Origin of the sequence: Flagellimonas baculiformis (assembly GCF_033441575.1) — a bacterium.
In the GTDB taxonomy this organism is placed as follows: Bacteria; Bacteroidota; Bacteroidia; order Flavobacteriales; family Flavobacteriaceae; genus Flagellimonas; species Flagellimonas baculiformis.
On the sequence record NZ_JAUZVW010000001.1, the window covers coordinates 57,672 to 173,014 of the forward strand.

The window sequence follows — 115,343 nt, forward strand, 5'->3', positions numbered from 1 at the left end:
ATCTAAAATTATCCGAAGGCTCCCCGGTGCCGTAGGTCACGGTATAGCCCAACCAGGCCATCTGGTGGGTTTCGGGGTCAAAATGGATATAATATTCATCCTTGGATGAAGCCCCTACCCCAGTCTCATAACCAATCTGGATACCCGGATAGCTTTTCCCTTCAAATTCCAAGTCTTCCGCAGCGGTGTACACGATACCATCATCTGCCAAAACAAAGGGCATCGCCTGAAAATAGAACATCAGGTTGTGGTAAAATGCGGCATCTCCCTTATAGGCTTCTTGGGAATCATGGAGCCAAACTTGTGCTCCATCAAATCCTAGGGAAAATGAATCGGTATCCACTCTATCCCTTCGTGACCACAGATCAATGGTGTGGGTCTCGGGAAGTTCGGGATTGGGCAGCACAAAGGAAAGGGTCCGCTGCTTTTTCCAGAGCTTCAGGCCGCCGTGGGCATCAAAAACCTTGGAAAGTGCTTCTGGAAAAGCATGCTGGTCCATCTTCTCTTCCATAGAGGTCTGCGGTTCTTTTTCTTCATTTTTCGGGGACTGTTTGCAGGCAAAAACGGCCAATACAGTCAATAGGATGGTTGTTTTTTTCATGGTGTAAGTTTGGTCACTTGGTCGAAAACCCCTTTTTTACATTACAGGAATAGCTATTTTTACTTTATGATGGAAACCAAACTGATCAGCAGTCTCCAAAATCCATTGGTAAAAAAAATACTGCTCCTTAAAGAAAAATCCCGGGAACGTAAGACAACGGGACTTTTTGTGGTAGAAGGGCAGCGAGAATTGGAACTTGCACAAAAGGGCGGATACCCCTTGGAGACCCTGTTATATTGTCCGGATATTTTGGATTCCTCCCAAATTCGACCATTCCTGAAAAATTCCAAGACCGAAACTGTACAGATTACAAAATCGGTCTATGAAAAAATGGCCCACAGGGGTACCACCGAAGGCGTTTTGGGAATCCTGAAAGCAAAGGACCATGGTTTGGACAAAATCCATTTCAAGAACAAAGAACCTTTGGTTCTGGTTGCCGAAGCCCCGGAAAAACCGGGCAACATCGGTGCCCTGCTACGGACTGCCGATGCCGCTGCAGTGGATGCGGTGCTGATTGCCAACCCCAAATCGGACCTGTACAACCCGAACATTGTCCGGTCCAGTGTGGGCTGCGTGTTCACCAATCAGATTGGCATGGGTTCCACCGAGGAAATCATCCATTTCCTCCAACAAAACCACATCAAGATCTATTGTGCCGCACTGACCGCCTCCAAAAATTATGTGGATTGTGATCTTACGGGTGCCACGGCCATTGTGATGGGAACGGAAGCCACCGGATTAACGGACGTTTGGCTCAAAAGTTCCGACCAAAATCTCATAATACCGATGCAAGGAGAAATAGATTCCATGAACGTTTCCGTATCGGCGGCAATACTTATATTTGAGGCGAAGCGGCAACGCGGATTCTAAGCTATGGAAAAGACTTTGCTCTTTTATGTCATTTTGGTCATCCTGATAGTCCAATATTTGGTCCATCAACTTCTGGAATACCTGAACGCCAAGCGTTTTGGGGCAAACCTGCCCATGGAACTTTCCGATGTCTTTGATGAAGAAGAGTATCGAAAATCACAACAATACAAACAGGCCAATTATCGGTTTGGGTTGATTTCGGATGGCTTTTCGTTGGCCGTCACCATTTGTTTTTTGTGGTTTGGCGGATTTGAATGGGTCGATGGCATCACCCGCTCCCTTACCGAAAACCCGATTCCCATGGCATTGGTCTTCTTCGGGTTGATCACCTTGGGAAGCACCGTTCTTGGATTGCCCTTTTCCTATTACAGAACCTTTGTCATTGAGGAAGCGTATGGGTTCAACAAAACCTCCCGAAAATTGTTTTTCATGGACAAACTGAAAGGTGGCCTGCTCACGATTGTGTTGGGTGGCGGCATTTTGGCCTTGTTCATGATGTTCCTCCAATGGACCGGTCCCAACTTTTGGATCTACACCTGGGCCATGATAGGCGTAGTGATTCTTTTTGTCAATCTTTTTTATAGCCGTTTGATCGTCCCTCTTTTCAACAAACAGACACCACTGAAGGAAGGCAGCCTAAAAAAGGCCATTGAAAACTATGCCCAAAAAGTTGGGTTTGAATTGAAGAATATTTTTGTAATCGATGGATCTAAGCGCTCCACCAAGGCCAATGCCTATTTTTCGGGATTGGGAAAAGAGAAACGCATCACTCTTTTTGACACTTTGATAGACGACCTGAGCGAAGAGGAAATTGTAGCGGTACTGGCCCACGAGGTAGGACATTACAAGAAAAAACACATCATCTTCAACCTGATGGTTTCGTTGGCCCTGACAGGCTTTACCCTTTATGTGCTCTCCCTTTTCATCAACCATCCCGAGATATCGTTGGCGATTGGGGTGTCCACACCCAGTTTTCATGCGGCTTTGGTGGGGTTTGCCCTTTTGTACAGCCCCATTTCAGAAATAACGGGACTGGCGATGAACTATCTCTCCAGAAAATTTGAGTACCAAGCAGATGACTTTGCCAAAAACACTTTTGCGGCAACACCTCTGGTCACTTCGTTAAAAAAGCTTTCAAAGAACAACTTGAGCAACCTGACCCCCCACCCTGCTTACGTTTTTGTGCACTATTCCCACCCTCCGTTGATTGAGCGCATCAGAAACCTTAGGGCATAGTTTTTGTTGTCTAGCTGATAAGATTGTGCTAACTTTAATATACTATGACAGAGGCTGCGATTGAAAAAGAGAACAAGGAGATTGCAAAGCAGTACAAGGAACTGCTTCGCATAAGCTATCAAACTTTGACCGATGAGGACAAAAAGTTGATACGCTCCGCCTTTGATGTGGCCGTGGATGCCCATAAGGACCAAAGGCGGAAATCTGGCGAGGCATACATCTTCCACCCCATAGCCGTGGCCAAGATCGTGGCCTCCAAGATAGGTCTCGATGCCGTGTCCATAGCAGCGGCCCTGTTGCACGATGTGGTCGAGGATACCCCCTACACCCTTTCCGACATTGAGCGGATGTTCGGGGAAACTGTGGCCCGTATCGTGGACGGCCTCACCAAGATCGCCCACCTCAAAAAGGACATGGACATCAGCCAGCAAGCGGAGAATTTTAGAAAAATGCTGCTCACGCTGCATGACGATGTCCGGGTCATCATCATCAAGATTGCCGATAGGTACCACAATATGCTCACCATGGAGTCCATGCCAGAGCACAAGCAGGTCAAGATCGCTTCGGAAACCCTCTACATCTATGCTCCGCTGGCGCACAGGATCGGGCTGTACAACATCAAAACACATTTGGAAGACCTTTCCCTAAAATATACCGAACCAGAGGTGTACCATGATATCAAGGCCAAGGTCGAGGATACCGAAGAGGAGAGCTTGGCCTACATTGATGCCTTCTCCAATGTGATCAAAAAGTCACTGGACAAGGAAGGGCTCAATTACCAGATCAAGGGCCGGATGAAGTCCATTTTTTCCATCCGAAGGAAAATGAAGGCCCAGAATGTCTCCTTTGACGAGGTATATGATAAATTTGCCATCAGGATCATCTATAAATCTGACCGAAAGAACGAAAAGTTCCTTGCCTGGAAGATCTATTCCATCGTAACGGACCACTTCACCCCCAACCCCATCCGCTTGCGCGATTGGATCACTTCTCCCAAATCCACGGGCTACGAGGCGCTCCACATCACCGTAATGGGTCCGAAAGGCAAATGGGTGGAAGTCCAGATCCGAAGTGAGCGGATGCACGAAATAGCGGAAAAAGGCTATGCGGCGCACTTCAAATATAAACATGGTGACCAAAAGGAGCAGGGCATCGAGGAATGGCTCAATAAATTACAGGAAGCCCTTGAAAGTGCCAATGGCAATGCTGTTGACTTTGTGGAGGAATTCAAACTGAACCTCTACGCCAAGGAAATCTTTGTGTTCACTCCGAAGGGAGATCTAAAATCCATGCCCAAAGGGGCCACGGCCCTGGATTTCGCCTTCAACATCCATACCGAGATTGGCATGAAGACCCGTGGGGCCAAGGTGAATGGGAAATTGGTACCGCTGGGCACAGAGCTCCACAGTGGCGACCAAGTCGAGATCATGACCTCGGAAACGGCCAAGCCCAACCAAAGCTGGCTGGACTATGCCAATACGGCCAGGGCCAGGGCGAAGATCAAATCCTCATTGATGGAGGAGAAAAAGGAAGTGGCCGAAGAAGGCAAAGAAATCCTTCGCAGAAAGCTGAAATCCCAAAAGATCACCCTCAACGAGGACACGGTTAACAAACTGGTGAACTACTTCAAACTGAAGACCAGTCTGGACCTGTTCTATCGAGTGGGCATCGGGGTCATAGACAATGACAAGCTGAAAGATTTTGCATCGTCCTATCACAACGCCTTCATCAACTTCTTCAAGAACCGGATACGGAAAACCCCTGTCCCGAAAGATGTGGACAAGGACGAGATCACCACCAAGTACGACATGCTCGTGTTCGGCAAGGAAGAGGAACGGTTGAACTACAAACTTTCCCAATGCTGCAACCCCATTCCAGGGGATGAGGTGTTCGGCTTTGTAAGCGTGAACGATGGTATTAAGGTGCACAAGAAAAACTGCCCCAATGCCATTTCCCTGCAATCCAACTATGCCTACCGCATCATGACCGCCAAGTGGATTGATTCTACCCAGGAAGAATTTTCGGTGGACATACAAATTACGGGAATCGACAACCTCGGACTGGTCAAGGACATCACCAAGATCATTTCCGAGAACATGCACGTGAACATGCGGAACCTCAATTTCAGTGCGGATGGCGGCACCTTCAAAGGGAAGATCACTCTCGTGGTAAAAAACAACAACATCCTGAAAAGGCTCATGGACAATCTAAAGCAGGTAGAGGGGATCGACAAAGTCACCAGAATTTAATTTTTAGCTGTACCTTTGTGCATTAGCATAGGTAGAAAGCCATGGGAAACAATAAGAATCAGGAAATTGTAAAAAACGTGTTCACTGCGTTCCTTGAGGAAAAGGGGCACCGGAAGACACCTGAGCGCTACGCCATTTTACAGGAAATCTATGAAAGTGACGATCATTTTGACGTGGAATCCCTCTACATCAAAATGAAGACAAAGAATTACAGGGTGAGCCGCGCCACGCTCTACAATACCATTGAACTCTTATTGGAATGCAAACTGGTACGCAAGCACCAATTTGGAAAAAACCAGGCACAGTACGAGAAATCCTATTTTGACCGTCAGCACGACCATGTCATTCTTACCGATACCGGAGAGGTGGTCGAGTTTTGTGATCCCCGCATCCAATCCATAAAAAAGACGATCGAAGAGGTTTTTGACATCAAGATCAACAACCACTCGTTATATTTCTACGGAACCCGAAACAAAGAAGAAAACCTAACAGAATAACCAACACATTTCATGGTAGATTTATTGCTTGGACTCCAATGGGGAGATGAAGGAAAAGGAAAAATTGTTGATGTACTAACCAAGGAATACGATATTATCGCCAGATTTCAAGGAGGCCCCAACGCAGGGCATACCTTGGAGTTCGATGGCATAAAACATGTGCTACATACCATCCCCTCTGGAATTTTTCACAAAAATGCCATCAATATTGTGGGCAATGGTGTGGTCATTGACCCCGTCATTTTCAAAAAGGAACTGGACAACCTCGAAAAGTTCAACATCGATATCGTTTCCAAGCTGTTGATCTCGCGCAAGGCACATCTCATTCTTCCCACGCACCGTTTGCTGGATGCCGCTTCCGAAGCCTCCAAGGGAAAAGCCAAAATCGGTTCCACCCTCAAGGGCATTGGCCCTACCTATATGGACAAAACCGGACGCAACGGAATGCGTGTGGGCGATCTGGAATTTGACGATTGGAAGACGAAATACCGTGCCCTCGCCGACAAGCACGAGGCCATGATCGATTTTTACAATGCGGAGATCGAATACAACTTGACCGAATTGGAGGCCGAATTCTGTGAAGGTGTGGAAACCCTCAAAAAATTGACCTTCATCGACAGTGAGGAATACATCATCAAAGCACAGGCAGAAGGAAAGAAAATACTTGCCGAAGGAGCCCAAGGTTCCCTTCTGGACATTGATTTTGGGACCTATCCCTTTGTCACCTCATCCAACACCACCGCAGCAGGCGCCTGCACTGGACTGGGTGTTGCCCCCAACAAGATCGAGAAGGTATTGGGCATTTTCAAGGCCTATACCACCCGAGTGGGCAGTGGCCCCTTCCCCACCGAACTTTTTGATGAGGATGGAGCGACCATGGGACGCGTGGGCAATGAATTTGGTGCCACCACGGGAAGACCAAGGCGTTGTGGCTGGTTGGACCTTGTCGCATTGAAATATGCCGTACAGATCAATGGCGTGACCGAATTGATCATGATGAAAGCTGATGTCCTCAGTGGATTCAAGACCATTAAGGTCTGTACCGCCTATGACTATAAAGGAGAAAAGATACAGCACCTTCCCTACAATATTGAAAGTGAATACGTTACTCCTGTTTACACAGAAATGAAGGGTTGGGCGAAGGACCTTACCAAATTAACCACAGCGGAAGAGCTTCCTCCTGCACTAGAGGATTACATTACATTTTTGGAAGAACAACTACAGGTACCGATCAAGATTGTTTCTGTAGGGCCTGATAGATTGCAGACAATACATCGGTAATATCAAGGTTCTGATAGAAAAAGGGCATGGGGTCGCATTTGAGCCGTTTCCCAAACCTTTCTAAAGGATTGGTGCCACTTTCGGCAAAAACCCTACTTTTGGGCAAAATTCCATGGATTTGAAAAGAATTTCTTTTTTCATTCTATTGCTGTGTTTTTTTGGGGCATCTGCCCAGGAGAATGGCCAAGAGACCCAAGGCAGGCAAATCAATATTGTCTATGGGGCCAACTTTACCAAAGATGAGGCCCAGTTCCCGGGTGCTTCCATATTCAGCAAGGACGATGAAAGACAGGTACAGTTTGAACACCAAGGTGCCGACCTTTGGTGCGATATCGCCATTTTTTACACAGAAGAGAACCGTCTGAAGGCCATTGGCAACATCCGTTTGCAACAAGGGGATTCCATAGAGATGAACAGTGGCAAGATGGATTATGACGGCAATACCAAACTGGCCAAGGCTTGGGAAAGTGTGGACCTGACCAACGGACAGATGACCCTCACCACGGACACCCTTTATTTTGACCGTGAAAAACAATTGGCCTATTACAACTCTGGCGGTAAGGTGGTGGATTCTGCCAATGTGCTGACCAGCAAGGTGGGCACCTATTTCATGACCCCAAAAAAGTACCAGTTCCAAAGGAACGTGCACATAGACAACCCCGAGTACATCATCGATTCGGAACAGTTGGATTATTACACGACCTCCAAAAACGCATACATGTACGGCCCCTCCACCATCACGGGGGAAGAATACAAAATTTACTGTGAACGTGGGTTTTACGATACCAAAATCGAACGGGGATATGGCATCAAGAACACACGGATCGATTATGACAACAAGATCATAGAGGGCGATAGTCTTTATTTTGACAAGGTCAGTGAGTTTGCCTCGGCCACCAACAACATCAAGATCACCGACACCATCAACAACGGGGTGATCAAGGCCCATTATGCCGAAGTCTATAAGGCGCTGGATTCCGTTTTTGCCACCAAGCGGGCCGTTTCCATCAGTCTGGTGGAGAATGACTCCCTCTACATGCACGGCGACACCCTTATGGTGACCGGAAAACCTGAAAAAAGAATCCTTAGGGCTTTCAGAAATGCCAAATTCTACAAAACGGACCTGAGTGGCAAGTGCGATTCCATCCATTTTGATGAGACTACCGGAATCACCCAATTGATCAAAAATCCCATTATGTGGAATGTGGACAACCAGATCACGGGTGACAGCATCCACCTAATTTCCGATATGGAAACCGAAAAAATGGATTCCCTCAAAGTCATCGAAAACGCCTTCATCATTTCCCTGGACACCATAAGTGGAACCGGATACAATCAGGCCAAGGGAAAAAACCTTTATGGGAAATTCATCGAAAACGAACTGAAAATCATAGATCTGGTCGCCAATACCGAGGTCATTTATTACATGTACAATGACGACCAAGAGCTTATCGGCATTGACAAGACCATCTGTAGCAAGATCCGATTGATCATGGCCGACAATGACATTCAGGACATTACCTTCTTCGTCAATCCCGATGGGGACATTTTCCCCGAAAAGGACCTGCCCGTGGAGAGTAGGAAATTGAAGGGTTTTGTCTGGCGGGGCGATGAGCGCATCATGTCCAAGGACGAAATCTTTGATGAGGACGACAATACTATTGAACTGGTAAAGATCCGCGGAATCGATAACCCCATAGACATCGATGCAGAGGAAGAGGAACGGCAAAAAAATGAGAACGATCCCATCAACGCCCCCAACAACAAGGCCACACAGCCAAAAAAGACCCAAATAAAAAAAGTACAGGCCCCCTAATGTACAAAGACGACTTTTTCATCCATCAAGCCCAGACCACACCACATCCCTTGGGGTTGGAGGTTTCCCATGCAAAGGGCAGCTATATCTACGACCAAGAAGGCAAGGCACACTTGGACTTTGTGGCCGGCGTGTCCGCCTGTGGGTTGGGCCATGGTCATCCCAGGGTGATCGAGGCCATCAAAGAACAGGTGGACAAATACATGCATGTGATGGTCTATGGGGAATATGTGCAGCAGCCAGCGGTGGAATTCACCAAACTATTGGCCGCCCACCTACCCGAAACTTTGGAGACGACCTATTTGGTCAATTCCGGCACAGAGGCCATGGAAGGAGCCATAAAATTGGCCAAAAGACATACCGGAAGATCGCAGATCATTGCGGCCAACCATGCCTACCACGGCAACACCATGGGCAGTTTGAGCCTTATGGGCTATGAAGAACGCAAAAGTGCGTTCAGGCCGTTGATTCCCGATGTGCGCTTCATCAGCTTCAATGTTGCGGAAGATTTGATAAAAATCACCGAAAAAACGGCCGCTGTGGTCTTGGAGACCATACAAGGCGGAGCTGGTTTCATCCTTCCGGAAAATGGGTATCTGGAAAAGGTCAGAAAACGCTGTGACGAGACGGGCGCTCTGCTCATCCTTGATGAGATCCAACCCGGGTTTGGAAGAACAGGAAAGCTTTTTGCCTTTGAACATTTCAACTGCGTGCCCGATATCCTTGTGATTGGCAAAGGAATGGCTTCCGGCTTGCCCGCAGGTGCCTTTGTGGCCTCAAAAGAGATGATGGCACAGTTGCAGCACAGCCCAAAACTGGGACATATCACCACCTTTGGTGGAAATCCCGTGATTGCTGCCGCCAGTTTGGCCACTTTGCGGGAACTAACGGAAACCGACCTGATCGCACAGACGCTGGAGAAGGAAAAGCTGTTCCGAAAACTGTTGGTCCACCCCTTGATCACCGAGGTACGGGGCAAAGGACTGATGCTGGCCGCAATGCTGGAAACCAAGGAAGTGGCCGACTATTTGATCTTGGAGGCTGCCAAAAGGGGACTCATCCTTTTTTGGCTGTTGTTTGAAGGTAGGGCAGCAAGAATTTCACCTCCTTTGACCATTTCGATGAAAGAAATTGAGGACGGTTGCGACTTAATCATTACGATTTTGAACGAGTACAAACCAGACACTGTTAACTAATTTGTTGATAACATACCCGATTTTTGGACCTAAAGAGATACCCAAAGGGTTAATTTTAAGTCCATAGTCAAACCAAAAAAGTTCCTATGGCGTTAGATTCTAACGAATATCCTGACAAATCCATCAGCAAATTCGAGTCAATGCTCAAGACGGACGACGTCTATTTCTTTGACTCCGAGGACTTTGAGGAAATCATTCACCACTACCTCAACAACGGAAAAATCTCCCTTGGGAAGAAGGCCATCCAAATTGGTCTGGAGCAACACCCAAACTCCTTGGAGCTAAAACTGTTGCAGGTTGAAGTATTGGCATTTGAGGACAAATTCGAGGCCGCTGAAAAATTATTGGACGAAATACAGGACATAGACGCCCTCAATGAGGAAATCTATATCCAAAGGGCCAACATCCAATCCAAACAGGACAACCACCAAGCCGCGGTAAACCTGTTATTGGACGCCCTGCACCTCACGGACGACACTTTTGACATCCATTCCCTCTTGGGCATGGAATACCTGTTCATGGACGATCATGAACGTGCCAAACTCAGTTTCATGAAATGTGTGGAGTATGACGAAAGTGACTATTCATCGCTCTACAATGTCATCTATTGTTTTGAGTTCCTTGAAGATTTTGATGGTGCCATACATTACCTGAACGACTATTTGGAACGCAATCCCTATTGCGAAGTGGCCTGGCACCAGTTGGGCAAGATGTACTACGCCATGGACATGTTCCAAGAAGCCCTGACCGCATTTGATTTTGCCGTTATTTCCGATGATTCCTTCATCGGGGCCTATTTTGAAAAAGGCAAGGTGCTCGAAAAGTTGGGACGGTACAACGAGGCCATAGAAAATTACGAGGCCACCATTTCCATGGAGGATCCCACTTCCCATGCATTCCTTCGTCTTGGGAAATGCCATGAAAAACTGGGCAACTACGATCTGGCCAAGTACTATTACTATCATACTGTACACGAAGACCCTTTGCTGGACAAGGGCTGGTTGGCCATTACGGATTTCCATTTCAGGCAAAAGAACCATGAGAAGGCACTGTATTACATCAACAAGGCCATCAATATTGATGGAGAGAACCCGCTCTATTGGAAAAAAGCCGCCAAGATCTACTTTGCCCTGGAAAATCTGGATGAGGCCGATTTCGCTTACAAACAGACTGTGGACCTAGGAAACTATGAACTGGACACTTGGAAAAATTGGGCAGAGGTCCTGAAAAGAATGGGCGATCTGAATTCCGCGATACAAGTTTTGATCCAAGGGTTGGAATTTTATCCCGACAGTGCCAAACTCACGTATAAACTGGCCGGAATCTACCTCAAGAACAACGATGTTGCCGAAGCCAAGAAAACTCTGGCAGATGCCATGAAAATGGACTTGGACAAACTGGAACTGTTCGACGGGGAATTTCCCGAGTTCAGCGAAGTGAAATGGGTAAAGGCCTTGGTTTCCAAAATAAAAAAGACCTCGACCTAATCCCCTACCCTTATATCCCAGCTACATGAAACCACGCCGAATAGCGGACTATATTATTATTACCCTCAAAGGAATGGCCATGGGTGCCGCAGATGTGGTCCCTGGTGTATCTGGGGGTACCATTGCCTTTATTTCGGGCATCTACGAGGAGCTTATTACCTCCATCAACAATATTGACCTGTCCCTTATCACGATTTTGCGGAAAGAGGGCATCAAGGCTTTTTGGAACAAGATCAACGGCAATTTTTTACTCGCTCTTTTTGCGGGCATTTTTATCAGTGTGCTTTCCTTGGCCAAGTTTCTTAGTTGGCTTTTGGAAAATGAGCCCGTACTGCTATGGTCCTTTTTCTTCGGATTGGTAGTGGCCAGTGTGTTTTTTGTGGGGAAGGAAATCAAAAAATGGAACTTGAGCACTGTGGTCGTTTTTGTGCTAGGTGCCGTCGTTGCCTATTTTATCACCGAACTTCCCGTCGGCGCAAACACGGACAGCCTGCCCTATCTTTTCATGTCGGGGGCCTTGGCCGTATGCGCTATGATTCTCCCAGGTATTTCCGGAGCTTTCATTTTGGTACTGCTGGGCTCCTACAAGACCATTTTGGATGCCGTGCATGAAAGGGACATCAAAATAGTCCTCACCGTTGCCCTGGGGGCCATTGTGGGACTTTTGAGCTTTGCCCGCCTGCTGAAGTGGATGTTCAACAACTATAAAAACATCACCTTGGCTCTGCTCACCGGTTTCATTTTGGGCTCCCTGAACAAAATATGGCCTTGGAAAAAGGTACTCCAGACCCGCACTTTTGGGGATAAGACCATTGTTGTCGATGACATCAACGTTCTGCCCGATGCGTTTGAGGGCGATAATCAATTAATGCTTGCCATAATCTTAGCCATCATAGGTTTTTCGCTTATTTTTATCCTGGAAAGAGCAGCTTCCAAAAAATAGGAAAAACATATTTTGGCCCATGCACCAACCTAGGACGTTTCTGGATAATTTCTTCTTGGTCATCAAGGGCCTCTGCATGGGGGCGGCCAACAAGGTGCCTGGGGTATCCGGCGGCATCGTGGCTTTCGTGGGCGGCTTTTACGAAGAGTTCATCTATTCCCTCCAAAAACTGAACTCCAAGGCGATGAAACTGCTGTTCAATGGCAGGTTCAAGAGTTTTTACAAATATACCAACGCACAGTTTTTGGCCCTGCTGATTTTTGGGATGCTGGTAAGCTATTTCAGTGTTTCAAGGATCTTGGATTATTTTTTGGATCATAACGAAATCTTTGTCTGGGCCACATTTTTTGGAATGGTCATCGGGTCCATCTACTACATCGGCAAAGATTTTGAACCCTGGAACCGAAGAACGCTTACCGCGGGCATCATCGGACTGGTCATCGGCATTTCCATCAGTTTTCTCAGTCCAGCCAAGGAGAACGACAATTTGATCTTTATTTTTTTATGCGGGATCATCAGTGTTTCCGGAATGACACTCCCCGGCCTTTCAGGTTCCTTCATCTTGATCCTTCTGGGCAACTATGTGTTGCTTCTGGTGGACTCGGTAAATGCCCTCTATGACACCTTTTCGGATATTTTTTCGGGAGATTTCAGTTTTGTGAACAACCCCGAACGGATGGAGACCCTCAAAATATTGGCGGTGTTCACGACGGGATCGGCATTGGGACTGGTGACTTTCTCCCATTTGCTGAGTTATGTGCTCAAACATTACAAGGCCACGACCACGGCCGTGATCTTGGGTTTTATCACAGGTTCGCTCGGGGTGCTTTGGCCATGGAAAAAGACCATGTTCAAACTCAGTCCGGAGGGAAACCCCTTGCTGGATTCCAACGGGGACAAAATAGTGCTCAACTACGAACGCTACCTTCCCGACATGGCATTGGCCGAAACCTGGTGGGCTTTGCTTTTTATAATCCTTGGGATTTTGGTATTATTGCTATTGGACTGGTATGGAAAGAACAGAAATGAAAAAAAACAGGTACGGACTTCTCGGTAAGAACATCTCATATTCCTTTTCCAAGAGCTATTTCACCCAGAAGTTCAAAGATCTCGGGATGGATGACCACAGTTATGAAAACTTTGACCTTCAGGACATTTCCGAACTGGAAACCATTCTTTCACAGGACAACATCAAGGGATTCAACGTAACCATCCCATACAAGGAAGAAGTATTGGCCTATCTGGACCAATTGGACTTGAAGGCTGAAAAAATCGGTGCCGTGAACACCATCAAGATCATCGAAAATGGTCTGAAAGGCTTCAACACAGATGCCTACGGTTTTGAAAAATCCCTTACACCTTTGCTAAGACCCCACCACAAAAAGGCCCTGATATTGGGTACGGGCGGAGCCTCCAAAGCGGTCCGTTTTGTGCTCGAAGAGATGGGCATAAGCACCACCTACGTTTCGCGAAGCAAAAAAGCGGGACAGTACACCTATGATGAACTGGACAAGGCCATCATGGAAGAAAACACCCTCATCGTGAACTGCACGCCCTTGGGCACCCACCCCGATATTGAAAAAAAACCTGACCTTCCCTATCAACATATCGGAAAGGAACATTTGCTGTACGACCTAATCTACAACCCCGACAAAACCGCTTTCCTTGCCTTTGGGGAAGCCCATGGCGCAACCATCCAGAATGGTCTTGGGATGCTGCAATGGCAAGCCGAAAAGGCTTGGGAAATCTGGAACACACCTTAAAAAAGGCCCTCCACATACCATTTTGATCGATCCAAACATCTTATTGCCAAGGCAAAAGAAGAATCAATACTTTTGCTAATGGCCAATTAAGTTGTTAAATTGGCTATAATTATCATCAATCAAAAGCTAAAGCTACTTACTAATGCAGGACAACGAACACAAACTTCAGCAAGCTGAAGGTGGCACAGAGCAAACATCGGACAACAACAAAACATCTTTGGAAGAAAGCCCCATTTCTGAACCGAACGTGTCCGAGGAAACTGTATCTGAACACAAGGAAGAAACCAAGGAGGAGAGCAAAGTCTCCAATGAGGATCATACAAAGGATGCCGACCCCGACGATCATTTGGATGAGATTGATGAATCCAATGCGGAGGATGCGGAAGATACCGACAATGAAAAACGGCACTACATCCCCTTCCTGGATTACCACTCCATGCCCATGGAAAACTTGGTGGGCGAGCTCCAAAAATTGGTTCGAAACGAAAAGGTACAGGCCATTGGCAAACATGTCAGTGCCATAAAATATGAGTTTGACCAAAAATTCCAGGAGTTTTTGGAACACAAGAAAGAAGAGTTCGTGTCCAAGGGAGGCAATGAAATCGATTTTAGGTACAACTCCGTCGCGAAAAGGCAGTTCAATGAAGTATATGCCGATTACCGCGAAAAACGGGACCAATACTACAAACAACTGGAGCAGAACTTGAAAAACAATCTCCAAAAACGGTTGGAAATCATTGAAGAGCTGAAAGGACTCATCGATGTAGAGGAAGACATCAACACCACCTACAACAACTTTAAAAACCTGCAGGAAAGTTGGAAAAATGCAGGGCCCATTCCCCGTAACAACTATAACGACGTTTGGCGCACGTACCATCACCATATGGAAATCTTCTACGATTTCTTGCACCTGAACCGGGAACTGCGCGACCTGGACTTCAAACACAATCTTGAGGAAAAACAAAAATTGGTGGAGCGGGCCGAGGCCTTGGCCCATGAACCCGACCTGAACAAGGCCTTTAGGGAACTCCAGACCCTTCATAAAATTTGGAAAGAGGACATTGGTCCCGTGGCAAAGGAGAATCGGGAGGAAATATGGGAAAGGTTCAGCAATGCCACCAAGGCCATGCACCAACGTAGGCAGGAGCATTTCCAAGAACAGGAAAAGGTCTATGAAAAAAATCTGGAGAAAAAACAGGAGATCATAGCCTCCATTGCACAGATTTCCGGAAATGTGGCCAATAGCCATAGGGCCCTTCAACAACAGATCAGTGAAGTTGAAAAGCTGAGGGATTCCTTTTTCAAGGCCGGCAAGGTGCCGCAAAGGGTCAACGAGGAAACCTGGAGCCACTTTAAGGATGCTGTCCGTAAATTCAATAGGAACAAGAACGCTTTTTACAAGAACCAGAAAAAAGAACAACAGCAGAACCTTGATAAGAAACAGGCCCTTTTAGATCTGGCCCTTTCTTTAAAAGATCGGGATGATTGGGATGAGGTCACCCCCGAAATGAAGCGCATCCAGAGTGAATGGAAGAAAATTGGCCATGTCCCCAGAAGGTATTCGGACAAGATCTGGAAAGAGTTCAAGGATGCATGCAACCACTATTTTGACCGCCTTCACTCGGAAAAAAACGAGGCACAGAAGGACGAATATGAAAATTATGAGAAGAAAAACGCCTGTCTGGAACGATTGAAGGAGTTCCAACTCAGTGGGGACAAAAAGAAAGACCTGGCCGAGATCAAGGAGTTTCTTGCCGAGTGGAAGCAATACGGACGGATTCCCTACAACAAGAAACACATCAATGGGAAGTTCAATAAGATCGTGGACGCCCTTCTGAAAAAGGTGGGAGTGAGCAGGCAAGAGTCGGAGCTCATCAAATATGGAAACAAGGTGCAGGAGCTGGCCAAAACGGAGGACGATCGTGCCATTGGCAATGAACGAGTCTTCATCCGAAAGAAAATAGAAGAGAGCAAGTCAGAGATACGCCAGTTGGAGAACAACCTTCAGTTCTTCTCCAATGATTCCGAGGACAACCCATTGGTACAGGAGGTCATCAAAAACATAGACAAGCAGAAAGAGGCCCTTCAGACCTGGAAGGAAAAGCTCAAAAAGCTGAACATCCTAGAGAACAGGCTCAACCGGGAGGCCGAAGAGGAAGAGAACAGCAACGAAGAAGAATAACGAAATCGCCCCAAAATTGGGGCGATTGCTTTTGTTACCGGTTCAATATTGTTCCAACAGATACCGTATCAAATCGGTAGTGGTGACAATGCCCACCAGCTTTCCGTCATCCACAACGGGAAGGGCATGAAATTCCTTTTGTGATAAAAACTGTGCCACATCCCTGATCGTGGTCTTGGAGGTTACCGTAACCACATCATGCACCATCACTTGGGGTATAGTGAACATGTTGTAAACTATGGAGTCCACATACTCCTCATGTTCGTCAATGGCATCCGCAAAACTGATGCGGAGTAGGTCCGTATAGCTCAGCATTCCAATGATGGCATCTCCCTTTACCACTGGAATGTGTCTGATATGATGCTTCTTGAAAAGTCTTTCTGCAGTGACTAGGTCATCTTTTGGTCCCAATGTGACCAATTTTTTGGTCATGATCTCGGAAACAGGTACGCCCTTTTTCATCGTTGTAAAAGTTTATTGTTCCGAGCATAAAGCTACCCTGATCAATCTGGGAAAAGTATGATAATTGTCAGCCCTCCAACCCTGCTGACCTCCAAAAATCAAACATTGGTTATCTTTTTTGGACCGTACACCGCATTTCTTTTGAAGATTTGGGAATAAAAAGGAAATTTCACAGGAAATTCAAACCCGTGACCAACCAACACACCTTTTACCAATGACCAAAAAAACAATTTTCCTGGCCCTTTACCTATTGTTGGGCTTCCAAGCATTTTCTCAATCCCCTTATTACGAAACCAGTTGGATCAGCAACAACGTAAAATATACGGGCTTTGTACTCTTTTTTAGTGATACCGAAGCCCTGATACGCATAAAATATTTTGCCAATGGCAGTGACAAGGTCGCACAATACATAGGTACTTTGAAAGAGTTTACCAAGACCAATGGCATCAAAGATCATTTTTTGGATGGAGAAAACGCGGTCATCATCAGAGGTCCTGAAAATTCCAGTTACAGTCCGGACAACTTTTATATGGAAGATATGCCCGATGGCACCTACAAGGCCTATACAGTGGATGACAATGCTTTTGCCGGTGGGGACATCACGCAATACATGAAACCTATGCTTTATTGGATCAATTTAGATCCGAAATCGGTAAACGAAGGTTATCTGGACGATTACATGGACAAGGATGAAGACATCTATAAGGCTGTATTATTTGACAATTTCGGGGAGCTGGAACTTCCCATATATACCAATGCCATAACGGCGTTCGCAAATGGAGAGATAGATGGTAAATCCGCCTGGTCCGTAGTAATGAGCAACATGGTAAACAATTCCTATGAAAAACAAAAAATATTCCATTCCGCCCAATTCCCTTCCGATTGGGTCAAATCCCAATGGGACTTGGGGTACACCATTACCTCAGTCGAGTTTGACAAGACCAAGAAGACCTATTTAGTGGTCATGAGCAGGACTTCCCGTTGGGGGAGCCAATCATGGAAACTATCAGAAATTTTTCCCAAAGATTGGATTACTGAAAGGTGGAACAACGGTTATCGTATCACTTCGACCGCCTATGGCAACGGGCAATGGGTCGTGGTCATGAACCAAGATACAGGCTATGACCAACAGCGATGGAAAACCTTCGAGTCGGAGATTCCCAAAGAGTGGATAGAACAGAATTGGAACGAAGGCTATTCCATTACTTCGGCCGGCTATGGGAACGGCCTTTGGGAAGTCACCATGACCACAAACTCCAAATTGGGCCTTCAGAGCTGGAAAACGTGGTCTGATTACCCACTCGAGTATATCCAGGAAAAATCGAATGAAGGGTATGATGTTACGACCATTGCCTATGGTAACGGAAATTGGTTTGTGGTGATGTCCAAAAGGACCATCTACGACTACAACACCTCATACTCCAGTTATGACAACATTCCTTTGGAATGGATATTCAAGAATTCCAGGGATTAAAAATATCCGAGAATAGCTTATTTCGCCACGTTCACAGAGCGTGTCTCACGGATTACGGTTACTTTCACCTGACCGGGGTAGGTCATATCGGTCTGTATTTTCTGGGAAATCTCAAAAGATAGTTCAGCGGCCTTGTCGTCGCTCACTTTTTCACTTTCCACAATGACCCGAAGCTCCCTTCCTGCCTGGATGGCATAGGCTTTCTGTACCCCGTTGAACCCAAAGGCGATGTCCTCCAGGTCTTTCAAACGTTGTATGTAAGAATCCAACACCTGTCTTCTTGCTCCGGGACGTGCACCACTGATGGCGTCACATACCTGAACGATGGGTGAGATCAAGGTGGTCATCTCAATTTCGTCGTGGTGGGCACCAATGGCATTGCATACCTCGGCTTTCTCCCCATATTTTTGGGCCCACTGCATTCCCAAAATGGCGTGTGGGGTTTCCACTTCCACTTCGGCCATGGGCACTTTACCTATGTCGTGCAGAAGTCCTGCCCTTTTGGCCAATTTGGGGTTGAGTCCCAGTTCGGCGGCCATTACGCCACAGAGCTTGGCCACTTCCCTAGAGTGCTGCAACAGGTTCTGCCCATAGGAAGAGCGGTATTTCATTCGTCCAACGGCCTTTATCAATTCTGGATGTAGTCCGTGGATGCCCAGATCGATCACGGTACGCTTACCAATCTCGGCTATCTCCTCGTTGATCTGCTTTTCGGTCTTCTTCACCACTTCCTCGATACGTGCAGGGTGGATTCGTCCATCGGTCACCAACCTGTGCAATGAAAGTCGGGCAACCTCCCTTCGCACTGAATCGAAACAGGACAGGATGATGGCTTCCGGGGTATCGTCCACAATGATCTCCACCCCAGTGGCCGCCTCGAGGGCACGGATGTTCCTTCCTTCCCTACCGATGATGCGCCCTTTGACGTCATCCGATTCCAAATTGAAAACGGACACACAGTTTTCCACTGCCTCTTCGGTCCCGATACGTTGAATGGTATTGATGACTATTTTCCGAGCCTCTTGCTGTGCGGTGAGTTTGGCTTCTTCCAAAGTGCTCTGCAGATAGGCCATGGCATCCGATTTTGCGGTTTCTTTCAAGGATTCCAACAATTGGCTCTTGGCATCTTCTGCGGACAGCCCGGAAATCACTTCCAATTGCTGCACTTGGCTTTTGTGGAGTTTTTCCACCTCCGACTGTTTCTTGTCCAGTATCTCTCCTTTATAATTGACTTCCTTGATCTGGTCCTGCAGTTGGTCGTTCAGTTTTTTGTTCTTGGCCAGTTCGCTGCTCACTTGGGATTCCTTGTCCCTGATGCGCTTCTCGGCCTCCGCGATCTTTTTGTCCTTGCTGATGATGACTTTTTCATGCTCTGCCTTCAACTCCAAAAACCTCTCCTTCGCCTGTAAAATCTTGTCCTTTTTGATGTTCTCCCCTTCCTTGTTGGCTTCTTTTAATATATTCGATGCCTCCCGCTTCGCGTTGGCAATGGTCTTGGATGCCTTGCCCTTCTCCATCATCTTGGCTATGGCGAATCCTATGCCCAGCCCTACAACAGCTGCTACAACGATCACTATGATATTATCCATGTTTGATTATGTTTAGTTAAAAAAAAGCCCACATTGGCCGAAGTTTTGTACAAACTCCTAATTACAGGTTTAGGGCTAACAGGCTGATCAAGGATCCCTTGGACAGGGCATGCTTTTACAACCTAAACTCACCCTTTTTAATTATAATAGTGTTGAGCTTGTCAAAAATGTATTACCAATGTGGGCAGTAACAATAATTTTATTTAAAAGAACTTATTCCCCCAGCTTGGAATGTACCAGCTCGTTGAGGGCCTTGAGGCGCTGCATGGCGGCCTCTGCATTTTCCGAACGGTCTATTCCACCTTGCTCAATTTTTGAGGCAAATTGTAAGGCGCACATCGCCAGAACATCCTGCTTGTCCCGAACCGCATAGTTCTGCTCAAACTTTTTGGCCAAGGTTTCAATGTTCTTGGCCGCTTTTCGCAATCCTTCCTCCTGCTTGGGATCTATCGTCAACGGATACACCCTGTCAGCAATGGAAAGTTTTATTTTGAGCTTCTCTTCCATGGTTTGGTTACAGATCAATCCGAGAGCTTGGCAATGCAAACATCCAATTCGCGGATCAATGTATTTATCTTGAGCTTAGCTTCTGTTTTGCTAGTATTACTACCCAGCATCGTGTTTGCCAGTTTCAGGGAATTGTATTTCTCTTCCCATTCTGCCAGAGCGTCCTCTTTGAGCTTGCTTTCCTCTTTTGCAAGTTCCAATTCTTCTTTCAACTTGGCGTTCATCTGGTGCAACAGTTCCATTTTGTGCAGCAGTTTGCTCACCTTGTTCTCCAAAGAATCCACAATCTCAACAAGTTCGCTCATAGATGCAAACAACAATGCGTATCACACAAAGTTAACGATCCTCGAATAACTTCACAATACTTTTCGGTATTTATTCTTTGGGGCGGTCAATAGGGCCCAAATCGTTTTTCATGAACAAAACATTGGTTACTTTCGTATGTACTTATAAAAAACCTTATGCGCCTTTCTTTTTTTGTCCTGCTCTTTGTAGTTGCCCCCATACTCCAAGCCCAAGATAAATACCCCCAGGATGTTTTCCAATCCCCTTTGGAGATTCCCTTGGTGCTTGCCGGAACATTCGGAGAGCTACGCTCCAATCATTTCCATGGAGGCATCGACATCAAGACACAGCAAAGGGAAGGCCTGCCCGTTCTCGCCATTGCGGACGGCACGGTGACGCGGATAGTGGTCTCGCATTGGGGCTATGGAAAGGCACTCTATGTGGCCCACCCCAACGGATACACTTCCGTATATGGACACCTGAAAAAGTTTGGGCCGGGTATTGAGGAATATGTAAAAAAGGTACAGTATGCCAAGCAATCATACGAGGTGGAAATCTTCCCTGACTATGGGGAGCTCAAGGTATCCCAAGGCTCCACCATCGCCTTTTCAGGAAATACAGGTGGCTCATCCGGACCTCATTTGCATTTTGAAATACGGAGCAGCGTCAATGAAAAACCCACCAATCCCCTGCTCTATGGCTATGAGATTAGGGATGCCACCGACCCTACCCTCTTGGGACTCTATGCCTACCCTTTGTCCAAGGATGCTTTGATCAACCAAAGTGAGGAGAAAATACAGATCAACTATACGAAACAAGCGGATGGTTCTTTTTTGGCGGACAAGGTCACCGCTTCGGGTTCCATCGGTTTTGGGGTCAACACGTTCGACCGACAGGACATGGCGGCCAATCAAAATGGGGTCTATTCGATACGACAAACCGTGAACGGCAGGGTGTATTCCGAGTTCGACTTTGAAACATTTTCCTTTGGGGAGACGCGCTACATCAACACCTTGATCGATTATGCCCATTTTTATAAATTCAGGCAACGTATCCAAAAATGCTTCAAGGAGCCCTTCAATCATTTGAGCATTTACAAATCACTCTACAACGATGGGAAAATCGATTTAGAGGAAGGCATGTCCTACAATGTGGAGCTTCTCATATCGGACATCGCCGGCAACACCACCAAACTCATCATCCCTGTTGAGGGCAAAAAGGAGTCTCCCAAAAAACTAAGGAACGATAAGGCCACTTCCGATTTCATCATTGCGGACAAACCCAACAATTTTGACCTTGGTGCTGCAAAAGTCTATTTTCCGGCCAATACTTTTTATGATGATTTTTACATCGACCTGAAAAAAGGGAATGACACCGTGGCCATCCATGACAACAGTGTGGCGGCCCACCGAAACTTTACCATTAGTTTTGACCCTTCCAAACACTCTCTTTCGGACCGAGACCAATTGTTCATAGCCCATTTGGACGAGAATGGACGCCCCTCCTATTCCAAAACCTATAAAAGGGACGGTTCCTTCACCACTCGTACGCGCACCTTGGGCACCTATACCTTGGCGAAGGACAGCATCGCCCCCTCCATTTCTCCAAAAAATTTCAAGGAAAGACAATGGTTGAGCAATTACAGTTACCTGAGCCTTACCATTACCGACGACCTGAGCGGAATAGACACCTATTCGGCCACTCTGAACGGGGAATGGATCTTGATGGAATATGAACCAAAAACCAATACCATCACTTATAATTTTGACGACAAGATCCTGAATGCCACGGAGTGCGAACTCAAGGTCATCGTAACCGACAATGTGGGTAATTCAAACACCTATAATGCCACTTTTTTCAGGAAATAGCCTTATTTTTGGCAGCGGAAAATAGCCAGCCAGTCGATTTTCATAGGAATACTTCCCCACAACAGGGTTGGCCATAACGTTTTTTGGCAGATACGTCCGTGAAGATCAAGCACCTGTTCCCGATAAAAGATATGACCATGAAAAAAATCGTCTTCATTTTTGTTCTGTTCACAACGGCCTTTGCTTCGGCCCAAAAGAACATTTATGAGAACACCCGGTTCGATGAACTGAGCGAAGACCATGAAATGTTGGCCATTGTCCCTTTCATTGCCCATTTGGAGCTAAAAAAGACGGTGGACAGGGAGGAATTGGAAGTTTTGTCGGAAAAAGAGGGGTATGCGGTCCAGAATGCACTGGAAACGTATTTTGCCAAACGGAAAAAACGCAAAAAGTTCAATGTGGATTTTCAGAACATACGCAACACGAACGCCATTTTGGCCCAGAACGGCATTGGGTACAACAACATTGACACCTTCACCACACAGGAGCTCTGCGACATATTGAAAGTGGACGGCATCATCAGCGGCAACCTCAATCTCAACATCCTACTTTCCGAAGGGGTGCCAACCGATTTTAGTCTTTTGGACTATTTCAGCGGGGACGCCAATTATGGCCGCATCGGTGTGAAGATCAGTGACGGTAAAACCGGAAAACTGCTCTGGAAGTACGAAAACGAGATTACCAAAAAAACGGGGAAGAACACCACGGAACTCATCGACAAGATGATGAAAACGGCCTCCCGAAAGTTTCCCTACGACAAGGAAAAGAAAAGAGACAGGGATTGAATCATCCCCGTACAAACTCCTTGAGCACCCCAACCGTGTAGTCCAGTTCCTCTTTGGTGTTGTACATGGAGAAGGAAAAACGCAGTGATGGTTTTTCCAGTTCCTCGTCCGAAAGGATTTCCGTGAGTACGTGCGACCCTTTGTCACTTCCGGATTGGCATGCACTTCCTTTGGAACAGGCAATTCCCTTCATGTCCAAATGGAACAGGAGCATCAACCCTTTTTGCTTGTCCAAGGGCAGGCGCACATTCGCAAGGGTGTAGGTGCTTTTGTCCATATCCCCCGAAAGTCCATTGAAAGCTGCTTCGGGAATTTCTTCCTTCACTTTTTCAACAAAGTATCTTTTGAGTTCTTTCACCGCTTGGGTCTCTTCTTCCAAATGCTCGTATGCCCGCACGAAAGCCTCCTCCAGCCCCACGATATTGTGGAAAGGTTCGGTACCGGCCCTGAAACCTCTTTCCTGTGCACCACCCACGATCAGTGGCTTCAATCCTGAATTTTTTCGGATAAAGGCAAAACCAATGCCCTTGGGACCATGGAACTTGTGTGCGGCAGCAGTCATAAAATCAACAGGAACGGATTGCACATCCCATGGGTAGTGACCAATGGACTGCACGGTATCGGAATGAAAAAGAGCCCCGTTCGCCTTGCACAATTTTCCAATAGCCTCAATATCAATGATGTTTCCAATCTCGTTGTTCACATGCATCAAGCTGACCAATTTTTTGGAACTGTCTTTTTGAAGAAGTTGCTCCAAATGGTCCATTTTCGGATTGCCTACCTCGTCCAGGTCCACGTACCAGACCGTAATGCCATATTCCTTTTCCAACTCTTCCACAGTGTGCAGCACGGCATGGTGCTCTATTTTGGAAGTGATGATGGTCTTCACCCCTAAATCCCTGACGGCACAGCGCAAGATCATATTGTCCGCCTCTGTCCCGCCCGAAGTGAAGATGATTTCCGAAGCTTGGGCATTCAAGGTCTTGGCAATGGTCTTTCTGGCCTGTTCCACCATGGTCTTTGCCGATCTTCCAAAGCTATGGGTCGATGATGGGTTGCCATAATGCACGGCCAAGGCCTCTTGCATCCTTGCGATTACCTCATCCCTTACCTGCGTTGTGGCCGCATTGTCCAGATACACTTTTTGCATGGTCCAGTTGTGATTTTAGAGGGGCAAAAATACGGGAAATAAAGTTAATTTCTTTTAAAGTGACGGGAAGGATTGGGGTATTAAAATGGAATTGCTTTAAATTTGGTGCATGAGAAAACTTTTCCTTTCGATGCTTTGTGCCGGGATGATTTTTTCCTGCAGTGATGGCGATCTTCAGATAGAGACCATTGATTTTGACAGTGTCTCCCCTCAGTTTTGTGTTGCGCCACAGACAACTGCAAAAAACATACTGTTCAAGATCAATGAAAATGAGGCATTGATATTGGAACTCCAGAGCGGTGTGCTGAACAGGGGTGTTGTGGGCGATACCATTGTGACGGAAAGTACCGTGCCCTCCCAATCACAGATCACATACCGGATTTTTTCAGATGATGTGGACAAAAACTATTTCTGCGACGACATCCCCACGACAGATCCTGTGGTGATCGACGAAGTTGAAGCCGAGGACGGACTGGTCTTTATTGAGACCATCATGGATGCGGACAGTACCAATTTTGTCCATACCATAAGTTTGAGCGGTATTTCTTTTGTGACGGGCAATGGGGAGCGCATCACCAACCTCAGCATCAATGAATTTGGCGAGGTCAGCACTGCCATCCCGACCGAGGACTAAGGATTCTGAAAAATGTAAACCTCTGTAGCGCCCAACCCATATTTTTGGTAATCGGCATCGTAATACTTCACATTTTCATATTTTCTGAAGAGCCAATGCAACTCTTCCTTTAAGATTCCCTCCCCCACACCGTGGATGAACACTACCTTTTGGATGCGTTTTTGCATGGCGAACTCCAACTGTCCTTTGGCCCTTTCCAATTGGAGGTTGAGCATGTCAAAATTACTGAGCCCTTTAGTGGATTCCACCAGTTGATGGATGTGTAGGTCCACCTCCATCTTGGGGGCATGGCGCTCCTTTGGCTTTTGGCCCGTGGTCTTTCTCCGCTTAGGGAGTTCCTTTTCTTTTTTCACTTGGGTCACCTCAAAATTGGAAACGGAAATGTTCTTGCCCGTTTTCACCAGATCTTTTGAGGCATATTGCATAGGGAAGCCCTCACCGGTAATCAGGGTCACCCTATCCCCGTCCACTTTCTGCACAGTTCCCGAAATGGCCTCGTCCAGCACCTCTACCTTATCCCCAACCTTAAAAACGCCCATACCTAAATATCTGTTAAAAAAATGATGGGAAAGATGAATCCCGTAAGCAAAAATAATAGTATTTTTCGGCTGTCACAGTTATGATGTACCTACAACCGACCATATTTTCCCTTAGCCTGAAGGACTATATGCTTCCCTGCCTCAACAAAAAGTTGTTAGGGTTGGACTGTCCCGGTTGTGGCATGCAGCGTTCTGTCGATTTATTGTTGCACGGAGAGTTTGCGGCCGCGTTCAAAATGTATCCGGCCATTTACCCCATCATCCTCCTGCTGCTCTTTCTGATTTCCAACCTGTTCGTGAAATTCAGGTTCTCCCATCAGATCCGATTGGCCCTGATGCTTACGGTTGCGGGAGTGATCATTGTGAGTTACATCATCAAAATGAATAAACTGTTTAATTAAAAACCCAACATTATTATGGAACAACAAAAATTACCAAATGCAACACTGATCCTTGTATTTGGCATCATATCGATAGTGACTTGCTGCTGTTATGGTGTCATCGGCCTGATTTTCGGGATAATCGCCTTGGTCCTGGCCAATAAGGCAATGAAGCTACATGCTGAAAACCCGGAAATGTATGATGGAATACAGAATGTAAAAACAGGGAGAATACTGGCCATTATTGGAGTTATCCTCAACGTATTGGCCCTCGCCTATTTCATCTGGGCCATTTCCTTCTTTGGATGGGAAACTTTGCAAGACCCAGAAAGAATGCAAGAAATTTTGGAACAATACCAATAATAATATATGAGCCTACAACCCTTACCCGGGGCAAGCACAGTGTTGACGATGGGGATACTCTCCATCGTCGGTACGCTGTTCTGCTGCGGTCCCTTTGGGGCCATTTTCAGCATCATCGCATTGATCAAGGCCAAAACTGCCAATCAATTATACCAACAAAGTCCTGAAAACTACACGGATTACAGCAATGTAAAGACCGGTAAGATATTGGCCTACATTGGTCTGGCCATTTCCTTAATCTCATTGGTGTTGCTCATCCTGTACTTCGGATTCATCATAGCAATGATAACCGCAAATGGAAGTAATTGGGGTGGCGGATATTAATTCGCCACTTCACTTATAAATTTCAATCGGTACAGCCTGAGTTCCTCATCCTCGTAATCGCCATCGAACTCCTCAATGGCCTGTGAGATGGAATCGGTATCGGCTTCCAAGAAATATTCATGGATTTCTTCCTGTTGGTCCTCATCCAGGATTTCATCTATCCAGTAGCCAATATTGAGTTTGGTGCCACTGAACACGATCTGCTCCATTTCCTTGATGAGCTCCGAAAGCTCCAATCCTTTGGCAGAAGCAATATCATCCAAGGGCAATTTCCTGTCTATGCTCTGGATTACATATAATTTCAATCCAGAATTGGCTCCAGTACTCTTTACCACAAGATCATCGGGCCTCACAATATCATTTTCCTCGACGTATTTGTTGATCAGGTCCAAAAAGGGCTGACCATATTTTTTGGCCTTTCCCTCCCCTACGCCTTGGATGTTGAGAAGCTCATCCATAGTGATGGGATATTTGAGGGACATATCTTCCAATGACGGATCTTGAAACACCACAAAAGGGGGCACTCCCCGCTTTTGGGCCTCCTTTTTCCGAAGGTCCTTGAGTATTTTCAACAAGTTGTCATCTGCCACGGCACCTACGGATTTTGTGGCCGTGGCCGCAGCTTCCATACTTTCCTCCGTGTAGGTATGATCTTTGGTCATCAAAAAAGATTCTGGCTTTTCGAGGAATTCCCGTCCGGCATCGGTCAAGTGCAAAATGCCATATCGTTCTATTTCCTTTTTAAGAAGCCCGGCCACCAGCACCTGTCTCACCAAGGCCATCCAATAAGCCTTGTCCTTTTCGGCCCCGATACCAAAAAACGGCTTTTCATCGGTTTTGTGGGACGAGATCATGGCGTTCACCTTGCCCACCAAGATCCTGACAATTTCCTTGGCCTTGAACTTTTCATTGGTATCCCTCACCACACTCAACAACTTCACCACTTCGTTCATGGCCTCTTCCTTGGGCTTGGGATTTCTGGCATTGTCGTCCATATCCGCCCCTTCTCCGTTCACCTCATCAAATTCTTCACCGAAATAATGGAGGATGAACTTTCGGCGTGACATGGAAGTCTCGGCATAGGCCACGATTTCCTGGAGCAGGGCGCTCCCTATTTCCTGTTCGGCCACAGGCTTTCCGGACATGAACTTTTCGAGTTTTTCCACATCCTTGTAGGCGTAGAACGCCAGGCAATGTCCTTCGCCCCCGTCCCTTCCGGCACGGCCCGTTTCCTGATAGTAGCTTTCGATGCTCTTTGGGATATCGTGGTGGATCACAAAACGCACATCGGGTTTGTCTATCCCCATCCCGAAGGCTATGGTGGCCACCACCACATCCACTTCCTCCATCAAGAACATGTCTTGGTACTTGGAGCGGGTCTTGGCATCGAAGCCGGCATGATAAGGCACTGCACTTATCCCGTTCACCTGAAGCACTTGGGCCAGTTCTTCCACCCGCTTTCTGCTGAGACAGTAGATTATGCCCGATTTTCCTTGATTCTGCTTCACAAAGCGAATGATGTCCGCATCCACATTTGGTGTCTTGGGACGCACTTCATAGAACAGGTTCGGCCTGTTGAACGACGCCTTGAACACTTTGGCGCCCGTCATGCCCAAATTCTTGATGATATCTTCCTGCACCTTTGGGGTTGCCGTGGCCGTAAGCCCAATAATGGGAATATCGTCTCCCAAGCGATTGATGATTCCCTTCAGGTTACGATATTCAGGTCTAAAATCATGCCCCCATTCCGAGATGCAATGCGCCTCGTCCACTGCCACAAAGGAAAGTGACACCTTCCGCAAGAACTCCACGTTTTCCTCTTTGGTCAAAGATTCCGGAGCCACATATAACAGTTTGGTGGTCCCATTGGCAATATCCTCTTTTACTTGTTTCACCTCGGACTTTGTGAGCGAGGAGTTCAACACATGGGCTATGCCATTCTGTTCGGATATGCCCCTTATGGCGTCCACTTGGTTCTTCATCAGGGCGATCAAGGGCGATACCACGATGGCCGTCCCCTCCTTCATGATGGCAGGCAATTGGTAACACAGTGATTTTCCGCCACCCGTGGGCATGATCACGAAGGTGTCCTTGCCCTCCATGATGTTCTGGATCACATTTTCCTGAAGACCCTTGAATTTAGAAAAACCAAAATATTTTTTGAGAGAGGAATGCAAATCGGTGTTCATTAGGCTCATTTCCGCATTTTTCTATTTTATGACAAGCAACCTGAGGGGCCGTTGAATCTGTATTTTTTAATGTCCATCAAAAGTACGAAGTATTCTAGCTTCCATTATAGTCTGTAAAAGATAGTTTGATTAGTTTTGTAATCTTAAATATAAGACATTCTTTTAGGAATGCAATCAGATAATCCGTTAATTACCTTGAGCGACACACAGTCCATTTTGTCCATTGCAAAACGAACACTTGAAATAGAGAGCAAGGCCATTGGGGATTTGATCGGTCAACTTGACGAGCAGTTTGCCCATGCTGTCCAATATATATTGGAATCCCAGGGAAGGGTCGTGGTCTCTGGGGTCGGGAAGAGTGCCATTGTGGCCTCCAAGATCGTGGCCACGCTCAACTCCACCGGAACCCCGGCCATTTTCATGCATGCCGCCGATGCCATCCATGGAGATCTCGGCACCATCCAGAAGGACGATATTGTCATCTGCCTTTCCAAAAGCGGCAACACCACCGAAATCAAAGCTTTGCTTCCCCTCATCAAAAGTGGCGGGAACAAGCTCATTGGCATAACAGGCAACATGGATTCCTTTTTGGCCAAACAAGCGGATTTTGTGCTCAGCACCTATGTGGAAAAGGAAGCCTGCCCCAATAATCTGGCCCCCACCACAAGCACATCGGCACAAATGGCCATGGGTGATGCACTGGCCATCTGCCTATTGGAGCTCAGGGGTTTCAGCAGTGCCGACTTTGCAAAATACCATCCCGGTGGGTCATTGGGCAAAAAATTGTACCTGCGCGTGGCGGACATTGTGGTGCACAATCAAAAACCAGAGGTGGATGTGAACTCGGGCGTAAAGGAAGTGATCGTGGAGATTTCCAAAAAGATGCTCGGTGTGACCGCGGTGACGGAAAATGGCAAAGTAGTGGGCATTGTGACCGATGGGGATATCCGAAGAATGCTCAGCAAACATGACAATATCAGTGGACTTACGGCCAGGGACATCATGACCTCCGATCCAAAATCGGTAAAGGTGGACACCCTTGCGGTAAAAGCGCTCAAGCTGCTCCAAGAGAAGAACATATCGCAACTGTTGGCCTTTGATGAGGGCAACTACGCTGGAGTGGTCCATATCCATAACCTTATAAACGAGGGAATCCTATAATGGCAAAAAAACAAAAGAAAAGTCCGGATGAAATGTCCTTTTTGGACCATTTGGAAGAATTGCGCTGGCATCTCGTACGTTCAACCTTGGCCGTGGTCATCATTGCCTGTGTGGCATTTGTGTTCAAAGGTTTCATCTTTGATGTTATCCTATTCGGGCCCAAGAGCATGGATTTTCCCACTTACAGGTTCTTTTGCCAGATTGCCACTTACTTTGGGGTGACATCCGAGTTTTGTGGGGATTCCCTTCCGATCACCATCCAAAGCCGATTGATGGCCGGACAGTTCTCCGCACACATCTGGACCTCGATATGGGCCGGGGTCATAGTAGGATTTCCCTATATTTTGTATGAACTCTGGAAATTCATCAGCCCGGGACTGTACGAAAACGAAAGAAAGCATTCCAGAGGCTTTATCTTGACAGCCTCCTTCCTGTTCTTTTTGGGCGTACTCTTCGGATATTATGTGGTAGCCCCGCTCTCCATCAACTTTTTGGGAACCTATCAGGTCAGTGAAGAGGTGCTCAATCAAATCGATTTGGCATCCTATGTTTCCACTGTAAGGGCATCGGTGATCGCCTGTGGCATCATGTTCGAGCTTCCCATCGTCATCTATTTCTTGACCAAAGTGGGATTGGTGACCCCCGAGATCCTTAAAAAGTATAGGAAAATGGCCTTGGTCATTGTCCTGATCCTATCCGCCATCATCACCCCACCGGATGTCACCAGCCAAATTGTGGTCGCCATCCCGGTACTGATCTTGTATCAGATAAGCATACAGATTTCCAAAATAGTCGTGAAAAGAGAAGCCAAAAAAGAAAAAGCGAGAAAGAATGCCAAATAAAGTAGAGGAATTCAATGCCTATCGTTCCCAAATGAACGAAAAGTTGCTCGCCGATAACAACAAGCTCATCAAACGCATCTTCAACCTGGACACCAACGCTTACATGGCTGGTGCCCTTGACGTGAAGACCAAGGAACTGTTGGGACTGGTCGCTTCGGCCGTGCTCCGTTGCGACGATTGCGTGAAATATCACTTGGAAAGCTCCAAAAAGGCCGGTGCCAACAAAGAAGAGGTGATGGAGACTCTGGGCATTGCCACTTTGGTGGGAGGTACCATCGTTGTCCCACACTTACGGCGCGCCTATGAATTTTGGGAAGCACTGGAGGAGAACGATGCTTAAAAAAATCCAAAAGAGCGCCCTGTAGAAAAAGAATATGTTTAGTTTTGGCCCATTCCTATGAAGCTACGTGCAGAAAATATCATGAAGGCCTATCGGGGCCGTAAGGTTGTGAAAGGCATATCGCTGGAAGTGAACCAAGGGGAGATTGTGGGGCTTTTGGGACCCAATGGGGCCGGGAAGACCACCTCTTTCTACATGATCGTGGGGCTGATCAAACCCAATGGTGGCAACATCTACCTCGAAAACATGGACATCACCAGCTTTCCCATGTACAAAAGGGCCCAGAACGGCATAGGCTATTTGGCCCAAGAGGCCTCCGTGTTCCGTAAGCTCAGTATCGAAAAAAACATCCTCAGCGTGTTGCAACTCACCAAATTGAGTAAAAAGGAGCAACACATGAAAATGGAATCCTTGATCGATGAGTTTGGCCTTGGGCACATTCGCAAAAACCGTGGCGATCTACTCTCCGGAGGTGAACGCCGACGTACGGAAATTGCCCGTGCATTGGCCACCGACCCCAAGTTCATCTTGTTGGACGAACCTTTTGCCGGGGTGGACCCCGTAGCTGTGGAGGACATTCAGCGCATTGTGGCCCAATTGAAGAACAAGAACATCGGCATCCTGATTACCGACCACAACGTTCAGGAAACCTTGGCCATCACGGAGCGTTCCTACCTCATGTTCGAAGGAGGAATCCTAAAAGCGGGTGTTCCCGAAGAATTGGCCGTGGACGAAATGGTACGGAAAGTATATCTGGGGCAGAACTTCGAGCTCCGCAAAAAGAAACTGGATTTCTAGATCCTTTATTTTTCTGAGGACACCAACAAAGAGGCCAAGATATAGAACAAGATGATCAAGGGTATGGCCAAAAACTTCAAGGTCAGCAACATGATCAAACTTCCAATCAAAAATAAATAACGCACACCATTGTCCTTAAAACTCCAATTTTTGAACTTCAGGGCAAAAAGTGCAATGGGTGAGTTCAACAAATAGGCACTTAAAATTGTTAATCCAACCAAAAACCATGGGTTCAGGATAATCCCATTCAGCAATTCGTTGTTATGGTACAAAAGGATCAAAGGCAACGAAAGGATCAACAGCGCATTCGCAGGTGTAGGCAGTCCCACGAAGGACGAAACCTGGTTCTCATCCACATTGAACTTGGCCAGCCGATAGGCAGATGCCAAGGTGATCACAAACCCCAAAAAAGGCAGCACGGTCATTTCGGTACCATGTCCAAAAACTCCCAAGTTCCAACCTCCCCTTTCCGCCATGTTCAGCAATTGGAACATGACCACCCCAGGGACCAGACCACTGGTGATCACATCAGCCAAGGAATCCAACTGCACGCCAACTTCGCTCTGTACCTTCAGAACGCGGGCAGCCAAGCCATCAAAAAAATCGAAGAATATCCCAATAAAAACAAAGAGGGCCGCCCATTCCAGTTGGTTCAGCACCGCAAAAACCGTGGCAATACAACCACTCAACACATTCAACAAGGTCAAAAAATTGGGGATATACGACTTCATACAGGGTCAGATTTTCGTAAAAATAAGGCAAAGAAGTCGTTTTTCAGTTATTGGATGATTTGATTTGAAGTTTCAGGTTTCAGGTTTTTTTGGACTTCCGACTTCTGACCTCGTACTTGGTTATTCGTTTGTTGACTCGAACTTATTTCAATAGTACCTGCCTTCATTGTCTTCCTTTGTCCAGTCATATCGTATTTATTCTGATATTTGTCGTGATGAATTTCAGGATGAGACCCAAGTACCTTTTTTCATTTCTTTTGCTGTTAATCGGAAATGTGCTGTTTTCACAAACGCCACAACTCACCGAACAATCACAGGTAAGCCTGCTCACCTGCGCAGCGGGCGATGAGCTCTACTATGCCTTTGGCCACAGTGCGTTTCGGGTGCAAGATCCTGTTTTGGGCATTGATGTGGTGTACAATTATGGCACATTCGATTTCAATCAGCCCAATTTCTATCTGAATTTTGCAAAGGGAAGAATGATCTATTCCCTTTCCCGCCGAAGCTTTGATGCCTTTTTGTATGAATATGAGTTGGAGAAAAGATGGGTAAAAGAGCAAATTTTTGACCTGACCTTGGAACAAAAGAACCAACTGCTCGTCTTTTTTGAGAACAACTATCTCCCCCAAAACAGGGACTACTTATACGACCCTCTACTGAACAATTGCTCCAGCATCACAGGTGATATTTTGAAGAAACAGTTTGGCGATGCCATTGAATTTGATGGTTCCTACTTGGAGAAACAATATACTTTCCGTCAATTGGTAAGGCAGTTCTTGGACACCAATTCTTGGTCCATGTTCGGTATTGACCTTGCTTTTGGGGCCAATGTGGACAGAAAGGCCACAGTGCAGGAACATATGTTTCTCCCCTACTATGCCATGGAACAGATACGCTATACGAGTCTCAATGGCAAGCCCCTCCTAAAAAGGGAACGCATCATTTTGGACTATAATGAACACACACAACAGCGTTTTTTCCCTTTGTCCCCGTTGTTTTGGTTCGTCCTATTGCTGGCCTTTACCTGTGCCATCACGTATTTTGATTATACCCATAAGACCCGTAGTCGTTGGTTGGACTTTTCGCTCATGTTCCTGACAGGCTTGGTGGGGACCTTCCTGTTGCTCCTTTGGTTTGCAACAGACCACACTTCGACCCCAAAAAACTTCAACGTGCTTTGGGCATTTCCGCTGAATGTGGTGGTCGCCTTTATTTTTGCCTTTCAGGACAAACTGCCCGAATGGTCATCGAAATACCTCTGGTCCGCTTTGGGACTTATCGGAATTGTACTGCTGCTTTGGATAATCCAAGTGCAGTCTTTTTCACCTGTGCTGATTCCCTTATTTTTGACCCTGGCCATACGGTATGTGTACCTGATCCGGTATTCCAAACTTTAAACCTGGCCCGTAAACAGCATCCATGAATTTATTGACCGTAGAAAACATATCAAAATCATATGGGGAACTGGTACTCTTCTCCGACATCTCCTTTGGCATCAACAAAGACCAGAAAATTGCACTGATTGCCAAGAACGGGAGTGGAAAAACCTCCATTCTCAATATCATGTCGGGCAAGGACACTTCCGAAACGGGACAGGTCACCATCCGCAAGGACATCAAGATCTCCTTTCTGGAACAAGAGCCTCGTTTGGACCCCAACCTGACCGTTGAGGAGACCATTTTTGCGACGGACAATGAGATCCTCAAGATTATTGCCGCCTACGAAAAGGCCGTGGAGAATCCAGAGGACAGTACACGCTACCAAAAGGCCTTCGAAGCCATGGAACGGCACAATGCCTGGGATTTTGAGACGCAGTATAAACAGATTCTCTTCAAACTGCAGCTTACCCAACTCGATGCCAAGGTGGCCACATTGTCGGGTGGGCAGCGAAAACGACTGGCCTTGGCCAATGCCCTGCTGAACAAGCCTGAACTGCTCATTATGGATGAGCCGACCAACCACTTGGACCTGGAGATGATCGAATGGCTCGAGGCTTATTTTTCCAAAGAGAACATGACCCTGTTCATGGTCACCCACGACCGGTATTTCTTGGACCGCGTCTGCAACGAGATCATAGAACTGGACAACAACCAGTTATACACTTACAAGGGCAACTACTCCTATTACCTGAGCGAAAAGGAGGGCCGAATGGAACGCGAGGCCGTGGAACAGCACAAATCCAAGTTGCTCTACAAAAAGGAACTGGAATGGATGCGCCGACAGCCCAAGGCACGTACCACCAAATCCAAATCACGGATAGACGATTTCAATGAGATCAAACAGCGGGCAAACCAACGGAGAAAGGACCACCAAGTGGAACTGGAACTCAATATGGAGCGTTTGGGCAGCAAGATCTTGGAGCTCCACAATATCTCCAAATCCTATGGGGACAAGACCATTTTGAACAAGTTCGATTACAACTTCACCAAAGGTGAACGGGTCGGGATCATCGGGAAGAACGGAACGGGGAAATCCACTTTTTTGAACATCATCACCCAAAAAGAAGAGGTGGATGGCGGAAAGGTGGTGGTTGGGGACACCATTAAGTTTGGCTACTATACCCAAAAGGGGATTCCAGATAAGGAAGGACAAAAGGTCATCGATGTCATCCGCGAGTTTGGGGACTATATCCCGCTAAAAAAAGGGAAGCAGATTTCCGCACAACAGTTGCTGGAACGTTTTCTCTTTGACCGAAAAAAGCAGTACGACTTTGTGGACAAACTCAGTGGCGGGGAACGCAAGCGACTGTATTTGTGCACCGTACTCATCCAAAACCCGAATTTCTTGATCCTGGATGAGCCCACCAACGACCTTGATATTGTGACCCTCAATGTTCTGGAAAGTTTCTTGTTGGATTTTCCGGGATGTTTGATCGTGGTGTCGCACGACCGCTACTTCATGGACAAGATCGTGGACCATTTGTTCGTGTTCAGGGGCGAGGGCGAAATTGAAGATTTCCCCGGCAACTATACTGATTACAGGGTCTATGAGAGCAGCAAGCTGATTGAGGAACGGGAGAACAAGGAGATTCCTGAAAAAACGGAGAAGACCCATTGGAAAGAAAAGGAAAGCGGCGGCAAACTTTCGTACCTGGAGCAGAAGGAACACAAACAATTGGAAAAGGACATCCAAAAACTGGAAGAGCAAAAGGTGGCCCTGCAGAACAAGTTCACCGACCCGGACCTGAACGGGGACGAGATCAACCAACTTTCCGTGGAACTGAAAAAGTTATCGGATACCATCGAGGAGAAAACAGAACGTTGGTTCGAGCTTTCATCCATTTTAGAGGGATAATGTCCCCTTGAGGGGACCATAGGGGTGTCAATTATGTTTTTCAAATTGTTTTCTTACTTAAACTTCCTACTCAATTCCACCAATGCGCATGGAGTGCACTCCCCCTTTGTCTTCCAATATGTGACCCAGTGCCTGTATGCCGGAAATAAAATGCACAAGGACAAATCCATCAATGTGCTGCTGAAGAGCATTGCCTATTTCAAGGCAAACAGCATCCATATGGACACCAATCCTTCTCTTGAAAAAACCGTCAAAGAAATGTTTCCCAATACTGATTTTGACACCAAACCTGCGGATATTATCTATACCGACATATTGGACACCATGCACTTTGAAGAACTTCTTTCCAAAGGAAAATTGCACAATGACAGTATGATCTTGGTGGATGGCATCCATCAGAATGAAAAAAAATGGGAAGATTGGAAGATGCTGATCGCTTCGCCCAAAATCACGGTGAGCATCGATATGTTCCATTGCGGGGCCGTCTTTATCCGAAAAGAACAAGTGAAGGAGCATTTTACGATTCGGATTTAAAACGGTAATTTTAGGTTATGGAAAATGCAGCAACAGATAACACCGTTTGGTACGTTCTCGCCATATTGGGGCTCATCTATCTGATCATTCTGTTCAGGAACAAAAAATCGACCCGACAACGAAAGTCGCGAAGGTTCATGGATGGCAAGCGCAGACATGATAGGGACAATGAAAAATGAACAGGACTCAAATCCCTTTAAAACGTCCTATCCACCCAAACCAATTTGTACTCATATTTGATTATTGATAACAGATACCATGAAGATATACACCAAAACAGGTGACAAGGGCACCACGTCACTGTTCACGGGCACTCGGGTGCCCAAACACCATATCCGCATCGAGAGTTATGGCACCATTGACGAACTCAATTCCTTTTTGGGACTGCTGCGCGATCAGGAGATGGACGCCCATTTCAAAGATGTGCTGGCCCTTATCCAAGAAAAACTCTTCACCGTGGGATCTATCCTTGCCACGGAACCCAAAAAGGACAAACGTCTTAAAATACCCCGCATCAGTGATGCTGACATTGAGCTTTTGGAAAAGGAAATGGACCAAATGAACGAGGAACTGCCCGAAATGACACATTTTATCCTTCCGGGTGGGCACACGACCGTGTCATACTGTCATGTGGCCAGAACCGTTTGCCGTAGGGCGGAACGGATGGTCTCCTACTTGCACGAAAATGAACCCGTTCCCGACACCTTGCTTTCCTACATCAACCGTCTTTCCGATTATCTTTTTGTATTGGCACGGAAATTGTCCAAAGACTTAAAGGCCCAAGAAGTCAAGTGGATCCCGGAGAAGTTGGACCAATAAAATCGTTTTTTTGACGCAATAGTTTTGTCAACATCAAAATAATTTTTAAATAATGTAGTTTTTACTTGGCGAATTGGGTTTAAAAATTATTTTTGCAAAAAATTTAAAATCAAACCGTTACTATGTACTGGACGTTAGAACTAGCCTCATATTTGAGTGATGCGCCTTGGCCAGCCACCAAAGACGAACTGATAGATTATGCTATCCGTACCGGAGCACCATTGGAAGTTGTTGAAAATTTACAGTCCATGGAAGAAGAGGGCGGCGAAATATATGAGTCCATCGAAGAAATATGGCCCGATTATCCCACCGAGGAGGATTACCTCTGGAACGAGGATGAATATTGATATCGGAAAAACAAGCACGTTAAAAAGTCTCTTTTGAGGCTTTTTTTTATGTAATTTTGACAGCCCAGCAAAAGAATTTCCCGACATTCCCGTCAATGGAACAGCTTTTGCCATTCTAACGAAAATACAATTCATGAGTTTTATCAATTCCGTACTAAAGGTTTTTGTGGGAGACAAATCGGAGAAAGATGTAAAGTCCCTGCAACCCTTGGTCAAAGAGATAAAATCCTTTGAGCAGCAGCTGGAAGGATTGACCCACGACGAACTGAGACAAAAAACGGTCGCCTTCAAGGCAAGAATCGCGGAGGATTGCAAAGATGTCAATGACAAGATCGCTGCCCTGCAAAAAGAAGTCGAAAGTTCCAATGACATCGACCGCAATGAAGAAATCTACGCCGAGATAGACAAACTGAACGAAGAGGCCTATAAAATTTCCGAAAAGACACTCAACGATATCCTTCCTGAAGCCTTTGCCGTGGTAAAAGAGACCGCCAAGCGGTTTGCCGCCAACGAGACACTCACTGTACTGGCCACCGAATTTGACAGAAAACTGTCCGGCGACAAGGATTATGTGACACTCGAGGGCGACAAGGCCATTTGGAACAACTCCTGGGACGCTGCCGGAAAAGAGGTCACGTGGGACATGGTGCACTACGATGTACAGCTGATAGGCGGTATTGCGCTCCATCAAGGAAAAATTGCGGAAATGCAGACCGGGGAAGGTAAGACCCTCGTGGCCACGCTCCCGCTCTACCTGAACGCCTTGGCCGGCAAAGGGGCACATTTGGTGACCGTGAACGATTATTTGGCCAAAAGGGACAGCGCCTGGATGGCCCCCATTTTTGAGTTCCATGGACTTTCTGTGGACTGTATCGACAAACACAGGCCCAATTCCGACGGAAGAAGGGCGGCCTATAATGCCGACATCACCTACGGAACCAACAACGAATTTGGTTTTGATTACTTACGTGACAATATGGCGCACACCCCGGACGATCTGGTACAGCGCCCACATCATTACGCCATTGTGGATGAGGTGGATTCCGTTCTCATCGACGATGCCCGTACCCCATTGATCATCTCCGGTCCCGTGCCCGAAGGTGATCGACACGAGTTCAACGAGCTACGGCCCAAAGTGGCCGACATTGTACAGCAGCAACGCCAACACTTGACAGGCGTGCTTGCCGAGGCCAAAAAACTCATTGCGGCCGGAGACACCAAAGAAGGTGGGTTCCTACTGCTCCGCGTGCACCGCGGACTTCCCAAGAACAAGGCACTCATCAAGTTTTTGAGTGAGGAAGGCGTGAAACAACTCCTCCAAAAAACAGAGAACTACTACATGCAGGACAACAACAGGGAAATGCCCAAAGTGGATGCCGACCTGTTGTTCGTGATCGATGAAAAAAACAACCAGATAGAACTGACCGATAAAGGGGTCGATTACATTTCCGGTGACAAGGACAAGGATTTCTTTGTGATGCCTGACATTGGCAGTGAGATTGCCAAGATCGAGCGTCAGGATCTGGAGATTGAAAAAGAAGCCGAACTCAAGGAAGAGCTTTTCAAGGATTTTGCCATCAAGAGCGAGCGGATCCATACCATGACCCAATTGTTGAAGGCCTATACCCTATTTGAAAAAGATGTGGAGTATGTGGTGATCGACAACAAGGTGATGATCGTGGATGAGCAGACCGGACGTATCATGGACGGTAGGCGATATTCCGATGGACTCCACCAGGCCATCGAGGCCAAGGAGAACGTGAAGATCGAGGCCATGACCCAGACCTTTGCCACCATCACCCTTCAAAATTACTTTAGGATGTACAACAAGCTGGCCGGTATGACCGGTACGGCTGTTACCGAAGCCGGTGAGTTTTGGGAGATCTACAAGTTGGATGTCATGGAAATCCCTACCAATAGGCCCATTGCCAGACACGACCGGCACGATTTGATCTACAAGACCAAACGCGAAAAATACAACGCCATCATAGAGGAAGTGATCAACCTTTCCAATGCGGGCAGACCGGTTCTTATCGGTACCACTTCGGTGGAAATTTCGGAACTGCTCTCCAAATTGTTGAGTGTCCGAAAAATTCCCCACAATGTTCTGAACGCCAAATTGCACAAAAAGGAAGCGGACATTGTCGCGGAAGCAGGAAAATCCGGGGTGGTCACCATTGCGACAAACATGGCCGGTAGGGGTACGGACATTAAGCTTACCACAGATGTGAAGGAAGCGGGCGGACTTGCCATCATTGGTACGGAGCGCCACGATTCCAGAAGGGTGGACCGACAGTTGAGAGGTCGTTCCGGGCGTCAAGGAGACCCAGGAAGCTCCCAGTTCTATGTTTCCTTGGAAGACAACCTGATGCGTTTGTTCGGATCGGACCGTGTGGCCAAGATGATGGACCGTATGGGTCTCGAAGAAGGCGAAGTGATCCAACACTCCATGATGACCCGATCCATAGAACGGGCCCAGAAAAAAGTGGAGGAAAACAACTTTGGCATCCGTAAACGTCTGTTGGAATATGATGATGTGATGAACGCCCAGCGCGAGGTGGTCTATAAGAGAAGAAAGCACGCCCTTCAAGGTGAGCGCCTCAAAGTGGACATTGCCAACATGATCTATGACACCTGCGAACTGATTGCAGAGACCAACAAAATGGCCGATGACTTCAAAAACTTCGAGTTTGAGCTCATCAAATATTTCTCCATCACTTCGCCCATCAGCGAGGAAGAGTTCAAAAAGATGAACTTCCAGGAAATAGCCAATACCATTTACAAGGCATCTTACGATTTCTACAAGAACAAAATGGAGCGGAGTGCCACTGTAGCCTTCCAAGTGATCAAAAAGGTATATGAGGACCAGACCAACAAGTTTGAGCGCATTGTGGTCCCTTTTACGGACGGCATCAAGACCTTGAACGTGGTCACCAATCTGGAAAAAGCCTACAACACAAACGGGAAGCAATTGATCACGGATTTTGAGAAGAACATCTCCCTGGCCATCATTGATGACTCCTGGAAAACCCATTTGCGCAAGATGGACGAACTGAAACAATCCGTCCAGTTGGCCGTCCACGAACAAAAAGACCCTTTGTTGATCTATAAGTTTGAAGCATTCGAGCTTTTCAAGGAAATGATTGACAAGGTGAACAAAGAGGTGATTTCCTTCCTTTTCAAAGGAGAACTACCATCCGAGAACACCAATCAGATCCAAGAGGCCAGAAACGTGCAACGACCCAAGGAAAACCTTCAGACCTCGAAGGAAGAGATTCCCAACAGCGATGAGCTTGCCGCTCAGCACAGGGCAGCTGGCCAGACTCAAGGACAGCGTCAGCAAGTGACCGAGACCATTGTGAGGGAAAAACCAAAAATTGGCCGTAATGACAAGGTCACCATCAAGAACGTAATGTCCGGCGAGAGCAGGACCATGAAATTCAAACAGGCAGAATCCCTTATCGAAAAGGGGGAATGGGTGCTGATCGAAGAGTAAATTAGGTTAAAAGTGGCAGCATGTTGCGCTTTCTGACTGAAAACTGTCAGTTCGAGTGATTTTTCGAAAGAAAAATTGTATCGAGAACCAGAATAATAAGTCCATAACCGATTAGCTCCGCTGAATCTTTGATTTCTCAATACAAAATTCCTCTGGGATTTCACTCGAATTGACGGTTTTGACATAAGAAGCCTTCGAAATGTATAACAGGTAAGTGACAGTTATTTTATAGCTGTCACTTTTTTTATATCAAAAACATATTTAGATTTACATCCAGAAACACCCCATTAAGCTACTTTTGCTACCCCTTTATCAACCTTGGTAGTGGAGGATTACAATCACGTGCAGTATATGAAAGTTCCTGGTAAGGATAAATATCGGTTACAAGACAAGATTGATTTGATACTCAAGGTTAATTACAGTTCCTCCGTTTTTGCAGCCCTGTTCGGGCTGATCTGCTTTTTTTTCCTGGACATTCGTGAGGTAATCCCTTATACCTTTATTGGATATGCCTTCATCAACCTACTGAATACCAGCCTGTACCAACGTCATAAAAATTTGGTGCTCACCTACAACCTTACCTCCATCCTATCCATGATCGGGGCCATCATTATCACTATGTATAGCGGGGGCATCCAGAGCCCTTTTATTTTTGTGCTGGCCATCATCGTCTTTGCCGGTTATGTGACGACCAAAGTTTTTGGGCAGTTGTACCTGATCGTCAACTTGGCCGTACTCACCATACTTTTTCTGTACGACACCGGGGATTTTAGCATTTCCGAGAACACTGTTCCCTTGGAATCGCGCAGCTGGTTTGCCTTTCTCAGTGCTGTTTTTGCAGTGTACCTGCTCGGCGGGGTTTTTGGGAAGAACCTGCTCATGGCGCATCACAAATTGTACAAATCCCGAAATGAGATCCAAGAACGGATAGAGGAAAAGGAAACGTTACTGAAAGAGGTCCATCATAGGGTAAAAAACAACCTCCAGACCGTTTCCAGTCTGTTGAGCCTACAGTCCAGGGCCATTGCCGATGAAAAGATCAGCAGCATCATCAAGAGCAGCCAGAACCGTGTGGTGTCCATGGCGATGGTACACGAAATGCTCTACAAACGGGACGATTATCTTTCCAAGATAGAGCTCAGGCCCTATGTGAAGGAACTCTGCGATTATTTGGTACGTTCCGTGAAAGGGAGCAACAACACTGTAAAAGTGGATTTGGACATTGACGATCACAAACTCAGCATCGACACCGTGATCCCCATCGGTCTGATCATCAACGAGACCATAACCAATGCCCTTAAATATGGTATAACCGAGCCAAAGGGTGGCGAAATCCATGTTTCGGTCAAAAAGATAGGGGAAAAACGGTATCAAATGTACCTTGGCGACAATGGGATCGGATATTCGGAAGATATCAACCCAAGGACGACCAATTCATTGGGCCTTAAACTCATCTACAACCTGAGCCGACAGCTCCGGGGAACTATCAGCAGGGATTATGACAAAAAGGGCACCTACTACTGCATCGAATTCGAGGAGGTCATTGAGGAGTTCAATTCCGTGGATTGACGGAGGCTATCCGCTTTAAAACTTTTTTGCCCTGAAAGAAAAGGCAATCGTGGCCAACACAAAGGCCAAACTGATGAAAAGGGTAAATGGGATCAATAAGTTGAAAATCATGATTAGGCCAATATTGATTTGTTCTTTTTGGTAGAAAAGGAAAGAGCCTGTTTTACCCTAGAATTCTTGAATTTATACAACCTGGCCACTTTATCATCTTTACGGATGTTCTGCGTAAGGTCGATATCCAAAACCACTTCCGCAGTAATGGTTTCCACTTTTACCTCTTTGGAAATGTCCTGTGCCATGGCCAGGGTTCCGAAAAAAGCTACTGCGATGATGGTCAAAATTGTTTTCATGATTTGGGTTTGTATTACGAGGTAAAATTACCTTCGTGCCTACCCGATCTAGATTTCTATCGTCCAATAACCCTCTTTTTTCGGTATAAAAATTTTTCTTGGGCGAAGTGCATTTTATCGACGATGAACGTATTGGCGGTAAAAAACGGGATGCCGAGCGCATATGCATTTCATCGATCTTTTGAAAAATGACCTTTCCTAACACATTGGTTCAGTGATTTTTATTTGTAGGAAAAACTTTTCATTTATAGCCCTTCAATACATATAACATCGCATTGGTCTTTGGTATGAACAAAGGAAGTTGACCATCCATTAACATATTTTAACAACCTTTGGCGTAATACTTAGTACCTTAAGGCAACTAAGTAAAAAAAATGAAAATCGTGAGAATCCCACTTTTATCCCTTCTTATTCTGGTATCCACCAGTTGCCAACCCAAAAACAAATCGGGCCAACAGGAAACTGCCCAAAAAGGCGAAGAAAATACCTTGATGGAAAACAGCCTTACCGCGGACGAATTACAATGCTATGAGACCGCCTATTTTGCAAGTGGCTGCTTTTGGTGCGTCGAGGCCATTTTTGAAAGTGTAAAAGGTGTCAAGGAAGTCTATTCGGGCTATTCGGGCGGAACGGAGAAAAACCCGACCTACAAAGAGGTTTCCTATGGAAAAACAACCCATGCGGAGGCCGTGGAAGTGTATTACGACCCCAAGGTCATCTCTTTTACCCAATTGGTACAGGTCTTCTTTGGCTCACACGACCCCACTACCCTGAACAGACAGGGGCCGGACAGGGGTGCCCAATATCGCTCCATTGCCTTCTATAAAAATGAGGCACAAAAGAAGATCATCACGGATTACATCGCTCAACTGGAAGCTGAAAATGTCTATGATCGCCCCATTGTGACCGAGGTGAAAAAATTTGACAAGTTTTATAGGGCGGAAGAATACCATCAGGATTACGAAAAAAGAAATCCGAACAACAGCTATATCCAAAATGTGTCGATACCAAGATTGAACCGGTTCAAGGAAAATTTCAAAGCTTATTTGAAAGAAGGGACGCATTGACCCAAATTATGGGGAACGCTATTTTAAACGGAAGGAAACTGCTTTGAGGTTTTGGGCAAGAAGAGTTGAAAGGCCCGGAAGTGATGATGGAGTTTTATCGGTGCTTTGTCGGAAGCCTTATTTGTCCTTCAGCACCACCTCGCTATATTTGGAATTGATGGTGATGGCTTTGCCCCCATTTTTGTTGAGATGGTACCCCTTCAATACAGTAGCTCCCTGATTTTTTGAACTCTCCAGCTTCAATGTTTGGGGATATTGAAGTTCGGATGTGGTCTCGTTGACCGAAATCACAAAGGGTGTGGACGGCAATTTACAGTCCAACTCCCCATTTTCCACACACACCTCAAGGGATTTGAACCCATCGGACACCGTATTGATGCTCAAACTGCCAAAATTGTTCTTCACCACAGCCCTACTGGCCAGCTTCCCTATCACCACTTTGGAAGAAACCGAACTAAGGTCCAGTTCCACCACCTCTTTCAAACTCACCTTGTCGGAATAATCCGTTTTCAATTTCCCATAGTTCCACTGCTGCACCACTACGGGGGAATATGAGGCACGGATATAGGTTTTTTCCCCATCAATGGTGGGGGCATGCAAGCTTGCGTAGGACAAGCTTGCATTGATGTTCTTTGTATTGGCCGCCAGTTTCACTTCCCCATGCCTCACGTTCATGTTCAGTTTGAGGTACTTTGGCATTTTAATCTTGATGCGTTTTTTCACCTTGTACTCCTTGTTCTCCCCATCAGAGGAAAAATAGAAGACATTGGGGCTGGAACGCAACGTCCTGGCTTCTGCCGCATATTGCTTTCTCATCTCTTCCCTTTGGCTCCTGAGTTCCTCACGTTGCTGCCTCAGGTCCTCCTGCATCTCCTTGCGCTTCTCTTCACGTTCTTTTTGGAGTTCTTCCCTTTGCTTGATCATTTCTTCCCTGTGTTTGTCCCTTTCCTTGGCCATTTCCTCCATCTCCTTGCCCCATTCCTCAAAGCGCTTTTTGTACTCTTCATCAAAAATCTTGTCAAACTTATGCTTCCATTCCTTCAAGTACTTTTCCTTGTCCTTTTTATAGGCATCATAATCAAACTCCACAAAAGGCGTCGGGGGCATGGGTGGCATGGTCGGCATGAAAGAAATCTCAGGAAGTACGGCTATCTCTGGCATTTCGGGAATTTCTATGGTGGCCATGATGTGTTCGATGGAAGGAATCTCTGGAAAATCGAAATTCATTTCCTTAAAGTTGTACAAATAGGGGCCCGCACCTTTGGTGCTCACCTCAATTTCCTTGCTGTTGCCCATGATCTTGACGAGGTCCTTTTCAAAATACGCCTTGGCCTCCTCATCACCCACTCCTTCGAGTTCCACCACCACGGTGATCTCCACTTGGTCCTTGTCCCAAGTTTCAAACTCAATGTCCGCATGGCTGGTATTGAGGTTCAGTTCGGTGTCCTTGTTGACACTGTAGGTTTCCTTGTAGGTCTTTGATTTCTCCTGGGCACGGCAGACAAAGCCTGCGAGCAGCAAGAGCAACCCGTTACATAATATGAGACGATTCCTGTTCATTTTTTGATGATTTTAATTGATTCAACTTTGTTTTTAATTTTTGCAGCAATTGCAACCTGAGCTGCAGGTTCATGATCAAGGCACTTATGGTCTGATCGTTGGGTCCCAGTTCGTTCAGCTCCTTGTTCAATTGTTGGTATTCGTCGTTCAGTTCCGCCAATCGCTCCAAGTAGCTGTCCATGAGCTCCTTGTTGTCCGCGTTCATCTCCAGGTCGGACAATTGTAGATTGATATTGGTGGTATAATAAGTTTCAATTTTTTTGAAATCCGGGGAGAGGTCACCCAGTGAAATGGTCTGTTCCTGCCCATCCGTGTTTTGCCTATCCACAACGATCACATTTTCATCGGGCAAATCCCCTTTGCCTGAACTGCCCATGAAATAAACTGATAATCCCACCGCCACTATCACGGAGGCCGCTATTTGCAACCACAGGGTATAAACCTTTTTCTTGTGTGGCCCTGCTGGCAGCTGTCCATCCAATTTTTCAAGGAAACGGGCCTCATGTCCCTCCTTCATGGAGTAGCTTTTCTGCTCCCTTTCCTTTTCGAACATTTTCCGAAGATCATGTGCCATATACCAAATCTTTTAATTTCTCTTTCAATTGTGCTTTTCCGCGTAACAACCGCGTCCTGGATGCCGTGTCCGAAATCCCTAACACCTGGGAGATCTCGCTGTGATCATATCCTTCCACCAAGAACAGTTGCACCACATACCTATATTTTCCCGGCAACTCCTCAATCGCCGCTTTTACCTGTTCCAAGGAAATGCTTTCCTCGACCGACCAATCATCTTCTTCTGCGACATGCATGTAGTTTTCATCCAGTTCCTCCGTCCGTTGGTGTTTCGATTTCAGAAAATCGATACTCCCGTTCACCACTATCCTCTTTAACCATGCCCCGAACGTGACCTCTCCCTTGAACTGATGGATGCGTTGGAAGGCCTTTATGAACGATTCTTGGAGCACATCCTCTGCATCATCCGCATTTTTGAGGAAACGCATGGCCACCCCGAACATACCATCACAGTACTGTCGGTACAGTTTCAATTGTGCCTGACGATCGTTGGCCTTGCACTTTTCCACCAGTTCAATATGAAACAAGCTCGGTTCTATGTTTGGTCTTTTAGCTGTTCAACTTAAGGACGATGCGAAAAACGCAACGTTGCAAAATAGGTTGTTTTTGGCTCACTTTTAACAAAAAAATCCTGCCGACTTTCACCGACAGGATTCATTTTGAACAAGTTATGATTTTTTATTCGTCCAACATCAAGTTCAAGTGAACGGTAATATTGTCCCTTGTCGCCTTGCTGTATGGGCATATTTCGTGGGCGGCATTGATCAAATCCTCCCCGGTCTCCTGATCTACCGTTGGCAAATAGGCGTCCAAGGTGGCTTCCAGAAAAAATCCATCCTCTTCTTTATTGAAGGCTATGGTGGCCGTCACATTGAAATCCCCAAGATCGTCCACTCCATGTTCCTTGGCCACGGCCTGCAAGGCACCGGCAAAACAGGTGGAATATGCGGCCGCGAAAAGTTCCTCGGGATTGGTGGACTTGGGGTTGGGCTTGCCTTTGGCATTGGGCATGGAAATATCGAAATCCAATACGCCGTCCTCGCTCTCCACATGTCCTGCCCTGCCTCCCGTATTGGTGGCCTTACTTTCAAAAATTGTCTTCATCATATCTAGTTTATAGGTTTCCGTCCGGTTCCTTGAAATGACCGAACATTACGTTGAGAAGTTACCAATTTGAATTTGGAAGTTCCCTACAACAGGTATTAAATTTTTGTGAAATGACAATAGAAAGGCACCGCTCCCATCTCCTTTAACCCATAAAAACTTTATACCTTAGTGATGAATTGAACCAGCATCGACCCTTGGCAAAGAAAAAGAGCACACCCGAAGATACCGTGTCGAAGATCAAAACCCTCCGCAGGCAGGAAATTTCTGTGGATACCCTCACCGAAGGTATCTTCAAGGGGGACAAGGCCATGTTGGCCAAGGCCATCACCCTTTTGGAAAGTACACAGCCCGCCCATTTTGAAAAAGCCAATGCCGTGGTGGAAAAATGTCTTTCAAGGCCGGGCGAGAGCATACGGTTGGGGATTACGGGCGTGCCCGGTGTGGGCAAGAGCTCGTTCATCGAAACCTTGGGTACCACACTTACGGCCATGGGCAAAAAAGTCGCTGTACTGGCCGTGGACCCCACCAGTTCGCTGAGCAAAGGCAGTATTTTGGGCGACAAGACCCGGATGCAGACCCTTTCCAATGACCCCAATGCCTTTATCAGGCCCTCCCCTTCGGGAAGTTCGTTGGGCGGGGTGGCGCAAAAGACCCGTGAGAGCATCATGCTCTGCGAGGCAGCCGGGTATGATGTGGTGCTCGTGGAGACCGTGGGTGTGGGCCAGAGCGAGGTGGCCGTGCACAGTATGGTCGATTTCTTTTTATTGTTGAAGCTATCGGGTGCCGGGGATGAGCTACAGGGCATCAAAAGGGGCATTATGGAAATGGCGGATGCAATAGCCATCAACAAGGCCGATGGCAGCAATGTGGAGAAGGCCAAGTTGGCCGTTACCGAGTTTCAACGGGCCTTGCACCTGTATCCCCCAAAGCAGAACGGATGGACCCCAAAAGTGATGAAATGTTCTGCTTCCGAAAACACCGGTGTCCGAGAAATCTGGGCCATGGTAGAAGATTTTGCCCATCAGAACAAGGAAAATGGGTTCTTTGAAAAGAACAGAAAAAACCAGAACAAGAACTGGTTCCTTCAGACCGTGGACGACCACCTGAAGCAGTTTTTCCATCAAAAACCAGCGTTTATCAAGGTGCAGAACGAATTGCTCAAGGACATTGAACAGAACAAAGTGTCCCCTTTTTATGCGGCCAAAATCCTATTGGACAAGATTACCAAGGAACTTTAAATAAAAGCGATAAATTTGCACAGATCAAAAATGAAATGAGCACCGTCACCGATTCCCTTTTATCCATAGTGGTTCCGTTATACAATGAAGAGGACAATGTGGTCCTTCTCACCCAAAAGATCCATGAAAGTCTTGAAGGATACAACTACCAGATCGTGTATGTGGACGATTTTTCCACGGACCAGACCCGAAAAAGGGTCAAGGATATGGATGATGACAAGGTCCATCTCATTGAACTGAAAAAAAATTACGGACAGAGCCTTGCCCTGGCTGCCGGACTTGACTACGCGGAAGGGGAATACATCATCACCATGGACGGCGACCTTCAGAACGACCCTTCGGACATTCCGCACATGCTGGAATATGCCGTGAGCGGGGAATATGATGTGGTCACGGGCATCCGTCAAAAACGAAAGGATTCACTCGTAAAGAAAATCCCTTCCAAAATCGCCAACTTTTTGGTGCGAAGGGTAACCAAACTGGACATCAAGGACAATGGCTGCGCCCTGAAGGTATTCACCAAGGATATTGCCAAAGGACTGAACCTGTATGGCGAAATGCACCGTTTCATCACGCTTTTGGCCTTTTTGGAAGGCGGGCAGATCAAGCAGGTTCCCGTAAAGCACCATGCGCGCCATGCCGGGGTCTCCAAATATGGACTGGAACGCGTTTTCAAGGTGGTGGCCGACATGATGTTGTTGCTCTTCATCCGGAAGTATTTCCAACGTCCCATCCACCTTTTCGGAATTTTCGGGGTGTTGTTGATCATCCTTGGCATATTTATCAACATCTACCTGTTGATCGTGAAACTTGGGTTTGGTGAGGACATCGGCAGTAGGCCCTTGCTCATTTTTGGGATGATGTTCATCTTGGGGGGCATCCAATTGTTCACCATCGGGATCGTGATGGAACTCTTGATACGCACCTACTACGAATCCCAACAGAAACGGCCCTATCGCATCAAAAAAATTACCATAGGTGACGGAAAAGCTGCGTAAACAGGGAATCACTGTCCTAAAGATCGTTGTAAGTGCAGCGCTAATCTATTTCATTTTCACCAAAATAGATCTGAAGGACGTTTTGCAGACACTCCGAAAGAGCGACCCGCTTTTTCTGTCCCTTGCACTCCTATTTTTTGTGGTTTCCAAAATATTGTCCGCATTCAGGTTGAACCTGTATTTTCACCAAATAGGAGCCCAACTTTCGCACATCAGCAACCTGAAATTGTATCTGCTCGGGATGTTCTATAACCTTTTTCTTCCCGGGGGAATCGGTGGGGATGCCTACAAGGGCTACGTGGTCCAAAAAGCCTATAACCCGGGTACACAAAAAGTAGTTTCAAGCTTGCTACTGGATCGGTTGAGCGGGATGTTATTATTGTTCATTTACGCCTGTGTGTTGGCAATCCTATCGGACAATGGTCTTTTTGGTGACTTTTTATGGTTTTCTATTTTAGCCATTCCTGTAAGCTCTGTATTGTTTTGGACCATGAACAAACTTGCTTTTCCGACCACCTTTCCCGTTTTTTGGAAATCTTTTGGGTATTCGGCACTCGTGCAATTAGCACAATTGGTCTGTGCGTTCTTTATTTTAAAGTCATTATCGGTGACGATAGACCCCATCGAATATCTTTTCGTTTTTTTGATTTCGTCCATAGTATCGGTCATTCCATTGACGATCGGTGGGATTGGAAGCCGGGAAGTCACTTTTCTCTATGGCGCCAAATGGTTGGGATTGGACGCAAGCACATCTATCGGTATCAGTTTCACCTTCTTTTTGATCACGGCCCTCGTTTCTTTTGTGGGAATCGCGTACCATTTCAAAAAACCGGAACTGGAATCGAATCAATCCAAATGAACCAAATGCATGTGGTTGAGCTTGCCCTCACGAGTGTTCGGGTTCAGGAATTTGGCCTGTAGGCGGGTGATCCGGAATTGATCTACCGTGATCTGTTCCTCCCACTGGAACCCATTTTTTTGCAGTTGCTCCAGTTCCTCGTCCGTGGCATACACCCAAATATCCTTTTTATCGGCTATTTCCGACAGTGAAGTGATCTGTACCGGCTTTTTGTTATAGAAATCCAACGACCAAGAGTACCTTTCCGAAATCTTATAGATCTTGTCCACGGGAATGTTGTTCTCCCTCACCTTTTCCGCCATGGTGGAGCCTCCTTGATATTCAAGCAATTTGGGATAGAATTGGGCATTCATCAACCCGTTCAGTACTACCGAGCTGAGAATGGCGACCGTCACGATCTTAGCATAGACCGTTTCTTTTTTCAAGATGAAATAGGCCACTAGGGTCAATGCTGCGACCAAAAATAAATACCCGTACCACTGTTCCAATCGGAACACATAGAAACAGACCAACAACGAGAAAACGACCACCAATCCCAATATAAAATATTGGATGCCTAGGATCACTTTGGCCATTTTCTGTTTTCCCCGTTGATAGAGCCCAAACAGGAAAGCGGCCGACATCACGGCATACAGGGGAATCAAAATATTGATGTAGTGCGGCAGTTTGAACTGCGCAAAACTGATCAGAAAGAATAGAATGGAAATGCCGCCAACGGTCAGAAATTCTAATTGCGGACGCTGGGCAAACCTAGCTTGCCATAATGCTTTCAACTGCGTCCAATAGCCGACCAATGCCAGAACGGTCCATGGCAGGAACACCCACAAAAAGGTATGGAAGAAGAAAAAGAAATCGCTACTGTTCTTTCCAACGCCTTCGCCGCTCATCCGCTCAAAGCTCTGTTCCCAAAAAATGAAAAAGATACCGCTTCGGTGGTCCTTGCCGCGGATCACTTTTTCCGGGTGCAGGTCAAATTGATGGTAATAGGCATACAGCATCGGGGAGATGGTCAACCCAAAGACCAAAAGGGCCACCAGCAACCGCCAATTGAGCAAACGCGCCCATTTTCGGGTATAGGCCAAATGGCACAAAAGGGAAATCCCAATGACCACAAGAGCTATCTGCCCCTTGGTGGAAAAGGCCATCCCAGCCCCAAAGGCACCCAATACAACACTCTGTAAAGTTACTTTTTCAATAAAGGTCGCCAATTGCCATATCGCAAAAATGGTGAATCCGGTCAGCACGGCATCGGTACGAATATCGATATTGGCCAGCACTATGGTCTGTGCGGTCATGAATATGAGGGAGGCCAAGCGTCCCACATCCTTGTTATATAGCAATTTTCCGAGCCCGTAGCAGCTGTAAGCGGCCAAAAACGTGGCCAATATGCCCGGAATGCGGTAGGCCCAATCGTGTATTCCAAATACTTTATAGGAAAGAGCGGCCAACCAATAGTGCATGTGAGGCTTGTCCAGATATTCTTCCGGACCTTTGAAGAGACTCAAAAAATCATTCTCTTGGACCATTCGCATGGCCATTACTGCAAATTGGGCCGAATCGTTCTCGAAGAGGGTCACGAACATCCCCACGATGTATACCAATACAATCAGGACAATAAAGAACCAATACCGGGTCGTGGAGATCATGAACCTATTTTTTGGAATGCAAATATAGCCAACCTTGCAAATACCCATCCGAAGAAAGAGCCGACCAAAGCCCCAGTGACCACATCCAAAGGATAGTGCACGCCAATATAGATCCGGCTGTAGGCCACAACACAGGCCCAAAGAATCAAGATCCAGCCTATGTATTTCACCTTATTCCGAAAAAGAACGGTGAAGAAAATGGCCGGGCCGAAAGAATTGGCCGCATGGGCCGAAAAATACCCGAACTGTCCGCCACAATAACTCTTCACCAGGCGCATCATGGTACTGATTTCCGGCTCGTGGCAAGGTCGTAACCGGGCCAAGCCATATTTGAAAAAATTGGACAACTGGTCCGTGCAAGTGATCAGCAAGGCAATGCCAACCAACACAACGGCAGTTTTCTTCAGTCCAAAATGTTTGTAGGTAAGATAGAGCAATAGTAGATAGAGCGGGGCAGAATTACGGGTGGTGGTCATGAACATCCAAAAACCGTCCCATGCCTCCGTTCCCAATCCGTTCAGGAACAGGAAAAGGTCTTTATCTAACTGTATGAGCTGGTCCAACATTATTCGTCGTATCTGGAGACTTCCCTATCGTAAAACGCCGTGGCCGCCTCGATAAGGCCTTCGGCCTCTTCGGCAAGCTCTGCTTCGTCCTCTGGGGAAAATTCTTCCAGCCACTCCACTTCATCATCTTCCAAATTGATGACAAAACGTGGGTATTCGGTATGGACTATGAAAATGGCCGTGGGATAATCGGTGTTATCGGCCAATAAAAATTTAGGTAGTTCCATGTGCTTTTAATTTGGTCCCGAACATTGGGAAACTTAGGTTTAAATTGCTGTTATATTGTTTTTATGTCACCCTGAACGGTCTATCAACAACGTCTCGACTGCGCTCGACGTGACAATTCCGATTCCAAATTAACTTTTGTCAACTTGGGCGGAGCAAATATTTAGTTTGCAATCAATTTTTTCGTCAAATAGTTGAATCGAATATACAACATTACCGCCGATGCTGTTAGCCCCGACAGCAATCCTATCCAGATGCCCGTGCTGCCAAAATCCGTGAACAGTCCCAAATAATAACTGATCGGAAAGCCTATCAACCAATAGGCCACAAAGGTAATGAGCGTTGGGACCCTTACATCCTGAAGCCCACGAAGTGCCCCGAGCACCACCACTTGCAGTCCATCCGATATCTGAAAAAAGGCGGCGACCAGCAACAGTTTGGCCGCTATAACGATCACCTCAGTGTTGTCCGCTTGGTTCATCAAGTCGTCCACATCCAAATAAATGGTGGGAAACCAGTGTCTCCCCATCAAAAAGAGGGCGGCGAACACAATTTCCAATAGCAATGTCAGAAAAAAGATGGATTCGGCGATGCGCCTGAGCTCCCTGAAATTTTGGAGCCCTTTTTGGTTGCCCACACGCACCATGGCTGCCACGCTGAGGCCCATGCCCACCATGAAGGTCATGCTGCTCAGGTTGAGGGCAATCTGGTTGGCCGCCTGTGCATTTTTACCCAATACGCCGCTCAGCCAGATGGCCGCCGTGAAAATGGCCACTTCAAAGAACATCTGCAACGCAGAGGGAAACCCAAGGTTGATGATTTTTTTCATCACCTTTTTCTCAATTTTTTTGAAATTGAAATGGGTCACATAAACCTTGAACTTTTTCTTTTGCTTCAACAAAAACCAAATAAAGGCAACCATTACCACACGCGACGCCAAGGTTCCGATGGCCGCGCCCACAATGCCCAACTTAGGAAATCCAAGAGACCCAAATATGAGCAGGTAATTGAGGGAAATATTGACCACATTGGCCAAAATGGTGGCAATCATGGGGTATTTGGTCTGCGACAATCCATCAGAAAACTGTTTGAACGCTTGGAACATGACCAAGGGGACCAAGGAAAAGGCCACCAATTCCAAATACGGAATGGCGAGTTCCACCACCTCGGGAGGTTGCTCCATATGGTACAGCAGGGGTTTGCAAAGCAAAATGACCCCGAACAGGGAAAGTCCCAGTAGCGTACAGAGTACCAAACCGTGTTTGAGAGCGTTCTTGCCTGCCGCTTGGTCCCCTGCCCCATCGGCCTCTGCCACCAAAGGGGTTATGGCCGTTGAAAAGCCAATGCCCAAGGACATGGCAATGAACACAAAACTGTTTCCGAGGGAGACCGCGGCCAATTCGGCCGTGCCCAATTGCCCAACCATGATGTTGTCCGCAAAGGCTACAAAAGTATGCCCCAACATCCCTAAAATAACGGGGTAGGACAACTTGAGGTTATACGTGAATTCTTTGGTGTATTGCTGGAACACTTCGGTGGTTTAAAAAAGAGCGTAAAGATAGTGGTATCGGAAAAATTTGGAGGTTATTCAAGGTTAGATTTTTGATAAATCAACCTATCGCTATGATTCAAAGACCTTTTGCCTCTTCCCAAAAAACGTCCATTTCCGCCAAGGTCATTTCCCGTAAGGTCTTTCCCGATTCCTTGGCCTTGCCCTCCAAATATTGGAAACGCTTGATGAATTTCTTGTTGGTGCGTTCCAGGGCATTCTCTGGATTGATTTTCAGAAAACGGGCGTAGTTCACCATGGAAAAAAGCACATCGCCAAATTCGGACTCCATCTTGTCCTTGTCATTCTGCTTCACTTCATGCTGGAGCTCTGCCAATTCCTCCTTCAGTTTTTCAAAGACCTGTTCCGGGTACTCCCAGTCGAACCCCACCCCGGCCACTTTTTCCTGAATGCGGTTGGCCTTCACCAATGCCGGGAGGCTGTTGGGCACACCCTCGAGCACGCTTTTCTTTCCTTCCTTCAGTTTGATGCTCTCCCAGTTCTGCTTTACCTCTTCTTCGTTCTGCACCTTGACATCGCCATAAATGTGCGGATGCCTGTTGATCAATTTTTCGCAAATACCATTGGCCACATCTGCAATGTCAAAATCCCGGGTCTCGGAACCGATCTTGGCATAAAAGACAATGTGCAGCAACAAATCACCCAATTCCTTCTTCACCTCATCAAGGTCATTGTCCAGAATGGCGTCGCCCAGTTCGTAGGTTTCCTCAATGGTAAGGTGGCGGAGGGTCTGCATGGTCTGTTTTTTGTCCCATGGACATTGCTCACGGAGCTCGTCCATGATGTTCAACAGTCGTTCCAATGCCTTTAGCTGCTCTGGTCTTGCGTTCATCTATAATATTTTAGCCAAAAGTACAAATCCCCTACTTTAGACCATATTGGATCTTGGTGTTATTTCTGAAGAGTATCAACCATTTTTCAACACTTTTTCAAACGGAATACAAAGGAAAGCCCTAGGATGAAGTTCATATCCCTTATTTTTGGAAAAACATCTCGATCCATGAAGAGAATCCTAGTTGCCCTATTGCTCCTCTCCTACTTTGGCCATTCCCAATCCCCCGAACCTTTCAAAAAAGAGGTGACGGATATCCAGAAAAAATATGACACCCTCTGGGATGCATCCCGTCCGGCCATCGTATTTACGGGAAGTTCCAGCGTCCGGTTGTGGGAAGATCTTCAAGAACGCTTCCCCCATCACCAAGTGCTGAACACTGGCTTTGGTGGTTCCCAATTTTCGGACCTGGCCCTCTATCTTGACGATCTTATTTTGGACTACAGCCCGACCAAGGTCTTCATTTATGAAGGGGACAATGACATCTCTGCAAAAAAAAGACTGAGGGACATCCTTGACACATCTGAAAATATCATACAGACCCTTCAGGAAAGAAAACCGGACATGGATATTGTCCTTATTTCGCCCAAACCCAGCATTTCCCGATGGAAATTGCGTGGCAAGTACAGGCGTTTGAACAGAAAGTTGGCCCGATTGGCCTCAAAAACCAAAGGAGTGGAGTTTGTGGATGTCTGGTACCCGATGTTGGAGAAACGGAAACTAAAACAGGACATCTTTATTGAAGATGGACTCCATATGAATTCAAAAGGGTATGACATCTGGTATGATGTCCTCAAAAAATACGTAGAATAACCAATCGATAATCATGATATACCGATCTCTAATACTGTTCGCTGCCATCATTTGCTTGGCCGCCTGTCAAACCGAAAAAAAGGAAATCGTGTTTCCAAAAACGGATTTGACCACTGTTCCCTTGATCCCCAAACCAGTCAAGACAATCGCCACGCACAGTGCCTTTGGATTGGACAGCAGTACAACCATCTATACCTCGACGATAGATCCCAAATTTGAGGAGGTGGGCAAATACCTATCCGAAAAAATAAAGGGAAAGACCGGTTTGGACCTTACGGTGAATGCCACGCCTGACAGCAAGGTGGAGCGGATGATCTACATCAACCAATCCGACAGTTTGGAACTGGAGTCGGCCGAGGCCTACCAGCTCTACATCAAGAAAGATTCCATTCTTTTGAACGCCAAAACCGCTGCGGGCGCCTTTAGGGGCATACAGACCCTTAGACAGCTTATCCCACAGCAAAGCAATGACACACTTACCGACCATCCTTTGTGGCTGATACCGACCGGAAAAATACTGGACGCACCCAAGTTTGCCTATCGCGGAGCCATGCTGGATGTGGCGCGTCATTTCTTTACGGTGGACGAGGTGAAAAAATTCATGGACATCCTCGCCTATTACAAGTACAACACGCTGCACTTGCACCTGACCGACGACCAAGGATGGCGTATCGAGATAAAATCTTGGCCAAAATTGACGGAGATCGGCGCAGCGACCGAAGTTGGCGGTGGCAAAGGTGGCTTCTTCACCCAAGAGGATTATAAGGAATTGGTGCGATATGCGGCGGAAAGACACATCACCATCGTTCCCGAGGTTGACATGCCCGGACATACGAACGCCGCTTCGTTGAGTTATCCCTTTCTGCACTATGCTAGAGCTGAGACTCCGCGTGTACGAACCGATATGAAGGTAGGATACAGTTCTTTTGACGCCCAAAAAGATACCGTTTACAGTTTTCTGGACGATGTGATAGGCGAAATCGCTGCCATTACCCCTGGCCCTTATTTCCACATCGGCGGGGATGAAAGCCATGTGACCAAGAAGAAGGACTACATCCACTTTGTGGAAAAAGTGGAGAAGATTGTACTGAAACATGGCAAAAGATCCATCGGCTGGAACGAAATTGCACAAGCTGACATAGACGCTTCCACCGTGGTCCAACTATGGAACGAACCGGAGCATGCCACCAAAGCTGCCAAAAACGGGTCCAAAATCCTCATTTCGATGGCCGGGAAAACCTATATGGACATGAAGTACGATTCCATTTCGGAATATGGGTTGACCTGGGCAGGCCTTATCCCTGTGGACGTGGCCTACAATTGGCTCCCTGAAACCTTGGTGGAGGGTCTTCCTGTGGAGAGCATCCTAGGCATTGAGGCCCCTTTGTGGTCCGAGACCATCGACGACAGTGCCGGAATGGAATATTTGGCCTTTCCGCGCGCCATTGGATATGCCGAACTGGGCTGGTCCCCAACGGAACATTGCGATTGGGAGGACTACAGAAAGCGATTGGCGCAGCAAGTGCCCTATCTGAACGAGATGAAAATCAATTATTATCCAACAAAGTTGGTGGACTGGGCCAAGGAATAAAGTTTATTCTTCCTCGCTGGAAGCTGTTTCAGCGGGGACTTCTTCAGCGTCTTCGGCCACAACAAAATCGGTGATCTTGTTATCGATCAAGATGTTGTACCATTGGATGATCTTCTTGATATCACTGGCATACACCCTGTCCTCGTCATAATTGGGAAGGATCTCGAAGAAATATTCCTCCAACTCAATTTTGTCGGCCTTGTGGTTGATGGCGGTCTTTTTGCCGTCTTCCTTTTCTTTTATCTTTTGGAAGACTTCACGAAGTGGCACTTCCTCTTCCAAGGTATAAATGGCGATTTCGGAAAGTACGCTCACATTGCTCCGCAATCCTACGGTAACACGCTTGCCGTCCAATAGGGATTCGCCGACAAAGCCGCTTCTGGTTTGGGTCAGTAGTTTGTAAAGTCCGGGCTTTCCGCCAATAGATAAAATCTTGTCAAGTGCCATTTAAAATATTTTATGCGGGCAAAAATATGGTATTATCGGAAACTGTGATTTTTTTAACGTCCTTTTTTGATATTGGGAAACCTCATTCTATAGTCCACATCAATCTTTCCTTTGGAAATCTTTTCCAAACGGCCTTTTAGCAACCGTTTTTTGAGGGAAGACAACTTGTCCGTGAACATGATGCCCTCAATGTGGTCATATTCGTGTTGGATTACCCTAGCCAACAGACCATCGTAAGTCTCGGTATGTGGCTTGAAGTTTTCATCCATATAGGTGATGGTGATCTCCGGTTTGCGTTTTACATCCTCCCGGATATCGGGTATGCTCAGGCAACCTTCGTTAAAATCCCATTCCTTTCCGGTCTCCTCGGTGATCTTGGCATTGATGAACACTTTTTTGAAACCGTTCAACTTTTCCTGATCTTCTGGGCTCAGGTCTTCATCATCGGAAAAAGGGGTGGTATCCACTACGAACAACCGTATGGGCAATCCCACTTGGGGAGCCGCCAATCCAACGCCATGGGCATTGTACATGGTCTCCCACATGTTGGAGATCAATTCTTCCAGCTTTGGGTATTCGGGGGCAATATCACCTGCTTTTTTTCGTAGGACGGGATCACCGTATGCAACAATGGGTAAAATCATAAAACTAAAATCGGTTTAAGTAGGCCTGCAATATGAGCGTGGCACTTATTTCATCGACCAAGGCCTTGTCTTGGCGCTTTTTCTTCTTCATTCCACTGTCCAGCATAGATTGTACCGCCATTTTGGAAGTGAACCTCTCATCCTGGCGCTCCACAGGAATTGTGGGAAACTTGGTCGCTAATTTCTTTAAAAAATCTTGGATAAGGGCTTCGGATTCCGAGGGCGTATTGTCCATCTGTTTGGGAAGTCCCACCACGATCCGCTCCACTTGTTCCCTTTGAAAATAAGCTTCCAAAAACGGGATCAGATCCTTGGTCTCCACTGTGGTGAGCCCGGAAGCAATCAGTTGGAGCTCGTCCGTGACAGCAATTCCCGTCCTCACCTTACCATAATCCAAAGCCAAAATTCTTGCCAAGACAATTTTTTGGCAAAAATAACCCTAAAAATGTTATGGCCTTAAAATATGGGCCAATATTCTGTGGAGGGGCGTATCTTTGCGAAAAATTTAAGGAAATGACAGAATTAAGGACGCTCATAGAAAAAGCGTGGGACAATAGAGCATTGTTGGAAGAGGAAACGACCCAAACGGCCATTCGTAAAGTTATAGACCTAATCGATTTGGGCGAGCTGCGCTGTGCAGAGCCTACCGAAGAGGGATGGCAAATCAACGAGTGGGTGAAAAAAGCAGTGGTACTCTACTTCCCCATCCAAAAAATGGAGGTCCTTGAAGCTGGCATTTTTGAATATCACGATAAGATTCCACTGAAAAGAGGATATAAAGAGAAAGGCGTTCGTGTGGTGCCCCATGCGGTGGCCAGACATGGCGCGTACATTTCCAAGGGAACCATCCTCATGCCCAGCTACGTGAACATTGGCGCCTATGTGGATGAAGGTACCATGGTGGACACTTGGGCCACTGTGGGCAGTTGCGCCCAGATCGGGAAGAACGTCCACTTGAGCGGTGGTGTTGGCATCGGAGGTGTTTTGGAACCTTTGCAAGCTGCCCCGGTCATCATTGAGGACAATGCCTTTATCGGTTCGCGCTGTATTGTGGTAGAAGGGGTCCGTGTGGAAAAAGAGGCCGTACTGGGAGCCAATGTGGTCCTTACCGCTTCCACCAAAATCATTGATGTCACGGGTGATGAGCCTATAGAGTTGAAAGGAAGGGTGCCTGCAAGATCGGTGGTGATCCCCGGAAGCTACACCAAAAAATTCCCTGCAGGTGAATACCAAGTACCCTGCGCCCTTATCATTGGGAAACGCAAGGAAAGTACGGACAAGAAAACATCCCTGAACAACGCCCTAAGGGAACACGACGTAGCGGTATAAAACCTGTTACGCCAACTGCGCCAAGGCATTTGTAACGGCTTCCTGTAAGAAGTGGCCATTGGCAATCTTATTCCGCATGATATGCACATTGGCAACCATTTGTTCGTAAGTGGCGGCATCGATTTGGGCGAGTTTTTCCGACAGTTCTTCCAAGGAGGCAATCGCAAACCCTATTTTTTCCCGTTCCACCACTTGGGCAACGGCTGCTTTGTCCCAAATGATGATAGGAAGGCCCGCCAATAAATACAGGGAGGTTTTGTGTGGATTGTTGTATTGGATGTACTTGCCAAAGTCACCATCACATTCCCGGATGGCATTTCCGTTCCATACCAGGCCAAAGTTTCCCTTCAAGTGGTCCAGAACCTCATCGGGAGCAAAGACCCCTTGGTAGTTCAATGCGGAACCTTCCTTTATTTTCTCCTTTTGAAAACCGTTCCCATAAAGTTTGAGGGTAAAGTTCGGATGCAATTCATCCAACTGGTAGAGGAAGGCGCTTTTTTCCATGCCCAGTCCCCCTGCAAAAACAATTTCATTCCCTTGACCCAAAGACTGTTCAGGCAGTTCTTGCCCTTCGGCCAACAGATAATCGAAGAGATACAAGGGAACCATTTTCCCTTTGTATCCATTTTCTACAAACCACTGCATCATCACCTGATTGTGCAAGATGAGTACATCGGCCTTGTTGAACCACTTCATCTCCTTTCCTGCATCCCTGTTCTTGCCCATTAGCGTCTTTACATCGTGGACGATCAAGATCACCTTACACCCTTTCAGTTTGGCCACGGCCACCTTGTAACCGAAAAATTTACTGAGTGGATATTGCATACAGAGCACCGATGAAAATGGCAACCTGATCAATCCCCAAGTGATGCCAAAAAAGCTGACGATCGCCCCAATGGCCGAACTGGGATGGTTGCTTTGCCGGAACCCAAGGTTCCTAAATCCCGATTTGGACAGTACTTCCTCGCAGTCCATTTTGGGTTTGGATGCCGCATTTCTGGAAAACTTGTAATTTCTGGAGATATAGAACAGTTTTCGGTTTTGCATTTTGGTCCGTTTTTTTCAAAAATATCCTTTTTTATTTTCTCGAATCCATAAATTGCGACCAATCGCCTTTGAATTGTAAACCAAAGATTGTGGACAACATGCGTGAACTCGAATATGATTTTCTGATTGTAGGTGCTGGACTGTATGGTGCCGTTTTTGCCCATGAAGCCCACAAAAAGGGAAAAAAATGTTTGGTGATCGACAAAAGGGAACATCTTGGCGGCAACACCTATTGTGAGGATGTGGGCGGCATCAACGTGCACAAATATGGGGCCCATATTTTCCACACCAACGACAAGTTCATTTGGGACTACGTGAACAGGTTTGTCCCCTTCAACAGATATACCAACTCGCCGTTGGCCAACTTTGAGGGTGAACTCTATAATCTCCCGTTCAACATGAACACGTTTCGCCAATTGTGGGGAATTGTCACTCCAGATGAGGCCAAGGCCATTATAGCGGAACAGACCAAGGAATACAAGGATAAGATACCCTCCAATTTGGAAGAACAGGCACTTTCGCTGGTGGGTAGGGACATCTATGAAAAATTGATCAAGGGATATACCGAAAAGCAATGGGGCAGAAAGGCAACGGAACTGCCGGCCTTTATCATCAAAAGGTTGCCCTTACGCTTCACGTATGACAACAATTATTTCAACGATAACTACCAAGGTATCCCCATAGGTGGCTACAACAAATTGACCGAAGGTCTTCTGGAAGGGATTGAATGCCGAACAAATGTGGATTTTTTCAAGGACCGAAAAAAATTGGAAAGCTTGGCCAAACAAGTGGTGTTCACCGGAAAAATCGACGAATATTTTGATTATCGCCATGGTAAGCTGGAATACCGTAGCCTTCATTTTGAACACACCACCCTCAATCAGGACAATTATCAAGGCAATGCCGTGGTAAACTATACGGAAGCCTCCATCCCCTACACCAGGATCATTGAACACAAACATTTTGAGTTTGGCAAACAAAAGACCACGGTGATCACCAAAGAATATCCATTGGAGGCCTCTTCGGACAATGAACCTTACTATCCCATCAACGATGCCAAGAACACTGATCTGTTCAATACATACAAAAAATTGGCGGAGCAGGAGACAACAACAATTTTTGGGGGCCGATTGGCAGAATACCGCTATTATGACATGCACCAAGTGATCGGTGCCGCTCTGGCCAAAATACGAAAAATAGTGTCCTGATAACTTTCCTACATCTACAATAGGACAAAAAATCCGCATCTTTACGCAACCATCCCCACAGGAACCTATCTAAAGGAAAGAAACTGGATTGTGAAGAATCCACCTATTGCGAACATCATAAAGTAGGGTATTCAAGCAGTCAGTTGTTGTAAGAAAAAGAAACGGAAAACAATTTTTAACCTGTTTTTTTGTTATAGTTTTGTAAAACCATTAACCCCATCCCAATAGTATGGCTGGATTGAGCGCCCCAAAGCAAAAATTATCAGCACTCATCATCACTTACAACGAAATGGGCTACATCGAAAGGTGTATAGATTCCGTTTCCTTTGCTGATGAGATTCTTGTTGTGGATTCCTATAGCACGGATGGAACCTACGAGTATTTGGCAAAACACCCCAAGGTGAAGGTCATCCAACATCCGTTTGAAAATTTCACCGCCCAAAAGTCGTTTACGCTCAAGCAAGCGGCCCATGATTGGGTACTGTTCTTGGATGCGGACGAAGTCGTCACTGAAAAGCTCCAAAAAGAAATCAGGGAGACCATAAACAACCCCAATGCCCATGAGGCCTATTGGTTCTATCGCAAGTTCATGTTCCAAAATGAACCGTTGCATTTCAGTGGTTGGCAGACCGATAAAAACCATAGACTTTTCCGAAAAAGCAAAGTGCAGTTCACGGATAAAAAGCTGGTGCACGAGACCCTTGAGGTGGAGGGAACTTCGGGCATCCTCAAACAACGACTGACCCACTACTGCTATAAAAACTATGAGGATTACAAAGGCAAGATGCTCAAGTACGGTCAACTGAAGGCCAAAGAGGATTTTTACAAGGAAAAAAACTTCAACTACCTTTTGATGACAGTTAAACCCTTGTGGAAATTCTTCAACCACTACGTGATCAGGTTCGGCTTTTTGGACGGCAAAAAGGGAATCACCATTTGCTACCTCAATGCCCTTGGCGTTCTGGAACGATTTAGGGAGTTAAAAAGATTGGAAAAAAAGAACGAGCTGGCCTATTATTTGGTAATGCCGTAATGCGTCCAAACCGCTTTTTTGGACCTCGTTTCCTTTCGTATGGCTTGGTTTTTGGCAATGGACTCCGGTGTCTTATAGCCCCTTTTGTGATCTAGGTGCACACAGACCGCACTATAGCGCAGCTGCTTTGACTTTATTCCAAAATTGAAGAGACGTTCGCCCAATTCCCGGTCCTGTCCCCCATATTGCATGCGCTCGTCAAAACCGTTGACGTTGAGGATGTCCTTTTTCCAACCTGATGAATTGTGGCCGTTCCAACTGGCATTGGTCGGAGTGAAGGTGTTCAACAACTTCGAAATGAAACCGCTCGCAGTGAGCTTGTTGTTCTTGAACGTTTTTGGAATGCCCTTGTCCATCAACCAATGGATGTTGAAGCAATTTTGCTTTTCAATATCCTCCAAAGTGATCATTTTGGAAATGTTCATCGGCAGCATATAGTATCCTCCCGAGATAAAATACCCAACCTCCTTGTTGATGTAATGCACCTCCACAAAATCCTCGCGGGGGATGCAGTCCCCATCCGTCATGATGATGTATTCCGCATTGCACGCCTCCACGGCCTTGTTCAATATCCTTGATTTTTGGAACCCATCATCCTCCTGCCACACATGCACAATGTTGTAGAACACCTTTTCGGAAAGTTCCTCCAGAAGTTCCTTGGTCTTGGGTCCCGAGCCATCGTCCGCAATCACCACTTCAAAGTCCTTGAAAATCTGACAATTGAATCCCCAAAGCACCTTTTTCAGCCATTCCTCGGCATTGTAGGTGCTCACTATCACGGATATTTTCGGTACTTCGCGTTCTTCGTGGCTCATTCAGGCAAAAATAGAAATATTAAATGTTATCACATATCCTTAATTTTGTAATTCCAAAAATACCATAATGAAACTCAAGGAAATACCTGTTTCCCTCTTTAACCAAATTAAGCTAGTTTCGAAATCCCCAAAAAAACTCATTGGGAAAAAAAATAAAATCCCCGTGATAGTCTCATTGGCTTCCATTCCATCAAGGCTTGGTATTGTTCATATTACGGTTAGGAGTATCATGAATCAGAACATCCTACCCGAAAGAATCATTTTGTGGCTACATGAGGACCTAAAAACACAAATCCCCAATGAACTTACAGAATTGACCGGCAGTTTATTTTCAATTCATTTCACAACCTATTCCAGTTCGCACAGAAAACTTGTGGAACCCCTTAAAGTATTCCCAGATAAAACTATCATCACCTGTGATGACGATATGATATACAGAAAGAATTGGTTGTCCAATCTTTATGCAGCACACCAAGCAAATCCCGGTTGTATCATGGCCAATCAAACCCGCTGTATTTCCTACGACAAAACTGGAAAACTGCTCCCATACAAAAATTGGGTATCAAACACAACCTGCCCCGACACCAAAGCAACTTTGCCCATTGGTGCGGGAGGCACGCTCTACCCCCCTGAAACATTGTACAATAAGGTCTTTGATCAAGAACTTTTTCTGCAACTTGCCCCTAAAGCCGATGATCTGTGGTTCAAAGCCATGGGACTGCTTAAAGGTACAACCTCGATGCAGACATCCAACAGTGGAAAAGAGCCAATACCTATTTTGGGTTCACAAAAGGTTTCTCTAAAAAAGTCCAATATTAAAGGGGACATGAACAGAACCCAATGGTTGGCACTTACCGAACATTTTAACCTTAAATTTTAAATCTTGACCGAAGAAATCAACAACTGCATCAAAGTGCTCAAAGAAAGAGGCCTTATCCTCTACCCTACCGATACCGTGTGGGGCATTGGCTGTGATGCCTCCGACCCCGAAGCCGTAAAAAAAGTATATGCCCTCAAAAAAAGGGAGGACAGCAAGGCCCTGATCTGCCTTGTCGCCAACCAAGCGATGCTGGAACGCCATGTGAAACAGGTGCCCGAAGTGGCCTATGACATCATGGACCTGGCCACCAAGCCCACCACCATCGTCTTTGACGAACCGAAGGGTGTGGCCCCAAATCTCGTTGCCGAAGACAACACATTGGCCATCCGGGTGGCGTCGGACAAATTCTGCCAGTACCTCATCAACAAATTTGGAAAACCCATTGTTTCCACCTCGGCCAATATCTCCGGGGAACCCACCCCAAATCGTTTCAAGGATATAGCCCCGGAAATTTTAAAAGGAGTGGACTATGTGGTAAATTTGCCGGACGAAAACAAAAACCCTTCCCCTTCCTCCATCATTAAATTGAGCAATGACGGCCAGGTGAAGGTAATCCGGGAATAGCATGACGAAGGAATTCCATACAGAAGCCATACAACATCCCATTTTTGAGCTGATCGGTTCAACTGCTGATGAACTGGGAATCGACTCCTATGTGATCGGCGGCTATGTACGCGATTATTTTTTACAACGAAACACCCCGAAGGACATAGACATTGTGGCCATCGGGAGCGGAATTGAACTCGCCCAAAAAGTGGCTTCCAAACTCAAGGGAAAACCTGAGGTCTCCGTGTTCAAGAATTTTGGTACGGCCATGATCAAACATCAGGGCATGGAACTCGAGTTTGTGGGCGCGCGAAAGGAAAGTTACCAACGGGACAGCCGAAAACCCATTGTGGAGGACGGTACCTTGGAAGATGACCAAAACCGAAGGGATTTTACCATCAACGCCATGGCCTTGTCGCTGAACAAGGACAGCTTTGGACGACTGTTAGATCCTTTTGATGGATTATCCGACTTGGACAAAAAAACCATCAGGACCCCATTAGAACCTGGCATTACCTATTCCGATGACCCACTTCGCATGATGCGCGCCATCCGTTTTGCCACCCAGTTGGGATTTGCCATCGAGCTCAGGTCTCTTCAGGCCATCACGGAAAATAAAGAACGTATCAAAATCGTTTCCAAGGAACGTATTGTGGACGAACTGCACAAAATAATGATGGCCCGCAAGCCGTCCGTTGGGTTCAAGTTGATGCTCCAAACTGAACTTTTGCCCTATATCCTCCCTGAATTGATTGCCCTGCAGGGTATTGAAGAGGTGGAAGGCCAACGTCATAAGGACAATTTTTGGCACACCCTGGAAGTGGTGGACAACATTGCCGAAACCACGGACAACCTTTGGTTGCGCTGGGCCGCCCTGCTCCACGACATTGGCAAGGCCCCTACCAAAAAGTTCCACAAAAAAATCGGTTGGACCTTCCACGGACATGAATTTGTGGGATCAAAGATGGTGTACAAGCTCTTCAAGCGGCTGAAGATGCCCTTGAACGAGAAAATGAAATTTGTGCAACAAATGGTATTGATGAGCTCCCGCCCCATCATTCTGGCCGAGGACCATGTCACCGATTCAGCGGTCCGCCGTTTGGTTTTCGATGCCGGGGACCATGTGGATGACCTGATGACCCTTTGCGAGGCGGACATCACCACCAAAAACCCAAAAAAACAGAAAAAATACAAGAACAATTTCCAGATTGTACGCCAAAAAATAGTGGAGGTCGAGGAAAGGGACCATGTGCGCAACTTTCAGCCCCCTGTTTCCGGTGAAGAGATTATGGCCACCTTCAACCTGAGTCCCTCCAAGGAAATCGGTATCATAAAGGATGCCATAAAAGAGGCCATTCTGGAAGGGGAAATTCCCAACGAATATGAAGCCGCTTACCAATTTATGCTGGAAAAGGGCAAAGCAATGAACCTAAAAGTACACTCGGAATGAAACCGACATGACCAAAAGAATCGCAGGCAGGCTCATAAGGCTATGATTATTTTGGTCATCAAAGGTTACATCTGACCATTAAAAAAAATGAAAAAGAACAGATGAAAAAGAACAAAGCTGTGATCTACTGGCTATTGACGGGCTGTGCCCTGATTTTTGTAATGGTCCTCGTTGGTGGCATTACCCGCCTCACCCATTCCGGGCTTTCCATTTCCGATTACAAATTGATTCACGGAACCTTGCCCCCGATGAACGAGCAGGCTTGGGAAGAAGCTTTTGAACTTTACAAACAATATCCTGAATATCAAAAACTTAACTCCCATTTTGATTTAGAGGATTTTAAGGACATTTATTTTTGGGAGTGGTTGCACCGATTTATTGGGCGATTTATTGGAATCGTTTTTATCCTGCCCTTCCTCTACTTTCTTTTTACCAAAAAATTGGACAGACCCACCATCAAAAAATGTCTTATTCTGCTTTTTTTGGGAGGTTTTCAAGGATTTTTGGGTTGGTATATGGTCAAAAGTGGCCTCGTGGACCGTCCGGATGTGTCCCATTTCCGACTCGCCGCCCATTTGACCACGGCCTTTGTCACCTTTGCCTATAGTCTTTGGGTCGCTTTGGATCTGATTTATCCCAACAAAAAAGAAGTCAATACAAAAATCAGGAACCTTGTCAGGGCAGGATTGGCCGTCCTCTTGCTCCAAATTATTTGGGGAGCCTTTGTGGCCGGTCTGGATGCCGGGTTCATCCACAACCACTGGCCCATGATGAACGAAGGAAAATTGATGCACGAAACCGTGTATATAGAGCATCAACCCATCATCAAAAACTTTTATGAAGGAAAGAGCGGGGTGCAGTTCGTACACCGTTATCTGGCCTACATTGTCGTGGGCTTTATCCTTTGGATATGGTTCAGCACCCGCAAAGTGGAACGGACACCTATTCAGGAAAATGGCCTGGAAATCTTGCTGGCCTTGGTTTTTTTGCAATTTGTGCTGGGCGTGTTGACATTGATCTATGCCGTTCCCCTGTGGTTGGGCATTGCGCACCAAATAGGGGCGTTTTTCCTTTTGGCCGCCATGACCTTTACCTTGCACCGGTTCACCAAATAAGGGGTATTTATTGTAACTTTGTACATTCTATAATTTTTTTTGATGATTTATAAAATCAGGATAATACTTGATGCTGAGGAAGATATCTTTCGAGATATCGAAATTGACGAAAACAACACACTGGAGGAATTCCACAATGCCATAACCCAAGCCTTTGGGTTTGGTGGAAGTGAAATGGCCTCTTTTTACACCTGCGACGAGGAGTGGAACCAAGATGAGGAAATCGCCCTCTTCGACATGAGCGATAACGGTTCCGATGTTCGATTGATGAACGAGACCACACTAAACGATGTGCTTTCCGAACAGACCCCAAAAATGATCTACGTGTATGATTTCTTCAGCATGTGGACCTTTTTTGTGGAGCTGGCCGATGTCGTAGAAAATGAAGACGGAAGAATTTACCCCAATCTTTTGTTCAGTTTTGGGGAACTGCCCGATTCCCCGCCGGAGAAAAAATTTGAAGCTGAGGAAGGTGATCTTGAGGACAGCTTTGGCGAGGACGATGATTTCCTCGACAGCTATGACGACATGGATTTTGACGAAAACTGGAACTAACTTACTTAACCCTTAACCCTTAACCCTTAACCCTTAACCCTTAACCAAAAATATGCTGAACCTATATCCCGCCCAGATTGAAAGCATCTCGCTCCACCGTGTGGGCAACAAGAGCAAAAATGAAGCTGCTTTTCTATCCGCCGAGCCTTTCTCGCTCAATGATGAGATGGCTGGTTTGCTGAAGGAGTATTTCTTTAGGCCATTTAGGGAAAAGGAAGAGAACTATTTTAGGTTCGCCCATGATGTGGACCTGGAGTTCAATGAGGTGTTCAAATCCGTTTCGGAACTGTTTGAAAACCCATCGAATGGGCACCAGCTTTCCAAAAAGATAACCCAGCACCTTTTTGACCAGTCCAACCACCCGCACATCAAAAGTGGGGAGGTATATGTCGCCCATTTTTCGGACATGGTCATCGACAACAAAAAAACGGATGCCGTGGGCATTTTCAAAAGTGAGTTGAAGCACGATTTCCTCCAGTTTCAGGAAAAGGAGCAAAACTTGGAAATCCTTATCAAGCAGGGCATCAACATCAATAAATTGGACAAGGGCTGTATCGTTTTCAATGTGGACAAGGAAGAAGGGTACAAAGTCCTATCTGTGGACAGCAACCGCTACGATGCCAAATACTGGTTGGAGAATTTTTTGGGATTGGAGCCGCTGACCGATGAGAATTTCTACACCAAAAATTACCTGAAATTCTGCCAAAACTTCGCCAAGGACGTGGTCCTTCCGGCGGAGGACAAGCAACAGGAGGTTCTCTTTATGAACCGCGCGGTGAACCACTTTGCCAAAAACGATGCCTTTGAAGAAACCGCTTTTTTGAATGAAGTGATGGAAAACCCGGAACTGATTCCCGAGTTCAAGCACTACAAAGTGGAAAAGGGGCCAAAGTACAGCATTGAGGACGTCTCCAATTTTGACATTGCCAACAAGGCCGTCTCCGATGCCCGAAAAAAGATAAAGAATGTCATCAACCTCGACACCAATATTCAGATAAAACTGGATTTCATCAACCCTGAATCTGCTGAAAAATTTGTGGAAAAGGGCTGGGACGAGGAGCGACAGATGTACTATTATCTGGTCTATTTCAACAAAGAACAGAAGAGCTAGAACTTCTTCTCGATGATCTGCTTCATGCTGACATCCTCATAGTTACGCTTTACAAAATCGAGGGCCAGGGACAGTACTTCGCCCATGGTCGTGCTCTTTTTAAAATCGATGTCCTTCGTAAGGTCATAAATTTCGTGTTTTAGGCGATCGATGTTTTCCGGCAATGATATGGTATGCGGTTTTACGGCACCTATCAGGCGTTTGATGCGGTTGCCCGAACTGAGGATCCGCTTGGCCACGATGGACCGCTCCTCTATTTTGTACTGGTCCACGGAGTTTTTCTGCAATTTGTCGCGCACCAGCTCCACCATTTTATAGTTTTCCTTGAAAAATTGGGGCCGATATACCTTCAGTTTCCCTTCGAAGCATTGTTGGTCAAAATCGATGGCCCTGATCTTATACACCACATGGTCAAAATCGTGCACGGGGACAATCACATAATTGTAGGAGCGCATATCGCCCAACAGGCGTATCATGCAGCGCTCATTGAACTTCACAAACTCCTTGGCCAATTGGGCCTTTTCGGACTCCGAACATTTGGGCAGCATGTCCTTGATGAACACATCGCCCGGAATGCCTGCAATGTGCTCCTCTATCAAAGTGTCCTTGTACACCAAAAAGTTAAGGTTGTAGGGCGAAAGCATGTGTTCCAGTTCCAATCCATAAATCCGTGAAGCATCGGTCTTCTTCACATAAAAATAAGTGTAGTTGTCATTGAGGATGTTCCTCACCTTGATGCGGAACGGCTTGGAATTGCCAAAGGTGCAGAAATCAACGGCATCCACATTCAAATATTCCTGGATACGGTCACTACCATCCGAATGCAGGATGGAATAGACCTTTTTTAGGCTGATGTCGATTTCCTTTCGGTCAAAATCCGAATAATAGACCCGTACCCAAAGGGTATCCTCGCCATCGGAATCGTACACGACCACCGATCCGGAAAAACGCAACAGGTCATCATAAAAAATAGGGATCTCTATTTTTCGGTTGTATCTGTGCAGATAGCTATCCAGTTTTTTGTTGACCGGATAGGCCGGTTTTTTCTTCGACATCAATTTTTCCTCGGACATATTTCTTTATGGTTCTGGATATTGGACATAAGACATAGGACAATGGGAACTAATCCCATTCAAACTTCTGACCTTGTCATTGAGATATTGGGTTATTCGGTTATTGCCCGTCTTCATTTTCGACTGCGCCTTGGACTTGCTTCAATTGAGCTCAGCAACCAACGCACAGGGTGACAACTCAGGATGATAACTCAGTGATTCATGTTTCAAGTTCAAAAGTATGGATCAGAAAACCTGAAACCAAAAACTTGGAACCACTCCCGACGTTTCGACTACGCCTGTCTGCCGACAAAGGCAGGCTCAACGTGACACTTCCGACTTCCGACTTCCGACTTCCTACTTCCGACTTCCTACTTCCGACTTCTGACATCTAACATCTAAACTTCCCTTATTTGTCCTATATGGTCAAAAATTTTGTTTTATTGTAACAAATTCCATTAAACCTCGTCAAGTTACTATAAACAAATCAAAAAACGATTCCGTCTTGGAAACAATACTGACCGTAAACCATCTCACAAAAAAATTCGGGTACCTCACAGCTGTCAAAGACCTGTCCTTTACCATTGAAAAGGGCAACGTGTATGGCATTCTAGGTCCCAACGGAAGTGGAAAATCCACCACTTTGGGCATCATTCTCAACGTAGTGAACCGCACCTCGGGCGATTTCAGTTGGTTCGATGGCAACACCTCGACCCATGAGGCCTTGAAAAAGGTAGGGGCCATCATCGAAAGGCCCAACTTCTACCCTTACATGACCGCCATACAAAACCTGAAACTTGTCTGTAAGATCAAGGAAGTGCCAGAGACCAAAATTCAAGAGAAATTGGAACTGGTCGGACTTTGGGACCGCAGGAACAGCAAGTTCAAAACCTATTCCCTGGGTATGAAACAGCGTTTGGCCATTGCCTCTGCCCTGCTCAACGACCCGGAAATATTGATCCTTGACGAGCCCACAAACGGACTGGACCCCCAAGGGATCCATCAGATACGGGAAATCATCAAGACCATTGCAGGTCAGGGCACGACCATTTTGTTGGCCTCCCACTTGCTGGACGAGGTGGAAAAAGTATGTTCGCACGTGGTCATTCTCCGAAGGGGAGAAAACCTGTACTCCGGTCCGGTGGACAGCATGTTGGCAAGCCATGGCTTTTTTGAGCTGCGCTGCCAAGATATGGAGCAGTTGAAATCCCTATTGGAGAAAAATGCAAGTTTTGGGAAGATCGAGAACTTCAACGGGACACTGACCGCTTACCTCAAGGAAGAAATGGACGCCGTGACACTCAACAAGATGCTCTTTGAAAAAGGCATTGTGCTCTCCCATCTGGTGAAACGCAAAGAGAGTCTGGAAGAACAATTTTTAACCTTGACCAAGAACAACTAATCAAAAAACGAATGTTACGTCTCCTACACATAGAATTCATAAAACTTTGGAACAACAGGGCGAGCAAGGTACTGATCATTGCCTATTTTGTACTCCTGACCTCCATTGCACTCATCGCGGCCATCAAGTTTGATATTGGACCGGTCCAGTTCCATTTGGCGGACCAGGGAATCTTCAACTTTCCCTACATCTGGCATTTCAACACCTTTGTGACGGCCCTCTTCAAGCTGTTTTTGGCCATTGTCATCGTTTCCATGATGTCCAACGAGTACAGCAACAAGACCATCAAACAAAATCTCATAGATGGCCTTTCCAAGAAAGAGTTCATCCTTTCCAAGGTGATTACTGTGGTATCCTTTGCCTTGATATCAACTGTCTTTGTATTTGTGGTTTCCATGATTTTGGGGCTTGCCTATTCGGATTACAATGAAATGTCCATTATTTTTTCCGACTTGGAGTTTTTGCCCGCTTTTTTCTTTAAGCTTATCGGGTTCTTCTCGTTCTGTCTCTTTTTGGGAATCTTGGTGAAACGCTCCGCTTTTGCGTTGGGGTTCCTTATCCTTTGGACCATTTTGGAACAAGTGGTATTTGGCCTCTTGGGGTGGAAAGTGATGAGTTGGGAAGCTGCACGCATGGTAAAAGATTTTTTTCCGCTACAGTCCATGTCCAATCTTATCAAAGAGCCATTTACCAGACTTTCTGCCGTACAGAACATCGGACAACAAATTGGTGAGGACATGAAGTTCGATTATCATGTGTATTGGTACGAATTCCTGATTGTCTTTATTTGGACAGGGATTTTCATCTATTTATCCTATGCTTTGTTGAAAAAACGTGACCTTTAAAGACCAGTCACCCCGAAAGACGAAACATTTACACCTGACCAAAAGATAATCTTCCCCTTTTGCTTCCGTTTGGGCGCAGCCTTTAGTATTTTTATCGAATGAAATTTCAGGTAGTTTCGGGATTCAAACCCACGGGTGACCAGCCAAATGCTATTAAGCAATTGGTGGAGGGCATTGAGGGAAATGAACGGCATCAGACCCTGCTTGGGGTAACAGGTTCGGGCAAAACGTTCACTGTGGCGAATGTGGTGGAGGCCGTGCAGCGACCTACTTTGGTATTGGCCCATAACAAAACTCTGGCCGCCCAGTTGTATTCGGAGTTCAAGCAGTTTTTTCCGAACAATGCCGTGGAATATTTTGTATCCTACTACGATTACTATCAGCCAGAGGCCTATATCCCTTCCAGCGGACTCTATATCGAAAAGGACCTTTCCATCAATGAGGACATCGAAAAACTGCGCTTGAGTGCCACTTCTTCACTCCTTTCAGGGAGAAGGGATGTGCTGGTGGTCGCATCGGTATCCTGTCTGTATGGTATCGGGAACCCTATCGAATTCCAGAAGAACGTAATTTCCATCCATAGGGAGCAAGTGATATCCCGCACCAAGTTTTTGAAACAATTGGTGCAAAGCCTGTATTCCCGCACCACGGCCGATTTCAGGAATGGCAATTTCCGGGTGAAGGGCGATGTGGTGGATGTATTCCCCGGCTATGCCGACCATGCCTTTCGCATCCATTTTTTTGGGGACGAGATCGAGGAGATTGAGGCCTTGGATCCTTTCAACAACAAGGTCATCGAAATTTATGACTCCCTGAACATTTATCCGGCCAATATGTTCGTCACCTCTCCCGATGTGCTGCAAAATGCCATTCGGGAAATTCAGGACGATCTGGTGAAACAGGTGGACTATTTCAAAGAAATAGGCAGACCACTGGAAGCCAAACGCCTGGAAGAACGCACCAATTTCGACCTTGAGATGATCCGCGAACTGGGCTATTGTTCGGGCATTGAAAATTACTCCCGCTATCTGGATGGTAGAAAACCAGGTACACGACCTTTCTGTTTGTTGGATTATTTTCCGGATGATTATCTGATGGTAATCGATGAAAGCCACGTGACCATTCCGCAGGTACATGCCATGTACGGCGGCGACCGATCGCGTAAAGAAAACTTGGTGGAATATGGATTTCGATTGCCTGCAGCCATGGACAACCGACCCTTGAAGTTCGAGGAATTTGAAGCCCTACAGAACCAAGCCCTTTATGTGAGCGCCACCCCGGCCGATTATGAGCTGGAACTGAGCGGAGGGGTCTATGTAGAGCAAGTGATACGCCCAACGGGGCTCTTGGACCCCGTCATCGAGGTGAGGCCCAGTGCCAACCAAATTGATGATTTGGTGGAAGAGATACAGCAACGGGTGGAATTGGATGAACGCACCTTGGTGACCACACTGACCAAACGAATGGCAGAGGAACTTACCAAATACCTATCCAGAATCGATGTGCGTTGTCGATACATCCATAGCGATGTGGATACCTTGGAACGCGTGGAGATCATGCAGGACCTTCGGAAAGGACTTTTCGATGTGCTGATCGGTGTCAATCTGCTCCGGGAGGGATTGGACCTGCCCGAAGTTTCCTTGGTGGCCATATTGGATGCGGACAAGGAAGGTTTTTTGCGAAGCAACCGTTCGCTGACACAAACGGTGGGCCGTGCAGCCCGTAACCTCAATGGGAAGGCCATCATGTATGCCGACACCATCACCGAGAGCATGCAAAAGACCATCGACGAGACCAATTATCGTAGGGACAAACAGATGGCCTATAACAAGGAGCATAACATCACCCCCAAGGCGCTCAACAAAAACCTGGACAATGCCCTGGTCAAAAATTCCGTTTCCACCTATCATTTTCAAAAAGAAGAACTGCGTGCCGCAGAACCTGATCTGGACTATCTGACCGAGGACCAAAAAGAGAAATTGATCCGGGAAAAGCGAAAAGCCATGGAGAAAGCGGCCAAAGAGCTCAATTTTATGGAGGCGGCCAAATTAAGGGACGAAATAAAGATGTTGCAGGAGAAGGAATAAAATAAACGCGCCCCAAGCATTTTGCAAGGGGCGCGTCAACAAACTAACCAACTAATCCAACCATCATGAAACACCTAGTTGGTGCTTTCATTATCTTATCCAATCGAAATCAATCGTTTGGGTTTGGGTAAAGCTTCTTGCTTCTTGGGCAAGGTCAGCTTCAAAATTCCGTCCTCGTACTTGGCATCTATCTTGGAGCCATCCACGGTCTCTGGTAAGGTAAAGGCCCTTTTAAAAGAGGAGTAGGAGAATTCTTTTCGGGTATAATTTTCCTTTTTTTCTTCGTTCTCTGATTTGATTTCACTTGAAATGGTGAGTACATCATTGTCCACCTCCACGGTGAAATCATCTTTTTTCATGCCTGGAACGGCAAGTTCCAATTCAAATCCATCCTCATTGTCCTTGATATTGACCGCTGGTAGAGAGGTATTCCACTTTTCAGTGCCACCAAACCAATCAGGGGAAAAATAATCGTTCATCAAGGAAGGAAAAAACAGGTTGTTTCTTTTTACTATACTCATGGTGATTCAATTTTTTAAATTAAACTTCAAAACACCTAACTATAGACAAAACCTGTACCCAAAGCCAAAAGCATGACACTATGGCATTTTTAATAAGGAAATTAATGTCAATGTGGCATTAGTTGTAATGTGCCTTGAAGATATTGATCAACACATCGGGAGGAACCACTTTGTTGGGATAGCGGTGCATGATTTCCAGTACTTGGGCCATTGCAGCGGGTGGCAGCCCCATTTTCAGGCCTATGTTGTACAAGGTATCTATCTCTTTTTTATGCTGCTCTTGGTCTATGTTCATCAAAAGCAACAACCTGTGGAACTGCACGATACGCTCTGCTTGTGTCTTGAGCTTCACTTTGGGAACTTCTTTCTTCAGGAGTCCATCGAAGGTTTCCTTGTCCACGCCGAGGTTGGAGGCCACCTTCAATAAAAACTCATACTCTGATGATTTCAATGAGTGATCCACCCTGGCAAAGGAGATCAGTTCCGAAAGAATGCCCAATTTTTCCTCATAGGTACCCATAGCAATTCGGTTTAGTCGTGCACTTATATAGATAACTCCAATGTGGTTCATTTTAGTGCACAAAAAAGCCCTGAAAATTTCAGGGCTTGACTGACTAACTCAAAATAATTCCGACAACTAAGCGGTAATCCTTACGGGAACAGTGTAGATCCTAACTTCAGTGACGACACCAGCGTCCACTTTTTGATAGTTCAACCTGCTCTTCACAAATTTCTCCAAAACATCGTTCTTGGTCTCCACAGAAAGTACTACCAACTCCCCTTTGTTGTTGATCGTAAAACGGACATCTGCCGTCAACTCGGTATATTGTACCTCAAATGAATTGTCTTCCAACATTTCATAGATTTGGGAAGACAGGCTCTTGGTTGTCGTTTCCTTTTCACCTTTGTTGGCGAATACACCCAATGTGGCGAACAACATACATACTACTGATGCAATTTTAATTTTTCTCATGATTTTTGTTTTTTGATTGTTGATGAATGATTCTTGTTTTGTCAAAAAGGATACGCTTATTTTATTGACGCTACAAAAATAAGACGAGCAAAATTCTAAAATGCTACACTCTACGATGATTTAACCAAGGTTTAACCTCTGTAACGATGTGCTAATATTGATGTTTTTCGAAAGAAATTCATACAAACCTGAAAACTCATCAACCGAATTTGGAAAAGGATGGGCTGCCTTCAAAACAATCAAATAAATTCCAAAAAAAAAGTAAAAAGGCAACCACTGCATTTTTTCAAAAACAAAAAGGGCAACGTTAAAACAACGTTGCCCTTTATCTGTTCGGTTATTGTAATCGGGAAAACTATCCCAATACTTCTTTTACCTTATCGGCAGCCTCTTGGAACTGCACTGCGGAATGTACCGCCAATCCTGAATTATCGATGATTTCCTTTGCCAATTCGGCGTTGGTACCCTGCAAACGCACAATAATCGGCACCTGAATGGCATCTCCCATGTTCTTATAGGCATCCACCACACCTTGCGCCACCCGGTCACAACGCACGATACCTCCAAAGATGTTGATCAATATGGCCTTTACATTCGGGTCCTTCAAAATGATGCGGAACGCCTCTTCTACCCTTTTGGCATCCGCAGTACCTCCAACGTCCAAAAAGTTGGCCGGTTCACCACCCGCCATTTTGATCAAGTCCATCGTGGCCATGGCCAATCCGGCACCATTCACCATACAGCCCACATTTCCATCGAGATCCACATAGTTCAGACCAACTTCACGGGCTTCCACCTCAATGGGGTTCTCCTCGCGAAGGTCGCGCATCTCTGCATATACTTTTCTTCTATAAAGGGCATTGTCGTCAATGGACACCTTGGCATCCACCGCCATGATCTTGTCATCTGAGGTCTTCAACACAGGGTTTATCTCAAAAAGACTGGCATCACTTTGCTCGTAAGCTTTGTATAGAGCAGTGACAAATTTCACCATCTCCTTGAAAGCCGTCCCGGACAATCCCAAGTTGAAGGCGATTCGTCTAGCCTGGAAGGGCAACAACCCCAATCCCGGGTCAATTTCTTCAGTAAAAATCAAGTGAGGGGTCTTTTCGGCTACCTCTTCGATGTCCATACCGCCTTCGGTGGAGTACATCACCATGTTCCTTCCCGTGCCCCTGTTCAAGAGAACGGACATATAAAATTCGTTGGTCTCACTGTCACCTGGATAATATACATCCTCGGCAACCAACACTTGGTGTACTTTTTTACCTTCCGCAGATGTCTGTGGCGTAACTAGGTTCATCCCAATGATGCTTCCTGCCAATTCTTCCACTTCCTTCAGGTTCTTGGCCAATTTTACACCGCCACCCTTGCCACGGCCACCAGCGTGCACCTGTGCCTTTATAACATGCCACCCAGTACCGGTTTCTTGGGTAAGTTGTTTTGCGGCATCCACCGCTTCCTTGGCATTTCGGGCCACTATGCCCCTTTGAATCCTAACGCCAAAGCTGGCCAAAATCTCTTTTCCTTGATATTCGTGAAGGTTCATCTGCGATTTAACTTTTGTTTGCCGACAAAAATAGAAAACACCATCGACAAATAGAAGGTCAAAAAAGAATAATTGCCCATAATGGGCCTGAAAAAGTTTGTTTTATACCCTTGGGGCTCAAATCTTGAAATCGGGGAAGTCCAACGGGTCAAAATTCTTGAAATGTCCGTTCATTTCGATGGTGGCCTTGGTGCGGTTCACCTCGCCCAGAATATGGGCCGTAGTCTCCAAATGGGCCTTGATGTACAGCAGCCTATTCTTTTCGCTGGTCATCTGCAGCAATTCAAATTCCTGCTCAAAGGAAAGTCCCATTTTATGGGCAAGGACATAACTGTTGAACTGTTTGGGCGGTGTCTTGGTGAACGGCACATCCATCAAATCATACAAGGTCTCCACTTTCTGCATCACCTCTTCCCTGAGCCCATCATCCGCATCGTTCTCCATATCCAAAAATTCCACTTCCCCACCGGCGTACAACTTTCCCTGCATCTGGTTTTCAAAGGAGAGCACCTTGAACACCTGCCGGGCCACACAGACCACGTCCATTTCACCGGAGCCGTAGGTATTGACCACTTCCACCAGTTGCACTTCGGTGCCATAGGAAATGGTATTGTTGATAAAAACAGGAATGCCAAAGGTGAGGGCCTCCTTCCGGCAATCATGGATCAACTCCTTATAGCGTTCCTCAAAAATATGGAGCGGCACGGTCTCACCTGGAAAAAAAACGGACTGCAATGGAAAGAAAGGTAGCTTCATATAGGGAGTTTGTCTAAAAATACGATGTGCAGACCAAAGCAGCAAATCCATTGGAATCCCCCTACATCAACTTGCGGGATTTCCACAGCCGGTAAAATTTCAAGTGTGATATATAAAACATTTTGTTATAAAATCATCGGATTATACTTTTATTCTTGTAAAACCGAAAGACAAACTTTAGATTTGTCGGTTAAATATTGATACGGCATGAACCCTAAGGATCTATTGAAACTCACAGAGCAATTTGGTGCTCCCCTATATGTTTATGATGCGGACAAAATTGCTTCGCAATACCAAAGGCTCACCAAGGCTTTTGAAGGTGTTTCCAGCCTCAGGCTGAACTATGCCGCAAAGGCTCTTTCCAATATCAGCATCCTTAGGTTGATGAACCATTTGGGCAGTGGATTGGACACCGTGTCCATCCAAGAGGTGAAATTGGGCCTTATGGCGGGATTCAAACCGGAATCCATCATCTTCACGCCCAACGGCGTCTCTTTGGAAGAAATCGAGGCTGCTGCTGCACTTGGCGTACAGGTAAATATCGACAACCTTTCCATTCTGGAGCAATTCGGCAGCAAACACCCCGATATTCCCGTTTGTATCCGTATCAACCCACACGTGATGGCGGGTGGCAACTCAAAGATCTCCGTAGGCCATATCGATTCCAAATTCGGGATCAGCATACACCAGATACCCCATTTGTTGCGCATTGTGGAACTGACCAAGATGAACATCAATGGTATCCACATGCACACGGGCAGTGATATTTTGGACATCGATGTGTTCCTCTATGCCTCCGAAATACTCTTCGATACAGCGAAAAATTTCAAAGATTTGGAGTTTATTGACTTTGGTAGCGGTTTCAAGGTACCGTACAAAGAAGGTGACATCCAGACCAACATTGAAGAACTCGGCAAAAAGCTTTCGGACAGGTTCAATGAATTCTGTTCCGAATACGGTCGAGAACTCACCTTGGCTTTTGAACCCGGTAAATTCTTGGTCAGCGAGGCAGGCTATTTTTTGGCCAAGGTCAATGTGGTGAAGCAGACCACTTCGACCGTTTTTGCCAGTGTGGATTCAGGTTTCAACCACCTGATCCGTCCCATGCTCTATGGGTCTAGCCATGAGATCATCAACATTTCCAACCCAAAGGGAAGGGAACGTTACTATTCGGTGGTGGGCTACATCTGCGAGACCGACACCTTCGGCAGCAACCGCAGGATCAATGAGATTTCCGAAGGGGACATTCTTTGCTTCAGAAATGCAGGTGCCTATTGCTTCACCATGGCAAGCAACTACAATTCCAGATACAGGCCCGCCGAAGTACTCTGGTACAAAGGAAAAGCGCATTTGATCAGGGAGCGGGAAACGTTTGATGACATTGTGCGAAACCAAGTGGATGTCAAAAACCTGTTTGAAGCCCCTAAGAAAGAAACGGTAAAGTAAGCCACGGTTTTTCAGCGCAGAGACCAGATACTTTTCTGGCACAATTTTCGTTATTTTTGTATGGATGGGGCGACAAATGTCCCAAAAACAGAAATTATGCGCACTACTTTTACCCAAATCGGCTTGATTTTTTTTCTATTGATGGGGTTCCAGTCCCAAGCACAAGATATCAAATGGATTTCTTGGGATGAAGCAGTACGACTGTCCCAGACGGATGCCAAACCCAAAAAGATGTTCATTGATGTCTATACGGACTGGTGCGGATGGTGCAAAAAAATGGACAAGGATACTTTCCAACATCCCGAAGTATCGAAATACATGCAGGACAATTTCTACATGGTGAAATTGGATGCAGAGGGCAAAGACCCTATCGAGTACCAAGGAAAAACCTTCAAGTTTGTTCCGTCGGGCCGAAAAGGCTATCATGAGTTGGCCGCAGCACTGCTACAGGGCAAACTGAGCTATCCTACCGTGGTTTTCTTGGATGAGCAACGAAATATGCTATCCCCTGTCCCTGGATACCAAAAAGTGGAACCGTTCATGCAGATTGCCCGCTATTTTGGTGACAATATCTACAAGGACAAGGATTGGCAAACCTATGCCGGGAAATAAGAACCTTCCCTTTCCCAGCATTTCGCTTTACCGTATTATCTATCGACTGTAGTTTGGACTTTCCTTGGTGATGGTCACATCGTGAGGATGGCTTTCGTGGATACCGCTGGAGGTTATTTTCACAAAGCGGCCCGTTTCCTTTAATGTGGCAATATCCTTTGCACCACAATAGCCCATACCGGCCCGCAAGCCACCAATAAATTGGTGCATACTCTCATACAGGTCACCTTTATAGGGCACACGGCCCACAATGCCTTCTGGCACAAGTTTCTTGATATCGTCCTCCACATCTTGGAAATAACGGTCCTTGCTGCCCTCTTTCATGGCTTCCACGGAACCCATTCCTCTGTAGGATTTGAATTTACGCCCTTCGTAAATGATGGTCTCCCCTGGGGATTCCTTGGTACCGGCCAACAACGAGCCTAGCATCACGGTGTCCGCTCCGGCAGCAATGGCCTTGGGAATATCGCCCGTATAGCGGATACCCCCATCGGCAATCACAGGAACGCCACTGCCCTTTATAGCTGCGACCACTTCCAACACAGCGGAAAATTGGGGAAAACCGACCCCGGCCACCACTCGGGTGGTACAGATGGAACCAGGTCCAATACCCACTTTCACCGCATCCGCGCCAGCTTCCACCAAATATTTAGCGGCTTCTGCCGTGGCTATGTTGCCCACGACCACCTCTAGTTCGGGGTAGGATTTCTTGACTTCTTTTAAAATACCGACCACACCTTTGGTGTGCCCATGTGCCGTATCAATGATGATGGCATCCACGCCGGCCTGCACCAATGCGCCTGCCCTTTTCACGGCATCTGCGGTTACGCCAATGGCGGCAGCCACTCGCAAACGTCCATATTGGTCCTTGTTGGCAATAGGTTTTTGGGTGAGTTTGGTAATATCCCGAAAGGTGATCAGTCCGATCAACTCATTCTTGTCGTTCACCACCGGGAGTTTTTCAATTTTGTTTTCCTGCAAAATAACCTCGGCTTGCTCCAAAGAGGTCCCTTCGCCAACGGTCACCAAATTTTCAGAGGTCATTACTTCTGAAATAGGACGATCGTTGTTTTTTTCAAAGCGCAAGTCGCGATTGGTCACGATTCCCAGCAATCTTTTGTTGGCATCCACAATCGGAATCCCCCCGATGCTGTGCTCCTTCATGCTGGCCTTGGCATCGCGCACCTTGGAATCCAAAGGAAGGGTCACGGGATCCATGATCATACCGCTCTCCGCCCTTTTCACTTTTCTCACCTTGAGCGCCTGTTGCTCAATGGTCATGTTTTTATGGAGCACACCGATACCTCCTTCCCTGGCCATCGCAATGGCCATGCGTGATTCGGTCACCGTGTCCATGGCCGCGGAAACGATGGGCACATTGATGGTGATGTTCCTTGTGAATTTTGATTGGATATTGACTTCTCGGGGAAGTACTTCGGAATATGCGGGCACTAGAAGGACATCGTCATAAGTAAGTCCTTCGCCAACAATTTTGTTTAGGTGGGCTTCCATTGCAATTACGGATTAATTGCGTGCAAATATACCACTATTTTTATTGATTACACTCCCATGCTTCCTTAGACATTTTTTAGCCCAAAAATTCCAGTCAAATTATACTTATTTAGACTTAATATAAATAATTGTTATCTTTACGATCCAATAGAAGAATATATGTGCAGATCCTTGAACACTTTGAGCCGTTCCAAAAATGGAATACTGACCTTTTGCAACCACAGCAAGCTGTTCCAATTGATTTTCAACAACCTGTGCTTTGAGTTGTATGAGTGGGAACTTGAGGCCCTGAAGGAATACATTGGCCAATTGGACATTGCCTATTGGGAAAGCCATCTGAAGAATTGGGCCCATCAGCGCAAGATTCCCATTTCGGTAGGGAAAAAACATTTCATCATTTTGGTGAACCGGGAGGAAGTCCATGAAATCATGAACCTACTTTCTTATGAAAAGACCAAGATTGAACTATTGGATTATCAGGATATCGATTATCAATTTATAGAAAACTGACCCCTACTCCACCTTTGGTGGTTTTGCACATTGCCAAAGGACCAAACAGGCTGCTCCTGTAAAGCTTAGGGTCATCAATGTCCCCGAAAAAATCACCACATATTTGAACCAACTGATCCCGATCCACATCAGATAAATTCCCCCAAAGGTCAAGATGACCGAAAGAAAAGGCTCTATGGTCAACAAAAGTTTCCACTTTTTGGGTGCTTTGGAGATCCATACCAATCCGCCCAACAAAAAAAAGATAAGCGACATGGAAAGGATATGGGTGTGCACAATGGTGAGCATTTCCCTATTCCCTTTCTTGAACTTCATCTCGGTGGCCTCCTCGTCCTCCTCGTTGCCCAAGTAGTTTTCCTCAATTCCAGCAGGGGTGGTGGATTCCGTCTCTTTGATGAATAGCAGGCCCGTAAAGAACCCAACCGAAAGTATCACCACAAAGGTGGCTATGAACAACCTGATTTCTTTGGGAAAAGTGGCCAGCAGACCATTGTATGTCATTGTGGTGTGTATTAACTGCCCAAATATATTGATTTAGACTGAATAAAAAGATGAAGAATGAAGGGCTGTACGATCAATGATACACAGAGAACAGCTCCGTTGCCTTGTTATAGGCCGCTTCAAAAACCATCCAGTTCACTCCGGTATCGGCCTTTTCCGCGGTAAAGTAGGACAACATTTTTTCGGTGGGCATGTTCCCCGTCAGCTCATCCTTGGCCATGGGACAGCCCCCAAATCCCTGTATCGCACCATCAAAACGGCGGCACCCAGCTTTGTATGCAGCGTCCACTTTCTCATGCCATTGGGTAGGCGTAGTGTGCAAATGCGCCCCAAATTCGATATCCGGGTATTTGGGAATCAAATTGGAAAAGAGGTAATCAATCACTTCCGGAGTAGAACTTCCAATGGTGTCCGAGAGGGAAAGAATGCTGGTCCCCATGGTTGCCAACCGTTCGGTCCACTCCCCTACGATCTCCACATCCCAAGGGTCTCCATAGGGGTTCCCGAATCCCATGGAGATGTAGGTGACCACTTTTTTATCGTGGGTACGGGCAAGGTCCAGGATTTCCTTCAAAGTCTCCACGGACTGTGCTATGGTCTTGTGGGTGTTCCGCATCTGAAAGTTTTCAGAAATGGAGAACGGAAAACCCAAATAATCTATCGGGCCGTGCTGACAGGCATCCTCGGCCCCCCGAACATTGGCCACAATGGCCAAAAGCTTGCTTTTGGTCCGCGTCAGGTCCAACTGGGCCAATACCTCGGCCGTGTCCTGCATCTGCGGAATGGCTTTGGGCGACACGAAACTACCAAAATCGATGGTATCAAAACCACAACCTAGCAAGGATTGGATATACTTCACCTTCTCCTTGGTGGGGATGAAGGTCTTTATACCCTGCATGGCGTCCCGCGGACATTCTATGAGTTTGATCTTTGACATAGGCTCCCGTAAAAATAGCACTATTTATCCGATAGCAACAGGTAAACGGCAATGCCCACAAAAACGATGATCTGTACCCATTTCAGGTACAATCCGACCTTATTATGGCTCTTCAAATAATTGGAAATACTTCCGGCCAACAGGGCAATGGACCCAAAAATGAGCAAGGCGGACAGCATGAAGAGAAGTCCCAACACGTAAAACTGTACCACTGGGTCCAATTCCGTACTGAACAGAAATCCGGGAAAAAAGGCCAAAAAGAAAATTGTGACCTTGGGGTTGAGTACGTTCATCGTAAACCCTGTCCAAAAGAGGTTTTTTGGACTTTTGGCCGCCTTTTTACCTTCCAATAGGATGTCACCATCACTTTTGAAAACTTTGTAGGCCAAGTAGAACAAATAAAGCGCCCCGAACAATTTTATACCGAAAAAGAGGGCATCGCTCCGCTTGATGATTTCCGAAACCCCGAAAGCCAATAAGGTGGTATGCACCAAACAGCCACTCACCAACCCAAAAACGGTCGCCAGACCTGCCTTTACCCCGTTCGAAATACTTTGTGTGAGCACAAAAATATTGTCCGGTCCAGGGGAAATGGCCAATGCGGAGGCTGATAGCACAAACCCCACAAGAATGGGATAGTTCATGGTCTCTCCACTAAACAAAAGTAAGCTGTGCATGGGTTTAGGTCGTCCGCTCCAAAATGGCCCTGTTGATTTTCTTGACAAGACCCGGGCCTTCATAAATGAAACCGGTGTACAATTGTATCAGATCGGCCCCGGCATCCAATTTTTCCAGAGCATCTTCAGGGGAATGGATCCCGCCCACTCCTATGATCGGGAAGGACTTATTGCTCTTTTCGGACAAAAAGCGGATGACCTCGGTGCTTCTGTTGCCCAAAGGTTTACCACTGAGCCCACCATTTTCTTCGGATAGGATCAAGTGGGATTTCAATCCCTTTCTTTCGATTGTCGTATTGGTGGCGATCACCCCTTCGATTTGGGTAATCCTGACAATGTCGATGATGTCCAAAAGTTGGTCATCGGTAAGGTCAGGTGCAATTTTGAGCAAGATGGGTTTTTCCTTCTGCACCAGTTTTTTGGCCTGTTTGCTGTTCTGGCGTTTCAGTTTTTTCAAGAGGTCCGTCAGCGGTGCTTTGTCCTGGAGCTCACGAAGGCCGGGGGTGTTGGGCGAACTCACATTCACCACAAAATAGTCCACATGCTCAAAAAGTGCCTCGAAACAAATCAGGTAGTCCTTGATGGCATCCTCATTCGGGGTCACCTTGTTTTTTCCAATGTTGCCGCCTATGATGACGCGGTGCTTTTTCTTCAATTGTTCAACCGCCTCAAAAACTCCTTTGTTGTTAAAACCCATCCGGTTGATGATAGCCTTGTCCGCCAACAAACGAAACAACCGCTTTTTGGGGTTCCCGTCCTGCGGCTTGGGGGTCACCGTCCCGATCTCCACAAATCCAAAACCAAAATCCGAAAATTCGTTGTAGCGTCTGGCATCCTTATCGAAACCTGCTGCCAAACCTACTGGATTCTTGAACTTTACCCCAAACACTTCCCGTTCCAACTTTGGGTCGTTAAGCACAAATGCCTTTCGGAAGAATCGGGTGAGGCCCAGTTTTGAAAAAACTCCAATGGCCCCAAATGTAAAGTGGTGGGCCGTTTCAGCATCAAACAAAAAAAGTATCGGTCGGATGAGGATTTTGTACATTCAAAATTGGTTTGGACAAAAATAAAAACTCTTAAAACAGATTTCCGCTATTCGACTATTTTTCGTCAATCGACCTGTTTACATGGATAGGACGCAAGGCAAGCTCGTTGCAGAAGCCCAAGTAGCGCTGATATTGCTTATCGTTGAAAATGGTCAACAACCTTTTGTCCATCATCCGCACGTTCTGTACCATGCTGTCCTGGATGGTTTTGTACTGTTGTGAGACCGTCAACAAGACGTCGGGGGTACTGTTCTCGTTCTTCTTCATCAAATATTCGGCCTTTTCCCTCAAAATATCATTCCGCACCTTCAGTTCCGCAGCCCAACTTTTGAGCTTTTCCTGCTGCTCTTCGCTCAACTGGAAAACTTGGACAATGGTATCCCCATCAGGACCTCCAACACCCAAAATACAATCCATCTGGGCCGACCCGTATAGGCCGGAAATCAAAAAAAGATATAAAACCACCGTTTTCAATGGAAGTTGTTTTAAAGTTGGGGAAAGATACTTTTTTAAACCGTTTGTTTTTAATTTAACCCTCGAATATGCATTATTTTTGATGAAATACCAGCTATGGAAAAACTACTGCCCCGCTTTCTGGACTATGTGACCACGGACACCCAAAGTGACCCCTACTCCAAAACCACCCCGAGTACCGAGAAACAATGGAACCTAGCCAAAAAACTGGTCATGGAGCTGCACCAGATTGGTTTACAAGAGGTCTCCATCGACGAAAATGCCTATATCATGGCCACGTTGCCCAGCAATGTGGACAAGAAGGTGCCAACCATCGGTTTTATTTCCCATATGGACACCTCCCCAGACTTTTCGGGAAAAAATGTAAAACCCCAGATCATTGAAAATTATGATGGGAAGGACATTGTGCTGAACAAGGCCATGAACATTGTACTGTCGCCAGATTATTTTGAAGACCTGTTGCAATATGAAGGCCAGACCTTGATCACCACCGATGGCACTACCCTTTTGGGTGCAGATGATAAGGCGGGAGTGGCAGAAATCGTTACCGCTATGGAATATTTGGTGCAGCACCCTGAGATCAAACATGGCAAGATCCGTATCGCCTTCACCCCCGATGAAGAAATTGGCAGGGGCGCCCATAAATTCGATGTGAAAAAATTTGGTGCCGACTGGGCCTACACCATGGATGGTAGCCAAATCGGCGAACTGGAGTACGAAAACTTCAATGCGGCCAAGGCCAACATCACCTTTACAGGCAAAAGCGTGCACCCGGGCTATGCGAAGAACAAGATGGTGAACGCCATCGGCATTGCCAACGAATTTTTAAGCTTGCTTCCCCCACGCGAGGTTCCCGAACATACCACGGGCATGGAAGGATTTTTCCATGTGCACAAGATCAAGGGTGAAATTGAAAAGGCCGAAATCGAGCTCATCATCCGCGATCATGACGCCGTCCATTTTGAGGCCCGAAAGGAATTGTTGAGGGAAGTTGTGGACAAGCTCAACCAAAAATATGGCGATTATGTGAGTTTGATCATTGAGGACCAATACCGCAACATGCGTGAAAAGGTGGAGCCCGTTTTCCATATTGTGGAGATTGCCGAAGAGGCGATGAAGTCGGTGGGCATTGAACCCATCATCAAACCGATCAGGGGCGGAACGGACGGTTCCCAGTTGAGCTTTATGGGACTCCCCTGCCCCAACATCTTTACGGGTGGGCATAATTTTCATGGAAAATATGAGTATATTCCTTTGGAAAGCATGCAAAAAGCGGTCGAGGTCATTGTGAAGGTCTGTGAACTCACTGCCCGTCAAATCAAATAGTATGGAAAAAGCCAAAAAACTGGAGTCCTACTACAATTCGGACCATCTTTTTAAGGATGGTATTGCCCAATTGCGGGAATTGGCCCTGCAATCCGGAGCACAAGAGGATTTTAAATGGGGTATCCCAGTTTACACCCTGAACGGCAAGAACATGTTCGGCATCTGCAAGTTCAAGTCCTATTTTGGGGTATGGTTTTTTAATGGCGTGTTCTTGAAAGATCCCAAAAAGGTATTGGAAAATGCCCAAGAGGGAAAAACAAAGGGCATGCGGCATTGGAAGTTCAATTCGTTGGAAGAACTGGACGAAAAAGGGGTGTTTGCCTATATGCTGGAAAGTCTGGAAAACCAAGAGAAGGGATTGGAAATAAAAGCGGAAAAAACCAGCAAAATACTTATCCCCGAACAGTTGCAGGCCGTGTTGGACCGGAACAAGGCCTTACAATCCAGTTTTGATGCATTTACGCCCTACAAACAAAAGGAATTCTGTGAATACATCACCGACGCCAAACAGGAGGCCACCAAATTGCGCAGGCTGGAGAAAATCCTTCCCCTCATCGAAAAAGGAGTGGGGTTGAATGATGGGTATCGATGATTCGCGCTGTAGCTATTTTAAATCTTAATTGAAAACACCAAAAATCCATGGAACCCATCAAAAGAACCCTCGAAGAACAACGCCTAGCGTTAAAAAAACGGAAAGTTTCTGGCCACTCCATTGATGGGACTGATAGCAAGGCATCGGTCGATCTAATTCATTCAAAAGCGAATCATATTTTTAACGTTGTACAGCATTTGGCGAATGACAGAAACAAACGAGCAAATAAAAGTAGATTATAGAAATCGTGTCAATCGAGTTTTTGAATTTATTGATAAAAACTTGGATGCCGACTTATCGCTTAAAACTATTTCTGAAATCGCATATTTTTCGCCATTCCATTTTCATCGAGTTTTCAAGTTTGTAACTGGTGAAACCCTTAATGAATACGTGACAAGGCAAAAAATCGAGAAGTCGTCCATGGCTTTGCTGCATAAGAACATAACTACAACAGAATTAGCGCACAAATTTGGATTTAGCGACAATTCTTCCTTCTCACGAACTTTTAAAAAATATTTCGGAGTAAGCCCGACCGAATTCAAAAAGCAGAATCCGAACAGACATAGCAAGATTCGTCAACTTGAAAGCAAGAACGGACAAGACTATCCTGAATATGAAAAATACATTTGCATCATTGATAATCTTAAAATTTGGATAAAAATGAACGCAAATGTTAAAATTAAAGAAGTGCCAAAAATGGATTTGGCTTATATTTCAAGTATTGGACCTCAAAATCTCGAAACGGCTTACGGAAAGTTAATGCAATGGGCAACACCAAAAGGTCTAATGAATGACCAAACAAAAATGGTAACCATTTATCACGACAGTTTTAAAGTTACTCAAGCCAACAAAGTAAGAATGAGCGCCTGTATTGTGTTAGGCAAACCTGCCGAAATCGAAGGCGAGGTGGCAAAGACTTCTATCGAAAGAGGAAAATTTATAGTTGGCAGTTTTGAAATTGGATTAAATGAATTTGAGAAATCTTGGGCAAGTTTGCTCTTATGGATGAACGAAAACGGATATAAAAAGGCTGACAGAGAACCCTTTGAGATTTATCATAACAATTTCATTGAGCATCCAGAAAGAAAAGCCATTGTGGATTTTTACATACCAATCGAATGAAAAACGCTGTACAACACAGTGTATCAGCAATATCGGTTTAGGTGCTAATCCAAACTGTTTTTGTGTAAATTAAAATATCTTGTCATGCGAAAAGCAGTTGCGTAAAACCCGCTACTGCCCATGCACTAAACCGATAAGTGCCACCCTAAAAAACTCCTTTTTTCAAAAACCACTACCCCATCTTCGGAAACTCCCACCCATTGTGGTACTCCTTGGCCAATAGGGCATCTGTTTCGGCATGGTTGAACTTGCCTTTTTCGGCATCCCAGAACAGCCTGTCGCCTGTTTTGTAGGCAATATTGCCCATGTGGCTCACCATGGCGGCATCATAACCAATTTTGATGGGTGCGTTCAAGATGTTCTTGTCCCTTTTCTTCACTGCATCGAGGAAGTTGACGGTATGCAGGTCCAATCCATTGGCATCCACCTGCTGTAGGGGAACCGCTTCTATTTTGGGGCCAAGGTCTTGGCTCCAATCGGGCCTGTTGCGTTCGGGGATCACTTCCCAGCCCCCACGGTCCAGCACCAAGGTCCCATTGTTCCCGATGAAGGCGATACCGTGGTTCCGTCCATAATTTCCACCATCAATGCCCGTAGCATGTTCCCACAATAGGGAAAACCCATCGAACTCATAAACGGTCTGAAGGGTATCTGGGGTTTCCGAGGCATCATCGGGATAGGCAAACTTGCCGCCCATGGCCATCACCGATTTGGGCAACGAGGCCTTCATGCCATAGAGTGCATAGTCAATAAGGTGCACCCCCCAATCGGTCATCAGTCCGCCAGCATAGTCCCAAAACCATCTAAAATTGAAATGGAACCGGTTTTCATTGAAAGGTCGGTCCGGTGCCGGTCCAAGCCACATTTGATAGTCCACACCTTTAGGTGCGGTTCCATTGGGCTGTACGGGAACAGGCTTCATCCATCCTTGATAGGCCCAGGTCTTTGCCAATCGAATCTGGCCCAGTTTCCCTGAGTGCACATAATTTATCGCATCCACAAAATGGGGCTGGCTCCGCTGCCACTGGCCTATCTGCACCATGCGGTCACTGGCATCCACCTTGGCCAACATGGCTTCGCATTCGGCCACGGAATTGGCTATGGGTTTTTCACAATAGACATCTTTACCTGCATCAACGGCATCGGTGAGTTGCAGACAATGCCAATGGTCCGGCGTACCGATGATCACCATGTCCACATCCTTATCGTCCAACATTTTGCGGTAATCGGTGTACCACTTTGGTTTTTTGATGCCCCCTTTTTCAAGGTCGGCCGTTCTTTCCGCGAGCACATTTTCATCCACATCGCAAAGGGCCACCACTTCCACCTCACTGTTCTTCAAGATGGACAATAAATCTGTGAAACCCATGCCTTTGCAGCCAATGAGCCCTACCTGTATCTTATCGTTCGGACTTATGGTCCTTCGTATGGTTGCCAGCATTTCCGCGGGAAACAGAAACGAAGTTCCCAATCCGGCCATACCCAATGTGCTTCTTTTTACAAACTGTCTGCGTGTACCCATTTTTTTTAAATTTGGGATAAGGTACAAAAAAAACGTCCCTCGGAATGTATTTTCCGAGGGACGCTATGGGTAAAAAATATGTCTTTCGACTATGCTTTACTTTCTGGAGTTGAGTTCAACTTCTTGCTCATTTCCATGGAAATGGCAGATCGGTCAAATTTTAGACGACCGGCCATGGTCTCGATGACACAGGAAAAATCCTTGTCGTTCAATTCCACGATCTTGCCGTGAAGGCCACTTTTGGTGATGATCTTATCACCTTTTTTCAACTCCGAAGTAAATTTTTTCTCATCCTTCTGACGTTTGATCTGCGGGCGGATCATAAAAAAATACGCCACGGCAAAAATCAATATCAGAGGTAAAAACTGTTGTAAGTTTTCCATTCAGGTATTTTACTTATTTCACAGGACCTGCGGGTACTGCATTCTTGGGGTTAACAAATGCCTTGATCCTCAAAATCTCTGAACCCTTGGCCGTATTGGCAGTGACCGTGATGGTCTTGGTCACTTGGTTTTGCCCAGATCCGTTGAACTTCACCAACAACTCTCCTGTTTCGCCAGGGGCAATCGGTGTGTTCTTGGGATAATCGGGAACTGTACAGCCACAGCTGCTCTTGGCGTCGGTGATGATCAAAGGCGCATCGCCGGTGTTGGTGAACTTGAACGTGGTCTCCTGTGGGGTTCCTTGTTCAATGGTACCAAAATCATGTTCCGCTTTGTCAAAGGTCATTACGGGAACTTTCTTCTGGGCCTCATCCCGTGAAGTGGCATTTTCAACATTGTCCGCAACTATTTTGTTGGAGGCCTTGTCCTTGCAGGAAACACCCACTAGGGCCATAGCGAAGACCAAGCTAAAAAGTGTTGTTATTCTTTTCATGATAAAAATTAGTTTTTCCAAAAATAATCAATTATTGTTTATTGCAACCCTCTTCCTATTTTTTGCAACCTTCCCTCTGTTTTGTATTCCTTGGCCAGCTTGTCCAACACCCCATTGATAAAGATGCTGCTCTTGGGAGTTGAATATTCCTTCGCAATCTCCAAATACTCGTTCAGGGTCACTTTTTCTGGGATGGAGGGGAAGTTGAGCAGCTCACAAATGGCCATTTTCAGGATGATGGAGTCAATCTCCGCAATCCGGTCATTGTCCCAGTTGGGGGTCTTCCCTTCTATCTCTTTTTCCCATTTGGCATCGTTGAGAAGGGTCTTGGTCAAAAGGTCGTTGGCATAATCCATGTCCTGGGCGTCCTTGAGCAAGGCGGGTAAAAAGAATTTGTCGCCCGAATTTTCGGTGGCCTTCTTCAATCGCTTGACCAAATAAGTGTTCACAATGGGAAAATCATCGACCCAAGTGAGCTTGTCGTCCTCAAAGTACTCGTAGATTTTCTCGTTGGGGGCCACAATTTCCCGGAACAGTTGAAGGACCACGTCGCGGTCGTTCTCATAACTGTCCTTCGCATTGGTCATGTATTCCTTGTAAATGTCACTGGCCACAATTTCCTTGTAGAGGATCTTGATGTATTCCTCGTTCAGGTACCAATTGTTCAGTTTTCTTCTGGATAGTTCGTTCTTCAGCGACTCATTGTTCGCGATTTGAAGCAACAGACGGTTCTTTATGAATTTCTCGCGGTCAGGATAGTTGTCCTCTTCGGTGGCCACATATTTTTTGGAGGCGTGTCCCACGTGTTTTTCGGCCATTCGGTGCAGTTCGGCCAACAGGCTCAAGATGAGGAGGTAGAGCACGTACATATTCTCTATGCTCATTCTTAGGAATTTTTCCTGCTTTACCAAGGAATCGTCCTTGGACTGGATCAGTGCATAGATACACTGCATCACTTTTACTCTGATATGCCTTCGGGTGAGCATTTGTAAAGAACTTTTAAAGTCGTTGATTGGCTTTCACGCCACAAAAATAACCTTATATTTTAATCTTACCTACCAAAGTTGCTTTCTTATCAGTTTTATAACATTTTGTTTGTTTGCTATACCATATCTTTGTTTGATTGTCCTGAATGATTGACAATCGAAAAACCGCCTTTCCCTTTTATGAAGGAGCTCAAACACCTTAACAAATACTTTAAAAAATACTGGTTCAAACTACTAATCGGGGTGTTAATCACCATTATAGCCCGTATTTTTTCGCTGATCATGCCCTCTTATGTGAATAAGTCCATACAGGCCGTGGAGGACTTTATGGCCGAGACCATTTCCATTTCCGAGGCCAAGAGTATGCTGTTGACATATATCCTGATCATTGTGGGGGCCGCCCTGCTCTCCGCCCTTTTCACTTTTTTGATGCGGCAGACCATCATCAATGTGTCCCGGTACATCGAATACGACCTGAAGAACGAGGTCTTTGACCATTACCAATTGCTCAGCCTCAATTTTTACAAAAAAAACAGGATAGGCGACCTAATGAACCGCATCAGCGAGGACATCAACCAAGTGCGTATGTATGCCGGACCCGCCATCATGTATGGCATCCAGACGCTGACGCTTTTTGCCTGTCTTGTGCCATTGATGTTCATAAAGGCCCCCACCTTGGCGGCCTATACCTTGCTTCCCCTGCCCATCTTGTCCGTGTTGATCTACCAGATCAGCAAGATCATCCACAAACGCAGCACCAAGGTGCAGGAATTCCTGTCCACACTGTCCACTTTCACCCAAGAATCCTTTTCCGGGATTTCCGTGATCAAGGCATACAGCATAGAGCCCCGTATCAATGCAGAGCTCAGGGAACTGGCCATAGAGGGAAAGGATACCAGCATGTCCCTTGCCAAAGTGAACGCCTGGTTTTTTCCCTTGATGATCCTATTGATCGGCATCAGTAATATTTTTGTGGTCTATATCGGGGGCAGGCAATACATCAATGGCGATATTGAATCCATCGGGGTGATCGCGGAGTTCATCCTCTATGTGAACATGCTCACCTGGCCCGTGGCCATCGTAGGATGGCTCACCTCCATCATCCAAAGGGCCGAGGCCTCCCAAAAGCGGATCAACGAATTTTTAATGGAGGAGCCTTCCATCAAGAACGAAGTACTGCAACCCACGGTCATTCATGGCGATATCGAGTTCAAGAACGTGACCTTTACCTATGAGGACACTGACATCACTGCGCTCAAGGATATTTCCTTCAAGGTAAAGGCAGGACAGACCGTGGCCATTCTGGGCAAGACCGGTTCGGGAAAATCCACTATTTTGGATTTGGTGGCACGGTTGTACGATGTCACTTCTGGTGAGGTATTGATTGATGGGATCCCCGTGCAAAAACTGAACCTGAACAGCCTTCGAAATTCCATTGGCGCCGTTCCGCAGGATGCTTTTCTTTTTTCGGACACCATTGAGAACAATATTCGCTTCGGTGATGAAAATGCCTCCCATGATGAAATTGTGGCCGTTGCCAAAAAAGCCGTGGTGCACAAAAACATTGAAGGATTCGCCAAAAAATACAATACCATCCTTGGGGAAAGGGGCATTACCCTGAGTGGTGGACAAAAACAGCGGGTTTCCATTGCCAGGGCATTGCTCAAAAATCCTCAGATCTATCTGTTCGACGACTGCCTCTCCGCCGTGGACACCGAGACCGAGGAAGAGATCCTGAACAACCTCAAAAAAGTATCGGAGAGCAAAACCACCCTCATCGTGAGCCATCGGGTATCCTCCGCCAAAAATGCCGACAAGATCATTGTGCTGGACAATGGCAAAATTATTCAAGAGGGCACCCACCAAGAGCTGAACAATGTGGATGGCTACTATAAGGAACTCTATCTCAACCAACTTTCGGGCAAAGAATGATAAAAAAGTTGCTGAATTAGCATTTTTTTTACATTTTTGGTAGTGTAATTCAACATAGTTCTAAATACACTATACCGTATGGGCGAGAAAGATATAATGGATCAGGAAGAGATTTATTCAAAAGTTTTAAGGGCCGGAAGAAGAACTTACTTTTTTGATGTAAGGAGCACCAAGGCAGGTGATTATTACCTTACCATCACTGAAAGCAAGAAGTTCACCCACGATGATGGTTCCTTCCATTACAAAAAACACAAGATCTATCTGTACAAGGAGGATTTTACCGCCTTTAAGGAGATTATGGAGGAAATGATGGACTATATCATCGATGAAAAAGGGCAGGAAGTGATATCCGAACGCCATCAAAAGGATTTCAAGAAGGAAGAAGAAGAGACCACGGTAAGCGAAAACGGCAGCACGACGGAAAGTTTCACCGATGTGGATTTCGACGACATCTAGGATTCATCCATAAAAAAACTGAAAACGGCCTGCCATTCCGCAGGCCGTTTTTTATTTTTATATTCAAAAAGCAGCACACATGGCGAGGACACCCAGCAATATGCTCCCTTTGGGGACAAAGGCACCCGATTTTGAACTGTGGGACACCGTTTCAGAGGAAAACATATCCCTGAAAAACTGCAAGGGGGACAAGGGCACGGTGATCATGTTCATCTGCAACCACTGCCCCTTCGTGATCCACGTGAACCCCAAAATCACGGAACTTGCCCGGGAATATCAAGCCAAGGGAATCGGTTTTGTGGCCATTTCCAGCAATGATGTGGACAACTTTCCGCAGGATGCCCCACATTTGATGAAAGAGAAAGCAAAGGAAGAGGGATACACTTTTCCCTATCTGTACGATGAGACACAGGAAGTGGCAAGGGCCTACGATGCGGCCTGCACTCCCGACTTCTATCTTTTTGATGGGAATCTAAGTTTGGTCTATCGCGGGCAACTGGACGATTCAAGGCCCGGAAACGACATTCCATTGAGCGGAAACGACCTGAAAGCTGCCATGGATGCCCTTCTGGCCGGAAAAAACATCTCACCCGAGCAAAAACCCAGTCTGGGCTGTAACATTAAATGGGCAGTAACCTAATTTAACAGGGCGATGAAAATAAGTCCAAAAGAAGCATTGGGACAACTTTCGGGGCAAGACTCCCCTTTTTTGACCCTTTTTGAACATGGATCGCTGTCCGTTGAAATCTATCGACCCGAAAAGGTGGACCTGCAGCAACCCCATACCCGTGATGAAATCTACGTAGTGGTTTCGGGCAGTGGTGAATTTTTGAACGGGGGAAAACGCACCTCCTTTTCACAGGGCGATTTTCTATTTGTTCCCGCTGGTGTGGAGCATCGGTTTGAAAACTTTACGGAAGACTTTGCCACTTGGGTGTTTTTTTATGGTCCTGAAGGAGGGGAAAGCAATACATGAGCCTCCCCGTTGTTTTGGAAGAGATAGGTCCATCCACTCTGGAGACCTATATTTCCGTAGGAATAAAATCCTATAGAGAACACTACTTGCACCTTTGGGAAAATGAGGATCCTACGCCCTACATCTCCAACAGTTTTACCCAAGCTGTTGTGGAACAAGAGCTGGCAGACCCTAATTCCTTCAATTATTTGATCAAAGTGGAAGATACCGTGGTCGGCATAGTAAAGTTGGTCCGGGACCGTGGGGTGGACGAACTTTTGCCCGAGGAAGCACTAAAGGCCGAGAAAATTTATCTCCTGAAGGCCCATTCAGGTCAAGGATTGGGCAAAAAAGTGCTCCTATGGATAGAGGACCATGCCAGAAACCTCAATAAGAAGGTGGTTTGGTTGGACACCATGCAAAAAGGAAACCCCATCCAGTTTTATCAAAAAAATGGGTATGTGATCAAAAGGGAAAGTGAGGTCACCCTTCCCAGGGTAAAACCATCGGAAAAAGCCATGTGGATTTTGACCAAGCAGCTCTAGATCACCACCCTTCGCGTTGGATCAAATTTTCAATATGGGCAAAATGATGGTTGCTGTGCCATGCATATCGGCCTATGTTCACTTCCAAAGTAGATTCCACATTTCCATCGGGGTGGATGAATTTCCGTTGTAGATTGTCCTCAGAAAGTCCTTTCAATAGATAGACCAGTTTGGCATGCACTGCCTTTAGATGGTCCAACGACATTTGTATGGGTGCGGTCTTAGTATCGAAAAGATTGGCCCAAGCTTTTTCGTCATAGGGTTTTATGACAGGATTGTCTTCGGTCAAGGCCCATTTGAATCGGATGTAACTGTTGTGATGGCTGTCGGAGATGTGGTGCACCAATTGCCTCACGGTCCACCCGCCAGGCCGATATGGCGTTTCCAATTGAATGTTGGAAAGCGGTGCGACCAAATCGTACAAAGATTGGGGAAGGTGCTCCAGCACACTGATCCATTCTTTCAATTGTTCCTTCGTGATGACGGAAGGAACCTCAAATTTCCCGATAGGGTAACGCAATTGTTCCAGTTGATTGTTTTCCATGGCATAAAATTAATAAACAATGGGTCGCAAAACGAAGCGGAACATTTCCAAAAGGGTTTAAAATTCCAGGTCTCGACCTGTCTGCCGGCAGGCAGGTACAATTTTTCTTCCAAAAAATCACTCGAACTGACAGATTCGGACAAAATTCGCAATAGCAATTTTTAATACACTTTTAACTGAAATTAAATGTAGTCATTGATTTATCTACTAAATTTGTAGGATATTCGTTTATCAACTTTAAAACAAGACACATATGGCAACTCTAAGATTGGGCGACACCGCTCCCGACTTTACTGCGGAGACCTCTGAAGGTACCCTTAATTTTTATGAATATCTGGGTGATGGTTGGGGCATTTTGTTCTCACACCCTGCCGATTTCACCCCTGTGTGCACCACCGAACTGGGCACTGCGGCCAAATTCAAGGATGAGTTTGAAAAAAGGAACGTGAAGATGATGGCCCTTAGCGTGGACGGGGCCGCTTCCCACAAGGAATGGATCAAGGACATCAACGAGACACAGCACACCGTGGTGAACTTCCCGATTGTTGCGGACGAGGACAGAAAGGTTTCCGACCTCTACGACATGATCCACCCCAATGCCAACGACACCCTTACCGTACGCTCCGTGTTCATCATTGGTCCGGACAAGAAGGTGAAACTGACACTGACCTACCCTGCATCGACTGGACGAAATTTTTATGAACTGCTCCGAGTGGTGGACTCCCTACAACTGACCGCGAACCACAAAGTGGCCACTCCCGCCAATTGGGAACATGGACAAAAAGTGGTGGTGAGCCCGGCCATATCCACCGAGGAGGCCAAGGGAATATTCACCAAAGGTGTAGAGGAAGTGAAGCCCTACCTGCGCCTCACTCCCGACCCTACCGCTTGATTTTTCAAGAATTTTTCGAAAATTCCTAATTATCAATAAATTAAATGTACCTTTGCTCATTATTTAATTTTTTAATTTTTATTATGAGTAAAGGAACAGTAAAATTCTTCAACGATTCTAAAGGCTATGGCTTTATCACTGAAGAAGGTTCAAACGCAGATCACTTTGTACACGTTTCAGGTTTAATCGATGAAATCAGAGAAGGTGACGCTGTAGAATTCGAACTACAGCAAGGTAAAAAAGGATTGAACGCCGTTAACGTACAAGTTATAGATTAAGGTACCAGCACACTTTTTTATACATCAGGCCCGGACAATTGTCCGGGCCTTTTTATTTTTCTTCCCTTTTTACGCAACCATTCCAATTTTTCCCTATCTAAAGGGTGAAACTGACAGTGTTCCCCCACAACCTTAAACCAATATATGCATGGACACTTTTTTTGGAGTACTATCTTTTCTGTTGATCATCAACGCACTTTTGCTGGTATGGAGCGTGAATGGGTCAAAAAAATGATTTTGTGCGGCAATAGGTAGGGTATTTTACCGTTAAATTGTTACCTAGTAAACACCTTAACCATGAATACGTTTTTTAGCATTTTGCTTCTTTTGCTTGCCCTAAACCTTTGTCTGCTTTTGGTAAGCGTGAATCGTACCAAATAAAAAAGCTCCCTTTTCGGAAGCTTTTTTTATTGCTGTAAATGGCACCAAATCGGTCATTTCACCGCCATCAGTTCCACATCAAAGATAAGGGTGGCATCCGGGGGAATCACCCCACCTGCACCAGTACTTCCGTAGGCCAAGTGTGATGGGATCACAAAACGGCCCTTGTCCCCTACTCTCAATAAGGCAATACCTTCTTCCCAACCTGCTATTACCTGGCCAATGCCCAAGGTGAAGTCGATGGGTTGTTTTCTTTTATAGGAGGAATCAAAAACCTGCCCATTGGAAAGACTGCCCTCGTAGTGCACGGATACAATTTTTCCGTTTTCGGCCTTGGGACCGTTTCCTTTTTGGACAATCTTGTATCGAAGTCCGCTCGGGGTCTTTTCAAAACCGGCAGCCAATTTTTCTATTTCGGCCTCTGCCCTGGCCTTGGCCTCCGCGATACGTTTTTCCCTGGCTCCTTCGAATACCCTAAAGGCCTCGATGGCGTTCCAGTTCTGGGCCTCGTCGCCCACCCTTACAATTTCCACACTTTCTATCTGGTCGCCCTGGGCGATGGCGTCCACCACTTCCTGGCCATGCTCCACAAAACCGAACACGGTATGCTTATTGTCCAACCAAGGTGTCGGGCCGTGGGTAATGAAAAACTGGCTCCCGTTGGTGCCCGGTCCTGCATTGGCCATGGAAAGTACGCCCGGTGCATTGTGGGTCAGTTCGGGATGGAACTCATCATCGAACTTATAACCGGGATCTCCCGTTCCTGTACCCAACGGGCATCCGCCCTGTATCATAAAATCGGCAATGACGCGGTGGAACTTCAGTCCGTCGTAATACGGTTTTCCCTGTGGCCTTGCCTTGTTTTCCATATTGCCCTCGGCGAGCGCAACAAAGTTGCCGACCGTTCCCGGCGTCTTGTCGTGGGTGAGTTTCACCAGTATTTCCCCCTTGGGGGTATTGAACTTTGCATAGATTCCGTCTTGCATGTCTTTCTTAGTATTTGATTAATCGATTTCAGTGCCCGGAGTTTTTCCAAGGGTTGCAAAGGTAGGGGTTTTGCGGGGCAATACCTTGTCCACGGGAATGAAATGGGCTTTGATGTGCTTTCACTGCTATTTTTCCCCAGCAGCTACACAATAGGACTACCTATTCATTATATTTATCATACATTTACTCAGAATGGTCGTTCGTGGCATTAAAAAAAGAGCCTTATTCCCATATACTAAAGAAAAAGAAAAAATTATAACCCCATCACACATCATGAAAAAATTACAGTACAAAAAAGACATCCATGCATCCGCGGAGAAGGTCTATAACACTATGCTCGGCATAGAGGATATTAAAACCTATGAGCAATGGACCTCTGAGTTCAATCCCACCTCCACGTATGAGGGAAGCTGGGAAAAAGGGTCAAAAATGTACTTTGTCGGAACGGATGAAAATGGCAAAAGGGGCGGAATGGTTGCTGAAATTGCGGACAACGTGCCATTCCAGTTTGTTTCCATTCGCCACTACGGAATTTTGGACGGCGACCAAGAGATCACCGAAGGTCCCGATATTGAAAAATGGGCAGGAGGACTGGAAAATTATTCCCTAGAGGAGCACAATGGTGTGACTACCGTAGTCGTGGAAATCGATGTGACAGAAGACTATATCGAGTATTTCAATACGGCTTGGCCCAAGGCCTTGAGCAAGCTCAAGGAGCTTTCGGAAAAATAAAATCAGACAGGGGCCATCAAGTGCCCCACTCTTCTTCATAGTTCCCTTGAGTAGAGCTAAGGGCCCACACCCTGTTCGCCCCATACAAAATCAGGAACAACACTCCCACAAACACGGGGGTCTTGGGCAGGTTAATCTTAAGGTCTACCACTGAAAATGAAGGTACACCCACAAAAAACAAAACAGCCCCGATACCGAGCAATAGGGCAAATGAAGCCAAAAAATAAAATTTCGGTCGGACAGAATCCATATTTTTAGGCTCTTCCGCGACTTCTCTTTGCAACTCCAGCATAAGCCTGTCCGTGAAATCCTCCTTGGTCTTCAGGCCGCTTTTTTGAATGATTTTTTTAATTTCCTCTTCGTTCATAGCAGTTCGTGTATTTCGTTACCCAATAATTTTTTCAGCTCCTGTTCCATATTGTTGCGGCCCCGGTGCAGGGCCACCTTTACCTTGGACTTGCCAAATCCCGTGATTTCCTGGATTTCGGCAATCTTGTGTTCATACAGATAAAAAAGTCTCAGCACCAGGGCTTCATCCGGTTTCAAGGCATCCAAGGCCTGATGGATATATTTTTTTTGGTCCTGCTCCTTGGAATTGCCATTCCCAAGATCTGTTGCCTCCTGCACCTCCCCCACGGCAGCAAGGTCCACAAACTTTTTGTGTTGTTTCAGCACGTTGTAGGAAGTATTGATCACAATACGGTACAGCCATGTCGAAAACTTGGATTTTTGTCCAAAGGTGTGCAGTTTTTGATGTACCTTGATGAAAGTGGCCTGCACGGCATCCTCTGCGATCATGGAATCCTTCAAAATGGAACAGGCAAGGGTCAGCGAGGCATCCTTATGGGCGTCCACCAACTCCCGAAAGGCCTGCATATCCCCTTGCAAGCTCCTGTTTACCAGTGCAATGTCTTTGGAATTGCTATCGCCCACCTTCCTTTTTTCTCAACCAATGCGCCGTGAGCAATCCCAATGCACCAAAAATCAGTATGGTTCCCCAAATGAACAGGTCCGCAGTATCTTCTGCAAGATCCATCGTGGTGAAAACGGACGATACCATCAGCCCTATCCCCAATCCGAGCACAATGCACCCGATATCCACATATTGCATCCTCTTGTTTGAAGGGGAAGGCTGCAGTCCTTTTTCGATCATGGCCTTCTTCAAAAGGTAGGTATATCTGGCGATGATGAAGATCACGGCCACCAGTCCGAGTACCAGAAACAGTGCCCCAAGGGCCTCTTGTACGTTTTCCATTCTATTGTTTTTTAGGTATTATCAGCAAGTTACGTTTAAAATTGTTCCCCCAATATGTTCGAGATTTCCTCCAAAAAAATGGGCATTTTGTCACAATTGGTAAAAACCACCAACCCATATTCCTTTTCTGGGATGAACATGGCGTAAGCCTGAAAATCGTGGTTGTTCCCCGTGTGCATGTGCATCGTGCCGTTGGGTCTTATCTTTTGGGCAAACCCAAGGCCCCATCCGGTCTGGCCAATCTCTTTTTTGAGCGGATTGTCTTCCGAGAAATGGGTCTCTTCTTTCAGCATGGCATCAAAAGAGGCTGGTGAGAGCCCTTCGCGCTTGAGCATGGCAATGATGAATTTTGCGTATTCCGAAGCTTCACTGTGGACGCTGGAAAAAGCATTGAACGTTTTTCCACTCCAACGGCCCGCAACCGGTCTGTTGGCCGTAGGGTTCAGTTCCTTGTCATGCCCATATACCTTATGGTTTTGGAGATAATCGTCCCAAACAAAGGTGGTATGCTCCATTTGAAGGGGTTCCGTCACTTCTTTTTGAAACAGATCGTTCATGTCTTTTCCCATACCAACACCTTTCAACATTCCTATAATAGCGGCCAAATATTGATAGGCTTCCCCAGAGTACATAAAATCAGTTCCCGGGGTAAAGGCCAATTGTATGGGCTTGCCATTGGCATGGTTGGGAAATCCTGTTTGGTGTGCCAATACCATGCGCGCGGTGATCAACTTGTAATCTTCCTGGCTTTCGGGTGCGATTCCCGGATGCGGGAGGTACTCGTGGAGCGGTCTGTCCAAATCCAACACCCCGTTATCCGCCATTTTCATTACAAAATAGGCGAAAATGGGTTTGGAAAGTGAGGCCCCCTCAAAAATGCTCTCATTGGTGACCAATTCCTTTGTTTCGGCATTCGCCACTCCAAAAACGTTATGGTATGCCAGTTCGTTCTTGTTGATGATGGCGATGGAGATTCCCGGGATGTTCTTTTCTTTTATGATTTTTTCTATCCCACGATCCAACGCTGCATGGGTGATGGTTTTTCCCTCAGGGGTTTCCACGGTCTTGCTCTGGGAAAAGATTCCCATTGGCATAAGGGCCAGCAAAGAGATGCCCAAAAGTTTATATATTCGTCTCATGTGTAAAAGTTTATCTTATTGAATGTGTTTTTGGTGAATTCACATCCATTGGACAAACCGAGACGGGCAAAAGGTTACAAAACAGCTGTACCTTAACGGGATTTATTTAAAACAGGGAATGACGTCCTCCTCAAAATAAGGTTTTTGATTGACCCAAAACATATAGTTGACCTTCAGAAAGTCCTTGGCAAATGCATGTAAAATGGGTACCCTATTCTCTTCACGTCCATTTCCCTTATCATCTACTTCACTATAGTCCATATCGGCACCTGTTTTACCTATATAATTTCCATCTTGTACAGCGATACCCAAAGGGACCGTGAACCTTCCTTCGTGCATCTGTGCTAGAGCGTGATTCAATTGGCCTTTTCGGGTCACCATTAAATCAGGGGCACCGAGTCCAACTCCTATCTGCTCACCATATTGGTAAATCCCATGCAAATAGCCTTTGTCTTCAAATGGCAACCACTCCCCGGGCATAAAATTGGCATAGACCATCGTTGTCGATTTGGGAAATGCCTTTTTTAGTGCCATCATGTTATCTTTTATCCCCTCAACATAAGCTGAAGGGGTAAAATCCGGATTTTTTTCCTCATCTATCCCAATAGCCGTTTCTTGAAGGTTGATTCCCTCTATTTGGCCGTCGAACACATTGCCCATAGCGATAAGAAGTGCGGCGAACCGTTCCCTCACCTTCTTGTTCCAGCGTTTTGCCACCCAGCCTTCCGGGGTACCATTATCAGTATATTGCACAACGGCCCCACCTTCGTATTCGTTCCCCAACAAATAATCGGGGACAGCATTGTATCGGGAATCAAATGTTGCATCTTGGAGCTGTATGAACAATTTTTTTTCAAACTGGTTCAAATACGCGATATCTTCTTTGATCTTGGAAAAATCATATTCTCCTTTTCTGGGTTCCAAATCTTTCCAAGGATACATGATCTGTGCACCCTTGAATCTTGTATTTTGGAGGAGAGGATGCCCCATCAGCGACTCCCTGTCCCGTGAGAAATAAACAAAATGTTGGATATGGTCCATTGGAACAGGGCAAGTGGCCTCCATATATTTTTTGTGGGCGTCCGTATATTTTTCAGAAGGATTCTCCCATTTTTGGGCATTGGCGGAAAACCCTATAAGGATAGGTAGTATAAATGGAATCCTTCGGAACAATCTTTCGATCACAGGTGCTTTTTTACCAAATATAGCCACTTCTGTTTTTCCCAGGACTTATCATTCTTTACCAAATTGTCCTTTTACTTCCTCTAAAATCCGTTTAGGATTATACCCCACTCCTTGTTTAAAGACCGTTTCCACTTTTTTGATGATGGTGGGATCCTCTTCCAGATTTCCATCGAGAACCACAAAATCTGCCCTTTTGCCTTGCTCAACAGTGCCGATATCGGTTCTTCCCAATGCCTTTGCCCCGTTTCCGGTCATGATCTGTACCGCTTCTTCGGTAGTAAAGCCGGCTTCTCGGAGCAGTTCGTAGTTCCTTTGGTCCCCAAATCCGGGAAGCACGTGCCTGCCCGCATCCACACCACTGCACAAAAGCCCACCCATTTTATGGAACTGGTATTCGAATTGCATGATTCTTTTAAGGCGCCCTTCTCGGGTGAGGTCCTTGATCTCTTTATCAAACTGCTTTCTCCGCTCTTGGTACGTTTGAAGCAAGTAAGGTGACATTGTTTCCAACGTTCTATCATCGGCATAGGCCCTATTCGGCACACTGGCCTCATAAATGGAAAGTGTTGAGGTCAACACTACCTCGTTGTCGATCATCAATTGTTGTAATTTCTTTACCTCTGGCCCAGCGATAAGGAGCTCGTCCATGTATTCCCTTCCGCCATTGCAAATACCGGCTTCCTTATGGGTCCTAAAATCACTTGCACTGTTCAACCCATGTTCAATACCATCAATTCCCATTTTTGTGGCCTCCTCGAAGGTAACGGAACATAGATGGCCCCTCACCTTAGCATTGTTCCTGTGGGCTTCGTCGATGATGATTTTTAAATCCTCGGGGCTGGTGTTGCGATATACCTTGAACCACTTGACCCCTTTTTTCATCCAATATTGCATGGTATCCCTCAAATGCTTCTCATTTCTGGGAATGATCATATTGGGGTTCCCGCCTTCGCCGGTGATAAATGGGGCACTGGGAACTATATCAGGACCTACCTTGCTCCCTTCGGCTATTTGGTAGGCGAGGTTTAGCTCCTCTACCGGAGATGCCGCCCCACAGGTCTGTATGGTGGTAACACCCGAAGCTAGGTACAATTTTGAAGCTATGTCGCCCACAAAAGGGAACCTTGGAATGTGCAAATGGTTGTGCATTCCCACAAAACCGGGAATCACGGTTTTACCCTTTAGGTTGATCAAAGTACTTTTTGGGGGAATCTCAGTTTCTGAAGCTTTGCCAATTGCTTTGAACCGTCCATTTTCGACAATGATGGTTTGGTTTCTTTTGATGGAATTGCCCGTACCATCCACAATCGTTGCATTGATCAGAACAATACTGCTGTCCTGGTACTTGCTATAGCGTTGGATTTGGTCCGGAACCTCACTTTTGGCAGATGGATTCATTTCTGGACCGGAAATGGCCAACTCCTTTTTGTTGGAAGTTTTGCAGCTTATAAAAAGTATAGCGAGCGCAAGAGCCTTCCAAATTGATATGCTTTTGGACATTGCTTTTTAGGTTTGGATGAGGGATTCCTCAAAAAGATAGGACAACCGCATCCATTCAAAAGGTTACAAAAAAAGCATTTTTAAGTGTAACCGCGGTTCCATCGAACCCTAAAAAAGTTTAAAAAGATGCTGGAAGCGGGCTCGAAGCCTGGAAGTAGGCCACCAGAGCATTATCTTCTTGTTGACGTTGGGCCGTCGTAAAAGAGCCTGACGGGTCAAAATTCCGGGCCAGGATGGAGTAGAGAGGTTCTGGGGTTTCTTTGCCAATGGAAACGGTACCGTTATCCGCGCACACCTCAACAATGACCAATGACAGATAGTCCATCAAATGCTCTGCTTCTTTGATGAGGGTCATCCTTACCTGCAATTGGACGGCGTATTCCAGATGTATGCGCTGTAGCGGGTTATTGCCAAAAGATTTCCAGTGAATTTCCAAGCTTACTTTTTAGGCAAAAATAAGCTATTGTCGAAATAAATTTACAATTGCATTACATTAAATTAACATTGAGGGATGACTCATGTCACTGTTCGCTTTTCGCTTTCATGTATACATACCTTTTGAAAAGGTTGGACGTGTTCTTGCAAGCAAAACCATCGCTACTCTTCGGACGAATCCCTGCTCAAAGAGACCACGACCCCCAAAATAAGGGCCACCGCAATGAAGCCAAGGGAGAGCCATTCCGGGAATGTGTAATGGTGCGCCAATATGAGCTTGATCCCCACGAAAATAAGGATGGCCACCAAGCTGTATTTGAGGTAGCTGAACTTGCTGATCATGTGGGCCAAGAAAAAGTACATGGACCGCAGCCCCAAGATGGCAAATATGTTGGAACTGAACACCAAAAATGGGTCGGAAGTGATGGCCAATATGGCCGGTACGCTGTCCAGCGCAAAGAGAATATCGGTGAATTCAATGACCACCAATGCTATGAACAAGGGAGTTGCCGCGGTGATATGCCGACGTTTAATGAAGAATTTCTGTCCCTCCATATGGGTGGTTATCGGCATTACTTTCCTTAAATTTCTATAGATAAAGGAATTCTTTGGGTTGAAACTTTCTTCTTTGGAGAAAAGCATCCTAAAGGCCGTGATCAACAGAAATGCCCCGAAAACATAGGTGGCAAAACTGAACTTCTTGATGATGGCGATCCCAAAAAAGATCATGAGTGCCCTGAACACTATGGCACCCAGAATACCCCAGAACAATACCCTGTGCTGATAGCGTTGTGGAATGTTGAACGAAGTGAAAATAATGGCAATGACAAAAATATTGTCGATGCTCAGCGACAGCTCTATGAGATATCCGGTGATGTATTTCATGCTGGCACCCGTTGGGGTCAACTGGTCCGCATTATCGATACTGCCACTGGCATATAGCCAATATACCACCCCGGAAAAAATAAAGGACATTGTGATCCATATGACGGTCCATAGGGAGGCTTCCTTTACGCTTATGATGTGTGGGGTTTTGTTGAAGACCCCAAGATCCAAGGCCAAAAAAATCAATATTGCAGCAATGAAAAGTCCCCAGACCAGCATAAATTTCTTTTAGCTGCAAAGCTAATCAATCCGCAAATAACAATAATGGGGTTATTGTCAAAAGAAAGTTCCAGCTATGGAACAAGCTAGTAAAAAAACGAAAAGAGCAACAAATAAAAAGTGATGAAATCCTGCTTTTTGTGGGACCTTAGAAAAGCATATGCCCTTTTCATCTGGGTCTTTACGGTATTGATGGACACCCCGTTGGATTCGGCAATTTCCGAGTAGCTTTTTCCCTGCACGACAAACGAAATGAAGATTTCCCGTCTTTTGTCGGGCATTTGGTTCAGCAGTTCATAAAGCTTGTTGTTTTTTTGAGGCTTGTCCAGCAGGGGCTGGGGGTCTTCTTTGCCCATATCAAGGTCATGTCCCAGCCTGCGTGTTCTCTTTTCCTTTTCGAGGTATTGAAGGCTGAGGTTCTTGACCGATTTTCTTGCATAGGACTCGAAGGAGGTCGTAATGGTTATCGTGTCCCTTTTGTTCCAGAAGGAAACAAAAAAATCCTGCACTATATCCTTTGCAACATCCCTATCCTTCACGAAGGAAAACGAGACCAGACATAATAAAGCATAGTTATCTTTAAATAACTCCTCCACCTTATTTGTCATATTTTTTTGGGTTTGGGGGTTATTAGGAGATTTAAAGTTAAGGAAATATAAATTTAATATTCATCAAATAGTGGATTGAGTATCAAAAATTAACGTTTTAAAAAAAAACATCCAATCTGTCACCCTGATCCCAAAAAAAGACAACTCCTATATAAAGAAAAACATTTTCATGTCCAAGAAGGAGCTATTGCACACCTATTTACAAAAGATGAAATCTTCAGGAAACCTAGAAGATATTTCCCCTGACGGACTCACCGATTCCGATAGGGAACTTTTGGAGAAAATATGGGAAGAAGGGCTGGTCGATGAATCCTTGGAGTTCATGGAAACATTGAATGAGGAGAAAGACTGGGCCGATGTACAGAAACGCCTATCGGCCAAAAAAGTAAGAAAACTGTCCACGTCCACCATTTTAAAATACGCAGCCATCTTTATAGGAATAGTGTCCTTGGGAATTGCCCTGAAGTTGACCCTACAGCCCAATGAACAACCCGTTCTCGAAAATACCATTACACTCAATACCGGAGACGCCGTAAAACCGATACAGGAGGGCAAAAAACAATCCATTGTTCTGGCCTCCGGGGAAGTAGTTGCCGTACAGGAAGGCAATACCCTCAGGTATGGCCTAGGAAATGTGGACCATCCCGTGTTCAATGAACTCCATGTTCCCAATGGGAAAGTGTTCACTCTTGTGCTTTCCGACGGAACAGAAATACAATTGAACTCCGGAACCCACATCAGGTATCCCGCCAAATTCCCAACAAAGGGCAACAGGGAAGTGACCATGACGGGTGAAGCCTATTTCAAGGTATCCAAGGACAAGGAACATCCCTTTATTGTCAATTCCGAACAAGTGGCCGTCCAAGTATTGGGAACAGAGTTCAATGTGACCGCCTACAAAGAGCAAAGTACCATCAATACAGTATTGGTGGAAGGTTCCGTGAGCCTTTCACATGAATCAAACCCAGAAAATAAAACCGTACTGGAGCCCGGCAACAAGGGTTCATGGGACAAGGTCCAAGAAACCATGAGCGTGGAAAAGGTGGACACCCTGCTCTACACCAGTTGGCTCAATGGTGAGATTGTGTTCAGGGAAACTCCTTTTTCAGAGCTCCTGACAAAACTGGAAAGGGCCTACAATGTAAGTATTGTCAATAAAAACATGGGATTGGAGGAAAGAGCCTTCAATGCCAGATATAATAGAAAGGTCGAAAGCATCGAAGACGTGTTGGATGCGCTCAGGGTCATAGCACCGTTCAGCTATGAGATCCATCAAAAGAGCAATACCGGCAACAAAGAAATCATAATCAACTGAACCATATATGAACATTGAAAAACCCCTCTGCCTATGACATAAGTATTTTAATCAAATACACAAAAAAAGGGAATGTTGGCCCATTCCCTCTCTCAAACTGTGTAATAAATAACGATTCAAACTAATTTAAATCACTCAAAATTATGAAAAAAAAACCATCTAGATTTCTTTTTCTGAAGGGATTCTTGAAGAATGGTTTACCAACCAAACTGACCATTTTTCTGATTATCGCCTCAATTGTCCAGATTCAAGCAGGCACAGGTTCCCAAGGGGACAAGCTATCCCTTGAACTGGAAGGAGTTACCCTTGAAAGGGCACTGGGAGAGATTGAATCCCTCTCAGAATACCGTTTCATGTACGAATACAACCAGATTCCTCTCCAAAAGAAAGTCACGCTACGGACCAATAACCAAAATCTTGACGAAGTACTTACCCTTTTGTTCAAGAACATGCCCATAATATATAAGGTAAGGGGGCGTCAGATCATTTTGATGAGATCCCCAAATTTTCAGCCCGACCAGGGAGCTTTCGTGGAACCAGCAACCACCCCCATTTTGCAGAACACGGTAACGGGCAGTGTTGTGGACAATACCGGTATGCCCCTTTTGGGTGCCAATATCATGGTGAAAGGAACCACTGAAGGCACACAAACCGATTTTGACGGAAATTTTACCATTGAAGCTGAAGTAGGTGCCATTCTGGTCGTTTCCTACATTGGTTTCAAAACTGCAGAAGTAGAAGTGACGGGTACTTCTCCGATAACCATCACACTGGAAGAAAATTCGGCCCAGTTGGATGAGGTCGTGGTCACCGCCCTTGGTATTTCCAGGGAGAAAAAGTCGCTGGGATATGCCACCCAAGAAATTGACGGTGAAGAGGTAAACCGAACCCCTACCGACAACGTGGTCAACTCACTTTCCGGTAAGATTGCCGGGGTGCAGATCAAAAGGAACACCAACATGGGCGGATCTACCAACGTGGTGATCCGAGGGAGTACTTCCTTGACAGGGAACAACCAAGCCCTTTTTGTGGTGGATGGGGTTCCGGTGAGCAACTCCAACTTCAATACTTCGGACCAGCAAAGCGGTACCGGGGGGTTTGATTATGGCAACATGGCCTCGGACATCAACCCGAACGACATCAAATCCATCAACGTGCTGAAAGGTGCAGCAGCGACCGCTCTTTATGGGTCCAGGGCCACAAACGGTGCCGTGATCATCACTACAAAATCCGGGGCCGGGGCAAAGCAAAAGCCCACGATCACCATCAACTCCAACATTACTTCGGGTTGGATAGATAAATCGACCTGGCCCGATTTCCAATACGAATATGGTACCGGATACGGAGCTGTATATGGCAGTTCGGGCAACAGCTTTTTTGTGGATTCCGATGTCAACGGTGATGGGGAGCTAGATCTCGTCACACCGGCCACGGCCTATGGGTCTTACGGAGCCCCGTTCGATCCCAATTTATTGGTGTATCAATGGGATTCCTTTTACGAGGGTTCCCCTTACTATCTGCAACCCACTCCATGGGAAGCTCCAAACAGCAGGTTGATCGACTTCTTTGAAACCCCCATAACCACCACAAACAGCGTTGCGGTCGCCGGAGGTAGTGACAAGGCCACCTATCGGATCGCCTATACCCGTTTCAGCCAAGAGGGCATCATGCCCAATAGCAACCTGAACAGGGACAACATTTCCATCAACACATCTTTTGACATTACCGAAAAACTTTCTGTAAGCGGTAGTGCCAATTATATTTTGACGGACGCCTTGGGACGAAACCGTACCGGAAACGAAACAGGTGCCAATGCGCAGAACGTGATCTCGTCCATGAGGAAATATTGGGCCATGAACGTGGGCATTGACGAATTGAGGGATGCCTATTTCAACACGGGGCTGAACGTGGACCCTTTTATGGGAGGAACCATCGACAACCCGTATTGGGTGGTGTATGAAAACTACCAAAACGATTCGCGTAGCAGGGTCTTTGGAAATGTATCCGTAAAATACAAGTTCACCGACTGGCTGAACATCGAGGGAAGGGTATCCTTGGACACCTACTCCTTCATACAGGAAGAAAGGAACAACAAGGGCACGGCTGGAGCTGTTGGCCGGTATTCCCGCAGAAACGTCAACTTTAGTGAGGAAAACTATGATCTGATGCTCAACTTCAACAAATATGTGACCGATAAGTTGAACATCAGCGGGGTGCTTGGAACCAATATCAGAAGGACAGACCTAAGCTCCATCTATGCCGAAACCAACGGCGGATTGGTATTGGAAGGCTTATTTTCCTTGTCCAATTCCCTGAATTTGCCCCCTGCCCCCTTGGAAAATGTAGAAAAAGTAGGTGTGGACGGTTTTTATGGTCTGGCCTCTTTCGGATATGACAACTTGATCTATCTGGACCTAACAGGGCGATTTGACCATTCCTCCACATTACCTTCCGAGAACAGTACCTACTTCTACCCCTCCATTTCCTCCAGTTTTGTCTTTTCCAACTTGATAGAAAAAAGCTGGTTGAGTTTTGGTAAGCTACGGCTCAATTATGCCGAGGTAGGAAGCTCCGCCCCTGCCAACAGCTTGGTGGATGTGCTCAACAAGCCCACTCCCTTTGGTTCCGTGCCGTTGTATGGTACCAATTCGACCAAAAACAATGCAGAGCTGCTACCGGAAACCACCATCAGTGTAGAGGCCGGTCTGGAAATGCGGTTTTTAAACAGTAGGCTGGGCATGGACCTTTCCGTTTACAAGACCAATTCCAAAGACCAGATCATTCCCGTTGCCATCTCCACGGCCACAGGATACTCATCCAAGTTTGTGAATGCGGGTGAGATAGAGAACAAAGGTATAGAAGTGGCATTGAACGGCTCCATCATCCCCACGGGTGACTTCCAATGGAGGGCCAACGTGAACTGGGCCAAAAACCAGAGCGAGGTGCTTTCCCTTTTTGAAGGCGGAAGCAATTTGCAGCTCGGCAGTGTCAGTGGTGTTTCCATAAATGCCACTGTGGGCGAGCCCTATGGGACAATTCAAGGAACAGATTACATTTATGTGGATGGAAAACCTCTGGTAAACCAAACCACGGGAGCCTATGAGCGCACCACCACATCCAACAATGTGATCGGCAACATAACCCCTGATTGGACCGCCGGTATCACCAACTCCTTCAAGTACAAGAATTTTGACCTGAGCTTTTTGATAGACATCCAAAAAGGAGGCGATGTGTTTTCCAATGATATTTCCACTGGAAACAGATCGGGTCTGTACACTTGGTCAGTAGGTCTCAATGATCTTGGCAACCCCATCCGTAATTCACTGGCCAATGGCGGGGGCATCATCTTGGACGGTGTGGCGCCAGATGGTTCGCCCAATACGGTAAGGACCGCTATGGACAATTATAGGAACGCCACTGGAAGTGTTATGGCGCCCCAGGCCTACTTTATTTATGATGCCTCGTATGTGAAGCTCAGGGAAGTTGCGTTGAACTATAACTTTCCGAAGATGGCCTTTATGGAAAAGTTGAGCATCCAATCGCTAAAGTTGGGACTGGTAGGCTCCAACCTATGGATCATACACAAGAACCTTCCGTTTGCCGATCCTGAGGCGGGCTTGAGTTCAGGAAACCTTCAAGGTTCGCAAAACGGGGTATTGCCTACGGTAAAAAATCTTGGTTTTAACCTTCAAGTTCAATTCTAAACCAGAAAAAAATCAATTATGAAAAATTATTTTGTCATATTTCTAATAGCCCTGTTTTTTTCGTGCTCTGGAGATTTGGAGGATATGAACGTGGATGTCAAGAACGCCACTGAAGCTCCTGCGGAAAACTTCTTCAACAACGCCGTCAAGAACATGTCGGACCTATTGAGCGGCATTACCTATGGTGCAAACGGAAACCCGTTCAACACCACAAGATTGCTGGTTCAACAGATTTCATCGGTCACCTACAACGAAGGGACCACCTACTACTCCAATTTTACGTGGAACAATGTGTACATGGGCGTCTTGATCAATCTCGACCAAAGTGCCCAGGTCATTGCGGACACCCCACCGGCCAATGCCACAGTGGCAGCCAACCAGCTGGCCATCATTGAGATCATGACAGTGTTCACCTATTCAAAATTGGTGGAATCCTTTGGTGATATTCCCTATTCCCAGGCCTTGGATTTCAACAATATTTCCCCCGAATACGACAATGACGAGGTCATTTATTCCGATTTGATTGCCCGATTGACCTCTGCCATTGCCACATTGGACGATTCAGAAGGGTCTTGGCAGCAGGACATCCTGTATGATGGGGATGTCGCCGGTTGGAGAAAGTTTGGGAACTCATTGCTTTTCCAAATGGGCATGCGTGTCGTGGAAGCAGACCCAACGTTGGGAACACAAGCCATCACTACGGCCCTGCCCAACATTTTCGCTTCGAATGCGGACATCGCCCAAGTGGAACATCTGGAATCCCAGCCCAACACCGCAGAGCTTTGGACTGACCTTGCCGTTGGAAACCGTAGGGATTTTGTTGGGGCCGAGCCTTTTGTGGATTACATGAACTCGCTGGACGACCCTCGCAGGGCCGTGTTCTTTCAGGATGTGAATGGGGAATACATAGGATCACCCTCCGGGCTTGTGGTTCCTTATGACAATTATTCCAAGTTCGGCACCCTTTTCTATCAACCCACCACCCCTGTTATTTTCTTGGACTATAGCACTATTGAATTTTTGTTGGCAGAAGCTGCAGAACGCAACATTGGTGGTGTAACGGATGCCGCGGGCCATTATACCGAAGCTATCAGGGCCTCTTTTGAGTACTATGGCCTTGCGGACAGTGCGGATGCCTACCTGGCCAATCCCGATGTGGATTACGCCACGGCACCGGGAACTTGGCAGGAAAAGATCGGGATGCAAAAATGGGTGGCCCTTTTCAATCAAGGATTGGAAGCTTGGACAGAGTACAGACGACTGGATTATCCAGTTCTCGAAGCCCCACCACAATCTTTTGTCCCTACGGTTCCGGTCAGGTTGATCTATCCGATTTCCGAACAGACATTGAACAAGGCCAACTATGAAAGTGCGGCTTCATCCATTGGTGGTGACGTTTTGACCACAAAACTGTTCTGGGACGTCAATTGATGATGACCATTTTAAAATAACTTAAGAAACCGGGACCCGATCGGGTCCCGGTCATCAAAGATCTTGTTTGTTTGATTGATTAGCTAGGAAAAAGGGCAGAGGTGTTCTCTCAATTCACTTTGATCGTTCAAAATCAGCCTCTGCCCTTTTTACAAACCGACGTAATTCGTAAAACTGAAACACATCATATTCAGAAATAAAATACATACTTTTCATCCAACCAACCCAAAAAAACAGATGAGCATGAAAACCTGTACTGCCCTCTTGACTTTCCTAATGTTCACAATTGTCTCTACGGCGCAGCAGTTGAACACGGCGATGGATTCAACGGTCACCACATCCAGGGAAGTCACCATTAAGGGAAAACCTGTAAAATACAAGGCAATTGCCGGAAAGCAACCTGTGTGGGACGACAAGGGCAACATCATTGCCGGGCTTTATTTTACCTATTACGAGAGAACCGATGTGAAGGACAGATCTAAAAGACCTCTCTTCTTTTCGTTCAATGGTGGCCCAGGGGCCGCTTCGGTCTGGATGCACTTGGGATATACCGGCCCTTATCGCGTAAAAGTGGATGATGAAGGCTATCCGGTACAGCCCTATGGCGTTGAGGAAAACCCCCACTCCATTTTGGATGTGGCCGATATCGTGTACATAGAACCCGTCAACACCGGTTTCTCCAGGCCCATCAGCACTATGGACGAAAAAGAAGTCGCGAAGAGATTTTTTGGTGTCAATCAGGATATTGAATACCTCGCTTCATGGATCAACACCTTTGTGACCCGTCAAAACCGTTGGGCCTCCCCAAAATACCTGATCGGGGAAAGTTATGGGACCCCCCGTGTCTCTGGGCTTTCATTGGAAC

Annotated in this window: 118 protein-coding genes and 1 other RNA gene (2 of these 119 cut by a window edge); 67 read left to right on the forward strand and 52 right to left on the reverse strand. The window is 46.2% G+C overall.

Features of this window, described 5'->3' with window-relative positions; all coding sequences use genetic code 11:
* A protein-coding gene (locus SD450_RS00245) for a DUF6503 family protein (protein WP_318342655.1) crosses the window boundary here: on the reverse strand, nt 1-601 show its 5' portion. The gene continues 203 nt to the left of window position 1, outside the view; the window shows 601 of its 804 coding nt (coding positions 1-601); its start codon is at nt 599-601; its stop codon lies off the left edge, out of view.
* 66 nt (nt 602-667) lie between these two features.
* Here SD450_RS00245 and SD450_RS00250 point away from each other — a divergent pair, with 66 nt between their 5' ends.
* The 12 genes from SD450_RS00250 (at nt 668) to SD450_RS00305 (ending at nt 16,121) form a co-directional block, all read left to right on the forward strand.
* Nucleotides 668-1,471 (forward strand): TrmH family RNA methyltransferase, encoded by an 804-nt coding sequence (locus SD450_RS00250; protein WP_318342656.1) that lies wholly within the window; start codon nt 668-670, stop codon nt 1,469-1,471.
* A 3-nt stretch (nt 1,472-1,474) separates the two neighbouring features.
* On the forward strand, nt 1,475-2,707 hold the full coding sequence (locus SD450_RS00255) for a M48 family metallopeptidase (RefSeq protein WP_318342657.1): 1,233 nt from the start codon (nt 1,475-1,477) through the stop codon (nt 2,705-2,707).
* A gap of 44 nt (nt 2,708-2,751) precedes the next feature.
* Entirely contained in the window at nt 2,752-4,956 is a 2,205-nt protein-coding gene (locus SD450_RS00260) for a RelA/SpoT family protein (RefSeq protein WP_318342658.1), read from the forward strand.
* A gap of 41 nt (nt 4,957-4,997) precedes the next feature.
* Nucleotides 4,998-5,453, forward strand: coding sequence for a Fur family transcriptional regulator (locus SD450_RS00265; RefSeq protein ID WP_072877505.1), 456 nt, complete (start codon nt 4,998-5,000; stop codon nt 5,451-5,453).
* A gap of 12 nt (nt 5,454-5,465) precedes the next feature.
* A complete protein-coding gene (locus tag SD450_RS00270; RefSeq protein WP_318342659.1) occupies nt 5,466-6,734 on the forward strand; it encodes an adenylosuccinate synthase in 1,269 nt (422 codons plus the stop codon).
* Between the two features lie 112 nt (nt 6,735-6,846).
* Nucleotides 6,847-8,550, forward strand: coding sequence for an OstA-like protein (locus SD450_RS00275; protein ID WP_318342660.1), 1,704 nt, complete (start codon nt 6,847-6,849; stop codon nt 8,548-8,550).
* Complete coding sequence (locus SD450_RS00280) at nt 8,550-9,746, forward strand: aspartate aminotransferase family protein (protein ID WP_318342661.1); 1,197 nt, start codon at nt 8,550-8,552, stop codon at nt 9,744-9,746. Before SD450_RS00275 ends, SD450_RS00280 begins: the two co-directional genes overlap by 1 nt.
* An 86-nt stretch (nt 9,747-9,832) precedes the next feature.
* On the forward strand, nt 9,833-11,233 hold the full coding sequence (locus SD450_RS00285) for a tetratricopeptide repeat protein (protein ID WP_318342662.1): 1,401 nt from the start codon (nt 9,833-9,835) through the stop codon (nt 11,231-11,233).
* A gap of 25 nt (nt 11,234-11,258) precedes the next feature.
* On the forward strand, nt 11,259-12,176 hold the full coding sequence (locus SD450_RS00290) for a DUF368 domain-containing protein (RefSeq protein WP_318342663.1): 918 nt from the start codon (nt 11,259-11,261) through the stop codon (nt 12,174-12,176).
* Between the two features lie 19 nt (nt 12,177-12,195).
* Nucleotides 12,196-13,233: a DUF368 domain-containing protein gene (locus tag SD450_RS00295; protein WP_318342664.1), complete on the forward strand. Its 1,038-nt coding sequence runs from the start codon at nt 12,196-12,198 to the stop codon at nt 13,231-13,233.
* Nucleotides 13,202-13,939 carry a shikimate dehydrogenase family protein gene (locus SD450_RS00300; protein WP_318342665.1) on the forward strand — a complete coding sequence of 246 codons (738 nt, stop codon included), beginning with the start codon at nt 13,202-13,204 and terminating at the stop codon, nt 13,937-13,939. Before SD450_RS00295 ends, SD450_RS00300 begins: the two co-directional genes overlap by 32 nt.
* 142 nt (nt 13,940-14,081) lie before the next feature.
* Nucleotides 14,082-16,121: a DUF349 domain-containing protein gene (locus SD450_RS00305; RefSeq protein ID WP_318342666.1), complete on the forward strand. Its 2,040-nt coding sequence runs from the start codon at nt 14,082-14,084 to the stop codon at nt 16,119-16,121.
* Between the two features lie 42 nt (nt 16,122-16,163).
* On the opposite strand, the gene SD450_RS00310 is transcribed toward SD450_RS00305, so the two are convergent.
* Nucleotides 16,164-16,583, reverse strand: a complete 420-nt coding sequence (locus tag SD450_RS00310) for a CBS domain-containing protein (RefSeq protein ID WP_318342667.1) — start codon at nt 16,581-16,583, stop codon at nt 16,164-16,166.
* Between the two features lie 214 nt (nt 16,584-16,797).
* Between SD450_RS00310 and SD450_RS00315 the strand changes: the two genes are divergently transcribed.
* On the forward strand, nt 16,798-18,057 hold the full coding sequence (locus tag SD450_RS00315; protein WP_318342668.1) for a DUF7477 domain-containing protein: 1,260 nt from the start codon (nt 16,798-16,800) through the stop codon (nt 18,055-18,057).
* A gap of 17 nt (nt 18,058-18,074) precedes the next feature.
* Here the strand turns inward: SD450_RS00315 and rny are convergent, their stop codons facing one another.
* The 4 genes from rny to SD450_RS00335 form a co-directional block, all read right to left on the reverse strand.
* Nucleotides 18,075-19,646, reverse strand: coding sequence for a ribonuclease Y (gene rny, locus SD450_RS00320; RefSeq protein WP_318342669.1), 1,572 nt, complete (start codon nt 19,644-19,646; stop codon nt 18,075-18,077).
* Nucleotides 19,647-19,697: 51 nt separating this feature from the next.
* Nucleotides 19,698-19,804: non-coding RNA, 6S RNA (gene ssrS / locus SD450_RS00325), on the reverse strand.
* 55 nt (nt 19,805-19,859) lie between these two features.
* Nucleotides 19,860-20,153: a cell division protein ZapA gene (locus SD450_RS00330; RefSeq protein WP_318342670.1), complete on the reverse strand. Its 294-nt coding sequence runs from the start codon at nt 20,151-20,153 to the stop codon at nt 19,860-19,862.
* 14 nt (nt 20,154-20,167) lie between these two features.
* Nucleotides 20,168-20,458, reverse strand: coding sequence for a hypothetical protein (locus SD450_RS00335; RefSeq protein WP_318342671.1), 291 nt, complete (start codon nt 20,456-20,458; stop codon nt 20,168-20,170).
* A 156-nt stretch (nt 20,459-20,614) separates the two neighbouring features.
* On the opposite strand from SD450_RS00335, the gene SD450_RS00340 reads away from it, so the two are divergent.
* On the forward strand, nt 20,615-22,306 hold the full coding sequence (locus SD450_RS00340; RefSeq protein WP_318342672.1) for a M23 family metallopeptidase: 1,692 nt from the start codon (nt 20,615-20,617) through the stop codon (nt 22,304-22,306).
* 137 nt (nt 22,307-22,443) lie between these two features.
* Nucleotides 22,444-23,091, forward strand: coding sequence for a hypothetical protein (locus SD450_RS00345; RefSeq protein ID WP_318342673.1), 648 nt, complete (start codon nt 22,444-22,446; stop codon nt 23,089-23,091).
* 1 nt (nt 23,092) lies between these two features.
* Here SD450_RS00345 and SD450_RS00350 read toward each other — a convergent pair whose 3' ends face one another.
* Complete coding sequence (locus SD450_RS00350) at nt 23,093-24,241, reverse strand: cysteine desulfurase family protein (protein ID WP_318342674.1); 1,149 nt, start codon at nt 24,239-24,241, stop codon at nt 23,093-23,095.
* A gap of 109 nt (nt 24,242-24,350) precedes the next feature.
* Between SD450_RS00350 and SD450_RS00355 the strand changes: the two genes are divergently transcribed.
* The gene (locus SD450_RS00355; protein WP_318342675.1) at nt 24,351-24,875 is read left to right on the forward strand and encodes a hypothetical protein; all 525 of its coding nucleotides are present in this window, start codon (nt 24,351-24,353) and stop codon (nt 24,873-24,875) included.
* Here SD450_RS00355 and SD450_RS00360 read toward each other — a convergent pair.
* Nucleotides 24,872-25,414, reverse strand: coding sequence for a Smr/MutS family protein (locus tag SD450_RS00360; RefSeq protein ID WP_318342676.1), 543 nt, complete (start codon nt 25,412-25,414; stop codon nt 24,872-24,874). The two genes, SD450_RS00355 and SD450_RS00360, sit on opposite strands and share 4 nt — an antisense overlap.
* 80 nt (nt 25,415-25,494) lie before the next feature.
* Here SD450_RS00360 and SD450_RS00365 point away from each other — a divergent pair, with 80 nt between their 5' ends.
* Genes SD450_RS00365 through SD450_RS00375 form a run of 3 tightly spaced genes read left to right on the forward strand, consistent with a single transcriptional unit; the run spans nt 25,495 to nt 26,481 of the window.
* Nucleotides 25,495-25,815 carry a DUF2752 domain-containing protein gene (locus SD450_RS00365; protein ID WP_318342677.1) on the forward strand — a complete coding sequence of 107 codons (321 nt, stop codon included), beginning with the start codon at nt 25,495-25,497 and terminating at the stop codon, nt 25,813-25,815.
* 15 nt (nt 25,816-25,830) lie between these two features.
* Nucleotides 25,831-26,157: a CCC motif membrane protein gene (locus tag SD450_RS00370; RefSeq protein ID WP_318342678.1), complete on the forward strand. Its 327-nt coding sequence runs from the start codon at nt 25,831-25,833 to the stop codon at nt 26,155-26,157.
* Nucleotides 26,158-26,163: 6 nt separating this feature from the next.
* Nucleotides 26,164-26,481, forward strand: coding sequence for a CCC motif membrane protein (locus SD450_RS00375; protein WP_318342679.1), 318 nt, complete (start codon nt 26,164-26,166; stop codon nt 26,479-26,481).
* Here the strand turns inward: SD450_RS00375 and recQ are convergent.
* Entirely contained in the window at nt 26,478-28,679 is a 2,202-nt protein-coding gene (gene recQ, locus SD450_RS00380; protein WP_318342680.1) for a DNA helicase RecQ, read from the reverse strand. The genes SD450_RS00375 and recQ overlap by 4 nt on opposite strands.
* Nucleotides 28,680-28,865: 186 nt before the next feature.
* Here recQ and SD450_RS00385 point away from each other — a divergent pair, with 186 nt between their 5' ends.
* The 4 genes from SD450_RS00385 to lptB are packed head-to-tail and all read left to right on the forward strand — an operon-like array spanning nt 28,866 to nt 31,811.
* Nucleotides 28,866-29,831, forward strand: coding sequence for a KpsF/GutQ family sugar-phosphate isomerase (locus SD450_RS00385; protein ID WP_318342681.1), 966 nt, complete (start codon nt 28,866-28,868; stop codon nt 29,829-29,831).
* Nucleotides 29,831-30,673, forward strand: a complete 843-nt coding sequence (gene tatC / locus SD450_RS00390; RefSeq protein ID WP_318342682.1) for a twin-arginine translocase subunit TatC — start codon at nt 29,831-29,833, stop codon at nt 30,671-30,673. The genes SD450_RS00385 and tatC overlap by 1 nt, the downstream gene beginning before the upstream one ends.
* A complete protein-coding gene (locus tag SD450_RS00395; protein WP_108423488.1) occupies nt 30,663-31,013 on the forward strand; it encodes a carboxymuconolactone decarboxylase family protein in 351 nt (116 codons plus the stop codon). The genes tatC and SD450_RS00395 overlap by 11 nt, the downstream gene beginning before the upstream one ends.
* 57 nt (nt 31,014-31,070) lie before the next feature.
* The gene (lptB, locus tag SD450_RS00400) at nt 31,071-31,811 is read left to right on the forward strand and encodes an LPS export ABC transporter ATP-binding protein (protein ID WP_072877456.1); all 741 of its coding nucleotides are present in this window, start codon (nt 31,071-31,073) and stop codon (nt 31,809-31,811) included.
* A 5-nt stretch (nt 31,812-31,816) separates the two neighbouring features.
* On the opposite strand, the gene SD450_RS00405 is transcribed toward lptB, so the two are convergent.
* A complete protein-coding gene (locus SD450_RS00405; protein ID WP_318342683.1) occupies nt 31,817-32,542 on the reverse strand; it encodes a CDP-alcohol phosphatidyltransferase family protein in 726 nt (241 codons plus the stop codon).
* Nucleotides 32,543-32,817: 275 nt separating this feature from the next.
* Between SD450_RS00405 and SD450_RS00410 the strand changes: the two genes are divergently transcribed.
* The 8 genes from SD450_RS00410 (at nt 32,818) to SD450_RS00445 (ending at nt 42,601) form a co-directional block, all read left to right on the forward strand.
* Nucleotides 32,818-33,939, forward strand: a complete 1,122-nt coding sequence (locus SD450_RS00410) for a lipoprotein N-acyltransferase Lnb domain-containing protein (RefSeq protein WP_318342684.1) — start codon at nt 32,818-32,820, stop codon at nt 33,937-33,939.
* A 22-nt stretch (nt 33,940-33,961) separates the two neighbouring features.
* Complete coding sequence (locus SD450_RS00415; RefSeq protein WP_318342685.1) at nt 33,962-35,836, forward strand: ABC-F family ATP-binding cassette domain-containing protein; 1,875 nt, start codon at nt 33,962-33,964, stop codon at nt 35,834-35,836.
* Nucleotides 35,837-35,881: 45 nt separating this feature from the next.
* A complete protein-coding gene (locus SD450_RS00420) occupies nt 35,882-36,370 on the forward strand; it encodes a hypothetical protein (RefSeq protein ID WP_318342686.1) in 489 nt (162 codons plus the stop codon).
* A gap of 17 nt (nt 36,371-36,387) precedes the next feature.
* Nucleotides 36,388-36,549, forward strand: a complete 162-nt coding sequence (locus SD450_RS00425; RefSeq protein WP_318342687.1) for a hypothetical protein — start codon at nt 36,388-36,390, stop codon at nt 36,547-36,549.
* Nucleotides 36,550-36,628: 79 nt separating this feature from the next.
* Nucleotides 36,629-37,189, forward strand: a complete 561-nt coding sequence (locus SD450_RS00430) for a cob(I)yrinic acid a,c-diamide adenosyltransferase (protein WP_318342688.1) — start codon at nt 36,629-36,631, stop codon at nt 37,187-37,189.
* Between the two features lie 122 nt (nt 37,190-37,311).
* On the forward strand, nt 37,312-37,536 hold the full coding sequence (locus tag SD450_RS00435) for a DUF2795 domain-containing protein (RefSeq protein WP_013551418.1): 225 nt from the start codon (nt 37,312-37,314) through the stop codon (nt 37,534-37,536).
* Nucleotides 37,537-37,669: 133 nt separating this feature from the next.
* The gene (gene secA / locus SD450_RS00440; protein WP_318342689.1) at nt 37,670-41,032 is read left to right on the forward strand and encodes a preprotein translocase subunit SecA; all 3,363 of its coding nucleotides are present in this window, start codon (nt 37,670-37,672) and stop codon (nt 41,030-41,032) included.
* Nucleotides 41,033-41,383: 351 nt separating this feature from the next.
* Complete coding sequence (locus tag SD450_RS00445) at nt 41,384-42,601, forward strand: sensor histidine kinase (protein WP_318342690.1); 1,218 nt, start codon at nt 41,384-41,386, stop codon at nt 42,599-42,601.
* Between the two features lie 113 nt (nt 42,602-42,714).
* On the opposite strand, the gene SD450_RS00450 is transcribed toward SD450_RS00445, so the two are convergent.
* On the reverse strand, nt 42,715-42,951 hold the full coding sequence (locus SD450_RS00450) for a hypothetical protein (RefSeq protein WP_318342691.1): 237 nt from the start codon (nt 42,949-42,951) through the stop codon (nt 42,715-42,717).
* 374 nt (nt 42,952-43,325) lie between these two features.
* Between SD450_RS00450 and msrA the strand changes: the two genes are divergently transcribed.
* Complete coding sequence (gene msrA / locus SD450_RS00455) at nt 43,326-44,018, forward strand: peptide-methionine (S)-S-oxide reductase MsrA (RefSeq protein WP_318342692.1); 693 nt, start codon at nt 43,326-43,328, stop codon at nt 44,016-44,018.
* Nucleotides 44,019-44,135: 117 nt separating this feature from the next.
* On the opposite strand, the gene SD450_RS00460 is transcribed toward msrA, so the two are convergent.
* From SD450_RS00460 to SD450_RS00475, 4 genes are all read right to left on the reverse strand, one after another.
* Nucleotides 44,136-45,578: a hypothetical protein gene (locus tag SD450_RS00460; protein WP_318342693.1), complete on the reverse strand. Its 1,443-nt coding sequence runs from the start codon at nt 45,576-45,578 to the stop codon at nt 44,136-44,138.
* Entirely contained in the window at nt 45,550-46,152 is a 603-nt protein-coding gene (locus tag SD450_RS00465) for a hypothetical protein (RefSeq protein WP_318342694.1), read from the reverse strand. The genes SD450_RS00460 and SD450_RS00465 overlap by 29 nt, the downstream gene beginning before the upstream one ends.
* Nucleotides 46,142-46,678: an RNA polymerase sigma factor gene (locus SD450_RS00470; protein WP_108423475.1), complete on the reverse strand. Its 537-nt coding sequence runs from the start codon at nt 46,676-46,678 to the stop codon at nt 46,142-46,144. The genes SD450_RS00465 and SD450_RS00470 overlap by 11 nt, the downstream gene beginning before the upstream one ends.
* 151 nt (nt 46,679-46,829) lie before the next feature.
* A complete protein-coding gene (locus tag SD450_RS00475) occupies nt 46,830-47,255 on the reverse strand; it encodes an organic hydroperoxide resistance protein (RefSeq protein WP_318343083.1) in 426 nt (141 codons plus the stop codon).
* Nucleotides 47,256-47,452: 197 nt separating this feature from the next.
* On the opposite strand from SD450_RS00475, the gene meaB reads away from it, so the two are divergent.
* Genes meaB through SD450_RS00490 form a run of 3 tightly spaced genes read left to right on the forward strand, consistent with a single transcriptional unit; the run spans nt 47,453 to nt 50,353 of the window.
* Nucleotides 47,453-48,496 (forward strand): methylmalonyl Co-A mutase-associated GTPase MeaB, encoded by a 1,044-nt coding sequence (gene meaB, locus SD450_RS00480; RefSeq protein WP_318342695.1) that lies wholly within the window; start codon nt 47,453-47,455, stop codon nt 48,494-48,496.
* Nucleotides 48,497-48,531: 35 nt separating this feature from the next.
* Nucleotides 48,532-49,494 carry a glycosyltransferase family 2 protein gene (locus tag SD450_RS00485; protein ID WP_318342696.1) on the forward strand — a complete coding sequence of 321 codons (963 nt, stop codon included), beginning with the start codon at nt 48,532-48,534 and terminating at the stop codon, nt 49,492-49,494.
* Nucleotides 49,475-50,353 (forward strand): lysylphosphatidylglycerol synthase transmembrane domain-containing protein, encoded by an 879-nt coding sequence (locus SD450_RS00490; RefSeq protein WP_318342697.1) that lies wholly within the window; start codon nt 49,475-49,477, stop codon nt 50,351-50,353. Before SD450_RS00485 ends, SD450_RS00490 begins: the two co-directional genes overlap by 20 nt.
* Here the strand turns inward: SD450_RS00490 and SD450_RS00495 are convergent.
* From SD450_RS00495 to mazG, 5 genes are all read right to left on the reverse strand, one after another.
* Nucleotides 50,341-51,999, reverse strand: a complete 1,659-nt coding sequence (locus SD450_RS00495) for a glycosyltransferase family 39 protein (protein WP_318342698.1) — start codon at nt 51,997-51,999, stop codon at nt 50,341-50,343. The genes SD450_RS00490 and SD450_RS00495 overlap by 13 nt on opposite strands.
* On the reverse strand, nt 51,996-52,565 hold the full coding sequence (locus SD450_RS00500) for a phosphatase PAP2 family protein (RefSeq protein WP_318342699.1): 570 nt from the start codon (nt 52,563-52,565) through the stop codon (nt 51,996-51,998). Before SD450_RS00500 ends, SD450_RS00495 begins: the two co-directional genes overlap by 4 nt.
* Nucleotides 52,565-52,792, reverse strand: coding sequence for a hypothetical protein (locus tag SD450_RS00505; RefSeq protein WP_318342700.1), 228 nt, complete (start codon nt 52,790-52,792; stop codon nt 52,565-52,567). Before SD450_RS00505 ends, SD450_RS00500 begins: the two co-directional genes overlap by 1 nt.
* Before the next feature lie 161 nt (nt 52,793-52,953).
* Nucleotides 52,954-54,321 carry an MATE family efflux transporter gene (locus SD450_RS00510; RefSeq protein ID WP_318342701.1) on the reverse strand — a complete coding sequence of 456 codons (1,368 nt, stop codon included), beginning with the start codon at nt 54,319-54,321 and terminating at the stop codon, nt 52,954-52,956.
* Nucleotides 54,322-54,418: 97 nt separating this feature from the next.
* The gene (gene mazG, locus SD450_RS00515; protein WP_318342702.1) at nt 54,419-55,192 is read right to left on the reverse strand and encodes a nucleoside triphosphate pyrophosphohydrolase; all 774 of its coding nucleotides are present in this window, start codon (nt 55,190-55,192) and stop codon (nt 54,419-54,421) included.
* Between the two features lie 168 nt (nt 55,193-55,360).
* Here mazG and SD450_RS00520 point away from each other — a divergent pair, with 168 nt between their 5' ends.
* Complete coding sequence (locus SD450_RS00520; protein WP_318342703.1) at nt 55,361-56,005, forward strand: GDSL-type esterase/lipase family protein; 645 nt, start codon at nt 55,361-55,363, stop codon at nt 56,003-56,005.
* 13 nt (nt 56,006-56,018) lie between these two features.
* Entirely contained in the window at nt 56,019-57,596 is a 1,578-nt protein-coding gene (locus SD450_RS00525) for a beta-N-acetylhexosaminidase (protein ID WP_318342704.1), read from the forward strand.
* A 3-nt stretch (nt 57,597-57,599) separates the two neighbouring features.
* On the opposite strand, the gene SD450_RS00530 is transcribed toward SD450_RS00525, so the two are convergent.
* From SD450_RS00530 to ruvX, 3 genes are read right to left on the reverse strand one after another with little or no spacing between them, the layout of a single operon-like run.
* The gene (locus SD450_RS00530; RefSeq protein ID WP_318342705.1) at nt 57,600-58,043 is read right to left on the reverse strand and encodes a DUF5606 family protein; all 444 of its coding nucleotides are present in this window, start codon (nt 58,041-58,043) and stop codon (nt 57,600-57,602) included.
* A gap of 53 nt (nt 58,044-58,096) precedes the next feature.
* On the reverse strand, nt 58,097-58,687 hold the full coding sequence (gene def, locus SD450_RS00535) for a peptide deformylase (protein WP_318342706.1): 591 nt from the start codon (nt 58,685-58,687) through the stop codon (nt 58,097-58,099).
* A 4-nt stretch (nt 58,688-58,691) separates the two neighbouring features.
* The gene (ruvX, locus tag SD450_RS00540; RefSeq protein ID WP_318342707.1) at nt 58,692-59,102 is read right to left on the reverse strand and encodes a Holliday junction resolvase RuvX; all 411 of its coding nucleotides are present in this window, start codon (nt 59,100-59,102) and stop codon (nt 58,692-58,694) included.
* 98 nt (nt 59,103-59,200) lie between these two features.
* Here ruvX and SD450_RS00545 point away from each other — a divergent pair, with 98 nt between their 5' ends.
* Nucleotides 59,201-60,016, forward strand: a complete 816-nt coding sequence (locus SD450_RS00545; protein ID WP_318342708.1) for a 2,3,4,5-tetrahydropyridine-2,6-dicarboxylate N-succinyltransferase — start codon at nt 59,201-59,203, stop codon at nt 60,014-60,016.
* A gap of 6 nt (nt 60,017-60,022) precedes the next feature.
* Here the strand turns inward: SD450_RS00545 and SD450_RS00550 are convergent, their stop codons facing one another.
* Entirely contained in the window at nt 60,023-61,063 is a 1,041-nt protein-coding gene (locus SD450_RS00550) for a beta-1,6-galactofuranosyltransferase (RefSeq protein ID WP_318342709.1), read from the reverse strand.
* 98 nt (nt 61,064-61,161) lie between these two features.
* On the opposite strand from SD450_RS00550, the gene glf reads away from it, so the two are divergent.
* On the forward strand, nt 61,162-62,271 hold the full coding sequence (glf, locus tag SD450_RS00555) for a UDP-galactopyranose mutase (RefSeq protein WP_318343084.1): 1,110 nt from the start codon (nt 61,162-61,164) through the stop codon (nt 62,269-62,271).
* Nucleotides 62,272-62,500: 229 nt separating this feature from the next.
* Nucleotides 62,501-63,304 carry a glycosyltransferase family 2 protein gene (locus tag SD450_RS00560; protein WP_318342710.1) on the forward strand — a complete coding sequence of 268 codons (804 nt, stop codon included), beginning with the start codon at nt 62,501-62,503 and terminating at the stop codon, nt 63,302-63,304.
* On the opposite strand, the gene SD450_RS00565 is transcribed toward SD450_RS00560, so the two are convergent.
* A complete protein-coding gene (locus SD450_RS00565) occupies nt 63,286-64,119 on the reverse strand; it encodes a glycosyltransferase family 2 protein (protein ID WP_318342711.1) in 834 nt (277 codons plus the stop codon). The two genes, SD450_RS00560 and SD450_RS00565, sit on opposite strands and share 19 nt — an antisense overlap.
* Before the next feature lie 229 nt (nt 64,120-64,348).
* Here SD450_RS00565 and SD450_RS00570 point away from each other — a divergent pair, with 229 nt between their 5' ends.
* From SD450_RS00570 to SD450_RS00595, 6 genes are all read left to right on the forward strand, one after another.
* On the forward strand, nt 64,349-64,999 hold the full coding sequence (locus SD450_RS00570; RefSeq protein ID WP_318342712.1) for a zinc-binding alcohol dehydrogenase: 651 nt from the start codon (nt 64,349-64,351) through the stop codon (nt 64,997-64,999).
* A gap of 3 nt (nt 65,000-65,002) precedes the next feature.
* Nucleotides 65,003-65,563 (forward strand): L-threonylcarbamoyladenylate synthase, encoded by a 561-nt coding sequence (locus SD450_RS00575; RefSeq protein ID WP_318342713.1) that lies wholly within the window; start codon nt 65,003-65,005, stop codon nt 65,561-65,563.
* A gap of 1 nt (nt 65,564) precedes the next feature.
* Nucleotides 65,565-66,995 (forward strand): CCA tRNA nucleotidyltransferase, encoded by a 1,431-nt coding sequence (locus SD450_RS00580; RefSeq protein WP_318342714.1) that lies wholly within the window; start codon nt 65,565-65,567, stop codon nt 66,993-66,995.
* Nucleotides 66,996-67,096: 101 nt separating this feature from the next.
* Complete coding sequence (locus SD450_RS00585; RefSeq protein ID WP_318342715.1) at nt 67,097-68,110, forward strand: COX15/CtaA family protein; 1,014 nt, start codon at nt 67,097-67,099, stop codon at nt 68,108-68,110.
* A gap of 42 nt (nt 68,111-68,152) precedes the next feature.
* Nucleotides 68,153-68,665: an IS1096 element passenger TnpR family protein gene (locus SD450_RS00590; protein WP_318342716.1), complete on the forward strand. Its 513-nt coding sequence runs from the start codon at nt 68,153-68,155 to the stop codon at nt 68,663-68,665.
* A 52-nt stretch (nt 68,666-68,717) separates the two neighbouring features.
* Complete coding sequence (locus SD450_RS00595; RefSeq protein WP_318342717.1) at nt 68,718-69,776, forward strand: nucleoid-associated protein; 1,059 nt, start codon at nt 68,718-68,720, stop codon at nt 69,774-69,776.
* On the opposite strand, the gene SD450_RS00600 is transcribed toward SD450_RS00595, so the two are convergent.
* Nucleotides 69,773-70,849 (reverse strand): hypothetical protein, encoded by a 1,077-nt coding sequence (locus SD450_RS00600; RefSeq protein WP_318342718.1) that lies wholly within the window; start codon nt 70,847-70,849, stop codon nt 69,773-69,775. The genes SD450_RS00595 and SD450_RS00600 overlap by 4 nt on opposite strands.
* A 484-nt stretch (nt 70,850-71,333) precedes the next feature.
* On the opposite strand from SD450_RS00600, the gene SD450_RS00605 reads away from it, so the two are divergent.
* From SD450_RS00605 to uvrB, 3 genes are all read left to right on the forward strand, one after another.
* The gene (locus SD450_RS00605; RefSeq protein WP_318342719.1) at nt 71,334-72,230 is read left to right on the forward strand and encodes an ABC transporter ATP-binding protein; all 897 of its coding nucleotides are present in this window, start codon (nt 71,334-71,336) and stop codon (nt 72,228-72,230) included.
* Nucleotides 72,231-72,241: 11 nt separating this feature from the next.
* Nucleotides 72,242-73,075 (forward strand): ABC transporter permease, encoded by an 834-nt coding sequence (locus SD450_RS00610; RefSeq protein WP_318342720.1) that lies wholly within the window; start codon nt 72,242-72,244, stop codon nt 73,073-73,075.
* 98 nt (nt 73,076-73,173) lie between these two features.
* Complete coding sequence (gene uvrB, locus SD450_RS00615) at nt 73,174-75,162, forward strand: excinuclease ABC subunit UvrB (protein WP_318342721.1); 1,989 nt, start codon at nt 73,174-73,176, stop codon at nt 75,160-75,162.
* A gap of 95 nt (nt 75,163-75,257) precedes the next feature.
* Here the strand turns inward: uvrB and SD450_RS00620 are convergent, their stop codons facing one another.
* From SD450_RS00620 to SD450_RS00640, 5 genes are all read right to left on the reverse strand, one after another.
* Nucleotides 75,258-75,683, reverse strand: coding sequence for an Hsp20/alpha crystallin family protein (locus SD450_RS00620; RefSeq protein ID WP_318342722.1), 426 nt, complete (start codon nt 75,681-75,683; stop codon nt 75,258-75,260).
* Between the two features lie 118 nt (nt 75,684-75,801).
* Entirely contained in the window at nt 75,802-76,203 is a 402-nt protein-coding gene (locus SD450_RS00625) for a TerB family tellurite resistance protein (RefSeq protein WP_318342723.1), read from the reverse strand.
* A 117-nt stretch (nt 76,204-76,320) separates the two neighbouring features.
* Nucleotides 76,321-76,656 carry a hypothetical protein gene (locus SD450_RS00630; protein WP_318342724.1) on the reverse strand — a complete coding sequence of 112 codons (336 nt, stop codon included), beginning with the start codon at nt 76,654-76,656 and terminating at the stop codon, nt 76,321-76,323.
* A gap of 355 nt (nt 76,657-77,011) precedes the next feature.
* Entirely contained in the window at nt 77,012-78,205 is a 1,194-nt protein-coding gene (sucC, locus tag SD450_RS00635; protein ID WP_318342725.1) for an ADP-forming succinate--CoA ligase subunit beta, read from the reverse strand.
* Between the two features lie 117 nt (nt 78,206-78,322).
* Nucleotides 78,323-78,961, reverse strand: a complete 639-nt coding sequence (locus tag SD450_RS00640) for an LON peptidase substrate-binding domain-containing protein (RefSeq protein ID WP_318342726.1) — start codon at nt 78,959-78,961, stop codon at nt 78,323-78,325.
* A gap of 207 nt (nt 78,962-79,168) precedes the next feature.
* On the opposite strand from SD450_RS00640, the gene lysA reads away from it, so the two are divergent.
* Together lysA and SD450_RS00650 are read left to right on the forward strand one after the other, a co-directional pair.
* Nucleotides 79,169-80,407, forward strand: a complete 1,239-nt coding sequence (gene lysA / locus SD450_RS00645; protein WP_318342727.1) for a diaminopimelate decarboxylase — start codon at nt 79,169-79,171, stop codon at nt 80,405-80,407.
* Nucleotides 80,408-80,503: 96 nt separating this feature from the next.
* Nucleotides 80,504-81,019, forward strand: a complete 516-nt coding sequence (locus tag SD450_RS00650) for a thioredoxin family protein (protein ID WP_318342728.1) — start codon at nt 80,504-80,506, stop codon at nt 81,017-81,019.
* Between the two features lie 39 nt (nt 81,020-81,058).
* Here the strand turns inward: SD450_RS00650 and guaB are convergent, their stop codons facing one another.
* Nucleotides 81,059-82,531: an IMP dehydrogenase gene (gene guaB, locus SD450_RS00655; protein ID WP_318342729.1), complete on the reverse strand. Its 1,473-nt coding sequence runs from the start codon at nt 82,529-82,531 to the stop codon at nt 81,059-81,061.
* A 159-nt stretch (nt 82,532-82,690) separates the two neighbouring features.
* On the opposite strand from guaB, the gene SD450_RS00660 reads away from it, so the two are divergent.
* Nucleotides 82,691-83,041, forward strand: coding sequence for a DUF6686 family protein (locus SD450_RS00660; RefSeq protein WP_318342730.1), 351 nt, complete (start codon nt 82,691-82,693; stop codon nt 83,039-83,041).
* Between the two features lie 3 nt (nt 83,042-83,044).
* Here the strand turns inward: SD450_RS00660 and SD450_RS00665 are convergent, their stop codons facing one another.
* From SD450_RS00665 to SD450_RS00685, 5 genes are all read right to left on the reverse strand, one after another.
* Complete coding sequence (locus SD450_RS00665) at nt 83,045-83,542, reverse strand: hypothetical protein (protein WP_318342731.1); 498 nt, start codon at nt 83,540-83,542, stop codon at nt 83,045-83,047.
* 73 nt (nt 83,543-83,615) lie between these two features.
* A complete protein-coding gene (locus tag SD450_RS00670) occupies nt 83,616-84,479 on the reverse strand; it encodes a hydroxymethylglutaryl-CoA lyase (RefSeq protein ID WP_318342732.1) in 864 nt (287 codons plus the stop codon).
* Nucleotides 84,480-84,499: 20 nt separating this feature from the next.
* Nucleotides 84,500-85,156 (reverse strand): LysE family translocator, encoded by a 657-nt coding sequence (locus tag SD450_RS00675; protein ID WP_318342733.1) that lies wholly within the window; start codon nt 85,154-85,156, stop codon nt 84,500-84,502.
* Between the two features lie 4 nt (nt 85,157-85,160).
* Nucleotides 85,161-86,201, reverse strand: a complete 1,041-nt coding sequence (locus SD450_RS00680; protein WP_318342734.1) for a quinone-dependent dihydroorotate dehydrogenase — start codon at nt 86,199-86,201, stop codon at nt 85,161-85,163.
* A 55-nt stretch (nt 86,202-86,256) separates the two neighbouring features.
* Complete coding sequence (locus SD450_RS00685; RefSeq protein ID WP_318342735.1) at nt 86,257-86,619, reverse strand: hypothetical protein; 363 nt, start codon at nt 86,617-86,619, stop codon at nt 86,257-86,259.
* Between the two features lie 153 nt (nt 86,620-86,772).
* Here SD450_RS00685 and pepT point away from each other — a divergent pair, with 153 nt between their 5' ends.
* The 3 genes from pepT (at nt 86,773) to SD450_RS00700 (ending at nt 89,716) form a co-directional block, all read left to right on the forward strand.
* Complete coding sequence (gene pepT / locus SD450_RS00690) at nt 86,773-88,002, forward strand: peptidase T (RefSeq protein ID WP_318342736.1); 1,230 nt, start codon at nt 86,773-86,775, stop codon at nt 88,000-88,002.
* Between the two features lies 1 nt (nt 88,003).
* Entirely contained in the window at nt 88,004-88,594 is a 591-nt protein-coding gene (locus tag SD450_RS00695; RefSeq protein WP_318342737.1) for a YdeI/OmpD-associated family protein, read from the forward strand.
* Nucleotides 88,595-88,798: 204 nt separating this feature from the next.
* Entirely contained in the window at nt 88,799-89,716 is a 918-nt protein-coding gene (locus SD450_RS00700) for an AraC family transcriptional regulator (protein ID WP_318342738.1), read from the forward strand.
* Nucleotides 89,717-89,888: 172 nt separating this feature from the next.
* Here SD450_RS00700 and SD450_RS00705 read toward each other — a convergent pair whose 3' ends face one another.
* From SD450_RS00705 to nusB, 4 genes are all read right to left on the reverse strand, one after another.
* Nucleotides 89,889-91,238 carry a Gfo/Idh/MocA family protein gene (locus SD450_RS00705; protein WP_318342739.1) on the reverse strand — a complete coding sequence of 450 codons (1,350 nt, stop codon included), beginning with the start codon at nt 91,236-91,238 and terminating at the stop codon, nt 89,889-89,891.
* Nucleotides 91,239-91,327: 89 nt separating this feature from the next.
* Complete coding sequence (yajC, locus tag SD450_RS00710; RefSeq protein WP_318342740.1) at nt 91,328-91,621, reverse strand: preprotein translocase subunit YajC; 294 nt, start codon at nt 91,619-91,621, stop codon at nt 91,328-91,330.
* Nucleotides 91,622-91,634: 13 nt separating this feature from the next.
* Nucleotides 91,635-92,114 carry a DUF1573 domain-containing protein gene (locus tag SD450_RS00715; protein ID WP_318342741.1) on the reverse strand — a complete coding sequence of 160 codons (480 nt, stop codon included), beginning with the start codon at nt 92,112-92,114 and terminating at the stop codon, nt 91,635-91,637.
* 38 nt (nt 92,115-92,152) lie between these two features.
* A complete protein-coding gene (gene nusB / locus SD450_RS00720) occupies nt 92,153-93,100 on the reverse strand; it encodes a transcription antitermination factor NusB (RefSeq protein WP_318342742.1) in 948 nt (315 codons plus the stop codon).
* A gap of 180 nt (nt 93,101-93,280) precedes the next feature.
* On the opposite strand from nusB, the gene SD450_RS00725 reads away from it, so the two are divergent.
* The 5 genes from SD450_RS00725 (at nt 93,281) to SD450_RS00745 (ending at nt 96,988) form a co-directional block, all read left to right on the forward strand.
* Nucleotides 93,281-95,032, forward strand: coding sequence for an ABC transporter ATP-binding protein (locus SD450_RS00725; RefSeq protein ID WP_318342743.1), 1,752 nt, complete (start codon nt 93,281-93,283; stop codon nt 95,030-95,032).
* Between the two features lie 78 nt (nt 95,033-95,110).
* Entirely contained in the window at nt 95,111-95,488 is a 378-nt protein-coding gene (locus SD450_RS00730) for a PUR family DNA/RNA-binding protein (RefSeq protein WP_318342744.1), read from the forward strand.
* A 79-nt stretch (nt 95,489-95,567) separates the two neighbouring features.
* Nucleotides 95,568-96,128, forward strand: coding sequence for a thioredoxin family protein (locus tag SD450_RS00735; protein ID WP_318342745.1), 561 nt, complete (start codon nt 95,568-95,570; stop codon nt 96,126-96,128).
* A 12-nt stretch (nt 96,129-96,140) separates the two neighbouring features.
* Nucleotides 96,141-96,464 carry a cupin domain-containing protein gene (locus SD450_RS00740; protein ID WP_318342746.1) on the forward strand — a complete coding sequence of 108 codons (324 nt, stop codon included), beginning with the start codon at nt 96,141-96,143 and terminating at the stop codon, nt 96,462-96,464.
* Nucleotides 96,461-96,988 carry a GNAT family N-acetyltransferase gene (locus SD450_RS00745; RefSeq protein ID WP_318342747.1) on the forward strand — a complete coding sequence of 176 codons (528 nt, stop codon included), beginning with the start codon at nt 96,461-96,463 and terminating at the stop codon, nt 96,986-96,988. Before SD450_RS00740 ends, SD450_RS00745 begins: the two co-directional genes overlap by 4 nt.
* Nucleotide 96,989: 1 nt before the next feature.
* On the opposite strand, the gene SD450_RS00750 is transcribed toward SD450_RS00745, so the two are convergent.
* Nucleotides 96,990-97,532, reverse strand: coding sequence for a YfiT family bacillithiol transferase (locus SD450_RS00750; RefSeq protein ID WP_318342748.1), 543 nt, complete (start codon nt 97,530-97,532; stop codon nt 96,990-96,992).
* Between the two features lie 253 nt (nt 97,533-97,785).
* Between SD450_RS00750 and SD450_RS00755 the strand changes: the two genes are divergently transcribed.
* Both SD450_RS00755 and SD450_RS00760 read left to right on the forward strand, forming a co-directional pair.
* On the forward strand, nt 97,786-98,424 hold the full coding sequence (locus SD450_RS00755) for a peroxiredoxin (protein ID WP_318342749.1): 639 nt from the start codon (nt 97,786-97,788) through the stop codon (nt 98,422-98,424).
* Between the two features lie 83 nt (nt 98,425-98,507).
* Nucleotides 98,508-98,702 carry a cold-shock protein gene (locus tag SD450_RS00760; RefSeq protein ID WP_072877311.1) on the forward strand — a complete coding sequence of 65 codons (195 nt, stop codon included), beginning with the start codon at nt 98,508-98,510 and terminating at the stop codon, nt 98,700-98,702.
* A gap of 434 nt (nt 98,703-99,136) precedes the next feature.
* Here SD450_RS00760 and SD450_RS00765 read toward each other — a convergent pair whose 3' ends face one another.
* A complete protein-coding gene (locus SD450_RS00765; protein WP_318342750.1) occupies nt 99,137-100,069 on the reverse strand; it encodes a peptidylprolyl isomerase in 933 nt (310 codons plus the stop codon).
* A 274-nt stretch (nt 100,070-100,343) separates the two neighbouring features.
* On the opposite strand from SD450_RS00765, the gene SD450_RS00770 reads away from it, so the two are divergent.
* Entirely contained in the window at nt 100,344-100,802 is a 459-nt protein-coding gene (locus SD450_RS00770; protein ID WP_318342751.1) for an SRPBCC family protein, read from the forward strand.
* Between the two features lie 16 nt (nt 100,803-100,818).
* On the opposite strand, the gene SD450_RS00775 is transcribed toward SD450_RS00770, so the two are convergent.
* The 9 genes from SD450_RS00775 to SD450_RS00815 form a co-directional block, all read right to left on the reverse strand.
* Nucleotides 100,819-101,169 carry a hypothetical protein gene (locus SD450_RS00775; RefSeq protein ID WP_318342752.1) on the reverse strand — a complete coding sequence of 117 codons (351 nt, stop codon included), beginning with the start codon at nt 101,167-101,169 and terminating at the stop codon, nt 100,819-100,821.
* Complete coding sequence (locus SD450_RS00780) at nt 101,166-101,735, reverse strand: RNA polymerase sigma factor (protein WP_318342753.1); 570 nt, start codon at nt 101,733-101,735, stop codon at nt 101,166-101,168. Before SD450_RS00780 ends, SD450_RS00775 begins: the two co-directional genes overlap by 4 nt.
* The gene (locus tag SD450_RS00785) at nt 101,725-102,057 is read right to left on the reverse strand and encodes a DUF6249 domain-containing protein (protein WP_318342754.1); all 333 of its coding nucleotides are present in this window, start codon (nt 102,055-102,057) and stop codon (nt 101,725-101,727) included. Before SD450_RS00785 ends, SD450_RS00780 begins: the two co-directional genes overlap by 11 nt.
* Nucleotides 102,058-102,092: 35 nt before the next feature.
* Nucleotides 102,093-103,196, reverse strand: coding sequence for a serine hydrolase domain-containing protein (locus SD450_RS00790; RefSeq protein ID WP_318342755.1), 1,104 nt, complete (start codon nt 103,194-103,196; stop codon nt 102,093-102,095).
* A gap of 102 nt (nt 103,197-103,298) precedes the next feature.
* The gene (locus SD450_RS00795) at nt 103,299-104,381 is read right to left on the reverse strand and encodes a hypothetical protein (RefSeq protein WP_318342756.1); all 1,083 of its coding nucleotides are present in this window, start codon (nt 104,379-104,381) and stop codon (nt 103,299-103,301) included.
* A 48-nt stretch (nt 104,382-104,429) separates the two neighbouring features.
* A complete protein-coding gene (locus SD450_RS00800; protein WP_318342757.1) occupies nt 104,430-105,881 on the reverse strand; it encodes an amidohydrolase family protein in 1,452 nt (483 codons plus the stop codon).
* Between the two features lie 118 nt (nt 105,882-105,999).
* Nucleotides 106,000-106,317, reverse strand: coding sequence for a hypothetical protein (locus tag SD450_RS00805; RefSeq protein ID WP_318342758.1), 318 nt, complete (start codon nt 106,315-106,317; stop codon nt 106,000-106,002).
* Between the two features lie 161 nt (nt 106,318-106,478).
* Nucleotides 106,479-107,420, reverse strand: a complete 942-nt coding sequence (locus SD450_RS00810; RefSeq protein ID WP_318342759.1) for a TerC family protein — start codon at nt 107,418-107,420, stop codon at nt 106,479-106,481.
* A gap of 86 nt (nt 107,421-107,506) precedes the next feature.
* Complete coding sequence (locus SD450_RS00815) at nt 107,507-108,028, reverse strand: RNA polymerase sigma-70 factor (RefSeq protein ID WP_318342760.1); 522 nt, start codon at nt 108,026-108,028, stop codon at nt 107,507-107,509.
* Nucleotides 108,029-108,197: 169 nt separating this feature from the next.
* Here SD450_RS00815 and SD450_RS00820 point away from each other — a divergent pair, with 169 nt between their 5' ends.
* The 4 genes from SD450_RS00820 to SD450_RS00835 form a co-directional block, all read left to right on the forward strand.
* Nucleotides 108,198-109,343, forward strand: a complete 1,146-nt coding sequence (locus SD450_RS00820; RefSeq protein ID WP_318342761.1) for a FecR family protein — start codon at nt 108,198-108,200, stop codon at nt 109,341-109,343.
* Between the two features lie 143 nt (nt 109,344-109,486).
* The gene (locus SD450_RS00825; RefSeq protein ID WP_318342762.1) at nt 109,487-113,047 is read left to right on the forward strand and encodes a SusC/RagA family TonB-linked outer membrane protein; all 3,561 of its coding nucleotides are present in this window, start codon (nt 109,487-109,489) and stop codon (nt 113,045-113,047) included.
* Between the two features lie 18 nt (nt 113,048-113,065).
* Nucleotides 113,066-114,478: a SusD/RagB family nutrient-binding outer membrane lipoprotein gene (locus SD450_RS00830; protein WP_318342763.1), complete on the forward strand. Its 1,413-nt coding sequence runs from the start codon at nt 113,066-113,068 to the stop codon at nt 114,476-114,478.
* 243 nt (nt 114,479-114,721) lie between these two features.
* Nucleotides 114,722-115,343, forward strand: the 5' end (the start) of a protein-coding gene (locus tag SD450_RS00835) for a S10 family peptidase (protein ID WP_318342764.1). 878 nt of this gene lie beyond the right edge of the window; 622 of the gene's 1,500 nt are visible here — the first part of the coding sequence; it begins with the start codon at nt 114,722-114,724; its stop codon lies off the right edge, out of view.

Excerpts from the sequence above, each read along its gene's own strand:
- SD450_RS00740 (WP_318342746.1), top strand. The coding sequence starts at position 96,141 with ATGAAAATAAGTCCAAAAGAAGCATTGGGACAACTTTCGGGGCAAGAC.
- SD450_RS00465 (WP_318342694.1), bottom strand. The coding sequence starts at position 46,152 with ATGGCACATGATCTTCGGAAAATGTTCGAAAAGGAAAGGGAGCAGAAA.
- SD450_RS00660 (WP_318342730.1), top strand. The coding sequence starts at position 82,691 with ATGTGCAGATCCTTGAACACTTTGAGCCGTTCCAAAAATGGAATACTG.
- SD450_RS00625 (WP_318342723.1), bottom strand. The coding sequence starts at position 76,203 with ATGGGTACCTATGAGGAAAAATTGGGCATTCTTTCGGAACTGATCTCC.
- SD450_RS00545 (WP_318342708.1), top strand. The coding sequence starts at position 59,201 with ATGACAGAATTAAGGACGCTCATAGAAAAAGCGTGGGACAATAGAGCA.
- SD450_RS00525 (WP_318342704.1), top strand. The coding sequence starts at position 56,019 with ATGATATACCGATCTCTAATACTGTTCGCTGCCATCATTTGCTTGGCC.
- SD450_RS00580 (WP_318342714.1), top strand. The coding sequence starts at position 65,565 with ATGACGAAGGAATTCCATACAGAAGCCATACAACATCCCATTTTTGAG.
- SD450_RS00405 (WP_318342683.1), bottom strand. The coding sequence starts at position 32,542 with ATGAAGTCGTATATCCCCAATTTTTTGACCTTGTTGAATGTGTTGAGT.
- SD450_RS00285 (WP_318342662.1), top strand. The coding sequence starts at position 9,833 with ATGGCGTTAGATTCTAACGAATATCCTGACAAATCCATCAGCAAATTC.
- SD450_RS00340 (WP_318342672.1), top strand. The coding sequence starts at position 20,615 with ATGCGCCTTTCTTTTTTTGTCCTGCTCTTTGTAGTTGCCCCCATACTC.
- tatC (WP_318342682.1), top strand. The coding sequence starts at position 29,831 with ATGGCAAAAAAACAAAAGAAAAGTCCGGATGAAATGTCCTTTTTGGAC.
- SD450_RS00750 (WP_318342748.1), bottom strand. The coding sequence starts at position 97,532 with ATGGAAAACAATCAACTGGAACAATTGCGTTACCCTATCGGGAAATTT.
- SD450_RS00675 (WP_318342733.1), bottom strand. The coding sequence starts at position 85,156 with ATGCACAGCTTACTTTTGTTTAGTGGAGAGACCATGAACTATCCCATT.
- lptB (WP_072877456.1), top strand. The coding sequence starts at position 31,071 with ATGAAGCTACGTGCAGAAAATATCATGAAGGCCTATCGGGGCCGTAAG.
- SD450_RS00450 (WP_318342691.1), bottom strand. The coding sequence starts at position 42,951 with ATGAAAACAATTTTGACCATCATCGCAGTAGCTTTTTTCGGAACCCTG.
- recQ (WP_318342680.1), bottom strand. The coding sequence starts at position 28,679 with ATGAGCCTAATGAACACCGATTTGCATTCCTCTCTCAAAAAATATTTT.
- SD450_RS00610 (WP_318342720.1), top strand. The coding sequence starts at position 72,242 with ATGTTACGTCTCCTACACATAGAATTCATAAAACTTTGGAACAACAGG.
- SD450_RS00775 (WP_318342752.1), bottom strand. The coding sequence starts at position 101,169 with ATGAACGAAGAGGAAATTAAAAAAATCATTCAAAAAAGCGGCCTGAAG.
- SD450_RS00810 (WP_318342759.1), bottom strand. The coding sequence starts at position 107,420 with ATGCTGGTCTGGGGACTTTTCATTGCTGCAATATTGATTTTTTTGGCC.
- SD450_RS00530 (WP_318342705.1), bottom strand. The coding sequence starts at position 58,043 with ATGGCACTTGACAAGATTTTATCTATTGGCGGAAAGCCCGGACTTTAC.
- SD450_RS00725 (WP_318342743.1), top strand. The coding sequence starts at position 93,281 with ATGAAGGAGCTCAAACACCTTAACAAATACTTTAAAAAATACTGGTTC.
- SD450_RS00430 (WP_318342688.1), top strand. The coding sequence starts at position 36,629 with ATGAAGATATACACCAAAACAGGTGACAAGGGCACCACGTCACTGTTC.
- SD450_RS00830 (WP_318342763.1), top strand. The coding sequence starts at position 113,066 with ATGAAAAATTATTTTGTCATATTTCTAATAGCCCTGTTTTTTTCGTGC.
- SD450_RS00700 (WP_318342738.1), top strand. The coding sequence starts at position 88,799 with ATGACAGAAACAAACGAGCAAATAAAAGTAGATTATAGAAATCGTGTC.
- SD450_RS00785 (WP_318342754.1), bottom strand. The coding sequence starts at position 102,057 with ATGGAAAACGTACAAGAGGCCCTTGGGGCACTGTTTCTGGTACTCGGA.
- SD450_RS00310 (WP_318342667.1), bottom strand. The coding sequence starts at position 16,583 with ATGAAAAAGGGCGTACCTGTTTCCGAGATCATGACCAAAAAATTGGTC.
- SD450_RS00640 (WP_318342726.1), bottom strand. The coding sequence starts at position 78,961 with ATGAAGCTACCTTTCTTTCCATTGCAGTCCGTTTTTTTTCCAGGTGAG.
- SD450_RS00445 (WP_318342690.1), top strand. The coding sequence starts at position 41,384 with ATGAAAGTTCCTGGTAAGGATAAATATCGGTTACAAGACAAGATTGAT.
- nusB (WP_318342742.1), bottom strand. The coding sequence starts at position 93,100 with ATGCTCACCCGAAGGCATATCAGAGTAAAAGTGATGCAGTGTATCTAT.
- SD450_RS00460 (WP_318342693.1), bottom strand. The coding sequence starts at position 45,578 with ATGAACAGGAATCGTCTCATATTATGTAACGGGTTGCTCTTGCTGCTC.
- glf (WP_318343084.1), top strand. The coding sequence starts at position 61,162 with ATGCGTGAACTCGAATATGATTTTCTGATTGTAGGTGCTGGACTGTAT.
- SD450_RS00825 (WP_318342762.1), top strand. The coding sequence starts at position 109,487 with ATGAAAAAAAAACCATCTAGATTTCTTTTTCTGAAGGGATTCTTGAAG.
- guaB (WP_318342729.1), bottom strand. The coding sequence starts at position 82,531 with ATGGAAGCCCACCTAAACAAAATTGTTGGCGAAGGACTTACTTATGAC.
- SD450_RS00250 (WP_318342656.1), top strand. The coding sequence starts at position 668 with ATGATGGAAACCAAACTGATCAGCAGTCTCCAAAATCCATTGGTAAAA.
- SD450_RS00680 (WP_318342734.1), bottom strand. The coding sequence starts at position 86,201 with ATGTACAAAATCCTCATCCGACCGATACTTTTTTTGTTTGATGCTGAA.
- SD450_RS00705 (WP_318342739.1), bottom strand. The coding sequence starts at position 91,238 with ATGGGTACACGCAGACAGTTTGTAAAAAGAAGCACATTGGGTATGGCC.
- SD450_RS00350 (WP_318342674.1), bottom strand. The coding sequence starts at position 24,241 with ATGCAAAAAGTGTATCTGGACAATGCGGCCACAACGCAGGTAAGGGAT.
- SD450_RS00550 (WP_318342709.1), bottom strand. The coding sequence starts at position 61,063 with ATGCAAAACCGAAAACTGTTCTATATCTCCAGAAATTACAAGTTTTCC.
- SD450_RS00425 (WP_318342687.1), top strand. The coding sequence starts at position 36,388 with ATGGAAAATGCAGCAACAGATAACACCGTTTGGTACGTTCTCGCCATA.
- SD450_RS00370 (WP_318342678.1), top strand. The coding sequence starts at position 25,831 with ATGGAACAACAAAAATTACCAAATGCAACACTGATCCTTGTATTTGGC.
- SD450_RS00270 (WP_318342659.1), top strand. The coding sequence starts at position 5,466 with ATGGTAGATTTATTGCTTGGACTCCAATGGGGAGATGAAGGAAAAGGA.
- SD450_RS00475 (WP_318343083.1), bottom strand. The coding sequence starts at position 47,255 with ATGAAGACAATTTTTGAAAGTAAGGCCACCAATACGGGAGGCAGGGCA.
- SD450_RS00505 (WP_318342700.1), bottom strand. The coding sequence starts at position 52,792 with ATGGAACTACCTAAATTTTTATTGGCCGATAACACCGATTATCCCACG.
- SD450_RS00360 (WP_318342676.1), bottom strand. The coding sequence starts at position 25,414 with ATGGGCGTTTTTAAGGTTGGGGATAAGGTAGAGGTGCTGGACGAGGCC.
- SD450_RS00415 (WP_318342685.1), top strand. The coding sequence starts at position 33,962 with ATGAATTTATTGACCGTAGAAAACATATCAAAATCATATGGGGAACTG.
- SD450_RS00800 (WP_318342757.1), bottom strand. The coding sequence starts at position 105,881 with ATGTCCAAAAGCATATCAATTTGGAAGGCTCTTGCGCTCGCTATACTT.
- SD450_RS00570 (WP_318342712.1), top strand. The coding sequence starts at position 64,349 with ATGAATCAGAACATCCTACCCGAAAGAATCATTTTGTGGCTACATGAG.
- msrA (WP_318342692.1), top strand. The coding sequence starts at position 43,326 with ATGAAAATCGTGAGAATCCCACTTTTATCCCTTCTTATTCTGGTATCC.
- SD450_RS00565 (WP_318342711.1), bottom strand. The coding sequence starts at position 64,119 with ATGAGCCACGAAGAACGCGAAGTACCGAAAATATCCGTGATAGTGAGC.
- SD450_RS00670 (WP_318342732.1), bottom strand. The coding sequence starts at position 84,479 with ATGTCAAAGATCAAACTCATAGAATGTCCGCGGGACGCCATGCAGGGT.
- SD450_RS00495 (WP_318342698.1), bottom strand. The coding sequence starts at position 51,999 with ATGATCTCCACGACCCGGTATTGGTTCTTTATTGTCCTGATTGTATTG.
- mazG (WP_318342702.1), bottom strand. The coding sequence starts at position 55,192 with ATGAACGCAAGACCAGAGCAGCTAAAGGCATTGGAACGACTGTTGAAC.
- SD450_RS00770 (WP_318342751.1), top strand. The coding sequence starts at position 100,344 with ATGAAAAAATTACAGTACAAAAAAGACATCCATGCATCCGCGGAGAAG.
- SD450_RS00650 (WP_318342728.1), top strand. The coding sequence starts at position 80,504 with ATGCGCACTACTTTTACCCAAATCGGCTTGATTTTTTTTCTATTGATG.
- SD450_RS00590 (WP_318342716.1), top strand. The coding sequence starts at position 68,153 with ATGATTTATAAAATCAGGATAATACTTGATGCTGAGGAAGATATCTTT.
- SD450_RS00815 (WP_318342760.1), bottom strand. The coding sequence starts at position 108,028 with ATGACAAATAAGGTGGAGGAGTTATTTAAAGATAACTATGCTTTATTA.
- SD450_RS00395 (WP_108423488.1), top strand. The coding sequence starts at position 30,663 with ATGCCAAATAAAGTAGAGGAATTCAATGCCTATCGTTCCCAAATGAAC.
- SD450_RS00255 (WP_318342657.1), top strand. The coding sequence starts at position 1,475 with ATGGAAAAGACTTTGCTCTTTTATGTCATTTTGGTCATCCTGATAGTC.
- SD450_RS00295 (WP_318342664.1), top strand. The coding sequence starts at position 12,196 with ATGCACCAACCTAGGACGTTTCTGGATAATTTCTTCTTGGTCATCAAG.
- SD450_RS00585 (WP_318342715.1), top strand. The coding sequence starts at position 67,097 with ATGAAAAAGAACAAAGCTGTGATCTACTGGCTATTGACGGGCTGTGCC.
- SD450_RS00620 (WP_318342722.1), bottom strand. The coding sequence starts at position 75,683 with ATGAGTATAGTAAAAAGAAACAACCTGTTTTTTCCTTCCTTGATGAAC.
- SD450_RS00685 (WP_318342735.1), bottom strand. The coding sequence starts at position 86,619 with ATGGATTGTATTTTGGGTGTTGGAGGTCCTGATGGGGATACCATTGTC.
- SD450_RS00665 (WP_318342731.1), bottom strand. The coding sequence starts at position 83,542 with ATGACATACAATGGTCTGCTGGCCACTTTTCCCAAAGAAATCAGGTTG.
- sucC (WP_318342725.1), bottom strand. The coding sequence starts at position 78,205 with ATGAACCTTCACGAATATCAAGGAAAAGAGATTTTGGCCAGCTTTGGC.
- SD450_RS00730 (WP_318342744.1), top strand. The coding sequence starts at position 95,111 with ATGGGCGAGAAAGATATAATGGATCAGGAAGAGATTTATTCAAAAGTT.
- rny (WP_318342669.1), bottom strand. The coding sequence starts at position 19,646 with ATGGATAATATCATAGTGATCGTTGTAGCAGCTGTTGTAGGGCTGGGC.
- SD450_RS00315 (WP_318342668.1), top strand. The coding sequence starts at position 16,798 with ATGACCAAAAAAACAATTTTCCTGGCCCTTTACCTATTGTTGGGCTTC.
- SD450_RS00715 (WP_318342741.1), bottom strand. The coding sequence starts at position 92,114 with ATGAAAAGAATAACAACACTTTTTAGCTTGGTCTTCGCTATGGCCCTA.
- SD450_RS00330 (WP_318342670.1), bottom strand. The coding sequence starts at position 20,153 with ATGGAAGAGAAGCTCAAAATAAAACTTTCCATTGCTGACAGGGTGTAT.
- SD450_RS00485 (WP_318342696.1), top strand. The coding sequence starts at position 48,532 with ATGAGCACCGTCACCGATTCCCTTTTATCCATAGTGGTTCCGTTATAC.
- SD450_RS00735 (WP_318342745.1), top strand. The coding sequence starts at position 95,568 with ATGGCGAGGACACCCAGCAATATGCTCCCTTTGGGGACAAAGGCACCC.
- SD450_RS00280 (WP_318342661.1), top strand. The coding sequence starts at position 8,550 with ATGTACAAAGACGACTTTTTCATCCATCAAGCCCAGACCACACCACAT.
- pepT (WP_318342736.1), top strand. The coding sequence starts at position 86,773 with ATGGAAAAACTACTGCCCCGCTTTCTGGACTATGTGACCACGGACACC.
- lysA (WP_318342727.1), top strand. The coding sequence starts at position 79,169 with ATGAACCCTAAGGATCTATTGAAACTCACAGAGCAATTTGGTGCTCCC.
- secA (WP_318342689.1), top strand. The coding sequence starts at position 37,670 with ATGAGTTTTATCAATTCCGTACTAAAGGTTTTTGTGGGAGACAAATCG.
- SD450_RS00275 (WP_318342660.1), top strand. The coding sequence starts at position 6,847 with ATGGATTTGAAAAGAATTTCTTTTTTCATTCTATTGCTGTGTTTTTTT.
- SD450_RS00500 (WP_318342699.1), bottom strand. The coding sequence starts at position 52,565 with ATGTTGGACCAGCTCATACAGTTAGATAAAGACCTTTTCCTGTTCCTG.
- yajC (WP_318342740.1), bottom strand. The coding sequence starts at position 91,621 with ATGGAAAACTTACAACAGTTTTTACCTCTGATATTGATTTTTGCCGTG.
- SD450_RS00305 (WP_318342666.1), top strand. The coding sequence starts at position 14,082 with ATGCAGGACAACGAACACAAACTTCAGCAAGCTGAAGGTGGCACAGAG.
- SD450_RS00345 (WP_318342673.1), top strand. The coding sequence starts at position 22,444 with ATGAAAAAAATCGTCTTCATTTTTGTTCTGTTCACAACGGCCTTTGCT.
- SD450_RS00760 (WP_072877311.1), top strand. The coding sequence starts at position 98,508 with ATGAGTAAAGGAACAGTAAAATTCTTCAACGATTCTAAAGGCTATGGC.
- SD450_RS00365 (WP_318342677.1), top strand. The coding sequence starts at position 25,495 with ATGATGTACCTACAACCGACCATATTTTCCCTTAGCCTGAAGGACTAT.
- SD450_RS00755 (WP_318342749.1), top strand. The coding sequence starts at position 97,786 with ATGGCAACTCTAAGATTGGGCGACACCGCTCCCGACTTTACTGCGGAG.
- SD450_RS00695 (WP_318342737.1), top strand. The coding sequence starts at position 88,004 with ATGGAAAAAGCCAAAAAACTGGAGTCCTACTACAATTCGGACCATCTT.
- SD450_RS00520 (WP_318342703.1), top strand. The coding sequence starts at position 55,361 with ATGAAGAGAATCCTAGTTGCCCTATTGCTCCTCTCCTACTTTGGCCAT.
- SD450_RS00630 (WP_318342724.1), bottom strand. The coding sequence starts at position 76,656 with ATGAGAAAAATTAAAATTGCATCAGTAGTATGTATGTTGTTCGCCACA.
- SD450_RS00290 (WP_318342663.1), top strand. The coding sequence starts at position 11,259 with ATGAAACCACGCCGAATAGCGGACTATATTATTATTACCCTCAAAGGA.
- SD450_RS00260 (WP_318342658.1), top strand. The coding sequence starts at position 2,752 with ATGACAGAGGCTGCGATTGAAAAAGAGAACAAGGAGATTGCAAAGCAG.
- SD450_RS00745 (WP_318342747.1), top strand. The coding sequence starts at position 96,461 with ATGAGCCTCCCCGTTGTTTTGGAAGAGATAGGTCCATCCACTCTGGAG.
- uvrB (WP_318342721.1), top strand. The coding sequence starts at position 73,174 with ATGAAATTTCAGGTAGTTTCGGGATTCAAACCCACGGGTGACCAGCCA.
- SD450_RS00790 (WP_318342755.1), bottom strand. The coding sequence starts at position 103,196 with ATGAGACGAATATATAAACTTTTGGGCATCTCTTTGCTGGCCCTTATG.
- SD450_RS00355 (WP_318342675.1), top strand. The coding sequence starts at position 24,351 with ATGAGAAAACTTTTCCTTTCGATGCTTTGTGCCGGGATGATTTTTTCC.
- SD450_RS00335 (WP_318342671.1), bottom strand. The coding sequence starts at position 20,458 with ATGAGCGAACTTGTTGAGATTGTGGATTCTTTGGAGAACAAGGTGAGC.
- SD450_RS00765 (WP_318342750.1), bottom strand. The coding sequence starts at position 100,069 with ATGCAAGACGGAATCTATGCAAAGTTCAATACCCCCAAGGGGGAAATA.
- SD450_RS00435 (WP_013551418.1), top strand. The coding sequence starts at position 37,312 with ATGTACTGGACGTTAGAACTAGCCTCATATTTGAGTGATGCGCCTTGG.
- SD450_RS00595 (WP_318342717.1), top strand. The coding sequence starts at position 68,718 with ATGCTGAACCTATATCCCGCCCAGATTGAAAGCATCTCGCTCCACCGT.
- SD450_RS00560 (WP_318342710.1), top strand. The coding sequence starts at position 62,501 with ATGGCTGGATTGAGCGCCCCAAAGCAAAAATTATCAGCACTCATCATC.
- SD450_RS00375 (WP_318342679.1), top strand. The coding sequence starts at position 26,164 with ATGAGCCTACAACCCTTACCCGGGGCAAGCACAGTGTTGACGATGGGG.
- SD450_RS00265 (WP_072877505.1), top strand. The coding sequence starts at position 4,998 with ATGGGAAACAATAAGAATCAGGAAATTGTAAAAAACGTGTTCACTGCG.
- SD450_RS00300 (WP_318342665.1), top strand. The coding sequence starts at position 13,202 with ATGAAAAAAAACAGGTACGGACTTCTCGGTAAGAACATCTCATATTCC.
- def (WP_318342706.1), bottom strand. The coding sequence starts at position 58,687 with ATGATTTTACCCATTGTTGCATACGGTGATCCCGTCCTACGAAAAAAA.
- SD450_RS00600 (WP_318342718.1), bottom strand. The coding sequence starts at position 70,849 with ATGTCCGAGGAAAAATTGATGTCGAAGAAAAAACCGGCCTATCCGGTC.
- SD450_RS00820 (WP_318342761.1), top strand. The coding sequence starts at position 108,198 with ATGTCCAAGAAGGAGCTATTGCACACCTATTTACAAAAGATGAAATCT.